The following is a 114572-nucleotide window of genomic DNA, read 5'->3' on the forward strand; positions in this document are numbered from 1 at the left end:
GTGAACCCGGCGGCGAAGAACGATCCGCAATCGCCGATTGCCGGCATGCCGATTCTCGAGGCGTACAAGGCCAAGACGATCATCGTCAACAAGCGTTCGATGGCGGCGGGTTACGCCGGGCTGGACAACGATCTTTTCTACCTCGACAAGACCATGATGGTGTTTGGCGACGCAAAGAAGGTCGTCGAGGAGATGGTGAAGGCGGCGGCCTGATCGAAGACGTGTATGGGGCGCGCCGCCGTGTGCGGCGCGCCTTCGCCATTTCGATGGCGCGTGGGTCAACTTATTGGCAGGACCTTTATGAACGTATCGCTGAGACAACTCAAGGTCTTCATGGTCGTGGCGCGCAGCAAGAACTTCAGCCGCGCGGGCGCCGAGATCGGCCTGACACAACCGGCCATCAGCCGCTGCATCAATGAGCTGGAAGGGCAACTGGGCCTGCGTCTGGTGGATCGCACCACGCGTGAAGTCGCGCTCACGGACGCCGGCGTCACGCTCGCGGGCAACCTCGATCGCGTACTCGACGAGCTCGAGATCGCGCTGCTTCAGACCCACGGCGCGGAAGCGCGCACGACGGGGCGCGTTCGCATCGGCGCCGCGCCGACTATCTCCGCGACATTGATGCCGCGCGTGCTGCTGGCCTCGCAGGCCACGTATCCCGATATCGCACTCGCGCTCGTCGACCAGATGCAACGCGCGGTGCTCGACAGCGTGCGTGCGGGCGACGTCGACTTCGGTATCGTGGTCGCCCCGCAAGGCGCCGACGATCTGACGACCGAGCATTTGATGAGCGAGCCGTTCTGTCTCGTTTGCCGTAGCGATCATGCGCTCGCGGCGCAGGCGGCCGTGCACTGGTCGGAGCTCTCGGGAGAGAACCTTGTGCTGCTCAACCAGAGTTCGGGCAGCCGTCCGCTCATCGATCGCGCACTCACGACGCAGAAGGTGCAAGGCACCATCACGCAGGAGCTTGGGCACGTGAGCACCATCTTCCGCATGGTGCAGGAAGGGCTGGGGGTGAGCGTGCTGCCGCCGCTGGCGTTGCCGCTGCCGGAGAACTCCACGCTCGCGGTGCGTCCACTGTTGCCCGCGTTTGAGCGCAACATCGTGCTGGTGCGCCGCAAGAACCGCTCGCTCTCGCCGGTGGCCCATACCGTGTGGGAACTGATCCACCGCGTGGTGCGCGAGCGTAACAAGGGTTTCGCGTTGGCCATCGAGCCGGGGCAGACTGCTGCGGCGAGCACGATCAACTGAATCCTCGATTCGAATCAACGACTTGCCTTCCCTCATCAAGGACTTGTCCACAGACTTGAACACAAAATCTGTGGATAAACCGGCGGCACTCGCAGACGATTTGCCTGCGAGTGCCGTCGTCTGATCGCCTCCCGCGAAAACCTCAATCCGATCAAGCGCTTGAGCCACGTGTTCCGTTCGTTGTCCACAGCGTTGTGAACAAAAACGGTGGATAAGTCCTGTGCGTGAGCCGTGTGCGCGATGCCGTCTCACGATTCGGCGGCCTGTCCGGTGCGAGGCGCCTCAGCCCGGTTTTTTCACCGTGACATTGATGCGCCGCCGCCGCACTTCGGCAGCGATGTTGCGAAAGACACACTGTACTGTCACGTAGAGTGCGCTAAAATTCTCAACATCGATTGCGCGTTCCGCAACGCTGACGGCTCGCACCCTCCCTCTTCAATCGACAACGCAGAAGTCTCTGCCGCGTCATGTCTGTATTTCTTTCCATCTCGATGACTTCTGATATTGCGCAGCCGCGCACGGGCTTTTGGCCTGCGCGTGCGGCAACGATGGCATTGCTGTTTTGCAGCGGATTTCTTTACGCGACGTGGGGCGTGCACGTGCCGACCGTCAAGGCGATGTTCGACCTGAACGACGCCAGCCTGTCCGTGGCGATGTTCGCCGTGGCCGGCGGCGCCATCGTCACGATGTCCCGCATGGCGCGCTGGGTCGGACGTGCAGGCAGCCAGCGCGCCAGCCTGCATTCGGGGATTGCGCTGGCGCTCACGAGCGCCTTCATCCTCTCGATGCCGAACTACTGGGCGCTCGTGGGATGGCTCGCGCTCTACGGTGCGGCGAATGCGACATACGATGTCGCCGTGAATGCCCAGGCCGCCACACTCGAAGCGCGTTACCGCAAGCCGATCATGGCGTCGCTGCACGGATGCTTCAGCCTCGGCGGGATGGCCGGTGCGCTCGTCGGGGGGGCGTGGCTCGCGCACCATGGATCGCCGCAATGGCATATCGGTATGGCGGCCCTTGGCTGCGCCGTGGTGATCGTCGTCGGTGCGCGTTTCATGCAACCGGACATGCTGCCCGGTGAAGCGCCGGTCGCGAATGCGCAGGACGTGACGGCATCTGCCGGGAAGCGCACGCCGCCGCCCGCATTGAGCGAGGCGTCTCGCCGTCAATTGCATCGCAAACTGACGGGCTTCGGCGTACTGGCGTTCCTCGGGTTGGTGGTGGAAGGCGCGATGTACGACTGGACGGCGGTGTACATGCGCGAAGTGGTGTCGGCGCAGGGCGCATGGATCGGTGCAGGCTACGCGGCATTCTCCGTCGGCATGGCGGCCGGACGCTTCGGCGGCGACCCCGTGCGCGCGCGCATGGGCGGCGCGCGTTTGCTACGCGTGAGCAGTCTGCTGTGTGTCGGCGGTGTGCTGCTGGCGTTGTTCTGGCGTGAACCGGCGGCGGCCGTCGTGGGCTTTGCGTTGGCCGGGCTGGGTTTATCGAATGTGATGCCGGTGATGTTCGCCGCGTCGGGCGAGGTGGCGCGCAGCGCCGGCATGGCGAGCGCCGAGGCCATCGCGGTGATGGCGCGTCTTGCCTACCTCGGGCTGTTGATCGGGCCGGTGCTGATCGGCGCGATCGCGCACGGTATCAGCTTGCCGGTGGCGCTGGGGGCCGGACTGCTGTGCATCGTGCCGATCGCGCTGCTCGCCCCGAAGATGCTCGCCGGTGCAGACGGACGCGCCCCGACGCCGGCGTCCGCGAAGGACTGAGGATCGGGGGCGCAGCAAACCTGGGGCGTAATGCGGGGAGAGATGCGGGGATAGATGCGGGCAGAGATGCGCTTACGTCAGCGTGACGGCTACGTCGCCGATACCGTCGATCACGCCGCGCAACTCGCCCGGGCCGTCGGCGGGGATCATGCCGACGTAAGAGCCGCATGTGACGATCGCGCCCGCGCGCATCGTGATGCCGCGCTTGCCGTTGTGATTCACCAGCCAGGTGAGCAGAGCGCGCGGATCGCCGCCGGTGTTGAATACCTTTGCCGGGGTGATGTCGCGGCCGGCGAGGGTGAAGACGGCCTTGGGCTTGAGGTAGTCGAAGCTCGCGTCGTAGCTGCGGCCGCTACCGATCACGAGGGCGCCGTTGTTCTGAAGGTCGGCCAGCACGAAGCGGCTGTCGAGCCCCTTGTCGGCAAAACGGCTGTCGGTGATTTCGATGGTGGCCAGCATGTCGTCCACGAACATCATCACCTCACGCTCGTCGTATCGGCCCGGTTTGATGTCGCGTGCCAGACGGAAGGCGATTTCCAGTTCGAGACCGGGGCGGAAGAAGTCGTCGAGCGCGAGCGTGCCACCGGCATTGCCGACCACTGTCGCCGGAATCGGGGCGCAGTTCGGCAGATCCGACGGCGTTTTCGCACCGACTTTCCACGCGGCGATCGTGTCGCCGAGCAGATCGAGCGTGCGCAATTGCACGGCATAGGCGGCGTCGGCGTCGACGGGGATCAGTGCCTCGGCGGGCGAGTCGATGGGCGTGTCGCCGCGACGGGTGTCGGCGAGCAGGCGAGCGAGCGATTCGACGGCGGGTTGGGTCTCGAACATCTTGCGAATCTCCTGAGGGAAGGGCGATGCGCCGGTCAGTTGCCGGGCGCGTGTCGCCCCACATCGTATACAAAATTCAAGCGATGTTGCGCTGCGATGCGAACATGTCGCGTTCTCAGTGAAAACACCACACAACGTAGTCAAAACGACGTCGATCTGCGAGAATCGAGCTTCGTAATATTTCGTAACAATGTGTCTTGGTCCGAGAAATATTGCGTGGTTTCAGGAGCGGCGCGGCATGGATTAGGATCGTCGTCGCTCGCGAAAGTGCTGTGCATGCAGTCGTTGTCTTTCTTCCCGAAACGAATGACCAGGGCAAGCCTATGCACTCCGTGACTTTGAACGCCGTACACGACCACACCATCCATCCGCCGGACGCCGGCGCGAATCAGGCAAGCCAGCCGATCAGCCGCCAGGCGCTGCATCTGGCCGTGATGGATCGCTTGCGCAAGATGATTACCGAAGGGCTGCTGCCGCCGGGGGCGCATCTGAACGAGCGCGCGCTGTGCGAGCAACTGGGCGTGTCGCGCACGCCGCTGCGCGAGGCGCTGAAGATGCTGGCGGTGGAGCGTCTGATCGATCTGCTGCCCAATCGCGGCGCCCGCGTCGTGACGCTCTCCGCGAGCGATATCGCCGATGCCTTCGAGTTGCTGAGCGGCCTCGAAGCACTCGCCGGCGAGTTGGCGTGCGAGCGCATCACGCAGGCGGAGGTCGACGAGATTCAGGAGCTTCACAGCGCCATGGACGCCTGCTATGCCAACGGCGATCTGTCCGGCTACTTCGACTGCAATCAACGGATCCACGACCGCATCAATGCGGCGGCGCGCAATCCTGCGCTCACGCAGATGTATCAGTCCGTCAATCAACGGCTTCAGGCGCTACGCTTTCGCTCCAACCTGCACGCAGGCAAGTGGGAGCGTGCGATCGACGAACATGTCCAGATGTTGCAGGCGTTGCATCGACGAGACGGTGCCGCGCTCGGTCGGCTGTTGCGCGGGCATCTGATGGCAAAGTGCGCTGCCGTGCTCGCGAACGTGCGCGTTGCCGCCTGACCCGTGTCTGTCCGAGCGCGCGGTATCAGGCCGCGCGGTTCATGCTCACGAGCCCTTCGTTGAGCATGGCGGCAACGTAAGCGTCCGTCTTGCTGCGCAGGTGCGCTTCCATCAGCGTGCGCAGACGTTTGCCGTCTCGCCGGCGCAATAACGCCAGCATTTCCGCGTGTTCGTCGACGGCCTGACGCCAGCGCTCGGGTGTCGGCGTCAGACGCTCGCGCACGTGGCGCAACCGGGCGTTGAGGTTGTGAAAGTATTCGGCCAGCGGACCGTTGTTCGCCATGCGCAGAATGCTCAGGTGAATTTGCTGGTTCAGCGCGAAATAGGCCGCGTGATCGGCGCGCGCGTACGCCGCTTCCATGTCTTGCTGCAAGCCCGCCAGGGCGTCCAGATCGGCCTCCGACGCCTTCTCGCAGGCCTGTTCCCCGGAAAGTCCTTCCAGCACCGCCATCACGGCGAGCAGATTCACGACTTCGTCCACGCTCACCCGCGCCACGCGCGCGCGCCGTGTCTCCGAAATCTCCACCAGCCCCTCGTTCGCCAGACGCTTGAGCGCTTCGCGCAGCGGTGTGCGCGATACCGCGAGTTCGTCGCACAGCGCCCGCTCCGAGAGCGGTGCGCCGGGGCGAAGGTCGCCGCGCACGATGCGCGCTTTCAGGGCTTCGTAGGCGGCGGCGTTCAGCGAGGCGGAGGCAGTCATGCGCGACGATTTCAAAAATGGAATGCCAATTTTGATGGTGGAACATCACCAGGTCAATCGCTCGTTGGCAAAAATTCCATGTTTACCCTGATTTTTTCGATTGCAGCTTGCCAACGAGATGCTGGTGATTTTATCGTTTACTCAAAATTGGTATGCCAAAAATCACATGCCGGACGACATAGGGTGCGCGCCGGCGATGCAAGGAGGCAATGTGACATCGACCGTTCTGACCGAGCGACACGGCGCGATCGCGCGGGTCACGCTCAACCGTCCCGAGAAGCTCAACGCGTTGACCAAGCCGATGTGGCAGGCGTTAGGCGACACCATTCTGACGTTGTCCGAGTCGCCGGACGTGCGGTGCATCGTGCTGCGCGGCGCGGGAGAAACGTCGTTCGCGCCGGGCAACGACATTGCGGAGTTCGAGACGGACCGCGCGAATGTCGGGCAAGCCCGTGCTTACGGTGCGCTGATGCATCGCACACTCGACGCGCTGGCGAACTGCCCGGTGCCGCTCGTCGCGATGATTCACGGTATTTGTGTGGGGGGCGGTATGGAAATCGCGGCGTCTTGCGATATCCGGATCTGCGGCGAGTCGAGCCGCTTTGGCGCCCCGATCAACAAATTGGGGCTCGTGATGGCGCACGCGGAATTGTCCGGGCTCGTGCAGTTGCTCGGTCCGGCCAAGGCGCTGGAGATCCTGCTGGAAGGGCGGATTTTCGATGCGCAGGAGGCCCAGCGCATCGGGCTCGTCACGCGAGTGGTGCCCGATGCCGACGTGACGCGCGAGGCGCTTGAAAGCGCCGATCGGATTGCCGCCGGCGCACCGCTCGTCGCCCGTTGGCACAAGCGCTTCGTGCGAGAGCTGGTCAGTGGCAAACCGCTCACGCCAGCGCAGATCGACGAAGGTTTCGCCTGTTTCGGCACTGCCGATTTTCAGGCCGGCTATCGCGCGTTCCTGGCGAGGACGGCCCCGGTCTTCGAGGGGCGCTGAGATGAACGAGAGGCGTGAGACCGCCGGCGGCGGCACGAGCAAAACCGGCCCGTTGCAAGGCGTGAAGGTGATCGAGCTGTCGCACATCATGTCGGGGCCGGTGTGCGGAATGATGCTTGCGGACATGGGGGCCGACGTCATCAAGGTCGAGAAGATCGACGGGGACGACGCGCGTCGTTTCGCGCCGATCCTCGCGCACGGTGAATCGGCGTCTTTCATGATGCTCAATCGCAACAAGCGTGGCATTGCGCTCAATCTCAAGACCGAGGGCGGTCGCGACGTGCTGCGCAAGATGCTCGCGAGTGCGGACGTCGTCACCGAGAACTATCGCAAAGGCACGATGGAGAAGCTCGGCCTCGGTTACGAGACGCTGCGTGCGGCGAACCCGGGGCTGATCTACTGCGCGATTTCGGGCTATGGACGCACCGGTCCCTACGCGGACAAAGGCGGCTTCGATCTGATCGCGCAGGGGCTCTGCGGTCTGATGAGCGTGACGGGCGAGCCCGGGCAGGCGCCGATCAAGGCGGGCTCGCCGATCGCGGACATCAACGCGGGCATTCTGGCGGCGCTCGGCATCTCGGCCGCCTACGCACACCGGTTGCGCACCGGCGAAGGACAGGTCGTGGACACGTCGCTGCTCGAAGCCGGGTTTCAGCAAATGTACTGGGCGGCGGCGAACTTCTTTGCGAGCGGCGAAAATCCGCCGAAGTTCGGCTCGGCGAATCCGACGAGCACACCCTATCAGGCGTTTCGTACGCGGGACGGCTGGATCAACATCGGCGCGGCGAACCAGGCAAATTACGAGCGTCTGCTTCAGGTGCTCGACGCGCCCGAAATCGCCGGCGATGCGCGCTTTGCCACGAACGCCGGACGCACGGCAAACCGCGAGGAACTCGTCGAGCGCCTTACCGCTTATCTGATGCGCGACACGACGGCGCACTGGGTCGAGTGGCTCGATGCCGTCGGTTTGCCGGTCGGACCGGTCCTGTCGATTTCGGAGGCGGTGTCGCACCCGCAGATCGTGGCGCGCGAGATGGTCGTCGAAACCGTCCATCCGTCTGATGGCCCGACGCGCAGCATCGGGCTGCCGATCCGCTTTTCGCAGACCCCGAAGTGCACCGGCGGGCCTGCGCCACGGCTCGGCGAACACACCTTCGACGTGCTGGCCGACTATGGTTTCGATGCGGGGCAGGTACGCGATCTGGTCGCGCAGGGAGCGGTGCATGCCCTGGAGGCGGCCGCGCAAGTGAACGTCTGATGTATGTGTGGCGTCTCTCATGCGGATTCGCCGCGAGTTGACGCGTCAAACGGCAATTCGTCAGAACTTCCCTCTCGGTGGCCGGTCGGTTTTTCTAGCCGGTCGTGACAATGAGGTGTCCGGCCACCGATTCATCTGACCCGACGGCATCGTCGTAAGGAGGGAAGGCATGACCCTTGGCAGAATCCCCGGCAAATCACTCGCTTCATTGCGGCGAAGATGGTCGCCTATGTGCGACGCGCGTACCATGTCGGTTCATACGCTTGCGCTCCCGCGATGCTCGACGAATACGTCGCGCGGGACATCGTTCCTCTCCCGATCGCGAGGTGAGCATGCCGGCACGCATTGAAGATTACGCAATGATCGGCGATTGCCGAAGCGCCGCGCTGGTGGCGCGCGACGGCTCCATCGACTGGCTTTGCTGGCCGTACTTCGATTCCCCGGCGTGTTTCGCCGCCTTGCTCGGCGGCCCGGAACATGGCCGCTGGAAGATCGCCCCCGACGACCCGCGTGCGACCTGCACGCGTCGCTATCACGACGACACCCTGATTCTCGAGACACGCTTCGAGTCGGTCGAAGGCTGCGTCGCCGTGATCGACTTCATGCCGTTGCGCGACGGCGCCGCCGACCTCGTGCGTCTGGTGAAGGGCGTGCATGGCACGGTGTCGATGTCGATGGAGCTCATTCTGCGCTTCGACTACGGGGCGTCGGTGCCGTGGGCGCGCGCGTTGGACGGCGACGATCCGACGGGGCCGGGCATGCGCCTCGTCGCCGGGCCGGACAAGGTCGTGATGCGCACGCCTGTCGAGATTCAGGATGTGCCGGGCAGCCTGCGCGCGCGCTTCGACGTGAAGGCGGGCGACACCGTGCCGTTCGTGCTCTCGCGTGTGCCGTCGCATCATGCCGATCCGCGCGAGATCGATCCGCTCGCCGCACTCACCGATACCGAGCGCTACTGGCGCACATGGGCCAATCGCTGTCAGCTCGACGGGCGATGGTCCGACGCGATCCGGCGGTCGCTCATCGTGCTCAAGGCGCTGACGTTCGTGCCGACGGGCGGTGTGGTGGCCGCGCCCACGACATCGTTGCCCGAGCAACTGGGCGGCGAGCGCAACTGGGACTATCGCTATTGTTGGCTGCGCGACGCCACGCTGACATTGCAGGCGCTCATGCTCGGTGGCTACTACACCGAAGCGAGTGACTGGAGTCACTGGCTGGTGCGCGCGGTGGCGGGGGCGCCGTCGCAGGTCCAGATCATGTACGGGCTGTCCGGCGAGCGGCGGTTGCCGGAATGGGAAGTCGACTGGCTGCCGGGTTATGAAGGGTCGAAGCCCGTACGCGTGGGCAATGGCGCCGTCGGACAATTGCAACTGGACGTCTATGGCGAGGTGATGGATGCGCTGCATCAGTCGCGTCTGGGCGGACTGCCGCCGGACGACGCCACGTGGGAGGTTCAGACGAAACTCGTGGCGCATCTCGAAACCGTGTGGCGCGAGCCGGACGAAGGGATCTGGGAAGTGCGTGGCGGCCGCCAGCACTTCACCTACTCGAAGGTGATGGCGTGGGTCGCCTTCGATCGAGCGATCCAGTCGGCCGAGCGATTCGGTTTGCCGGGGCCGGTGGATCGCTGGCGGCAACGATGCCGAGAAATCCACGCCGACGTGTGCGCGAACGGCTTCGACAAGACCCGCAATGCCTTCATGCAGGCGTACGGATCGTCGGAGATGGATGCGAGCGTGCTGATGATTCCGCTGGTCGGTTTTCTGCCGCCGGACGACCCCCGGGTGATCGGCACCATCGAAGCGGTCGAGCGTGAGCTGATGCAGGACGGATTGGTGCAGCGCTATCGCACGAGCCGGGTGGACGACGGACTCCCGGCAGGCGAGGGTGCGTTTCTCGCATGCAGTTTCTGGATGGTCGATTGCCTTGTGATGATCGGCCGTCAGCGGGATGCGCGCACGCTGTTCGAGCGTTTGCTGTCGCTGCGTAATGATGTGGGCCTGCTGGCCGAGGAGTACGACACGACGCATGAGCGACAGGTCGGAAACTTCCCGCAGGCGTTCTCGCACATCGCGCTCGTGCACGCGGCGATTCGGCTCGACGCCCTGGCAGACGACGACCGTGCCGACGAGGCGCACAAGCCGGACACGTCGGGCGAGGACAAATTCGAGCATCTGGAGCACGTGGGCTACCGCGCGATTCGTGCCTGACTCGCCGCCGCTCGCCGCCGCTCGCCGCCGCTCGTCATAGAAGCTCATTCCGTCAGATCGAAGTCGTCTTCTCTCGCATTCAGAATGCCGGCGAGCGTGCGCAAACCCGCATCCAGCAGATCCATGCTCGGGCCGGCCAGCGCCAGACGTACCGCGTTGGGCGCGTGACCGGGCGTGACGGCGAACGTGGTCGATGGCGTCAGGCCGATGTCGTGGCGAGACGCGGCGGCCACCAACGCCTGCGAGCGCCAGTGTGCGGGAAGTGTCAGCCACAGGTGATAGCTCTTGCCGCTGGTGCGCACATCGAAGCCGGCGAGGCAGTCGGCGGCGATGCGCTGCCGCGCCTGCGCATCGAGACGTTTGAGCCGTACGAGTTCGGCGATGGTCCCATCGCTCATCATGCGTTGCGCGGCGGCGAACGCGTAACCCGGGGCCGCCCAGCCGCCCGAGCGCACCGCCGCCATCACACTTTCGCGAAGTCGCGGGGGCGTTACCAGAAACCCCAGATTCAGCCCCGGTGCGACCTTCTTCGACAGACTGTCGACGACGATGCACCGCTCGGGCGCGTGCGCGGCGAGGGGCGTGGCGTCGTCGAGAAATCCGTACACGTTGTCTTCGATGACGGTGATATCGAGTTTTTCCACCACGCGTAGCAGGTCGGCGCGTCGCGCGGGACTCATGGTCATGCCCAGCGGACTCTGAATCGTCGGTTGCAGATAGATGGCCGAGAGTTGCCCTTCACGGTGTGCGCTCTGTATGGCTTCAGGGCGCACCCCGCCTTCGTCCATCGCCAACGGCACGAGCGAGACGCCGAGGCGCGCGGCGATGCCTTTGATGAAGGGGTAAGTCAGGATTTCGACGCCGCATCGCCCACCCGGCGGCACCACGGCGGCGAGCGCGGCGGCGATGCTCTGGCGGCCGGCGCCGGTGAAGACGAACTGGTCGGGGGCGGGCGTCCATGACCCTTCCGAGAGGAACGCCGCCGCCGCGTGGCGCACGGCGAGCGTGCCGCCGCTCGTGGCCGGTCGCAACGCGAGTTCGAGATCGGCCGGTCGCTCCAGCCCGGCAAGGCTCCTGGAGATGAGCGCCGATTGCGCCGGAAGGATCGGAAAGTTGAACTCCAGATCGATGCGCACGCCACGCGGTTCACCCGGCGCGGCAACACCTCGCCGCGCCTGCCCCGAAACGAACGTTCCGCGTCCCACCTCACCCACGACGAGCCCGCGCCGCAACAGTTCGGCGTAGACGCGGCTGGCCGTCGACGCCGCAATCCCATGCGTGTCCGCGAAGTCGCGCTGCGGCGGCAGGCGATCGCCCGGTTTCAGCGTGCCAGCCGCAATGTCCGCAGCGACCCGGTCGGCGAGCCCCAGATAATCGGCTTTCGTCATATATTGCACCGAGAGCAATGTTTTAATTGCACCGACTTTAACATCGGAGCATTCTGATTGCACCTGCCGCTGCACCGTGTCCGTATCGTTGCCCCTTTTTTCTTGCGCGGCCGGCGTATTCGTTCAAAGGAGATGCGTCGTGTTGGCTTTATCGTGGTTGCTCGAATCTTTCGCCGTGGGTGTATTGCGTGACGGCCGTTGTCCCGCGCGGGCAGGGAGTATGTGATGACGCTGCCCCAGTTGTCCGGTCCCGAGTTGACGGTGATGACCATCGTCGTTGCGTTCGCTGCGGTGTTCCTGATTGCGTTCATGAAGGGGGCGTTCGGCGGTGGCTTCTCCATCGTCGGCATTCCGCTGCTGTCGATCGTCATGGATCCGGTAAGCGCCGGTGGTCTGCTGGCGCCGCTGTTCATCGCGATGGATCTGTTCGCGCTGCGTTACTGGAAGCCGTCGACATGGTCGCGACCGGATCTCGTACGGCTCGTGCCCGGGTTGCTCGCGGGCATTGCCTTGGGATACGGGGTGTTTCGCGTGCTCGACCATCGCGCGATTTCCATCGTGATGGCCGTGATCACGTTGATGTTCGTGGGGCTGTGGCTGCTCTCGGGCGCAAAGCAGGTCACGCGTGAGCGCTCGACGCCGAAGGCGATCACGGCAGGGGTGGCGTCGGGCGTGACGACGATGGTCGCGCACTCGGGCGGCCCGCCGTTGGCGATGTACCTGCTGCCGTTGGGTCTGAGCAAGGAGGTGTACGCGGGGACGACGAGCCTGTTCTTCACCGTGGGCAATGCGACCAAGGCGGTGCCGTGGCTGCTGCTGGTGCGCCCGACCGGATCGGTATGGGCGTTGATGGGGATCTGCCTGCTTGCGATTCCCGCCGGCGTGTTCTCCGGCTGGCGGCTTCATGCGAGGCTGGATCAACGCCAGGTTTACCGTGCTTGCTACGGCTTGCTGGTGGTCACGGCGATCAAGCTGTTATGGGATGGCATCTCCGGTTATCTGGTCTGAATCGAGCGCCATGCAGGTCGGATGCCGATGGGGGCGAGCGGGATCCAGGCTAAAGAAGGCCGTGCAATATACCGTAATACTTTCGAAGACTTACTTTTCGAATTTTTCACGGAGCCCCTCCCTCCATGACCATCATTATTCCGACCAAAAGCAGCGCCACGTCCGGCATGCTCGAGCGCTGGCAGTCGCACATCCAGCAACAGCAGGCCGACAGGGTGCAGGCGGCGCAGGCCGGCACGAAAGCCGCCGGTTCGACCGCTGCCCAGCCGGCGGGCGGCACGAACGCGACCGATGTCGCCGAGTCGGCTGCGTCGGCTGCGGGCGCGAACGCGGCTGGCAAGACCGATGCGAGCAATACCACGGGCCTGACCAGTACGACGGATAGCGCCGAGAGCAACGGCATCAGCCGTCTCGGCGACCGGACGCTCGTGGACCTGCGCGCGGTGAACCAAAGCGCGAAGCAGCAAGGGCAGGCGCAGGCCGCAGCGGATGCGGGCGCCACCGGCGACGACATCGCCTCACAGACCATCAGGAAGCTCAAGGAGATGCTCGCCAAGGTCATGGCGCAGCTCGACGCAGTGCGCAACGACGACCGTCTGCCGCCCGAGGATAAGCTCCAGCAGGTCAACGCACTGTCTGCGCAGGCGATGTCGATTCAGGCGCAGATTCTGGCGCTCATGAGTCCGACCGGCAACCACGTCAATACGACGGCCTGAACGACGCGAAGGCGCAGACGTGCAGATGCGCGGATGCGCTAGACGCATCGATTGCTGCAAAACGTGCATCGATGCGTCCGTGCGACGTCCGATGAAAGCGCGCTAGAATTCTGCCTTCGCTTAATTCTTCTCCGACGTGTGGCCTGTCGCCGCGCGCCGTCCTCTGCCGCATGAAGCAAGACAAGACGCTCACCGCCCTGCTATGGATCGTTGCGGCGGGCTTTTTCATGCAGGCGCTCGACACCACCATCGTCAATACCGCGCTGCCGGCAATGGCCGCCAGCCTTGGCGAGAATCCGCTGCGCATGCAGCCGGTCGTCGTCTCCTATTCGCTCACGATGGCCATGCTCACGCCCGCGTCCGGCTGGCTGGCCGATCGTTTCGGCACGCGACGCGTCTACTTCGTGGCGATTCTGCTGTTCGTGCTCGGCTCGATCGCCTGCGCGATGGCGCATACGTTGCCGCAACTCGTAATCGCCCGGGTGCTGCAAGGCGCGGGCGGCTCGATGCTTCTGCCGATCGGGCGTCTGGCCGTGCTGCGCACTTTCCCGGCCGGCGAGTATCTGGCGGCGCTGGCCTTCGTGTCGATTGCGGGGCAGGTCGGTCCGATGATCGGGCCGGTGCTCGGCGGCTGGCTCGTTCAGGTTGCATCGTGGCATTGGATCTTCCTCATCAACGTGCCGATCGGTCTTCTCGGCAGCGTTGCAGTGCGGCGTTACCTGCCGCGTCCGTCGGAAGACGACGTCATCGCTACGGGCTTCGACGGGTTCGGTTTCGTCTTGCTATCGGTCGCGATGGTGTCGTTCACGCTCGCGCTCGACCATCCGTTCCCCGAGGCCGGGTGGTGGCCGTCCGCCACGCTCGCGCTGCTGTGCGTGATCACGACCGTGGGCTATTGGCCCTACGCGCGTCGCCGGGCAGCGCCGCTGTTCCCGCTCGAACTGTTCGAGACGCGCAGCTTTCGTCTCGGGCTGTTGGGCAATCTCGTCGCACGGATCGGCAGCAGCGCCGTGCCTTTCCTGTTGCCGCTGCTGCTTCAGGTCGCCATGGGGTACAGCCCGCTGGCGTCGGGGCTGATGATGCTGCCGGTCGCACTGTCCGGCGTCGTCGTCAAACGCATGGTCACGCCGCTGGTTGCGCGTTACGGCTACACGCGCTTCCTGATGGTCAACACGGCGGTCGTCGGTGGATCGATCGCGAGCTTCGCGCTGTTCGGTCCGGGCTGGCCGATCTGGCTGGGGCTCGTGCAACTGGCGGTGTTCGGCGGGGCGAACTCGATGCAGTTCGCTGCGATGAACAGCGTCACGCTCAAGGATCTGGGCGCGCGTCGTGCGAGTGCGGGCAACGGCCTGTTCTCGATGGCGCAGATGCTCGCCCTCGGACTGGGCGTGACCATCGGCGGTCAGCTACTCGCGCGGTTCGGGCATCTTGCCGGTGAGGCGGGCAAGATCGGCGTGGGCGGCACCGTGGCCGGTTTCCGGATGACGTTCGTGTGCGTGGGGCTTATCACGCTGGCGTCGGCGCTGGTGTTCCGTCGCGTGGAGGATTCGGCGGCGGGGGAGAGCCGGGTGGCGAAGACCGGGGGCTAAGGGAGGCGAAGGGGGCGGAGGGAGGCGAAGGGAGGCGAAGGGAGGCGAAGGGAGGCGAAGGGAGGCGAAGGGAGGCGAAGGGAGGCAGGGGCTAACCCACGCGGTGCGCGTCGGGTTTTCCTGGCGCTTCCCGTCTGCCCGAGTCGCGCCGGGTTCGATTGCGGCTCGATCGCGGATCGGTCGCGTATCGGTCGCGGGTCAGTCTGGGCAGCGGGGCGTCGCCGTGCCTTGCGCGCTGGTGGCGATGGCGTTGCCGATGCCGTCCGCCAGCCGGTCGACGAGCGTGCGCTGCGCCGTGACTACGCCGCCGATCCCGCCGGACGCGGGCTCGGTGCCCGCGAAGCGGCACGTCAGTACGAGGTCGCCCGGGACTTTGCGAACGCTCCACACCGCCGTCAACGCCGCGTGCTCGCCCGGCACGGATTCGAAGCGCTGCACCGACGTCGACACGCGGTAGACGGTCAGGCCGTCGGCGCGCGGCAGGCCATAGACATCCATCGCGCCCAGACGCTGCGTGAGGTCGCGTGAGATCGTCGACGTCAGCTCGTTCTTGAGCGGGGCGGACCAGCGCGACGCCTCAAGAATGTCGACGCGTCCGCCGCCTCGGGTGACAACGATCTGCGGCCGGTCGACCTGCTCGGGCACCGCCACCGGTGAAACTTCGATCGCGTAAGGTGTTGCCGGCGCGCGCGTTCCCGTGCTCACCTGGGCGCCGGCATGCGTGCCGCCGGTCGCATCGGCGAGGGTGTAGAACGTGGACTCCGGCGAGGCGCAGCCGGCCAGCGCCAGCGCAAGGGCGGCCGTCGCGGCGAGTGCCGCCGGCGACGACGATGGCGTCGGACGAACGCGTGGAAACTGGCTACGGGTCATCTCGGGCGGCCTCGTCATGGTTGCGGATCCTTCGGTTTGCCGCGCAGCAGCGCTTCGGGGTGTTGCTGCAAGTAGTCGGCGAGGGTGTTGAGCGAGCGCAGCGTCCTGGTCAGTTCCTGCATGGCCTGACGCACGTCTTGCTGCACGGGCGCGTCTTCGGACAACGTCCGCTCGGCGGCGCCGAAGCTCTTCTTCGCTTCGCCAAGCGTGGCCTTCGCTTCGGGGGCGATTTCGCTGTCGAGCTGACGGAACAGGCCTTGCGCACTCTCCAGCGTCTTGTCGAGCTTGCGCAGCGACGCGTCGAGATTCTGTCCGATGCTGTCGAACGGAATCTTGTCGAGCTTGCTGGCGATGTCCGCGATCTGAAGCTGCAACTGATCGAGCGTATTCGGCACGGTCGGCATGAACAGCGTGTCGTCGATCATCTCGGCCTTGGCGGGCTTCGCGTTCGGGAAGAAGTCGAGCGCCACATACAACTGACCGGTCAGCAGGTTGCCGGTGCGCAACTGGCCGCGCAGGCCGCGCTGCACGAGGGCGTCGAGAATCTTGTGGCTGTTCAGCTCGGTCGGCGGCACGCTGTTTTTCGGATCGCGACGACGCAGGCGATCCGGGTAGACATCCACCGTCACCGGCATATTGATCTGCTTGGTCGCCTGATCGAACTCCACGCCGATCGACGTCACCTCGCCCAGCGTAATGCCGCGGAAATCGACCGGCGCGCCCACCACCAGCCCGCGCAGCGACTGCTGGAAGCGGAACACCACGCGCACCGGATGCGTGTCGGGGGCCTTCATGGCCGTGGCCTCGTCCGGCGCCAGACGGAACGCCTGCCCCGGTTTGGCGACCACGCCTGCGCCCGAATCGCTCGGCGCCTGGAAGGCGATACCGCCGATGACGACCGACGCCAGCGACTGCGTATTGACCTGGAAGCCGCTCGAATCGAGCCGCAGATCGATGCCGCTGGCGTGCCAGAAGCGCGTATTCGTGCCTACGTACTGGTCGTAAGGCGCTTGCACGAACACGCGCAGGGTGACGCCCTTGCCGTCGGGATCCAGCGAATACGCTTCGACCTGACCGACCTGAATGCGGCGGAAGTAGATGGGGGAGCCGATATCGAGCGAGCCGATGTCGGCGGCATGCAGCACGAATGGCTTGCCGGGCTGGCCGCTGGAGACGACGGGCGGGACTTCCAGCCCGACGAAGTGGCTCACGCTTTCCTTGGACTTACCGGCGTCCGCACCGATATAGGCGCCGGAGAGCAGCGTCGACAGGCCGGAGACGCTCCCGCCGGCTACGCGCGGGCGCACAACCCACCAACGCGAGTCCTTGACGGCGAAGTTCTTGGCGTTCTTGGTGAGGTCGATCGTCACGCGCACATGCGAGAGGTCGTCGGACAGTTCGATGTTCTTGACGGTGCCGATGTCGACTTCCTTGTACTTGACCTTGGTCTTGCCCGCTTCGAGGCCTTCGGCGGTCTTGAAGTCGATGGTCACGGTCGGCCCGCGCTCCATGAGCACTTTGGCGACGAGCGACAACCCGATCAGCGCGGCGACCAGCGGAATCAGCCAGACGAGCGAGGGCGCCCAGCGCTTGCGCGGCTCGATGGCCGGTGTCGGCAGGTCGTCGGCACCGGCGGGCGGTGCGCTTTTCGGCGGTGGCGGATCTTGTGTGTCTTTCAGGTCGTTCGGGTCTTTCGGATCAGTCATGATCGTCCTGTTCGGTGTCGTCGTCGCGGATCTGGTCCCAGATCAGGCGAGGGTCGAACTGCATGGAGGCAAGCATCGTGAGCACGACCACGGCGCCGAAGGCCACGATGCCGGGACCGGCCTGAATCACGGCCAGCGACTGAATGTTCACGAGCGCTACCATCAGCGCGACGACGAAGACATCGAGCATCGACCAGCGGCCAATGAACTCGACCATGTGATACAGCTTTGTGCGTTGATGCGGTTTCCAGCGAGCGCCGCGTTGCGCGGTGATGCACAGCAGCGACAGCGCAATGAGCTTGAGCATCGGGACAAGAATGCTCGCGGTGAACACAACGATCGCCAGGTCGTACTCGCCGCTGGTCCAGAAGTAGATCACGCCGCTCATGATCGTGTCGCTGGAGTTCCCGAGCAGCGAACGGGTCTGCATCATGGGCAGCACGTTGGCGGGAATGTACAGGATCGCCGCCGCAATCAGCAAGGCCCAGGTGCGCGTGAGGCTGTCGACCTTGCGTTGATGCAGCACCGCGCCGCAGCGCGGGCAGCGTTCCTTTTCAAGCGTTTTGACTTCTCGTGCGAGGCGTCCGCACACGTGGCACGCGACGAGTCCTGCCGCTTTGGCGGAGAGATATTTCATCGCGTCACCGTGCGCGACTGCGTCGCTTTCGTTGTGGATGTCGCTGCCGCCTTCGCTGCCTTCCCAGCCTTCAGGGCTTCCACTTCCGGGTCGGGCGTGCGGTCGATCACGATCCACAGATTGCGCAGATCGTACGAGAGCACCGTCGCGAGCAGCATGGTCAGCGCGCCGAACGCCCAGAGCGCGACGCCGGGCAACACGCTCGCCATGGACGAGAGTTTGACCAGCGAAACCAGTACCCCGAGCATGAAGACCTCGATCATTCCCCAAGGGCGGCAGAACTCGATGGCGCGCATCACATGGAACACGCCATACGGCCGTCGACGCAACGAGAGCGGCGTGATCAGATGTATCAGCGCGAGCAGTTGCGACAGGGGAAACACCACGGTCGTGGCGAACACGAGCAGCGCGACGAGCCACATGCCTTCCCGATACAGCGCCCAGGCGGCGCCCACAAGCGTGGTCTCGGTAAAGATGCCCTGCACCTCGATCTCGACGATGGGAAACGCGTTCGCAATGGCGAACACGATCAGGCACGTCAGGGTGAGCGCCAGCACGCGCGACAGGCGCAGGTCGGGAGAGCGGTAAAGCACCGAGTGACAGCGCACGCAGCGGGCAGTCTCGTGCGGCGGCAGGTCCGTGCGACGGTGCAGGGTGTCGCAGTTCGGACATGCGATCAGGCTCGTCACGTCATCTTCTGGGGGCAATGTGTCCATTACCGGGGACGGTGACCAAATTGACGCTCAGAATACCAAAATGTCAAGGAAGTTCCCATGTAATCCGCTGCAACCAAAGCGCAATGCAACATAAGGCATGGTTTGTGCTAAGTCACGGAAATCATTACTCCTTTGCTCTATACTCAACACACTCCCGCAAAGTTTCTCAAAATTTGAGGAGAATTCCCCCATGCTTAATATGTCCAGGCGCCAGTTCCTCAAAGTGAGTGGCGCAACGCTGGCCGGGTCCAGCCTGGCAATGCTCGGGTTTGCGCCCGACGCGGCGCTGGCGGAAGTCCGTCAGTTCAAGCTGGCGCGAGCGACCGAAACCCGTAATACCTGTCCGTACTGTTCCGTGGCCTGCGGGCTTCTCATGTATAGCTACGGCGACGGTGCGAAAAACGCGAAGAAGAGCGTTTTCCACATCGAAGGCGACCCCGACCACCCGGTCAACCGCGGCACCTTGTGCCCGAAGGGCGCCAGCCTCATCGACTTCATCCACAGCCCGAACCGCCTCACCTATCCGGAGTACCGCAAGCCGGGTTCCGACAAGTGGGAACGGATTTCCTGGGACGATGCGCTCGATCGTATCGCCAAGCTGATGAAGGCCGACCGCGACGCCAACTTCGTCGAGAAGACGGACGACGGCAAGACGGTCAACCGTTGGCTCACCACCGGCATGCTGGCCGCGTCGGCATCGAGCAACGAAGTCGGGTATATCACGCACAAAGTCATCCGCAGTACCGGGATGCTGGGATTCGATAACCAGGCACGTGTCTGACACGGCCCGACGGTGGCAGGTCTTGCCCCGACGTTTGGCCGTGGCGCGATGACGAACCATTGGGTCGACATCAAGAACGCGGATCTTGTACTCATCATGGGCGGCAACGCTGCCGAGGCACACCCGTGCGGTTTCAAATGGGTGACCGAGGCGAAGGCGCACAACAAGGCGCGCCTGATCGTCGTCGACCCGCGCTTTAACCGTTCGGCATCGGTCGCGGATTATTACGCCCCGATCCGCACCGGCACGGATATCGTTTTCCTCGGCGGGTTGATCAATTACCTGCTCACGAACGACAAGATCCAGCACGAATACGTCAAGAACTACACCGACTTCACGTTCCTGGTGAAGGACGAGTTCCAGTTCGAGGACGGCATCTACTCGGGTTACAACGCCGAGAAGCGTACGTACGACCGTAGCTCCTGGGATTACCAGAAGGGCGAGGACGGTTACGTCATCACCGACCCGACGCTGCAACACCCGCGCACGGTGTTCCAGTTGATGAAGCAGCATTACTCGCGCTACACCATCGACATGGTCGAGCGCGTGTGCGGTACGCCGGCCGACAAGGTCGAGTACATCTACAAGCAGATCGCCGAGTGTTCCACCCCCACGCGCACCATGACCATCATGTATGCATTGGGCTGGACGCAACACTCGATCGGCTCGCAGATGATCCGTACCGGCGCGATGGTGCAGCTCCTGCTGGGCAACATCGGCGTGGCGGGCGGCGGCATGAACGCGTTGCGCGGCCACTCGAACATTCAGGGTCTGACCGATCTGGGCCTGATGACCGATCTGCTGCCGGGTTACATGTCGTTGCCCAAGCAGGCCGAGCAGACCGTCGAGCAGTATCTGACGGCGCGCACGCAAAAGCCGCTGCGTCCGAACCAGCTCAGCTACTGGCAGAACTATCCGAAGTTCTACGTCAGCCTGATGAAGGCGTGGTGGGGCGACGCGGCGACCGCCGAGAACAACTGGGGCTACGACTACCTGCCCAAGCTAGACAAGCCGTACGACCTGCTGCAAGTGCTCGAGCTGATGAATCAGGGCAAGATGACCGGCTACATCGCGCAGGGTTTCAACCCGATCGCGGCGGCGCCGGCCAAGTTCAAGTGGGATCAGGCGCTTGCCAAGCTCAAGTTCCTCGTCATCATGGATCCGCTCGCGACGGAGACCTCCGAGTTCTGGAAGAACTTCGGCGAGCACAACAACGTCGACTCCAGCAAGATCCAGACGGAAGTGTTCCGCCTGCCGACGACCTGCTTCGCCGAAGAAGACGGCGCGCTGGTCAATTCGGGCCGCTGGCTGCAATGGCACTGGAAGGGCGCCGAGCCGCCGGGCGAGGCGCGCACCGACATCGAAATCATGTCGGGCCTGTTTCTGCGCATTCGCGAGATGTACAAGACGCAGGGCGGCAAGTATCCGGATCCGATCGTCAATCTCGCGTGGCCGTATGCTCAGCCCGAAAGCCCGTCGCCCGAGGAAATCGCCAAGGAGTACAACGGCCGCGCGCTCAAGGACATTGTCGATCCGAAGGATCCGACCAAGGTCGTGCGTCGCGCGGGCGAGCAGTTGTCCGGCTTCGCGGAGCTCAAGGACGACGGCAGCACGTCGTCGGGCTGCTGGATCTTCGCGGGATCGTGGACCCAGGCGGGCAACCAGATGGCGCGGCGCGACAACAGCGATCCGACCGGCATCGGCCAGACGCTGAACTGGGCGTGGGCGTGGCCGGCGAACCGCCGGATTCTTTACAACCGTGCGTCTGCCGACCTCGCAGGCAAGCCGTTCAATCCGAAGCACAAGCTGGTGTGGTGGAACGGCAAGACCTGGGGCGGCGCAGACGTGCCGGACTTCAAGGTCGACGAAGATCCTGCCGGCGGTATGAGTCCGTTCATCATGAACCCCGAAGGCGTCGCGCGCTTCTTCGCGAAGGCAGGCATGGCCGAGGGACCGTTCCCCGAGCACTACGAGCCGTTCGAGACGCCGCTGGGTTACAACCCGCTGCATCCGAAGCAGCCGAAGGCCACCAGCAACCCGGGCGCGCGCGTGTTCCCGGACGATCTGGCGACGATGGGCACGGTGGACAAGTTCCCGTATGTGGCCACGACCTACCGTCTGACCGAGCATTTCCACTATTGGACCAAGCACGCGTTGCTGAACTCGATCATCCAGCCGGAGCAATTCGTCGAAATCGGCGAAGCGCTGGCCAGGGAAATCGGGATCGTCGCGGGTGACACGGTCAAGGTGTCGTCCAACCGCGGCTACATCAAGGCCAAGGCGGTCGTCACCAAGCGTCTGCGGGCGCTCAAGGTGGACGGCAAGACGGTTCATCACGTGGGCATTCCGATTCACTGGGGCTTCAAGGGACTGACCAAACCCGGGTTCCTCGCGAACACGCTCACGCCGATCGTGGGCGACGGCAATTCGCAGACACCGGAATTCAAGTCGTTCCTGGTGAAGGTCGAGAAGGCATAAGGGGGCGCCATGGCATTGCAATCACTGGATATCAAACGGCGCTCGGCAACGACCTTGCCGTCGCCCTCGGTGCGTGAGGCGCACACGGGCGACGTCGCCAAACTCATCGACGTCTCGAAGTGCATCGGGTGCAAGGCGTGTCAGACGGCCTGCATGGAGTGGAACGATCTGCGCGACGAGGTCGGCACCAACGTCGGCGTGTACGACAACCCGGCCGACCTGACGGCGGATTCGTGGACGCTCATGCGTTTCACCGAGTACGAAAACCCGAAGGGCGACCTCGAGTGGCTCATCCGCAAGGATGGCTGCATGCATTGCGAGGATCCGGGCTGTCTGAAGGCATGCCCGTCGCCGGGGGCCATCGTGCAGTACGCGAACGGCATCGTCGACTTCCACGAGGAAGCGTGCATCGGCTGCGGATACTGCATTACCGGGTGCCCGTTCAACATCCCGCGCATCTCGCAAAAGGATCACAAGGCGTACAAGTGCACCCTGTGCTCCGATCGCGTGTCCGTGGGGCTGGAGCCGGCCTGCGTGAAGACGTGCCCGACCGGCGCGATCATGTTCGGCACCAAGGACGCCATGAAGGATCAGGCGGCCGAGCGCATCGAAGACCTGAAGTCGCGGGGCTTCGACAACGCAGGGCTGTACGATCCGGCGGGCGTGGGCGGCACGCACGTGATGTACGTGCTGCATCATGCCGACAAGCCGTCGCTGTATCACGGCCTGCCGGACAATCCGCGCATCAGCCCGATGGTGACGTTCTGGAAGGGTATCGCCAAGCCGCTGGGTGTCGCCGCCATGGCGCTCACGGCGATTGCCGGCTTCTTCCACTACATCAAGACCGGTCCGAACGAGACGACCGAGGAGGATGAAGCGCAAGCCCGCCGGTACGACGCCGCCCGCAAGGGCAATGGGGGTCCCGACGGCTCGAAGGGCGTTGCCACGCACGAGGAGGTCTGACCATGTCGCAAGAACACAGCGAACACAAGAAAGACGATCTGATCGAGCGCTACAACGCGGCGGAGCGCATCAACCACTGGATTGTCGCGGGCACGTTCATTCTGCTCGCGCTGTCCGGGCTGGCGCTGTTCCATCCGTCGATGTTCTGGCTCACCAATCTGTTCGGCGGCGGGCCGTGGACGCGGATTCTGCATCCGTTCGTCGGTCTGGTGATGTTCGTCGCTTTCGTCTGGCTCGCGCTGCGGCTCGCCCGCTATAACAAGTTCGAGCCGCGCGATACCGAGTGGATGAAGAAGATCGGCGACGTGCTGGACAATCGCGAAGAGAATCTGCCGGAAGTCGGGCGTTACAACGCCGGACAGAAGCTGCTTTTCTACGTGATGGTGCTGTGCATGATCGGGTTGTTGCTCTCGGGCATCGTGATCTGGCGCGCTTACTTCGCGTTCTACTTCCCGATCTGGTTGATTCGTCTGGCGTCCGACGTGCACGCGGTGTGTGCATTCGTGTTGATTTGCGGCATCATTACGCACATCTACGCGGCGATCTGGATCAAGGGTTCCGTGCGCGCCATGACGCGCGGCACCGTCACCCGCGGCTGGGCGTGGAAACACCATCGCGCCTGGTACAAGCAGCTCAACAAATAAGTCCGGCCTTGCTGGTGGCCGGACGCTCTTACGAGGCCGGCCACCTTGCAACGTATTCTCGAACCCGGGCAGATCGAATCTCTCGATCGCACCTCCATCCCCCGCCTGCGCATGCCGCAACGTGCCGAAGTGTTTTCTGCCCGCGCGGCGCGTTTGCGCCAATTGGCCGACGGGCATCCGCTCGGCGACTACCTGCGGCTGATGGCCGCACTGGTCGACGCACAGCAACGCGTGCTGGACAACTTCCCGCCGGAACGCCCGTCCGCCGAGTCGATTGAACAGGCTCAGCAGCATTGCATGCCGCTCGTGCCCGCGACCGGCGGTTACGATGCCGGCCGCTGGCAGCCGTTGCTCACGCCGCTGCTCGACGCCGTTGCCGCCCAACCGGATCTGCCGGCGGCGGTCAAGGGCGTGATCGAGCGCGTTCGCGCGGCGGATGCTGCGACGCTCGAAGCGGGCGCGCAGGCGCTGCTCGCAGGTCACGGCAAGGGGGTGGATGCGGCAAGCGCCCCGTTCCTGATGGCGGCGCTGCAAGTGTTGTGGACAGGCGTGGCGAGCACGTTCGACGCGCGCGACGTGCCGATGCTCGATGTCCCGAACGTCTGCCCCATGTGCGGCACGCTGCCGGTGGCGAGCGTCGTTCGCATCGGTGGCGCGCACGAGGGCTATCGCTATCTTTGCTGCGGCCTGTGCTCGACCGAGTGGCATATGGTGCGCGTGAAGTGCACGCACTGTGAAGCGAGCGAGCACGTTGCGTATCACGTCGTCGACCCGGCGGGCGATGCCGCAGCGTCGGGCGCTGCGCTCGCGGCGGCGGACGGCGGCATCCTGAAAGGGGACGACGGGCGTCCCAAGCTCGACGAGGCGGCCAAACGCGTTGCATCGTCGCCCATTCGCGCCGAGTCGTGCGACGACTGTCACGGTTATCGCAAGATCTTCTATCAGGACAAGGATCCGTTCGTGGAGCCGGTCGCCGATGACCTCGCCAGCCTCGCGCTCGATGTGCTCATGGGCGAAGCCGGCTATGCGCGAGCCAACGGGAACCCGTTGCTCTGGCAAAACGCCGAGGAAGCCTGAGGGGATGACGGGAATGCCGATGGCCCAACACGATGGCACGCGAGCGGTAGCGGCGGATTTGCCGTCGCTCGACCGGTTGCTCGGAATGCCCGAGTTTCAGGCGGCGCTGGCCGACTTCGGTCGCACACAGGTGACGGCGGCGTTGCGTCGCGATCTGGACGCGTGCCGCGCGGCGGCGCTTGCCGGCACGCTCACGCATGACTTGCTGACGCCGGCGGCGTTCGGCGCGCGTATCGTCGACGAGCTGACCGTGCGCAACCAGGCGACGCTGCGTCCCGTCTTCAATCTCACCGGCACGGTGCTCCACACGAATCTCGGGCGCGCGCTGCTACCCGAGGCGGCCATCGAGTCGGTCATGCAGGCGCTCACCGCTCCGGCCAACCTCGAATTCGATCTGGCCACGGGCGGGCGCGGCGATCGCGACGATCTCATTGCGCCGCTGCTGTGCGAGCTGACCGGCGCTGAGGCGGCGACCGTCGTCAACAACAATGCGGCGGCTGTGCTGCTGATGCTCGCGACGCTCGCCAAGCGTCGTGAAGTGGTCGTCTCGCGAGGAGAACTGGTCGAGATCGGCGGCGCATTCCGCATTCCCGACATCATGACGCATGCCGGGGCAACGCTCGTCGAGATCGGCACGACCAATCGCACGCATGCCGCCGACTACCGCAATGCCATCGGCGACAAGACGGCGCTGCTCATGAAGGTGCATTGCAGTAATTACGAAGTGACGGGCTTCACCAAGAGCGTCGACGTCTCGGAAGTCGTTGAGATCGCGAAACCGCATGGCGTGCCCGTGGCGGTGGACCTCGGCAGCGGCACGCTCGTGCCGATGGAGCGTTGGGGGTTGCCGCACGAGACCACCGTGCAGGAGACGATTGCCGCTGGCGCCGATCTCGTCACGTTCTCCGGCGACAAACTGCTCGGCGGGCCGCAGGCGGGCATGATCGTGGGCCGCAAGGATCTCATCGCCAAAATCAAGAAGCATCCCCTCAAACGCGCGCTTCGCGTGGGAAAGCTCACGCTGGCGGCGCTGGAGCCGGTCTTGCGTCTGTATCGGGATCCTGACCATCTCACCGAGCGGCTGACCACGCTGCGTTTGCTCACGCGCACGCGCGCGGAGATGTCGGCGCAGGCTGAGCGGTTGGCGCCGGTGCTCGCGAAATCGCTTGGCGACGCTTATACGGTGACGGCCGCACCGATGGTGAGTCAGATCGGCAGCGGGGCGTTGCCCGTCGAGCAGTTGCCGAGCTACGGGCTGGCGATTGCGCCGGCCGGTGGCGGCAAGCGCGGCGGTGGCCGCGCGCTCGCAGCACTCGAAGCCGCGTTGCGCGGCTTGCCGTATCCCGTCATCGGACGCATTGCGGACCAGACGCTATGGCTCGATCTGCGGTGTCTCGAGGCGGGGGACGAAGCGCGTCTGTCGCTGCAATTCGCGGAGATTCGCCCATGATCGTCGGCACCGCGGGTCACATCGACCACGGCAAGACGAGTCTGGTGCGCGCGCTGACCGGCGTCGACACCGATCGTCTTAAGGAAGAAAAGGCGCGTGGCATTTCCATCGAATTGGGATATGCCTACACGCCGTTGCCCGATGGCGAGGTGCTGGGTTTCATCGACGTGCCGGGGCACGAGAAGCTGATTCACACGATGGCGGCGGGGGCGGTCGGCATCGACTTCGCGTTGCTGGTGGTCGCGGCGGACGACGGCACCATGCCGCAGACGCGCGAGCATCTCGCAATTCTGACGATGCTTGGCGTGAAGCGGGGCGTGGTCGCGTTGTCGAAGGCGGATCGCGTGGACGCGGCGCGTCTGGCGGCCGTCACGCAGGAGATTTCGCAGTGGCTCGCCGGCACGCCCTTCGCGCAGGCCGATGTCGTCCCGGTGTCGGCGACCACGCCGGACGATGCCGGCGTGGCTGCGTTACGCGAGCATCTGACGCGTGCGGCGCAGGCGTTGCAGGCGTCGGGGAATGCGACGCGACGCGACGACGCGCTGTTCCGGCTGGCCGTCGACCGGGTCTTTACGCTGGCGGGGCATGGCACGGTCGTCACCGGAACGGCGTTCGCGGGCACGGTACGTGTGGGCGATACGCTCACGGTGATGCCGCAAGGTTTGCCGGTGCGGGTGCGCAGCATTCATGCGCAGAACCGTCCGGTCGAGGCGGGCAGGGCGGGCGAGCGTTGCGCGTTGAATCTGGCGGGCATCGAACGGGATCAGTTGGGGCGTGGCGACTGGATCGTCGCGCCGGGACTGTCTGTGCCGTCGCGGCATGTGGACGTCGATCTGCACTGGCTTGAAGGCAGTGCGCCGCTCACCCAATGGTTTCCGTTGCATGTGCATTTGGGCACGACACACGTGCAGGCGCGCACGGTGCTGCTGGGCGGCGATACGCTCGCCCCCGGTCGGTCGATGCGCGTGCAACTGGTGTTCGATACGCCGGTGTGCGCGATGCCGGGCGACCGCTTTATCGTGCGCAATCCGCAGGCGACGGCAACCGTCGGCGGCGGGCGCGTGCTCGATCCGGCGGCGCCGGAGCGCAAGCGTCGGGCGCCGGCGCGACTGGCGTGGTTGGACGCCGTGGCGCAGTATCTCGACGGCGACGGGCTCGATGCGCTGCTCGCGCAGTCCGCGTTCGGCCTGACGAGCCGACAAGTCGTGGCGCTCACGGGAGTGCCGGCGGCGGCAGAGGGCAGGCGGGATGCCGACTGCACGGTGGGGACGTGGACCTGGCCGCAGGATACCGTGGTGTTGTCGGGCGCCGATGGCGATTCGCTGGCCTTTGCACCGCAGGCGTGGGAGGCGATGCGTGCGCGGGTGGTGACGTCGCTGGGCGACTATCACGCGAGGGTGCCGGACGATCCGGGGCTGGATGCCGCGCGTCTGGGCCGTATGGCGTGGCCTGCGCTCGAGGCGGGACGTTGGCGTGTGATCTTGCAGTCGTTGCTCGGCGATGGCACGTTGGCGCGCACGGGGGCGTGGTGGCATCTGCCGACGCACCGCGTCGAGATGACGGACGAGGAGAGTGCGCTGGCCGAGGCGTTGTTGCCGAAGGTGGCGCAAGGGCGCTTCGATCCGCCGTGGGTGCGCGATATGGGGCGCGAACTGAACGTGCCCGAGGATCGCGTGCGTGCGGTGCTGCGCAAGCTGGCCCGGCAGGGGCGGGTGCATCAGGTCGTCAAGGATCTGTTTTACGACGAGGCGTGCGTGCAGACGTTGGCGGGCATGATTGCGAGTGCGAACGGTCGGGTGGAGGCGGGGACATTTCGGGATGCGACGGGTCTGGGGCGCAAACGCGCGATTCAGATTCTGGAGTTCTTCGACCGTGCGGGATATACTCGCCGCGTTGGCGATTGGCATGTGCAGCGTCCCGGCGTGACCTGGGGGGCAGCGTAGTCCGAATCACGACATTGCGGCGGGGCTTCGCGCGGTGCGCGGGCGCCGTTTTCATCGATGTTCATCGAGCTACCGACGTATTGATGCACTGACGTATCGATGTAGCTTCGTCTCGAGGAAGGCATTCGTATCCGGTGATGCGGCCGGGCTTCAAACCCGGTTGGGGGCGTCAGACGCTCCCAGGTCGGTTCGACTCCGGCTGCTTTCCGCCACAATCTCTGCAACGGCGCGTCGTTCGACGCCGTGCTACGTTCCCCGTCCGGTTTTGATTTTCTGCGCCACGAGCTGCATGCAAAACGCCTGGATTTTCTCGAGCATGGGTGACTGTGTTCGGTCGGTCAGCGTAACGAACGCATAGGGGGCATGCACGTCCAGCGCCGGCGTTAGCTTGAGTCGTGTCCAACTGCCGTCTTCCAGACGGGCACGCGCGGCGCCCATCGCGCCGAAGAACACCGCGTCGGTGTTTTGCACGGCGTCGATCAAGGCGGCAATCGAATCGGAAGTCGCCCTCAACATTCGGTCGGCATGCGCCATCGGGCCATATTGCTGCACCAGTGTGCGAGCAACTTCGTCGCTCAGCATGGTCGAGACGACCGGGTACTTGACGATGTCGTCGAAGCCAACACTTCGGCGTTTCGCCAGGGGATGCTCGCGCCTGCACATGAAGCCGGATTGCATCGTGCCCACGCGCCTGATCTCCAGATCGTCATGAGGGCGCACCGCACGCGAGTGCACCAGCAAACCGTCCAGACGGCGCTCCCTCAACAGCGCCAGTTGCGTGTCCGGACTCCCCGTACTCAGGTGAAGTGTGACGCCGGGATAGTGCGTGAGAACCCAGGACAGCAGCGGCCCCGCAAACATCGCGTTCGGCGCATAACCCATCCCCAGGCGAATGACCCCGCCGTCCCCCGCGCTCAGCAACTGGATCGTGCGCTTCAGATCCACGGCCTCCGCCGTAATTTTCTTCGCCTTTTCAACCAACGCCATGCCGAACGGCGTGAGTTCGTTGCGCTTGCCGATCCGATCGAAGAGCCTCACGCCAAGCGCCTGCTCCAGCATCTGAATGCTGCGACTCAATGCCGGCTGGGTCAGATGCACGGCCTCCGATGCCCTGCTGAACGACCCCGTCTCGGCAACCGCCAGAAAATGTGTCAGATGGTGCAGATTCATCGATGTCTCGCCGGTCTTCGTCGTTTTTATGTATCAAACATTCTCATCATAATTAAAAAAATAATGCATTGGACACATGATTTTTGAATTTTTACGCTGACGTCAAAGGTGCCCATCGAGGCATTCCCCTTTACGTCAACCGGATGACTTCATGATCTTGAGCGTCCTCGATTTCCTGCACGCGGAGCATTCGGGCATCGTGTCCCGATTGGACACTTTGTTACGTATTCCCAGCGTCAGTCCGGACCCGCAATTCGCCCCGCACATGCAAGCGGCAAGAGCGTATTTGCGCGAGCGCTTGCGTGACATCGGGCTGTCGAACGTTTGTGAACTGGATGGCGGCGGGGAGCCGGCGGTGTTCGGCGAGTGGCTGGGTGCGCCCGGCAAGCCGACGATCATGGTGTATGGGCATTACGACGTTCAGCCGGCGGATCCTGTCGAGCTTTGGGAAACCCCGGCGTTCGAGCCGACGTACAAAGACGGTCGCGTCTATGCGCGAGGGGCATCCGACGTGAAAGGATCGACGGTGATCGCGCTGGAAGTCATTGCCGCGTTTCTCAAGGTCCACGGGGCGCTGCCGGTCAACGTCAAGGTCTTTCTCGAGGGCGAGGAAGAAACGGGGAGTCCGACTTTGCCGGCCATCATCGACCGGTACCGGGATCGACTGGATGTCGATGCGGTGCTGTCGGCCGACGGCGGTCGGGCCAGTGCGACCGTCCCGACGATCAACATGGGAGCGCGCGGGGCCGGACAACTCGAATTCCGCGTGACGACCGCGGGCAAGGATCTGCATTCAGGCCGATATGGCGGATGCGTGCGTAACGCGCTTCACGAGATGGCCGTCATCGTTGCCTCGTTGCACCGTCCCGACGGTACGGTGGCGGTCCCGGGGTTCTACGCGGATGCCACGGCGCCGACGCAACGCCAGCGAGACGATACGGCGGCTTTTCCGTTTGATCCGTCGGCGTTCTTTGGCGACATCGATGCGATCGCACACGGCGAGCCCGGCTATACCGTGCGGGAACAGATTACGCTCCGTCCTGCGCTGGACATCAACGGCATGTGGGGCGGATACACCGGGGAGGGCGGCAAGACGATCATCCCCAACACCGCGCGCGCCAAGCTGACAGTGCGTACCGTGCCGGGCCAGACGTCCGAAGCCGTACTGCAAGCGGTGGAACGCCATTTGCACACGGTATGCCGGGAGGGCGTGCAGTTGGAGATTCTGCACCGTTTCGACGGAGCGCCGGCCTCGACACTGGCGCCGGCGCATCCGCTCGTACGCGCCGCCGAGCAGGTGCTGACGGCTGAGTTCGGAAAAACACCGCTGCATGTGCGACTGGGCGCGAGCGTGCCCATTACGTCGTTGTTCAAGACGCGCCTGGGCGTTGACACACTGATGTTCGGCTACAACCTGCCCGACGAGGACGTCCACGCGCCCAACGAATTCTTCCGCCTGACGTCGATCACGCAAGGCGTGAGGGGATGGGCGCAACTCCTCGAGGCGCTCGGCGCATTCCCGAAGGCCGCATTTCACCCACAATAAAGCGCAAGACCGCGCTCATTCAAGAGACAACGATGCGACATCCCATGACCTATGTCGGCGCCGAGGCGCCGGTGCGAACGCGCCGATCGCGGCTGCTCGTCGCCACGACGATCGGCAATGCACTCGAATTCTTCGATTTCACCGTATTCGGTTTCTTTGCCATCGTCATCGGCAAGAACTTCTTCTCACCGCTGAACGAACACGGTCAGTTGTTGATGTCGGCAACGACCTTCGCACTGGGTTTTCTGGTTCGCCCCCTTGGCGGCATTCTCATCGGCATTTATGCCGACCGGGCCGGACGACGCGCTGCGATGACGCTCACGCTGTCGCTCATGGCGCTCGGCGCGTGTATGGTCGGGCTTGCGCCGACGTACGACTCCGCGGGTATGGCCGCACCGGTCATCGTCGTGCTCGCACGCCTGATTCAGGGGTTTTCCGCCGGGGGAGAAGTCGGACCTTCCACGGTCGTGTTGCTCGAACATGCGCCTTCGGGGTCGCGAGCTTGGTACACGAGCTGGCAGCTCGCGAGTCAGGGCATCGGCATCGCCATGGGGGCGGCGTCGGCGGCGGTACTGTCCCACGTGCTGCCTCACGACGATCTCTATGCCTGGGGCTGGCGTATTCCGTTCCTGTGCGGTGCGGCCATTCTGCCTGTGGGCGTTTATATTCGTCGTCGCCTCGCGGAGCATGCGCCGGATGCCGGTGAGGCCCGGGAGAGTCGCCAGCCGTTGAGGACGTTGCTGACCGAACACAAGCGCAACGTATTCGGCGGCGTGCTGTTGCTCATGGGCGGGACCATTACGGCGTACATGATCATCTTCTTCATTCCCACTTTCGCCATTCGCGAACTGAAGCTCGGGGAGAGCGGATCGTACGCCTGTGCGTTCGTCAGTGGCGTCATGCTTGCGGTTCTGTCGCCGCTGGCCGGCAAGATCGCCGACGCCAAAGGACGAATTGTGCCGATTCTGATTGGCCGCGCCATTCTGATCCTGGGCATCTACCCTGCCTACCTGTGGCTGAGCAGCGCGCCGAGCGTGACAAGGCTTTTCGTCGTGATCGTCTGTCTCATCGTGCCGTACACGATTCAGGGCTCGCCTTCCGTGACGCTCATTTCGGAGCTGTTCCCGAAGTCCGTGCGCGTCACCGCCATGGGCACCGTCTACAGCCTTGCGGTTGCGGTGTTCGGCGGTCTGATGCAACCGGTTTCCGTCTGGCTGGTCGAGTTCACCAGGCGTCCGTTCGCGCTGGCGATCGCCGTCACGATCGGTTTGTTGCTCTCGACGTTGTCGCTGCTCGTGATTCGCCGGAATCGAAATCTTTGAGGCAGGGGGCAATATGAGGCGTTGCGCGACCGGCGGCGTGCCCTGGGGGGCGGCTAGTTTCCGACGAACGCCTCTCCCCCCATTCGCAGCGCAAGCGCCAACAGTACCGACCCCATGAACCAGCGTTGCAGTGTCAGCAGGCGAGGGCGGGTCGCGAGGAATTTGGCGGTGCTGCCCGCGCCGATGGCGACGGTCCCGTTCACCAGCGCGAACGCCAGAATCATGATCGATCCGAGCCGCATCGACGTTTCCAGAATGTTGCCGCCCTGATCGCGGGCGAATTGCGGCACCAGCGTGAGGAAGATCATCGCGAGCTTGGGATTGAGCAGGCTCGTCGTCGCCCCCATCACGAACAACCGCCGGGGTGGTTCGTAGGCAAGTGCTCTCACTTCGAATGGCGAACGCCCGCCGGGCTTGAGGGCATGCCAGGCGAGATACGCGATGTAAGCCGCTCCCGCGATGCTGAGCCCGGTCATCGCAAAAGGTACTTCGACGAAGAGCGCCGTAATCCCGAAGGCGGCGGCAAACATGTAAAACAGATAGCCGACCATCACGCCTGCGAGTGACGTCAGGCCCGCCGCGCGACCCTGTGCGATCGAGCGAGACATCACGTAGACCATGTTCGGTCCCGGGGTGATGGCGAGCAGGCTGCAAACCGCGAGAAAGGCATAAAAGGACGAGGTGGATGCCGTGGCGGCGGAAGTCAGGGCGGGGGCTGGCATGTCGTTATCCGACGTCAATAAGATTTCGCGCCAGTATCCGGCGGCACTCGTCGTCGGTAAAGCAATATAATCTGAGTCAATTCATCAGAATTTCTGAGCAAATGAAGCGACTCGATCTGGATGTCCTGGAGATGGTCATCGCGGTGGCCGAGACCGGCTCGTTCGCGCGCGGGGCCGAAGTCGTACACCGCTCTGCGTCCGCGCTCAGCATGCAGATCAAGGCGCTGGAGGAGGATCTCGGCAAGCCGCTGTTCGTGCGCAGCACGCGAAGCGTGGTCATCACGCCGGAAGGGCAGACGTTGCTCGACTATGGGCGTCGGATGCTGGAGATGCGCGCCGAAGCGTGGGCGTCGATCGTGCGCCCGGAGATGACCGGGCGCGTGACGATCGGCATTCCGGACGATTACGCATCGACGCTACTGCCGCGCGTGCTGCGCAAGTTCGCCGTGGCGCACCCGCGCGTCGAAATCCGCGTGCTGGGGTTGCCCAGCAGTGCGCTCGTCCCGCTGCTCAACGACAACAAGCTCGATCTCGCGTGTCTCACCAAGTCCAAAGGCGTGACGGGGACCTTTATCCGTGTGGAGCCGATGGTGTGGGTCGGCGCCTCGACGCGGCCGGTGTGGAAGGAGCGTCCGTTGCCGGTGGCACTGTTCGCGCCGGGCAATAACGCGCGCGCACGGGCGATCAGTGCGTTGCAACGCGAGAACATCCCGTATCGCATGTCCTACGAAAGTCCAAGTCTGCTCGGTCTGATCAGCATGGTGGAAGCGGGGCTGGCGGTTGCGCCCATGGCGCGATGCAGCGTACCGTCTCATCTCTTGCCGTTGTCGCACAACGACGGGCTGCCGCCGCTGGACGATCTGGAAGTCGTGCTCGCGCGCAGCGCCACGTCGAATCGACCTCCCTGCGACTTTCTCGCCGAGCAGATTCTGAGCGAACTACGGGGTTAAGCTTCCGGTATCGATGTCCCGAGTCGCTATTCCACACCGCCAACATCTCCCCACGCCTCCCACCCTCCGACATTTCCTACCCGCTATGGCACTGAGCCGATTGAATGCCCGACAACTCGAGACGTTTCTCGCGATCGCCGATTGCGGCAGCATTGCGCGCGCGGCAGACCGGGTGTGTCTCACGCCGTCCGCCGTGAGTCAGTTGCTCAGCGAGTTGGAGCGGGAAGTGGGATTTCGTCTCTTCGACCGGACGACGCGGCGGGTGTCGCTCACCGTGGCCGGCGGGGATTTTCTCCCGGCGGCCACGGCGGCCATGACGCAACTGCGTGCGGCGGAGCGCTCGGCGAAGCATATCCGGGAGCGCGCGTCGGGCGTGATCCGCGTGGGGGCGCCGCTCGTGCTTTGCGCGGCCGTCTTGCCCGACGCGATCGCCGCCTACCGCCAGCGTCATCCCAATGTGACGATTCGCCCGTCCGACGTCGAGGTCGAGAAGCTCGTCGCCTCGGTCGCCGACGGGCAGATCGACATTGGTCTCGGGCCGAATCAGCCGCTTGGCGAGGGCGTGAGCGCAACGCCGCTGTTCGACAGCCCCTGGGTGGTGTGGTGTTCGCCTCAGCATGCCCTCGCGCGATATGACGTGGTGCCGTGGGAGGTGTTGCGTGAGACACCGATCGTCGCCACCGGGCGCGATCACGAGTACAGCGTCACGCGAATGCTCAGCGACCAGCCCGAAGATCATCGGGTGCTGCCCGTCGAAATCGTCGAGAACGTCACCACCGCGTTCGGTTTGGCGCGCGCCGGGCTGTGCGTCACGCTGGCGCCCGATTACGTGCAGGGCTTCGCACGTAGTCAGGGGCTTGTCATGCGGCGTACCGGAAAGCCGGAAACGATCCGTCAAATCTGCCTCTATCACGCGAGAGCGCGTGCGTTATCGCCGGCGGCAGCAGGATTCCATGCTTTCCTCGTCGAATGGGTCGGCGAATGGTATCGGGCATTGGCGTGACGGTGGCTCGCCCGCATTCGTAAGCGTTCTTTAGCAATCGATTAGCAGAAGTCGCGATGTGACGGCAGGGGCCGCGTAGACTCTTTCGGGTAATGAGGAGACACGCAAGATGACAACGATTTCCGGATCCCCCGCATTGAATGCCGTATTCGATTCGTGTGACCAACCGGCGGAGATGAGCAACGCCGAATGGGCCGCGCGATGCGAACTCGCGGCGTGTTATCGGGTGTTCGATTATCTCGGTTGGACGGAGTTGATCTACAACCACATCACGCTTCGCCTGAGCGACGAAAATCCTCCCGCGTTCCTGATCAACCCATTCGGGTTGCATTACTCGGAAGTGACGCCTCGGAATCTCGTCAAAGTGGACGGCGAGGGCAACATTCTCGGCGACAGCGAGTTCCCGATCAATCCGGCCGGATTCACGGTGCACGCGGCGCTGCACAACGGTTTGCCCGGGGCGCATTGCGTGATGCACACGCATACGACGGCGGGGGTCGCGGTGGCATGTTCCGCCGCAGGGCTGAGAAGCGACAACTTTTACAGTGCCCAATTGCAGGCGCGTGTCGCTTACCACGATTTCGAAGGCGTCACGGTCAATCCCGAGGAGGGGCCGCGTCTGATTCGCAGCATCGACGGGAAAAAAGCCGTCATCCTCAGAAATCATGGGCTGCTTTCGTGGGGGGCGAGCATTCCCGAAGCCTTCACTTATCTCTGGACGTTGAATCGCGCGTGCGAAATTCAACTCGCCACGAGCATGATGGGCCCTTCGCTGAGCATCGCGCCCGAGATTACGGCGAAATGCGCCAAAGACGCGCTTCAATTCGATCCGGCATTCGGCGCGGGGCGCGATGTCTTCGACGCGTTGGTGCGCGTGGCTCTCAAAGCGTAGCGTCAAGACGTCAAGGTGCAGCGTTAAGACGCCTCGGGAGCGAACCCGCTGCCATTTCTGAGCGCTTTGGGCGAGCGCCCCGTGACCCGCTTGAATGCATGGCTGAACGCGCTTTCCGAGGCATAGCCGAGCGATTGCGCGAGCGTCGCCACGGGGGTCTTGCCTTCGCGCAAGGTTTTCTCCGCCAGCCGCATACGCCATTCGGTGAGGTACGTCAGCGGGGCGACGCCGGCAATTGTCTTGAAGTGGAGCGCGAATGTCGTACGCGACATCGCGCACGCCGCGGCGAGGTCTTCGAGATGCCAGTCGCGCGCCGGGTCGTTGTGCATCAGACGCAACGCCGGTGCGAGACGGGGATTCGCCAGTGCACGCAGCCAGCCCGCGGGCATCGGACTCGACGTCTTTAGATGCGCCCGCAAAATCTGGATGAAGAGCATCTGCGCCAACTGCGCGGCAACCAGCGACGCCCCCGGCAGATCGTTCGCCCGCTCTTCCACCAACTGTGTCAGCAGCCATCGGAAGTTCGTCGCCTGAGGCGACGCCGCAGGCACGTGAATCCACGGCGGCAGAACATCCGCTAACAAACGACCGCTCGTCGGATCCAGCAGCACATGGCCGCCGAGTTGCGAGAAGTCCTCGCCGCTCCCCAGCGTGGCGATACCGCTGCGCGCACCGGTGAACACGCTCATGGCATCGCACGGCGCGATCGTCAGATCGCTCGCGAGGACGAACGCGCGCCTGGCCGATATGAGTCCCACGTCGCCGGTCCGGAAATGCGTAGGCTCGGGCTCGCCATCGATGACCACCCAGCATTCCCCCTTGAGCACGGCAAAGAACTTGATCTTGTCGGGGGCCGGGAAACGCAGCGCCCACGGCCCACCCGCATGGAATCCCCCTGTCACCAGCGATTCCGCGTTCGTGAATTTCAGGATGTCGGAGAAGGGATCTGAGCTCATGTTCGTACGATTGCGCAAGTAAGTCGAACTATAGAGCATTCTCAGTCCGGGTGCCGGGCCGTAACCTTCTCGCATGTTCAGCGATTGGGGCATCCCATTCTCGCGCCGGGATTCTCCCGAAATTTCCCGGCGATGCGGAGATTCATGATGAAAAACGAACGGATATTGGTCACCGGCGGCACCGGATTTATCGCGCAACATTGCCTCATCGCGTTGCTTGCCGACGGCTATCGCGTACGCACCACCGTGCGCTCGCTCTCGCGCGAAGCCGAAGTGCGCGCGCAACTGAAAACGGGCGGTGTCGACGCCGGCGAGCGTCTGTCGTTCGTCGTCGCCGATCTGGCCGCCGACGATGGGTGGCACGAAGCTGCCGCCGGCTGCACTTACGTGCTGCACGGCGCGTCGCCCACGCCGACCGGCGAAAAAGCCAGCGAAGACGAGTGGGTCAGGCCCGCGGTCGACGGCAATCTGCGCGTTCTGCGGGCGGCGCGCGCGGCGGGCGTCAAGCGCGTGGTGCTCACCTCCGCCTTCGGCGCCATTTGCGCCGGACACAAAAAGCCGAAGCATCGCCCGTTCGACGAAACGGACTGGAGCGATCTCTCGGGCGACGTCTGGCGCTATCAAAAGTCCAAAACACTCTCCGAGCGCGCCGCATGGAACTTCATCGCCCGTGAAGGGGGCGATCTCGAATTATCTGCCGTGAATCCGGTCGCCGTTGTCGGGCCGGCGCTCGGCCAGGATTACTCCCACTCGATTCGCATGATCAAGCACCTGATGGACGGGCAACCCGGCATTCCGAAAGTGCACTGCGGTTTCGTCGATGTGCGCGATGTCGCCGATTTGCACTTGCGTGCCATGACGTCGCCGGCCGCGAGAGGCGAACGCTTCCTCGCGACGTCCGGCGACAGCATGTGGATGGCCGACGTGGCAAAGGTGCTGCGTGAGCGCATGGGCGCGGCGGCCCGTCGAGTACCCACGCGCGTGTTGCCCAACTGGGTCGTGCGTTTGGGCGCGCTGAGGGATCCGGCCATACGCGGGATCGTGCCTTTGCTCGGTGTGGAGATGAACGCGACGGCCGAGAAGGCGCGCCGGTTGCTTGGCTGGACGCCGCGTCCGCGTGAAGACGCTATCGTCGCCACGGCCGAAAGCCTGATTCGGCTGGGGCTGCTAAAGGGCGCATGAGGGGGAGGAGGTGGGTGAGGTGGGTGAGGTGGATGAGGTGCGGGAGGTGGATGAGGTGCATTAAGCGTGAAGGATGGGGCGCTGGGGCCATCCGGCACGTATGGCCGTCGATTTATCTATCGGGTAGATCGATGGCATCAAAAAACAGAACTTAAAAAATCAATCGGCAATCGTCAAACTAGGCTCATGTTCGGTTGAGTCAATGCAACCGAGTTGTATCAAAACTGTGAGCCGACATCATGAAAAACATGTTCCCCCCACCCAAGTCCGGAACCGACCGCCGCGATTTCATGCGCACGCTGTCCGTGCTGGGACTGATGGGCTTGAGCGCCGCATTTCCCGAGCTTGCCGCCCGTGCGGCGACTGTGGAGCCTGACAGTTTCCTGCTCCAACCCAATGGGTGGGTTCCGAATAATCCGCAATTGCCGGTGCTGCACTATCGTCAGGTGATGACGCCCGACGAGGCGCGATCGTCGGCGGATCGATTCGAGCGTCTGGTCGGGGAGCACGGCTGGCCCGCGCAATGGCGCGCGGGCATTTACGATTATCACCACTATCACTCCACCGCGCACGAAGTGCTGTTTTTCGTGCGCGGCGACGTCGAACTCGTTCTTGGCGGCCCCGGCGGTCGTCATGTGTCGCCGTTGGCCGGCGATGTCGTGGTGCTGCCGACCGGCACGGGGCACATGCGTGTCTCGGCGAGTGACGACCTGCTCGTCGTCGGCGCCTATCCGCGCGGACAGCAGTGGGATGTCTGTACAACCGCGCCCACGGCCGAGATGACCCAACGTATGCGATCGTTGCCATTCCCCGAGATCGATCCCGTCACGGGGACCGGGGGGCCGCTGCCCCGTCTTTGGAAGCGCGTCTGACGCAGACCGCGCCTCCTTCCTGTATCGTCCTCGCATGCGACATGCACCGCGTCGCGAGCGAGGCGTTTGGGCTTCCGAAATGCTTTCAAGGAGAATTCCATGCTGTATCAACCCGATGGCACACGTTACGACGGCCGCATGCCCTATCGCCGCGTCGGCCGCAGCGGCATCAAGTTGCCCGCAATCTCGCTGGGCTTATGGCAAAACTTCGGTGGCGTCGACGTCTATGAAACGGGCCGTGCGATGCTGCGTCGCGCCTTCGATCGTGGCGTGACGCACTTCGATCTCGCCAACAACTACGGCCCGCCCGCAGGGTCGGCGGAAGAGAATTTCGGCCGCTGGATGGCGCAGGACTTCAGGCCGTTTCGCGACGAACTGATCGTCTCGACCAAAGCCGGCTGGCAGATGTGGCCCGGCCCCTACGGCGGCCCGAACGGTTCGCGCAAGTACCTGATCGCCAGTTGCGAGCAGAGCCTGAAGCGCATGGGACTCGATTACGTCGACATCTTCTATTCGCACCGCGTGGACCCGGATACCCCGCTCGAAGAGACGATGGGCGCGCTCGTGCAACTGCATCGTCAGGGCAAGGCGCTGTATGTGGGAATTTCGTCGTATTCGCCCGAACTCACGCGCAAGGCCGCCAAGATCCTCGCCGAGGAGCGCGTGCCGCTGTTCATTCATCAGCCGAATTACTCGATGCTGAATCGCCGTATCGAGAAGGGGCTGCTCAGCACGCTGGAAGATCTCGGCACGGGATGCATCGCGTTCTCGCCGCTGGCGCAGGGATTGCTGACGTCCAAGTACCTCTCGAATGCCGGTGCCGAGGGCAGCCGTGTCACACGCGGCACGTCGTTTCGTCAGAGCATGCTCAGCGACGACAATCTGGCGCGCATTCGCGCGCTCGACGAGATCGCCAAGCGCCGGGGACAGTCGCTGGCCCAGATGGCGATTGCATGGGCGCTTCGCGACGCGCGTGTCACGTCGGCGCTGATCGGCGCGCGGACCGTGGCGCAACTCGACGATTCGCTCGATGCCGTCAAGCGCCTGGACTTCACCGCCGACGAACTCGCGCAGATCGATCGCTACGCGCAGGATGGCGATGTCGATCTCTGGAAGGTCTCGTCGCAAATCGAGGAAAGCTGAGCCCTGGAGGTGACGATCCCGGTGAGGCCTGTCGGCGAGTCGCAGGCCTGCTGCGGTTGACGGGCAATGCCGGGAGACGGTGCGGATTTGGTGTCGTCCGCGACGTTGGCGAAAACGCAACCATGCGGCGGGTTGATTTATCTGACAAGTTTCGCTGACTCAATATATTCATTTACCAAAGCGATGGATCGCGGGAGCCGCACATGGAGTTGAGACAGTTGCGCCACTTCATTGCCGTGGCGGAAGAGGGCAATTTCACGCGCGCGGCCGAGCGTTGCCATATCGTGCAATCGGCGCTCTCGACGTCCATCCGCTCGCTGGAGGACGAACTCGGCGCGAAGCTTTTCGTGCGCACGACCCGTCATGTAAGTCTGTCCGCTGCCGGGCAGGCGTTTCTCGATCAGGTCAGGCGCGCGCTGGACGTGCTGGACCGCGCGTCGGGCGACGTCGCCGATATCCATGCGATTCGCAAAGGCCGCTTATCCCTCGGCACGGTGCAGAGTCTGCCGCCGTTTCTCGACTTGTCGAGCATGATGTCGCGCTTCTACGAGCGCTATCCGCAAATCGAAATCCGGTTGGTGCAGGGCGGCGCTTACGATCTCAACGACAAAGTCGCGGCGCGCGAAATCGATCTGGCGATTCTGCCTATCGAGGAGCGCAGCGAGAAACTCACGTCGCACATCGTGGCGTGCGACGACATGGTGCTCGCGTGTGGGCACCGGCATTCGCTGGCCCGCAAACGACACGTGCAACTCGCGCATCTGGCGGACGAGCCGTTCGTGGACTTCGCGCCGGGGCATGGCACACGGCGTCTGGTAGATCGCGGGTTTGCGGAGGCGGACGTGAGGCGTCGCGTGGCGTTCGAGATCGGCGATCTCGATACGTTGATGAATCTGGTGGAGCAGGGGCTGGGGGTCGCGCTGCTGCCGGCCGATCTCGTGGCGCGCCGCCCGGAGCGGCTGGTGCAGGTGCCCTTGAGAGGAAAGACGCTCTGCTGGGAACTGGTGGTCACTCACTTGCCGGCATCGTCGGAAGACGCCACGCCACCGCTGGACCCCGCGCCGCTGGCGTTTCTCGAGATGCTGCTTCGGGAGACGGTTGCGGCGCGCGAGGCGTGAGGTCTTCCCGCCGAGCATGCCGCACGACGGTGGCACGAGCGCTACAGGCGCGTTGCACGACGCAAGTTTTTCCTCACCTCAACGGGCTGGTGATTTCGTTTGGCTAAACGACACCGCTCTCACATCGCCTAACCCCTTCACCCGCGCGGCATCCGCCGATTGTGACGGGGCGATAAGCGCGTAAGTCACGCGCCACATCCTCAACTTGCTCAATTCCCGAGATTGCGCGAATTCGTAGGGTTCGATCAGAATTTTCTGCGCCGAATCCTTCGACGCGATTTGATAAGGAATGCTTACAAATCATTTCGAGAGATTGCCGGCACATCGACATTGAATCGAATCGAACTTTGTGAGTCAGGAGGGAAGCCGATGAAGAAGTTGACCGTAATGTGCCTCGCTGCAATCGCGTTGGCGGGTGGGGCGGCAAGTGGCGCGGCGCATGCTGGCGCAGTGCAAACCGAGGCAGGTACGGCGGTGCAGGCTGCCGCCGACCGTCAGACGCAGGTCGAAGATTCGCTGGTCAGCATCTTCGAGAATCTTACGCTCAAGATTCGCTACGACTACATTCAGAACCTGAACGACGGTCGAGGATATACGGCCGGTCGTGCGGGCTTTACGTCGGGGACGGACGATCTGCTGCAAGTGGTGCAGGAGTACACCGCGCGCAAGCCCGGCAATGCGCTCGCACCGTATCTGCCTGCATTGCGCGCCGTGAACGGCACCGATTCGACGGCCGGTCTCGGGGGCTTCCCCGAGGCGTGGCGCGCGGCGGCGACCGACCCGGAAATGATCGCGGCGCAGGATGCCGTGAACGACCAGTTGTATCGCGTGCCGTCGCGCAAGCTGGCGAACAGGCTGGGTCTCGTGCTGCCGCTGTCGCGCGCCGCATTGTACGAAGCGGGCATTCAGCACGGCTATGGCGACGACCCGGACTCGGTCGGGCAGATTGCCGCGCGCGCGACGGCGCAAGTGGGCAGCACGCCTGCGAGCGGCGCCGACGAAAAGACGTGGTTGCTGACGTTCCTTCAGATGCGTCGCGCCGACTTGCTCGCGCCCGCCAACACGAGCTCGGCCGAGGAGTGGCGCAAATCGGTCGGCCGTGCCGATGCGATGATCGCGCTCTTCCACACGGCGAACTTCGATCTGACCCACCCCATTACCGTGACGGTCTTCGGAAAAACGTTCCAGTTCTGAGCCGTTTCGATGGGGGGCGCGCGGTCGGCGACGCGCATTCGTCGCCGATCGCGCTCGCTGTGCTTTCGGTGAATGCGGCGCATTCTGCGCATTCGGCCACGGTTTCGTTGCGTTAGTACGAGCGCTAGCACGAGCGGGCCTCGACGATCGATCTCCCGCGCAACGCCGGGCATCGCCGCATTGCGTCGAACGTTCGGTGCTAGGGGAAAAGCGTACGCAATGATGCTGAAGATAGCGATAAAATCAGAAATTCCTTCTGTGCTTCGGCCGGAAGGCAGCGCGCAGGGGTGACGCAAGGATCTCACCTCGTCCACACTTTGTTTCCCACGCCGAGTCATAACGATGACCAAAGACGAACTGGAAAAGGCTATCTCGACGCGTTTCCAGGAGATGCCGCCAAAGCTTCGTCAGGCCGCCCGGTATGTGCTGGATTCTCCGAAAGATGTCGCGCTGCAATCCATGCGGACGGTGGCGGCACGCGCACAGTTGCAGCCGGCATCGATGCTGCGACTGGCCCGCGAGTTGGGGTTCGCGAGTTACGAGGATTTTCGCGCCGTCTACGTCGAATGGCTCTCGGCAGGGCCGTCCGGCCCCTCGGGACTGCTCGAACGCGCCGAGCAGGTGCGCGAGCACTCGCGTGCTTCGGGCGACGAGCAACTGCTGGCCGAGTCGCTCGCGAACGAGTACGGCAATCTGGAAGCCACGCTGAGCGCGCGCAACGGGAAGCGCTTCGTCGAGGCGGTCGAGCGGCTGCGTGCAGCGAACCGTATCTACCTGTTGGGGCTGCGCAGCCTTTACCCGCCGGCGTTCTACCTTCATTACGTGCTCTCGACGTTTCAGGACAACGTCACGCTGATCTCCGGCGAGGGCGGCGCGCTCATCGACGATATGCGCCGCATCGGCAAGGCCGACGTGCTGCTGTGCTTCACGGCGCGTCCCTACACGGTCGCGAGCTTGGAGACGACGAAGTTCGCCCGGGAGCGGGGCGCGACGGTCATCGCAGTCAGCGACAGCGCGCTGTCGCCCGTGGCGGCGCAGGCGCACACATGCATCATGGCGCCGAACACGAGTCTGTCGCTGTTTCCGTCGATCCTGCCCGCGCTGGCCGTCGCGCAGACGCTCGCACAGTTGCTCATCGCTCACGGCGGCGAGGACACGCTCGCGGAGGTGGCGAACAGCGCCGCGCAGTTGCACAAGTTCAACATTTATACCGCCGACGACTGAGCGGCGACTGAGTGACGATTGAGCGTCGATTGCGCGGCGGCTGAGCGCACGCCTGCACGGCTGACGTCACACGGCTGACGTTATCGCGAAAAAAAGCCCGTCGACGCCTTGGGGCGTCCGACGGGTTTTTTGTGATGCCGCGACGGCGGCGAAGCCGTCGCATCGCACCGCCGATGCGGTCCGAACTCAGGTCATCTCTGCCTTGACCAGCCCGAAATTTGGGCGGCGACGCAGCACGAAATACAGTCCCACGATCATCGCCGCCGTCGCGACCATGAACCAGAACTGGAAGCGCGAATCCGGGTTAAATGCCTGCGACAGCAGCACGGCCGCCAGCGTGAGGAACGTAATGACGTTGGAGACCGGGTAGAACCATGCCTTGAAGGTCGATTCCTCGCGTTGCTGCGCCGGCTGACGCGCCATTTTGCGACGCATCACGAAGTGCGCCACGATGATGAAGATCCACACGGTCATGACGAATGCGCCGCTGCTCTTGGCGAGCATGAGGAACAGATCGCCGCCGCTCACGAAGTGCACCGCCAGAATGCCGAGACAGATGGCGAAGCTGAAGGCGAGCGCATTGATCGGCACGCCGCGCGCGTTCGTGCGGGCGAACATCGGCGGCGCATAGCCGCGCTGGCTCAGCGAGTACAGCATGCGCGAGTTCGAGAACAGGAACGAGTTCATGACCGACATGAACGACACGAACAGCACGGCCTTCATGGCGAGCGCGGCATTCGGGAATCCGGCCATGCTGAACAGCGAGACGTAGGGTGAGGCGAGGTTGGCCTTGTCCGTCCATGGCAGGCAAAGAATGATGATCGACACCGAGCCGATGTAAAACACCAGCACCCGGAAGATCACGCTGCGAATCGCGCGCACCACGTTCTTGCGGGGATTCTCCGACTCTCCTGCCGCGACTGCGGCAATTTCACTTCCGCCCAGCGAGAAGATCACCACCATGATGCCCGCGACCACCGGCGAGATCCCGTTGGGCATGAAGCCGCCGTTGCCCGTAAGATTGACGAATCCCGGCGCGGGGATCTTCGCTTGCAAGCCGAGCAGGATCGACAATCCGAACAGCATGAAAATCACGATGGTCGCGACCTTGGCGAACGACAGCCAGTACTCCGCTTCACCGAACGAGCGCACCGAATAGGCGTTGCTCACGATCAGTGTCATCAGCATGATGACCGCGCCCCCCCAGATCGGCAGCCACGGCAAAAACTCATTGAGAATCGCGCCGAGCAGAATCGCCTCGATGGTGATCGTCATGAGCGACTTGAACCAATACAGCCAGCCGACGGCGAAGCCGGCCCACTCGCCGAGATAGGTGCTGGCGTAGGTGGAGAACGAGCCGGCGTCCGGGTTGCGCGACGCCATCTCGCCGAGCATGAACATCACGAACGTGACGATCAGTCCGCCGACGAGGTAGGAGAGGATGGCGGCCGGGCCGGCGGTGGCGATGATGGCGCCCGAGCCGACGAAAAGGCCGGCGCCGATGACGCCACCAAGGGCAATCATGGTGATGTGTCGCTGTTTGAGGCTTTGGCTCAGCGAGTTTTGCTGCATGCTCGGATTCCCTGTTGTGTAAGGTGTGTGGGACGACGTTGGTGCGACGGCGGGACTGCGCGGCGCGCACGGTGCAACGTCAGGACGCTGCACCGCTGGCGAGGCGCCGGTGTCTCTGCCGGTGCCTCACGTCGCGCGGGGAGAGGGCGATACGGACGAATCTCGGTGGATGGCGGCGGCGATCAGCGCAGGGCGAGGGCGACCGCTGCCTGAATGGCGTCGTCGAGCCGGTCGACCACGTCGTCGATTTCGGCTTCGCTGATGATGAACGGCGGTGCGAGCATGATGTGATCGCCGTATTTGCCGTCGATGGTGCCCATCGCCGGATAGCAGGCGAGACCGCGCGCCATCGCTTCGCGTTTCACGGCGGCGTGTACGGCGAAGCGCGGATCGAACGGATCTTTCGTGGCGCGCTCGGCGACCAGCTCGATGCCGACGAACAGGCCCCGGCCTCGCACGTCCCCGACGTACGGCGTCCGGGCGAAGCGTTCGTTGAGTTGCTGCATGAGGTATTGCCCGCGATCGCGCACCTGCGCGAGCAGACCGTCGCGCTCGATGACCTGCTGCACGGCGAGGGCGGCCGCGCAGGCGGTCGGGTGAGCGAGGTAGGTGTGGCCGTGATGGAAGAAGCCGCTGCCGGCGCTCATCGCGTCGACGATGCGCTGGTTCGCCAGCACCGCGCCGATGGGCTGGTACCCGCCGCCCAGCCCCTTGGCGATGGTTTGGATATCCGGTGCTACGCCTTCCTGTTCCCAGGCGTGCAGGGTGCCGCTGCGGCCCATGCCGCACATCACTTCGTCGAGGATCAGGAGAATGCCGTAGCGGTCGCAGACCTCGCGCACGGCCTTGAAGTAACCGGCAACCGGGGTGATGACGCCGGCCGTCGCGCCGCCGATCGTCTCCGCCACGAAGGCGATGATCGAATCTGCGCCGTGTTCGAGAATCGTCGCTTCGAGTTCTTCGGCCAGACGTCGACCGTATGCCGCTTCGCTCTCTTGCTCGCGTTGGTCGCGATAGGCGTAGCAGGGCGAGACGTGCGTGACGTCGATCAGCAACGGCTCGAACTGTTCGCGTCGCCAGCGGTTGCCACCGATGGCCAGCGCGCCGAGCGTGTTGCCGTGATAGCTCTGTCGGCGTGCGATGAAGCGACGCCGCTGCGGCTGACCGATCTCGACGAAATACTGACGCGCCATCTTGAGCGCGGCTTCAATCGCCTCGGAACCGCCGCTCACGTAATACACGTGGCTCAGACCCGAATCGGCGGGCGTGTGGCGAATCAGGTGCTCGGCAAGCGCTTCCGCGACCTCCGAACTGAAGAACCCCGTGTGGGCGTAGGCCAGCTTGTCGATCTGCGCGTGCATGGCGGCGATCACGTCGGGATGGCCGTGACCGAGGCATGACACGGCGGCCCCGCCGGAGGCATCGATGTACTCGCGACCTTGTGCGTCCCTGAGATAAACGCCCCGACCGCCCACGGCAACGGGCGGCGAATGACGAAGGTGACGATGGAAAACGCGGCTCGAAGTGGCTTGACTCATGAGGAACGGGGGGCGATGTACGACATGCAAAATAGAACAAATGATTAATTTTTATAAGCGTATAGCACACTTGTTTGTTTTTTGATGCGTGGAAACCCTGAGGGCGTGGACGCTCCGTTTCATCGGGCAAAGGCCCGGGGTGGTCGACGACAAATAAGAAAAAACCCGCCGAAGCGGGTTTTTAGGAGGGGGAGACGGGGGGCGCGACGTCTATTTCGAGTTGCCGTTCGACGCCGCCAGCGCCGCGATGCCGAGGCCCATGTAGAGCAGCCCCGCGATGTATTTGCCGATGCCCGGTTGGTTGCTGCGCCGGGCGAGCGCGCGGCCGAGCGTGCGGGCGAGCGCCGCGTAGGTGGTATCGCTTACGCCGCCCACGAGTGCGAGCAGCAGCCCGAGCGTGACGATCTGAAGCGGAACATGGCCGAGCGACGGCGTGACGAATTGCGGGAGAAACGCCGCGACGAAGAGCCCGGTTTTCGGGTTGAGCAAGTTGACGAGAAACCCTTTCTTGATCGTCGCGCTCAACGCGCGGGCGGGCAACTGCGGCGCGGCTTCCGAGGCCGAAGGCCGGCTGCGAATCGCCTTGATGCCCAGATAGATCAGATAGCCCGCGCCGAGACACTTGATGACGTTGAACATGAGCGGGGATGCGAGCAGCAGGGCCGTGAGGCCGACGGCGGCGAAGCTCACGTGCACGAGCGTGGCGAGCATCACACCGAAGCACGACGCGAGGCCGAAGCGAAAGCCCTGACTCGCGCTGGTCGTCGAGATATAGATCGTGGTCGGGCCGGGAATCGCCACGAGGATTGCGACGGTGGCGAGAAAAAACGGAAGTACGTGAAGGTCGATCATTCTGGCGGTTTCCTGCGCGGGTTCTGCAATGCGCCGCGGCATGCCGGCGGGCGTCGCGGTCGGACTCGACGCATGCGGTGGCGTCGTGCGCATCGTAACACCGGTTGTCGGGTCTGCTGTGCGGTCGCGCACGTGCTCCGTTGCATGGACATGCCGCGACACGGCGGGGGGGGGGCAGGGGAGCACAGAGGAGCGCGGGGGAGCGCACGGCGTGCTTTCCGGTGAATCCTCAACTCTCAAGTGATATCGCAACGCGGCGTTGAATGTCAGGCGCCCGTGGATCGCGTCTCAGCCACCGAAATCAGCGATACAGTGGCCGGGCGGCGAGCGTCGTTGCGACGCCCACGCGTGCATCCCGGCGCGTCGAGACGGCTGGCCGCCAACATCTCACACCCAAGTCCGAACTATGACAATTTTCAAATTCTCGTTGAAGCCCTTGCGGGCCATGGTGGGCGCCGTGGGCATTGCCGCCGCCCTGCATGCCGCAACGTCGAGCGCCGCCGAACTGTGGCAGACGCTGCCGCCGACGCCCGCCCCGGCCAAGTTCGATCGCGCCGGCTTCGCGAACGTGAACGGCATTCGTCTGTACAACGCCGAGGTCGGCAAGGGCAGCCCGGTACTGGTGCTGCACGGCGGTCTGGCCAACTCCGACTACCTTGCCAGGCAAGTCGACGCGCTCAAGGCGCACCATCGGGTGATCGCCGTCGATACGCGCGGTCACGGCCGCAGCACACGCGACGACCGTCCGTACGGCTACGACCTGATGGCCGACGACGTGGTCGCGCTGCTCGATCAGTTGCACATCAAGAAGGCCGACGTCGTGGGCTGGAGCGATGGCGCGATTCAGGGCATCGACCTCGCCATGCGCTATCCGGACCGTGTGGGCAAGATCGTGGCGTTCGGCGTGAACACCAATACGGAAGGTCTGAAGCCCGACTTCGACAAGAATCCGGTGTTCGCCGCCTATATCAAACGCGCCGCCACCGAATACACCAAGCTGTCGTCGACGCCCAAGGAGTACGACGCGTTTCTGGCGCAGATCGGCAAGATGTGGGACAGCCAGCCGAACTGGACCGACGAGCAGTTGAAGACCATCAAGTCGAAGGTGCTGATTCTGGACGGCGAGCATGACGAAGGCATCAAGCTCGAACACAACATCTACATGGCGCATACCATCCCGGGCGCGCAGCTGATGATCCTGCCGGGCGTGAGCCACTTCGCGTTCATTCAGGATCCGAAGATGTTCAACTACGCGATCACGCATTTCCTCGATAACTGATTCGCGCAGCAAGCCGTCAATTCCCGCAACGCCCGCGCTCGCCTCCCGGCCCCACCCGGACCACCTGGTCCATGCGGCCATCCAGCGAGAGCAGGCGTTGCGCCATCCGCCGCATGGGGGCATCGCGACGCGAAGCGCCTCTGTCCCGACAGCCCGGAATCCCCGTAGCCCGTGCCCTCCTAGCACCGTAGCACCGCGCCCCCGTAGCCTCTGCGAGCGGTCCGTCGACGTCATCGTTTACCCGTAAAAACGCGCAAAAGCGCCCAACCCACAGCTTTTGCCGTTGACCGTCAAATTGTTTTTTGCTGGTATACCAGTTATGAACCAGACCCAACGCACCCCGGCCCTGAGCGATTCGGCGTACAACGCCATTCGCAACCTGATCGTCTCCGGCGAGATCCGCGCGGGCGAAGCGCTGTCCGAGCGCGCGCTATCGGAGCGCTTCGGCATCAGCCGTACGCCCGTACGCGAGGCGATTCGCGCACTTGCCAACGACGGCCTGCTGGAGATCGTACCGATGCGCGGCACCTTCGTGCGGCAGTTGTCGGTGCGGGATCTGAGCGAGATTCACGAGGTGCGTCTGGCCCTCGAAGGTATGGCTGCGTGGCTCGCAGCGCAAAAGGGCGTGACGCCCGCGCTCGACGAAGTGGCCGCGCGCCTGCGCGCGCTCGATGCGCAGGGCGACGAGGGCATCGAACGCGATGTCGACATCACACAGCGTGTGGGCTGGCAGTTCCATGAGGCGATGTTCGCCGCCGCCGACAACGTGCGGCTCACCGAGACCTATCACGCGTTGCGCACCCAGAACGGTCTGGCGCTGCAACGCATTCCGCATTACGACGCCGAGCGCACCCGCACCGCCGTTCGCGAGCATCTCGCGATCTTCGAGGCGATCGCCGCAGGGCGTCCCGAGGAGGCCCAGCGTCGTGTCTGGGACCACCTCACGCACGCCATGCAGGCCCGCTTGCAGGCACTTGTTCCACCTGCCGTCCCGCCCGAGGCGAAAGCCACGTCGGGCCGCCCGCGCTGATCGCCTGCCGGGCACCGAGCGCGAGCCGTGTCGTCACGCCATTTCCGGAGATAGTCGCCATGTCGTCAAGTTCTGCCAACAAGAAGAAACGCCTCATTCCATTACCGATCCAGATGCTGATCGGTCTCGCGCTGGGGATCGGGTGCGGCATGCTCGCGCCCGCGCTCGCCACGACGCTCATGCCGGTCGGCACCGCGTTCGTGCAGGCCGTGAAGATGATCGTCGTGCCGCTCGTTTTCACGGCGATCACGCTGGGGATCTACCAGATGGGACACAACGCCCGGGCGCTCGGACGCGTCTCGGCGATCAGCCTCGTCTATTTCTTCATCGCGACCCTGGTGTCCATCGTGATCGGTCTCGGCCTGAATGCGATCTTCCACCCGGGGCTCGGGGCGAATCTGGCGGCGGCGCATGCGTCGGCCAAGCCGATCGCGGCGTCCGTTGACTGGACGAAGTTCTTCCTCGAGATGATTCCGTCGAACATCGTGGCGGCCATGGCCGGCAGCAACCTGCTGCCGGTGCTGGTCTTCGCGCTGCTGCTCGGGCTGGCGCTCTCATCCATCGGTGAGCGTGCGAAGCCGCTCGTCGGCGTGCTCGACGCCCTCATGGGCGCCGTGTTCAAGCTGACCGACTGGATTATTTCGCTCTCGCCGCTGGCCATCTTCGCGATCATCTCCTGGCTGTTCGCCACGCAGGGCATCGGCACGATCCTCGCGCTCGTGAAGCTCGTCGGCACGATGTATCTCGGCCTCGGCGTGCTGCTCGTGCTGTTCTGGATTCTGCTCAAAGCGATCGGCGAGAAACCGCTTGCGACGACGCGCGCCATCGGCGAGCCGGTGATTCTCGCGTTCGCCACGCGCTCGTCGGAAGCCACGCTGCCGCTGCACATGGAGAAGCTCATCGCCATGGGCGTTCCCAAGGCCATCGCGTCGGTCGTGCTGCCGCTCGGCTACGCGTTCAACCGCGACGGCTCGATCATGTACTTCGCGCTCGCCGTCGGTTTTCTGGCAGACGCCTATCACGTGCCGCTCGACATGCCCACGCTGCTGTCCATCGTGCTCGTCACGACGCTCGCCAGCAAGGGCAGCGCGAACGTGCCGTCGGGCGGGCTCGTGGCAATTGCAATGGTGCTCACGACCATCGGCGTGCCGATCGAAGCCCTGGCCATCATCGCCGGTGTCGACGCCTTCCTCGACATGGGCCGTACCGCCATCAACGTTTTCAGCAATACCGTGGCCATCAAGCTCGTCATGAAGCTCGCCGGCATTCCGTACGAGTCGCCCGAGGCCGTGCAAGCGACCCTTGCGGCCGAGTCGACGGATGCGTCGGCAGCTTCGGCAGTCTCAGGCGCGAGCCGCGATGCCCACGGTCGGGAGTTTGCATGACCTCAGGCTACACCGAACGCTTCGTCGATCTGCGAAGCGACACCGTCACCCGTCCTACCGCGTTGATGTGGGAGGCGATGCAAACCGCATCGCTGGGTGACGACACCCTCGAAGGCGATCCGACCGTACGCGCCCTGGAGCATCTCGCGGCGGTCATGACCGGCAAAGAGGAGGCGATGTACGTCGTCTCCGGCACGATGGGCAACCTGATTGCATCGCTTTGCCACGCCACGCGCGGCGGCGAAGCGGTGTTGGACACGCAGGCCCACATGGCGAAGTCGGAGGCGGGCGGGCTCTCGCGGCTCGCACATCTGTACCCGGTGTTGATCCCGTCGGTGCGTGGCGAGATGGCCCTGGATCAGTTGGCCGCGGCGCTGCGCCCCGGCTTTTCGCGTTACGGGCAAGCGACCGCGATGGTCGCCGTCGAGTCGACGCACAATCACTCGGGCGGCTATGTGCCGTCGCTGTCGTATCTGGCGGACGTCTATGCGCTCGCGTCGCGTGCGGGCGTGCCCGTGCACATGGACGGCGCGCGCGTGTTCAACGCGGCGGCGGCGCTCGGGGTGGACGTCGCACAAATTACCGCGCATTGCGACAGTCTGACGTTCTGTCTGTCGAAGGGCCTTTCGGCGCCGATGGGGGCGATGCTCGTGGGTTCGCACGCCATGATTCAGCAGGCGCGTACGTTCCGTCGCATGACGGGCGGCGGTCTGCGTCAGGCGGGCATCATGGCGGCGGCGGGGAAGGTGGCGCTCGAGACGATGGTCGCGCGTCTGGCCGACGACAACCAGCGTGCGCAGCGTCTGTGGTCGGGGCTCGCGCAGATCGATCCGCAACTGGTCGATGCGGTGCCGTCAACGAGCAACATCGTACGTCTGCGTGTGGCCGAACAACGCGAGGCGAATCCGCGTGCGTGGGAGGCGGCGCTGGCGGAGTACGGGATTCTGGCGCGCTCGAGCGGCTCATCGATGCTGCGGCTCGTCACGCATCGCCACATCGGCGACGACGATATCGACGAAACCATCGCGGCGATTGCGTCGATTCGCGACACGTTCGCCGCCAAGGCTGCGCCGCTCGGCGTGTCTTGATGGCGTGACGCCCCCGCGATGCATGATGCGCCGGCGCGGGTCGTGGCGCTGGCCTCGGCAGTCGGGAAGCTGCGCGCAGACACGCGAGATTATCGGTCCGCCGCCGCCAGATACTGCTGCGGTGCGCGGCCGAAAAGTCGTTTGAACATGACGATGAATGCGCTCGGGCTCTGATAGCCGAGCGCGAGCGCCACGTCGCCCACGGACGCGCCCAATGCCAGCCGCGTGATCGCCTCCGACGCGCGCATGTGCTGACACCAGCGCCCGAACGTCATGCCCGTCTCGTCCTTGAAGCGGCGTGCAAGCGTTTTGCCGCTCGCGCCCAGTTCTTCCCCCCAACGCTCCAGCGAGTAGTCCGTCGCGGGCGCCATCATCATGTGTTCGCAGATCGCCAGGAGCTTCGCCGAGCTGGGCAACGGCAAGCCGTGCTCGCCGGGCGCGGCGGCTTCGCGCAGCAAACGCAGCAACAGGGGGACGGACAGCGCAGTGCGGCTATCCGGTGCATAGTGAATGCCGTCGGGCAACATATCGATGGCCAGTTCGCGCAGCAGGGGGCCGACGGTGAGCGCGAGCGCATTCGGCCATAACCACGACACCGTGCCCGGCTCGACGCTGATCGTGCAAAAGTGCATGCGCCCGACGGCGTGAAGTTCATGCGGTGTGTCGGGCGGCAGCCATAGCGCACGCGAAGCGGGCAGCGTCCACGTATGCGCCGGTGTGAGCACGCGCACGACGCCGCGCAGCGCCATCACCACATGCCCGTGCTGATGCTGGTGCCACGGCTGGCGTTCCCCATCTTCGCATTCCATGCCCGCAAGCGTGACGTCGCGCGGCAAATGTCGGCGCGTTTCCGGGTAGCGGCGCAGCAGCAATTCCTTCATGACGACTTCCCAACCGGACCGCTCGACACGGTCAGATGACGGCCGATTGTGCTTTGCCCCTCGCGGGGCGAACGGTCAGCGCGTCAAAACATAGAGAAATGGACAAAAAATGTCCATTTCTCAACATTTTTTGCGATTCACAGCAAAACGATCCCCGGTATTCTACCAACTGCCATCGGGGTCCAGATACCCGATAAAAGTAATAATAGTAATACGTCTCATTTATTTTGATTCATTCCACTGGAACGGCCGGGGTGAATACGGCGCGCCCTCCACGTTGGCTGACGTGTGTTGCCGGGCGCGACGCGAGCCGTTCGGGGACAGCCCGACATCGATACTGATGCAACGAGAACCGTTTGCCGTCCGGCGGCGCCTTCTGGCGGCGTTGGGTGTGGGTGCGCTGGCACCGTTACTGCACGCATCGCGTGCTTTTTCCGCTTCTGCGACGGGGGCTGCGTCCGGCGCCGATGGCGCGTCTTCCGGGGCGACGGGGGCATGGGGGGCATGGGGGGCATCGGGGGTGTCGAGGGCTTCGGCATTGCCTGTCGCGGGCCGTGCGCCTCGCGTCGTGGTGCTCGACTGGGGGCTCGCCGCGCAGGTGCTCGCGCTGGGCGTGACGCCCGTGGGCGTCGCCCGTCCGTTCTGGTACCGCTTGCTCGCGGGCACGCCGGACATGCCCGAGTCCGTGGTCGATGTCGGGTTGCTGTTTCAGCCCAATTTCGAAGTGGTGCAGGCCTTGCGTCCGGATCTGATCGTCGTCACGCCCGCGCATGGCGCACTGGTCGATTCGCTCTCGCGTATCGCGCCGCTGTTCGTCGCGCCGCCGGCGCATGCGCATGAGGACGGCTACCGGCTCGCACAACGACGCGCGCGTGCATTGGGCGAGGCGTTAGGGCGACCCGAGGCCACCACGCAGTTGCTCGAGCGTACGGACGCACGCATGCACGCCGTGCGGGCGCGACTGACGCAGCGCGGGGTCACGCAACGGCCGATATATCTGATGAGTCCGATCGACACGCGTCTGACCCATGTCTTCGGCCGCGAAAGCGTGTTCGGCGGCACGCTCGCCGCCGTCGGGTTGACGAACGCCTGGGCGCGCCCGAGCGATACCGAGGGCATGGCGCAAATCGATTACACGCAGCTCGGCGCGCAGAGCTCGGCAAGCGCGATGCTCATCGGCGCGCGTGCCGGTCTGCTCGATCGACTCGGACAGAGTCCGCTGTGGCAGGCGCTGCCGTTCGTGCGCGGCGCTCGCGTCGGGCAACTGCCCATGATGTTGCCCACCGGCGGCACGCCGGCGGCCGTAAAGCTGGCAGACGCCCTGAGCGTTGCGCTCACCGGAGCGACTGTATGACCGCCCCGCATTCGCACTCGCTGTCTTCGATGACGCCCGGTGCGTCGCCCAGCGGTGCAACGGCCATCGCATCGCGTCATCTGTGGCGTCTGGCGCTGATCGTCGGTCTGCCGGCGGGGGGGCTTGCCGTGCTGACGCTGCTGGCGTTGCGTCCGGCGGGTGTCGACGGCGTTACCTTCCTCGCGGCCGTCTGGCGTGCCATTGCGTATCCGGCGTCAGATGCGCAGTCCCCGGCATCTGCCGCCGCGATGTCCGGGCTGCTCGTGAACTACGCATGGCTGCCCCGCCTCGCCATGTCGCTGCTCGCCGGTGCAGGGCTCTCGCTTGCCGGCGCGATGTTTCAGCAGGTGCTGCGCAACCCGCTGGCCGAGCCGCTTACGCTGGGGGTGGCGTCGGGCGCGTCGCTCGCTCTCTCGGCGGCAACGGTCTGGGCGCCTTCGGTCGCGCTGGCGGGGAAGTCCGGCGTCGCCCTTGCCGGCTCGGCGGCGGCTATCGCCGTGGTGATGGCGCTGACATGGCGCAGTCGCTTCGCGCCGATCCCGGTGATTCTCGCGGGCATGATCGTCAACCTGTATTGCAGTGGCCTCGCGATCATGGTGTCGATGACCCATGAGCGCGCGCTCGTCGGCGTGTTCGCATGGGGCGCCGGCTCGCTCGTGCAGAACGGCTGGCACGACGTCGGCTGGCTGTTGCCACGCGTGCTGGCGGCCGTCGTTGTCGCGGCGCTGCTGCTCAGACCGCTGACGCTATTCACGCTGGACGACCGCAGCATCACGCAACTCGGCGCGCGCGTGGCGTGGATTCGCACGGCGGGCCTCATGCTTGCGGTCGCGCTGAGCGCGAGCATTATCAGTACCGTCGGCATCATCGGCTTTGTCGGGCTGGCCGGCCCGCAACTGGTGCGGCTGGCCGGTGCGCGACGTTTGCGCGACCAATTGCTGTGGGCGCCGGCGATCGGCGCACTCATGCTGATGCTGACGGATCAGATCGTGCAATGCCTGCCGCTATTCGACGGCGCGTCGTTGCCGACGGGGGCAGCCGCGGCGCTCTTCGGCGGCCCGCTGCTGCTCTGGCTGCTGCGTCGCACGCGTGCCGGCGAAGTGGCGACGGCGGATGCCTCGCCGCCTGCGCGCGTGCGACGTCCGCTACGCTGGCTCGTGCTCGCACTGGCGCTCGGCGTCGTGCTCGTGTGGGTCACGCAGCATCTCGGACGCACGCTGGAGGGGTGGCAATGGGCGCGCGACGACGCATGGACGGCGCTGGCGCCGTGGCGTCTGCCGCGCATGCTCGCGTCGGCCGCGGCGGGCGTTGCGCTGGCGCTGGCGGGCACGCTGCTGCAACGCATCAGCGGCAACCCGATGGCCAGTCCCGAACTGCTCGGCGTAAGCGGCGGGGCGATGCTGGGTTTGCTGGTCGTGACGTTCGTCGTGGCGGGCGCGCAGGCGTCGACCCTCTTCGTCGCCGCCTGCGTCGGGGCGGCGCTGAGCCTTGCCGTCATGCTTACGCTCTCGCGCAAAGGCGGTTTTTCCCCGACGCGCATGCTGCTCGCGGGCGTCGCCATCTCCGGCATGGCGCAGTCGCTCGTCGCGATCGCAAGCGCGAGCGGCACGGCGAACGCATTCCTGTTGCGCTCGCTGATGCTCGGTCTGACGTATATCGTCGGTCCCGGCATTGCGACGGGGGCCGTCATCGCCGCGCTCGCGGGGTTGCTCCTGACCTGCCTCGCGTCGCGCTGGCTCGACCTGCTGCCGATGGGCGACGCGACGGCGAGCGCCGTCGGCGTGAACGTACGGCGTGCGCGCTTGTGGCTCTGGTGCCTGGCCGCGACCCTGAGTGCGGTGGCGACGCTCGTCGTCGGACCGCTGTCGTTCGTCGGCTTGCTCGCGCCGCACCTGGCCCGCATGGCGGGCTTCGGCAAGGCACGCTCGCAAGCCGTGGCGGCGAGCGTGTCCGGTGCGTTGCTGATGATCGCCGCCGACTGGCTGGGGCGCAATCTGATCTTCCCGCAACAGTTGCCGGCAGGCGTGCTCGCCATGCTGATTGCGGCCCCTTATCTGCTGTGGCATTTGCGTCGTCAAGTGGCCTGAAGTCCCCCATCCCCATAAAAAGAGAGAGAGGTTGTCCTCCTATGTCCTTGTTCTGGCAACTGGTGCGTGCGTCTCGATGGCCGCTGGCGATCGCGTTCGCAGGAAGTCTCGTCAGCGGTTTCGGCAATGCGGGGCTGGTCGCGCTCATCAACCGGGCGCTCACTGCGCCGCGCGAGCATCTGGGCTGGCTCGGCATGCAGTTTCTCGGTCTCGGCGTGCTCGTGCTCGTGACTCGCGCGGGGTCGCAAACGCTGTTCATGTCGCTCGGTCAACGGGCGAAGGCGACGTTGCGCATGCAGGTGGTGCGCCGCATCGGTACGGCCCCGTACGCGAGCCTGGAGCGGCACGGGATTGCGCGGGCCATTGCGGTGCTCACGCAGGATCTCGACACCGTCGTGGTGCTGTTCCTGAACCTGCCGGTGCTCGCCATGCAGGGCGCGGTGATCGCCGGTTGTCTGATCTATCTCGGTTATCTGTCATGGCAGATTCTGCTGTTCGCCGTGGTGACGATCGTCATCGGCGCAGCGGGCTTTCGCCTGGCCAACCAGCGCGCGCTGCTGCACCTGCGCGGCTCGCGCAAGCGTGAAGAAGCGCTGGTGAAGGACTTCCGCGCGCTGTTCGACGGCGCGAAAGAGCTCAAGCTGCATCGTGCGCGTCGCGATGCGTTCATCGAAGACCGTCTGGCGAACAACGTCGAAGCGGTGCGTGTGCAACGCACGCGCGGCTATGTGCTGTATGCCGCCGCCGCCAGTTGGGGGAGCTTCATTCTCTTTGCGTTCATCGGTCTGACGCTGTTCGTGGTGCTGCGTCACGTCGACCTGCCGCCGCAAGTGGTGTCGGGTTACGCGCTGGTGTTCCTTTACATCATCATGCCGATCGAGGGCGTGCTCTCGGCCATGCCGTCGCTGGGCAGCGCGCGTGTCGCGCTCGAGCGCATCGCGCAGGTCGAGAACGAACTGCCGTGCGAGTGGCTGCCTGCGCCTGCCGGCGCGGCGGCGCCGGTCTTTCACCACATCGTGCTCGAAGGCGTAACGCACCGGTATTTCCGCGAGCAGGAGAGTGCGCATTTCACGCTGGGGCCGATCAATCTGACGTTTCGCCCCGGCGAACTCGTCTATCTGGTCGGCGGCAACGGCAGCGGCAAGACGACGCTCGCCAAGCTTGTCGTCGGACTTTACGTGCCGGAGCAGGGCCGTATCGTGCTCGACGGCGTGCCCGTGGGCGACGCCGAGCGCGAGCGCTATCGTCAGCTTTTCTCCGTGGTGTTCAGCGACTTCTTCCTCTTCGAACATCTCCTCGGCTTGCCGGCCGACGGGCTCGATGCGCAGGCGAAAGCGCTGTTGACATCGCTGCAACTTGATCACAAGGTCACGATCGAAGATGGCCGCTTCTCGACGCTCGATCTCTCGCAAGGGCAGCGCAAGCGTCTCGCGCTGCTCGTGGCGTATCTCGAAGACCGGCCGTTCTATGTCTTCGACGAATGGGCGGCCGATCAGGACCCGCTCTTCAAGGAGGTTTTCTATCGCCAGATGCTGCCTGCGCTCAGGGCGCGCGGCAAGAGCGTGCTGGTGATCACGCACGACGACCGCTACTTCGATGTGGCAGACCGTGTGATTCGTCTCGACTACGGCCACCTGCGCGAGCCGCAGGCCGGCGCACAGACGCATGACGAATCCACTTCACCGAGTCCCCATCACTGATTGCGCATGACCGATACGCCGATGTTCTCTTTGCATGACGTTTCCTTCGCCGTGGCGGGCCGCACCCTCCTCGCGCCACTGACGCTCGACCTCGCCGGCGGGCAGGTGCATGGGCTGATCGGCCACAACGGCTCGGGCAAGTCGAGCCTGATCAAGCTGCTCGCACGTCAACTCTCGCCGGTGAGCGGCGACATCCGGTTCGAGGGACGCCCGCTGGCTTCATGGGGCGCGCGCGCGTTCGCGCGTCGTGTGGCCTATCTGCCGCAACAGCCGCCGGCGGCGGCCGGGATGACGGTGTCGGAACTCGTCGCGCTGGGTCGCTACCCATGGCACGGCGCGCTCGGCCGTTTCGATGCGCACGACCGCGAAGCCGTGCACAACGCAATGGTGCAGACCGATGTGCTGGGCTTTGCGGACCGTCTGGTGGAGTCGCTCTCCGGCGGCGAGCGTCAGCGTGTGTGGCTGGCGATGCTTGTCGCGCAGCAAGCGCAGTGTCTGCTGCTCGACGAACCGACCTCGGCGCTGGATGTGGCCCATCAACTCGACGTGCTCAGGCTCGTGCGTGACCTCGCCGACACGCGTGGGCTGGGGGTGGTGATCGTGCTGCACGACGTGAACATGGCCGCACGCTTTTGCGACACGCTGCTCGCGCTCAAGCAGGGCAGGCCGATCGCTCGCGGCACGCCCGCCGAGTTGATGTCCCCCGACACGTTGCAGACGATCTACGGGGTGCCGATGGGCGTGCTGCCCAACCCCGACGGCGGGATGCCGGTGAGCTACGCGCGCTGACGGCGGGGCGTGCTTGAAGCGTCTGCCCGAATGCCTGAGGCCGACGCGCGACGAACGCGGCATGATGCCGGAAGCCAGTGCGCCTTAACCGGTGGCAGGCGGCAGGCGTCAGGCGTCTGCGAGATAACGTTGGGGCGTGCGCCCCGTGACTTGCTTGAACATGGCGATGAAGGCGCTCGGACTGGCGTAACCGAAGGCGTCGGCCGTTGCGGCGACCGACGCGCCGAGCGCCAGCGTCGAGATCGCTTCGGACACGCGCAGGTGCTGGCGCCACGTCACGAACGTCATCCCCGTATCCGTCTGAAAGTGGCGCGCGAGCGTGCGTCCACTGACCCCGAACTGCTCCCCCCAGAAGTCGAGCGTGAGCTTGCTGGCCGGTTCGTTCATCAAATGCTCGCAGATCGCTTGCAGTCTTTCGTCGCGCGGCACCGGCACGCCGCGTTCGGGCACGGCTGCGGCGTTGCGCAGCACGCCAAGCAGCGGCGGCACCGATAATGCCGCACGGCTCGTCGGACCGTAGCTCTCGCCGTCGCGACTCACCGTTATGGCGAGTTCGCGGATCAGCGGCGTCATCAAAATCACGGTCGGTCCGATCCAGTTCCACGGAAACACGCGCGGCTCCATGTAGACGTTGCACATCTGGCCGTCGCCGACGGCATGCAGTTCGTGCTCGACGTCCGACGGCAACCACAGGGCGCGCGAGGGCGGCAAGGTCCAGATCGCGCTCGACGTGAGCACGCGCACGATGCCGCGCACCGGAAAAACCAGTTGACCGTGACGATGACGATGCCAGATCAGCCGCTCGCCGTGACGATAGGGCGTGACCTGTGCGAAGACGTCGCGAGGCAGCGGACGCACGGCATTGGGGAATCGTTTGCGCAGAAATTCGCTCATGCCGGGGCTTGGGTTCGGATGTCGCCAAACGGATGGCGATTGTCAAAAAATCGACATTTATTGTCGTCCTTACCTTTTCCGAACCCGATATTCTCCATAGCTATCAAGGTGTTGTGCCGAATCACACGCAAATTTAGTAATGAGTCTCATTTGCGATATTTTCGCCAGTGTAGCGGGAATCGAACGGTGATGCCAAAGGCGCAAGCCTCCCACAAACATGGCACCGATTCACGACCGCCGGCGCCGTCCGGCAACAAGGAACAAGGGGAAGTGTTGTCAACGATGCAAACGATTCAGAACGAGAAACCTCGCCGCGCGGCACGGGGCCGCATGTCTGACGGTACGAGGGCAGGGCGGTTGTCGCAACGGCGCGTAGCGCGCACGCCCATCGCCGTTGCCATGCTGATGCTGAGCACCGCGGCGGCGCATGCGCAGTCGGACACGCCGACTACCGCCGCAACGGCCGCAACGGCGGCGACGGCAAGCCCGGGCACGACGGCCGCGTTGCCTGCCGCAAACGTCACCGCGCAGCGCGACGCGCAGACCGAAGGCTCCGGTGCTTACGGCACTTCGACTACGACCATCGGCAAGACGCCGCAGGCGCTCAAGGACATTCCGAACTCGGTGTCGGTCGTCACGCGCGCGCGCATGGACGATCAGGCGATGACGTCGGTGGCCGACGCGCTGCAATTCACCACGGGCATCACGGCGATCAACTACGGCGACGGCACTTACTACTTCAACTCGCGCGGCTACAACGTCGGGGTCGAATATGACGGCGTGTCGATTCTGAGCGGTATCCAGTACCAGCCGCAATTCGATCTGTCGATGTACGACCGCGTGGAGGTTTTCCGGGGCCCGGCAGGTTTGCTCGACGGAACGGGCGAACCGGGCGGCACCGTCAATCTGGTGCGCAAGCGCCCGGGCGACACGTTTGCGGTGCGCAGCGAAACGACCCTCGGGTCGTGGGCGAATTATCGCCAGATGATCGATGTGACCGGCCCGCTCAACGCGTCCGGCACGCTTCGCGGGCGTGCCGTGCTTACGGGGGACACCGGCAACAAGTCGATCACGCGCACCAACGAAAGCAACTTCCTTGCTTACGGCGCGCTCGAATTCGATCTCACCTCTCGCACGTTGCTGTCGCTGTCCGGCGCGTATCAGGTCAATCCGTTGCATGCGTTCGACTACGGTCAGTCGTTGCTGACGAACCGCACGTTCCTGAACGCCCCCAACAACTCGAACTTCTCGCCGGACTGGAACTACGCGTGGACATCGATGCAGGAGGTCAACGGCAAGCTGGAGCACCGTTTCGATAACGACATCGTCTCGACGACGACCATCAACTATCGTCACGTGCTCTCCAACAGCAAGTACGCCTATCTCGGCCCGGGCATCAACGCGTCGACGCTCACGGCCCGCTATTTCGGCCAGTCGCAACGCGGCGAGAACAATCTGCTGGGCATCGACTCGCACCTGTCCGGCCCGGTGCAGGCGTTCGGGCGCAAGCACGAATGGCTTGTCGGCATGAACTACCAGATGACCCAGCAGCGCAGTCTGTCGGGCGGAGAAAACCTCGGCAACTTCAGTATTTTCTCGCCGCCCTCGGTCGAGCCCACCATCCCGTTCGACTCGGGCAACAAGCTGCAAGCGCAGCAGTTCGGTGTGTACGGGCAGGCGCGCGTTCGCGTGCTGGATCCGCTCACCGTCGTGCTGGGCGGACGTGAGGCGTGGTTCCAGCAGCAAAGCCGGGATTTGCTGCCGACCGAAGGGCCGTGGAATACCACGGCGCGGGCGAATCACAAGTTCATCCCGTACGGCGGTGTGGTGCTGGCGCTCACGCCGCAGATCAACGCGTACTTCAACTACTCGAAGATCTTCGCGCCGCAAACCGCTACGACCTTCGACGGTCAGGGCCTGCCGCCGCGCGAAGGGCAGCAATATGAAGTGGGCCTGAAGGGGGCATTCCTCGACGGTCGCCTCAATGCCACGGTGGCCGCCTTCCGCATGACCGACACGAACCGCGCCGTGGCCGACCCGTTCCACCCGATCGGCGCCGTGGCGGCGGGATCGGCGCAAAGTCAGGGCTGGGAAGCCGAAGTGACGGGCCAGGTCACGCGCAACTGGAATGTCTACGCCGGTTACACGCTGCTCAATACGTGTTACAACAGCGATCCGAGCCAGGTCGGGCAGGCGCTCGACGGCGAGGAGCCGCAGCACCTGTTCAAGCTCTACACCACGTATCGTTTCGCGGATGGCCTGTTCGGGGGCACGCTCGATGGCCTGCGTGTGGGCGGTGGCGTGCGCATCCAGAGCTCGACGTACCGCACGGCAGGCTTTGCGCAAGGCGGCTACGCGGTGTGGGATGCCATGCTTGCATATCGTGTGAATCGCCATCTCGAAGCGCAGCTCAATGTGAACAACGTGTTCAACCGCGATTACTACGCCCGCGTGCCGTCGACGTTCTACGGCATCTACGGCGAGCGTCGCAACCTCATGCTCACGTTGCGCGCCGACTACTGATCGATGGCAAAGGGCGGCGGGCCGCGCCGGCCGGGCGCCTCAGACCCGAAGCCCGGCCATGCGCCAGCCGATTGGACAGCCCCATGCAACAGTGTGTTGCATGGGGCTGTCGGCCGGATTTGGCAAATGGCGGTACACTCCGGGCAAGGCCCACCATTGTCAGGTGGCGCGCGACTCCCAATTTCAGCCGCTTTGAACGTCAACATGAAGTCCCCTGGTACTGCCTCTGCCACGCTCAATTGCGACGCTGGCGAATGCGTCGAACTTGTCGCTACCGCAACGCTGCCCACCCGCTACGGCACCTTCACCTCCCACGCGTTCCGCGTCAAAGACAGCAATAACGAACATCTCGCGCTGGTGATGGGCGATGTCTCGGATCAAACATCGGGCGCGCCGCCGCTCGTGCGTCTGCACTCGGAATGCCTGACGGGGGACGTGTTCGGCTCGTATCGCTGCGATTGCGGCGAGCAGCTCGATGCCGGCATGCGCAAGATCGCTGAAGAAGGGCGCGGCGTAATGCTGTATCTGCGCGGCCACGAAGGCCGTGGCATCGGTCTGAGCAACAAGATCCGGGCGTATTTGCTGCAAGAGCAGGGCCGCGACACGGTCGAGGCCAACCTCGATCTGGGCTTGCCCGACGACGCCCGCGAATACGACTCCGCGGCCGCTATCCTGCGCATTCTCGGCGTGGGTGCCGTGCGCCTCATGAGCAACAATCCGAAGAAGTTCGACACGCTCATCAAGCACGGCATTCCCGTGAGCGAGCGCGTGGCGCTCGACATTCCGATGCGTGAAGAAAACGCGCGGTACATCCGGACCAAGCAGGTCAAGTTCGGACACTACTTCGAAGAGAACGAGTGAGGGTGGCCGGCCTGTCACGTGCAAACGTGGCCGGCCCGCAGTGGCCCGCAGTGGCCCGTTGTCGCTGCGCCGGGCGACAACTGATCCGGTTCCGCACGCCATGCGTGAGCGGCGGCGTTCGGTCGCCGGCGCCGGCACGGCGAAGCCCCGGACGCAGATCGCAAACGTGACGACGCGCATCATGCGCAGTCTTCGCTCAACGGTGCGTTGACCACCGGTAGCCGCGCGCTTATGGCCGCACTCCTCCTGCGCCGTTCGATCCGGATGCGTGTCGCTGGGCGCATCGGCGCATCGTGCAGCGTTGCCGTCCAGACCCATTCGTACCCATCGCCCCCGAGAGCACTGCGCTGCACGGCATCCGCCGGCATCCGCATGGTTGCGTCACAGGAGAGCTGTCGGGCGATCGAGAGCCCGGCAATCGCCGCGATGTTCAACCGCTCGACGTCGTGGAAACCGAAATGCGGACGCGCCGGGTTCGGCCCTCACAGGGGCGAGTGAGACGTAAGCGCGTGGGGTTTGCGCGTGTTGTTTTCAGGCAAATTCCGAAGATGTTTGCTATGCAGCATTTATTGCTTGACGCTCCAAATTGGCCTCAGTTACCATCCGCCCTGTCTTCAATTTAAGGGGTTAGTCCGTGAATTCCGATGCCAGTAGTCCTCGATCTTTGATCGATTGATTGCCTGAGGATCCACAGCTTTCCCTGTGCCGCGTCCTCAAGCAGGATGCGGTGTCTCGCGCCAACCTGACGCTCCTCCCGAGCGTGCCCGCTCAGGGCGCTCCAGGTTTTTCGGTGTAATTCCCGCAAAAGTTTCCACTGTCGTGCCCGTGAGGGATGTTGTCGTGTTGCGCCCGCGCTTTGCCGTGGCGCCTCGTGACGACACCGTCTTGCGAGCCGACCGTCCGTGCCGCGCGCCCACGTGCTTGCGCGACGCACGGACACTTCGCAGCCATGCGAGGAAATCATGCGAGCTTTTCAAACGTTTCAGGCTTTCCAGAGCCAACCGACGCGCACCACACCGGTGTCGCATCTGACCATCGTCTGTCTGGCCGAGGCCCTTGGCGCCTTGCGCAAGCAGATGTTCATCGATCTGACCGCTCTCGGGCTGCGCGCCACGCACGTGAGCATCACGCGCTGGAGCGACCGCGACGAAGCGTCCGCCACCGTGACGCTCGATTGCCCGCAGGCCTCACGCGCCTCGCTCACGTCGCTCGTCATGCGACTCTCGGGCGAGCACAGCGTGCGCCGTGTCTTCTGGTCCGACGACGCCTCGCGCGGCGCGGCCGTCGCGGCAGCGACGCCGGCCTGAGCGCAGGCTTTCCGATCTATCGATCTATCGCCCGGTAGCGCTTGCCCGCTCTTCTGGTGTTGCCGATCATCAAAATATAAGGAGTCCGAAATGGAAGACGGAAGTCCTCGAAGGTCGCCCGTCGGGCGCGTGCACGCGATGCATGACGTCCCGGCGGGCGACATAACGCCAGATCCCAGTTTTTTCGCTATCACCGACCGCGCGCCGCGCGGCGCGGCTGGGTGCGTTCGCGCTGTTTTCCGGAGAGATATGACACCGGGGAGCGCCTGACGAGACCGGCCGGCCGCCATGCCCCGTGCATGCGAGCGTAAGCCGCGCCAGGAAATCGTCATGACAAATAACCACCGCTCCCGCCATAAGCAGCGCGGCTTCGTCGAGCACTCGACATCCTCCGATCTGCCGCTCTCGGGACCCGACGTCGTCGCACGTCTGGCCACAGAGCCGATGCACCATGTGCTTCATACGATGGGCACCAGTACCAGCGGCCTGACGCTTGCCGACGTCGGTCAGCGTCAGACGCGCTACGGTCCCAACGAAATCGCGCACGACAAACCGCCGCACTGGGTGCGCCAGCTGATCAGCGCCTTCAACAACCCGTTCGTGTTCGTGCTGCTCGCGCTCGTCACGATCAGCTTCTTTACCGACGTCTACTTTGCCGATCCGGGCGATCAGGACTACAAGAGCATCATCATCCTGATGACGATGGTGACGGTTAGCGGCCTGTTGCGCTTCTTCTCCGAGTTTCGCTCGCTGCGTGCGGCCGAAAAGCTCAAGGCGATGGTACGCACGACGGCCAGCGTTCGCCGCCGTTTGTCGGCGTCGGGCAAGTCTGAGCGTCACGAGGTCGCCATGCGCGAGCTGGTCGTGGGCGACATCGTGACGCTTCAGGCAGGCGACATGATCCCGGCCGATCTGCGTCTGATCGAATCGCGAGACCTGTTCATCAGCCAGGCGGTGCTCACCGGCGAGGCGCTGCCCGTCGAGAAGTACGACACGCTCGGCTCCGTTGCACAGAAGTCCGCCTCGGTCGCCGCCGGTCAGGGCAATACCAACCTGCTCGATCTGTCCAACATCTGCTTCATGGGCACGAACGTGGTGAGCGGCAACGCCCTGGGCGTGGTCGTCGCGACGGGCGCCGATACGTATTTCGGCGCGCTGGCGAAGAATGTCGTCACGCACAAGCGCGTGGAGACGAGCTTCGACCGCGGCGTGAACAGCGTGAGCTGGCTGCTCATCCGCTTCATGCTGGTGATGGTGCCGATCGTGTTCATGATCAACGGGTTGACCAAGGGCGACTGGCTGAGCGCGCTGACGTTCGCGCTGGCCGTGGCCGTGGGCCTGACGCCGGAAATGCTGCCGATGATCGTGAGCGCCAACCTCGCGCGCGGCGCCATGGCGATGTCGCGTCGCAAGGTCGTCGTCAAGCGCCTGAACTCGGTGCAGAACTTCGGCGCCATGGACGTGCTGTGCACCGACAAGACCGGCACACTCACGCAGGACCGCATCATCCTCGAACAGCATCTGGACGTGGCGGGCGACGAGCAGGAAGACGTGCTGCGGCTGGGCTGGCTCAACAGCTTTCACCAGAGCGGTCAGCGCAACCTGATCGATGTGGCGATCATCCGCCGCGCCAACGAGATCGGCGAATCGGTGCAGCCGCGCGCCTTTACCAAGATCGACGAACTGCCGTTCGACTTCGTGCGTCGTCGTCTGTCGGTGGTGGTGGAGAACGAGCGCCACGAGCATCTGATGATCACCAAGGGCGCCGTCGAGGAAATGCTGTCCGTCTCCACGCATGTGCGGACCCCGCAGGGCGTACGTGCGCTCGACGATACCGCCCGCGCCATGCTGATCGCCCGTGCGGAGTCTTATAACGAAGACGGTTTCCGCGTGCTGGTCGTGGCTACGCGCGACATTGCCGCCGCAGACACGAAGAATCAGTACAAGACGTCCGATGAGCACGGTCTCACGGTGTGTGGTTTCCTGACGTTCCTCGATCCGCCCAAGGATTCGGCGGCGCCGGCCATCGCCGCCCTGCGCGAGCACGGCGTGACGGTCAAGGTGCTGACCGGCGACAACCCGATCGTGACGATGAAGGTGTGCCGTCAGGTCGGTCTCGAACCGGGCACGCCGCTGCTCGGCGCGGATATCGAGCCGATGGACGACGCTACGCTGCGTGACGTCGTTGGCCGCACGACCGTCTTCGCCAAGCTCGCGCCGCTGCACAAGGCGCGCGTGGTCAAGGCCTTGCAGGCCAACGGCCACACGGTGGGCTTCCTTGGCGACGGCATCAACGATGCACCCGCATTGCGCGATGCCGACGTCGGCATCTCGGTGGACACCGGGGCGGATATCGCGAAGGAAACCGCCGACATCATCCTGCTGGAAAAGAGCCTGATGGTGCTCGAAGCCGGCGTGATCAAGGGCCGGGAGACGTTCGGCAACATCCTCAAGTATCTGAACATGACGGCCAGCTCGAACTTCGGCAACGTGTTCTCGGTGCTGGTGGCGAGCGCGTTCCTGCCGTGGGAGCCGATGCTGGCGATGCAACTGCTCGTGCAGAACCTCGTGTACGACATCTCGCAGATGTTCCTGCCGTGGGACCGCATGGATCCCGAGTTCCTCAAGAAGCCGCGCAAGTGGGACGCCGGCAACATCCGCCGCTTCATGCTGTGGCTCGGACCGACCTCCTCGGTGTTCGATATCACGACTTATGCGCTGATGTGGACGGTCTTCGGTGCGGGCGCGCTCTATCACGCGCATGGCGGTGACGGCGGACAAGTGATCATGAACTCGGGCTGGTTCATCGAAGGGCTCGTTTCCCAGACGCTCGTGGTGCACCTGCTGCGCACGCAGAAGATCCCGTTCCTGCAAAGCACGCCGGCGCTGCCGATCATGCTCTCGACGTCGGTCGCCATTTTCATCGCCTGCTGGCTGCCGTTCTCGCCGTTCGCTGAGGCGCTGGGCTTCGTGAGCCTGCCGGGGTCGTACTTCTACTGGCTCGTGGCGACCATGCTCGGTTACATCGCGCTCGCCCAGGTAGTGAAGACGATCTATATCCGCCGCTTCGGCCGTTGGTTCTGATCGAAGCCTGAAAGGCAAACAGCGTATTCGTCGCTCTAATGCTCCCGCCCGCGAAGGGCGGGAGCGCGACTCCCACATTCATGTCCCGGTGCGCATCGCGTTGCACGGGACGGCACACGTACAAAGAGAAAAAACCATGAAGAAGCAACTGATGTATCTGGCACTGTTTTGTCCGCTGAGCGCCTTCGCTGCGCACCCGCTCACGTCCGACGATACCGGCACGCAGGGCGACGGCAACTGGCAATTCGAAACGAACGGGGAAGTCACTTCGAAGCAGCAGGACATCGGGCGTCAGACCCTTTGGAACAGCACGCTCACGCGCGGGTTCGGCGAAGCGCTTGACCTCTATGTCAACGTGCCTTACACGAGCATCCAGAACCGTTCGGAGACGGCCGGCAGCGGCGTTGGCGACGTAGAGACCGGGGCCAAGTGGCGCCTGTACGACGACGGCGCGTTCAGCGTCGGCCTCAAGCCGTACCTGACGTTTCCCACCGGCGACGATCAGCGCGGGCTCGGCACCGGTCGCGTGAACGCCGGCGCCACGTTGCTCGCCCAGTACCAGATCGACGACTGGACGTTCCTCGCCAACGCCGGCGCGACCTATCAGGCGAACCGTCAGAGCCAGCGTCAGGGGCTGTGGAAGGCTTCCGCCGCCGTGCTCTATCGCGTGGTGCCGTCCACGCAGTTGATTCTGGACGTCGGCACGTCTCAGAACCCCGATTTCTCGCAGAAAACGAACCCGGCCTTCATGATTCTGGGCGCGATCTACAGCCCCACGTCGTGGATGGATCTCGATGTCGGCTACCGACGCGGTCTCAACCCGCAAACCTACGACTATTCGTGGATGGGCGGGCTGACGGTGCACTGGTAAGCCGCTCGGTCGACGGGGGGTCGCCCCGCGGTGCATCCCCCAATATTCCGTAATACCTTGGCGGGGGAACCGTGGGCGCTTGACACATGCGAGACCGCAGGCGGGACATAAGATGCATGTCGGGGCCATGTTAAACTGCCCCGAGAAAGCATTGCAAAAGCACACGGGGCGGCCGGCACGACATGCCGTGCCGCCTCGTTCGTTCCCGCTGCCGTTTCCTGTCCGCCGTCGCATGCGACTTACCGACCATACCGATTACAGTCTGCGCACCCTGATCTACGTCGCGGTTCATCCCGACGCGCTGGTGCACGTGCAGTCCGTGGCGGACGCATTCGGCATTCCCAAGAATCACCTCGTGAAGATCGTGCAGAAGCTCGGTCAACTGGGCTTCCTGCATACGGTGAGGGGCCGCTCGGGCGGGATTCGTCTGGGGCGCGCGCCGGAGCGCATCGGCCTTGGGGAAGTGGTGCGGGCGATGGAGCCCGATTTCGCGATGGTCGAGTGTTTTCATCAGGGCGATAGCGCTTGCGTCATCACCTCGGCGTGCCATCTTCGCGGCGTGCTCGGTGAGGCGCTACGCGCTTACTTCGCGGTGCTCGATCGCTACACGCTGGCCGATCTCGTCGCGCAACCCGCCGTGTTGCGCCGTCTGCTCGGAGATACGGCGGCCGCCGTTGTTCCCGTGGCGGATATCAAGGTCAGGAAGCGTCTCGCGGCGACGTAGTTCCTCGTGCATCTCACCGCGTTTGTTTGCGGTGCGACGGCCAGCATCCCGTCTTTTTCAGCCATCCGATCGACGCACGCTATCGTCGCCATAGCGTTTTGCGATCGCCAACGCATGAACTGGACGAATGGTCGCATTTTGCGGACTTCCTGCCGCGCAGCGTGCGCTGTCCTTTCGTAATCTTGAGTCGTACCCGCTAGCGTCCTTCCCGTGTTCGGGACGGACGCGTAGAGGAAACCGACATCCGGCAACCCCATGCCGACCGAAAGGAGTTTCACCATGAACGCTCGTCTTTTTGCCGCCGCTCTGATCGCTACCGCCTCGCTGGCCACGGCCCCGGCTTTCGCCGAAACGCAAACGGCCGATGCCGGCCAGCCTGTGGCTTCACAAGGCCTCACGCGTGCGCAAGTCATTGAAGAACTGCGTCAGGCGCGTGCTTCGGGCCGACTCGATCAGTCGCTCGAAACGTATCCGTCGTTGCTGCAACAGGGCCCGTCCGTTGGTCGCTCGCGTGCGGAAGTCCGCTCGGAGCTGGGGACGGCCGCAGCGGTGGTCGACAGTCACGCCTGATCCATGCGCTCAGGCGCAGTCGTCGTGCGGCTGCGCCCGCGCCCACGGGGGGAGCCAGGGGGGAGAAACCCGGCCCGAGCAAGGGTTGGACAAATCCTCCATAATCGTCGCACCGGGTTATTTCGACGAGTGCGCCATGGATCGGCTCTCCACCCTGATTTCGAATTTCGGCGTTCGCGCCGGTGTGTTTCATAGCGGCGGCATGTGCGGGATCGCCAGCTACGGTGTCGACGCCCACGACGGCGGCCACCTCCACTTGCTTCGTTCGGGCGAAGTCGCGCTCGTGACGGAAGACGGGACACGGCAGCAGATCGTGGAACCGTCGCTGATTTTCTTCCCGCGCCGCAATCATCATCAATTGCTTTCGAGGGAAGCGGACCGCACGGAGTTGGTGTGCGGCTCGTTGTCGTTCGACGGCGGTCACAATAATCCGCTCGTGTCGGCGCTGCCCGAGTTTCTCGTGCTCCCGACGAAATCCCTCTCTACACTGGAACTCACGCTGAACTGGCTCTTCGCGGAAGCGTTCGGTCAGCATTGCGGGCGTCTCGCGGTGATGGACCGGTTGTTCGAGTTGCTGGTGATTCAATTACTGCGCCATGTGCTTGAGCATCGCCTGGTGAGCTTCGGCATGCTGGCCGGGCTGGGCGATCCGCGACTCGCGCGGGCGTTGAACGTGATTCACAATCAGCCGGGCGAGCCGTGGACGGTCGAGTCGCTGGCGAGCACAGCCAACATGTCGCGAGCGAACTTCGCCGCGCAGTTCCGCGAGGTCGTCGGGCAATCGCCGGCGGACTACCTGCTGGACTGGCGCATCGGGCTCGCGCAGAAGCGACTGCGCGACGGGCAGCCGATTGCCCGGGTCGCCGAGGAGGTCGGTTACGAAAGCGCATCGGCGCTCGCGCGCGCCTTCCGTCGCAAGACGGGCAGCAGCCCGCGCGACTGGTTGCGTGCGCAAATGCATGCCGTGACGACGCTGCCGCGCCCTCGCGTGCAGATCGTGCCGGCGTTGCCGGCGCAGGCGGCTTAGTTGGATCAGGTGGCTCAGGTGGCTCAGGTGGCTTACGTTGCTTGAGCGGCTCAGGCAACGTATGGCGATGCCGCCACGAGATGGCGCCGGGCGGCCCGTCTCGCAAGCGATCGCTTCGCGGTTATCGCGGCTGCTGACGATACCGTACGCGTGATGCCCGACGGGACATGCCTCGCGTGACGCCGCCGCAGCCGATGATCGGCGCGCGGCTTGCTTCAATCGAGGCGTGAGCGGACGTTGCGCCGGTTACTTCGCTGCGTCTTTCCCCGGCTTGTCGAGCGCGGCGCGCAAGCGTGCGGGCGAATCCGTCATCACGGCGTCGAAGCCCAGTTGCGACGCGGCTTCGAAGTCCTGCGGCGTCTCGACGCCGAAGGCGACCAGATGCACGTCCGGGTGCGACTTGAAGCATTGGACGGCAGCGGGCGTCCACCAGTTGGCGACGACCTTCGACACCCCCTCCCCGAGCGTGAAGCGCTCCACGACTTCGACCTGACGATGCAGCTCGATCCCGGCCCACGTGCCCGACGCCGGCGGCGCGGTGCACTGGCCGGCGAGCGCAGCCGCCACGAGTCGGTTACGCGTGGCGTCTCGCGACTCGAACAACTGCGCTTGCGGACGGCGCGCTCGCATGCGGTCGGTCGCTTCGGCTTCCGTCGAATAGAGACGCACGCGCGACCACGCGTTCGTCTCGTCGAGCACCTTGATGACGGCTTCGACCAACGGCGCGGCGGGCGTTTGCTTCATGTCGAGCAGCACGGGCACATTGGCTGGCACGGCGGCCAGCGCTTCGCGCAGTGTGGGAATCGGCAGGGGGTGGTCGCGGTAGGGGTAGACGGTCTGACCGCTCGCGTCTTTGCGCGAAAACGCATAACCGGCATTGAGTGTTTTCACGTCGGCGTAGTCGATGTCGGCGAGTTTGCCGCGCCCGTTCGTGAGCGCAGACAGGTCGGCCGGACGATACATGACGGGCACGCCGTCGCGCGTGACCTGCACCGTCATCCACAACGCCTGCGCACCGTTGTGCAACGCATTGGTGAAGGCTTGCACGGTGTTCTCGGGCGTATCGCCTGTGCCACCGCGATGCGCGACGATCAGCGGCGCGGCATTGACGGCGGTCGGCGCGAACGCGCCGAAGACGCAGGCGGCGACGATGGCTGCCGTTAGGGCGAGGCGGGTGAGGGGCAGGGCGGTGCAGGGGCGATGCGGCATAGGCGGCGGGGCGGAGGGTGAGAGCCGACGTGCGCCGCCGTGACCACGGCGCTGCACGCTCGCGTTGCGCCGTGTGTCGATGTCACGGCGAATCGTCTGCGTCGCCACGCGGAAAGGCTCGGCAAGGGCGTCGACACGGGGCTGGCGTTCGGAGCGGCCCATCGGGCGGTCGTGAGGTACACATTCGTTCTGGAATGGGCGCCACTTTGACAGCCGAGCATGACATTCCAATGACGATCGTCGATGGGCAACGGCATGTCGGCGATCAGCGGGACGCGTTCGGATGAACGGGCGCGTTCGCTTCAAATTTCGCACAGTGCGTCGAAAAGAACGTACGCACGTTGCGAATGTTGGCCGAGCTTTTGAACAACCGCCGCGCGAGTTCGTCGTACGCGGCCATGTCGCGGACTTCCGCGATGACCACGAAATCCGGTCCTGGCGACACGCGATAGCACTGCGTCACTGCGGGTTCGTCGCAAATATAGGACTCGAAGGCGTCGTAATCCTCGGCCGCCTGGCGGTCGAGGCTCACTTCGACGACAGCGGTCAGCGTCGGGCCGAGTTTCGAGGCGTCGACGATGGCGATCTGGCGGGCGATCACGCCGGCCTCCCGGAGCGCTCGCACACGTCGCAAGCAGGTCGGGGCGGAGGCATGGACGCGTCGCGACAGTTCGAGATTCGAGATCGAAGCGTCGGCTTGCAAAGTGCCGAGGATGCGCAAGTCCAGTTCGTCGAGGGTGAGGCTCGCCATGTCATGTCCCGAGACGTCTTTTTGATTGAAATTTAATTTCACATCAGGTGTTTTGTGAATTTAAATTTCACATTAATTGAAATATTGATGATTAATTTCGTTGCGTCAACTCTACCATCGCTTCACTGGCAGGCAACACAATCTTTCGGAGAAGCGTGATGTGCGGAATCATCGGTGCGGTGGCGCAACGGGACATCGTTCCCAATCTGGTCGACGGTCTGAAGCGATTGGAGTATCGCGGGTACGACTCGTGCGGTGTGGCGCTATATCGCGAGCGTGCGTTGGTCCGGGCGCGAAGCGTAGCGCGCGTGGCGAATCTTCAGGAGGAGATCGGACGTCTCGGGCTGAGCGGCTACACCGGCATCGCTCACACGCGCTGGGCCACGCATGGCAAGCCGATCACCGACAATGCGCATCCCCATTTTTCGCCGAATGCCGCGACGCCGCGTATCGCGTTGTCGCACAACGGCATCATCGAGAACCACGAGGCGTTGCGCGCGACGCTGGAGACGCACGGTTACACCTTCGCCAGCCAGACGGACAGCGAGGTGATCGCGCATCTGATCGATCATCTTTACGACGGCGACCTGTTCGACGCCGTGAAGGCGGCGGCCGCGCGACTGCGGGGCAGCTATGCGATTGCGGTGATCTGTCGCGACGAGCCGCACCGTCTGGTCGGGGCGCGCGACGGCATGCCGCTGATCGTGGGCGTAGGCGAGGGCGAGAACTTCCTCGCGTCGGACGCCATTGCGCTGGCCAACGTCACCGACCGGATCGTGTATCTCGAAAACGGTGACGTGGCGGACGTTCAACTGCATCGCTACTGGATCGTGGACACGCAAGGACAGCGCGTGGAGCGCCCGGTCAATCGCGTGGCGGCGCACAGCGGTGCGGCGGATCTCGGGCCGTATCGTTACTACATGCAGAAGGAAATTTTCGAGCAGCCGCGTGCGGTGGCCGACACGCTGTCCGACGTCACTTCGATCATGCCGGAGTTGTTTGGCGATCACGCCTGGCGCGTGTTCAATACGGTCGATTCGGTGCTGCTGCTGGCGTGTGGGGGGAGCTACCACGCGGCGCTCACGGCGAAATACTGGATCGAGAGTCTGGCGCAATTGCCGGTGAACGTGGAAATCGCGAGCGAATTTCGTTATCGCGACAGCGTGCCCAACGCGAAGACGCTAGTCGTCGCGGTATCGCAGAGCGGTGAGACGGCGGACGTGCTGGGTGCGGTGCACGTCGCCAGGCAGCGTGGAATGGCGCATACGCTGGCGATCTGCAACGTGGCGACGAGCGCGCTGGCGCGCGAATGTGCGCTGACGTTCTTTACGCGGGCGGGGGTAGAGATCGGCGTGGCGTCGACGAAAGCTTTCACGACGCAGTTGGTGTCGTTGTTCATTCTGGCGTTGACGCTGGCGCAAAGCCGCCAGCGTCTGACGGACGAGGACGAGCAGCAGCATCTGAAAGCATTGCGCCATTTGCCGGACGCGATTGCCAAAGTGCTGGCGCTGGAGCCACAGATCATCGGCTGGGCGGAGCAATTGACACGCCGTCAGGACATTCTTTTCCTCGGCCGGGGTTTGCATTACCCGGTGGCGATGGAAGGGGCGCTGAAGATGAAGGAGATTTCGTACATTCACGCGGAGGCGTATCCGGCCGGGGAGCTCAAGCATGGACCGCTGGCGCTGGTAAGCGACGAGATGCCGGTCGTGGCGGTGGCGCCGAACGATCGTCTGCTGGAAAAGCTCAAGTCGAACATGCACGAGGTGAGTGCGCGCAACGGCAAGTTGTATGTCTTCGCGGACAGCGATTGCGGGCTATCGCCGGGACCGGAGATCGAAGTGATCCGGCTGACTGAACACTACGGTCTGCTCTCGCCGATTCTCCACACGATCCCGATGCAACTGCTCGCGTATCACGCCGCCGTGGCACGTGGCACGGACGTAGACAAGCCGAGGAATCTGGCGAAGTCGGTGACGGTGGAGTAGGTCGGATGCGATGGCGATGTCGATTGCCTGCCGGTCCGCGTGTCGTTACAGGTACTCATACTTCGCATTCCCGGCGAAATCCCGCTTTTCGATGTAGCTCTTGAGGCATTCGCGGAACAGGCGCGCACTTGGCGAGAGCGGGCGGCCGCGTGTCCACACCAGCCCGACCGGGCGCACGAGGAAAGGCAGGGCGACAGGCAATATGTCCATCATGCGTGCTTTGACGAGCCCGCTTGCGAGTGATTCCGGCATCGTGGCAATCGCATCGCTGAGTTGCAAATACGACTGAACGAGCGTTGTCGAGAGCGTTTCGATGAAATTCGCAGGTTCGGACATGCCGTTGTCCTTGAAACACTGCAAGAGTGGCTCCCGCAACAAGGAGCCTTCCGGCGGCAATACCCAGGGGAAAGCGGAAAACGCTTCCCAAGTCACGTTTTCTTTGCCCGCCAGTGGATGCCCCGCCCGCACCACAACGCTCGTGCGGTCCTGGTACAGCGTTTCCTCCTCGATGTCCGCTTCGATGGTTTTGCGTGGCAGCGTCCCCAGAATCAGTTCCACTTCGCCTGCACGCAGCGCATGCAGCAGGACATCCATCGTGGCTTCCTGAGCAACGACGGGCGTGGCCGGGGACAATCGCTTGAGTTGGACCAGTGTTCCGGGCAACAGCGACGCCGCATAAGAGGGGAGTACGCCCAGTCGCACCTTTCCCGTCACGCCATGCGAGAGCGCATGCAACTCGTCGCCGACTTGCGCGAGACCGCGCATCATCGTCTTCGCTCCCCGAATCATGCATTCACCGAACGGCGTAGGAATCACCCCTCGCACGCTCCGTTCAAAGAGCTTCAGGCCCAGTCCCTCCTCCAACTCGGCAAGCGTCTTCGAGACGGCCGGAGTGCTGACATTCATCGCCGCCGCGACCTTGCCCACCTGACCATATTCGCCAAGCGCGACGAGCAACTGCAAGTGACGTGGCTTGAGGCCTGCGCGGATATACCAATCAAGTTGTGCCATACCGGAAGATCGCCCTCAGGTCATCGATGATTGCACCGTAACGGTGCATTTGAATTTACTAAACGGTGCAGTCTCGGCGGGCTCGCGGCACGCACCGCGCAAGCGTCGATGCCCCGGATGCATGGCGGCCCAAAAACGGCATGAAGCCGCGGGAGAGGATCGCTCACATACGTCATTGCGGGCTTTTCGAGGCAACTTCAGAGAGTCCCGTGCTCCGATTTCAACGCTTTATTTTGAAAGATGAACCGTGGGAAGCCATTAAAGGTTAACCCGAGGTTTGCGAATGTGTTAACCGAATGATTAACACTCGGATTTTCTTTCTCAATTGTTGGCCGCTGTCAGTTCTATACGATCCATCTCGAGTCATACAGCTTTTTGATCATAAGAAGAGAGGATCAAATCAAATGAAAGTCATCGTTGTTGGCGGCGGCATCGGAGGCATGGCCGCCGCGCTGAGTTTGCACGCGGCCGGCATCGGCGCGTCGGTTCATGAGGCCGCGCCGAACATCGCTGCACTCGGGTTGGGGATTCATTTGCAGCCGAATGCCGTGCGTGAGTTGACCGAACTGGGTGTCGCCGATGCGCTGGATAAGCAGGCAGTCGCTATTCGCGAACTCGCGTTCTACAGCCGTCGCGGACAGCGGATCTGGAGCGAGCCGCGCGGGCGCGATGCGGGATATCGCTGGCCGCAGTACGCCATCAATCGCGGCACGTTGCAGGTTGTCTTGCTTGAAGCGGCGAAGGCAAGACTCGGTGCCGAGCATATTCACACCGGCCATCGGCTGGTGTCGTTCGAGCAGGACGCGAACGGCGTCACGGCGCACTTCGTCGACAGTACGACAGGGGCGTCGCTGCCCCCCGTGCGCGGGGATGTGCTCGTGGCCGCCGACGGCATTCATTCGGCCGTAAGAAAGCACTATTACCCGGATCAGACGTTGCAGTTCGGCGGTCAGTTGATGTGGCGCAGCGCCGTGAAGGCGGACCGTTTTTTCGACGGCAGCACGATGATCATCGCCGGGCATCGCAACCAGAAGCTTGTCTGCTACCCGATGCTCAAGCTGCCTGACGGGCGTCTGCTGCTCAACTGGATTGCGGAACTGGGCGCATCCGGCGACGGGCCGCCGCGTGAAGAATGGAACCGCAGGGTCGACGCATCGAAGTTCGCCGGCGCCTTCAGCGAATGGAAATTCGATTGGCTGGATGTGCCCGCTCTGATGGCCTCGCCCAGCGATGTCTTCGAATTCCCCAAAGTCGATCGCGATCCGATCGATCGGTGGACCTTCGGGCGCGTGACGATGCTGGGCGACGCGGCTCACCCGATGCATCCCGTCGGATCGCAAGCCGGATCTCAAGCCGTTGTCGACGGCCGTTCGCTGGCCTGGCACCTGGCGAAGCATCGCGACGATCCGGCCGCCGGTCTGCTTGCCTATGAAGCCGAGCGCCTGCCGCCCATGCGCGAAATCGCTTTGCAGAACCGGACGCTGGGGCCGGAGGTCGTGATGGAAATCGTCGAGGAACGCGCACCGAACGGCTTTCACCATATCCACGACGTGCTGAGCGCAGAGGACCTTCAGGCGCGCGCCGACGCCTTCAAGCACATGGCGGGGTTCGCCGTCGAGAGTCTCAACAACCGCGCGTCGTACGACGTCCCGCAGCAATGAGCGCCGCGACCCGCCAACGTTTGCCAGCGCACATCCATCGCCCAATCATCTACAGAACACTCATGATCGCCATGTCACCGCATTTTTCCAAAGGCAAAAGCATCGCTACGGCGTGTGCGTTGTCTCTCCTCGCAACGGCTGCCCTCGCGCAGCCGAACGGCGGCAACATCGACGCCCGCCTGAAAGAAGAGGTCATCGCACTCGGCTTCAAGGACGGCGAACTTCCCCAACTGAAGCCGGCTTTCGGCAATTACGTGGACGCCGTTCAGGTCGGCAACATGCTCTATCTGTCGAGCGCCGCACCTCAAGCGCCCGACGGCACTTTCGTCAAAGGGCGCGTGCCTGACGAGGTGAGCCCCGAGAAGGCGATGGTGGCGGCAAAGCTCGCCTGCCTGCGCCAGATCGTGCGCATGAAGTACGTGCTGGGCGATCTGAATCGCGTGAAGCAGATCGTCTACGTGCGCGGCAAGATTCTCTCGGCGACCGGTTACACGGACCAAACCCGGATCACCGATGCCTGCTCCGCACTCTATGTCGCCGTTTTCGGCGACGCGGGCAAGCACGCCCGCACGACCGACGGCACCGTGGCCGCGCCGTTCGGTGTGACCGCCGAGTTCGAGACGACGGTCGAACTCAAAACCCAGACGGACGTCGTGTCGGAGAAGAAATGATCAAACCTCTTGGCCGTGTCATGGCCGCCGCAACCTGCCTGTTGCTGGTCGCGACGGCGCATGGCGCGTCAGGTCAGCAGGCCGTGCGGATCGGATTTCAGGCCGGATTGAGTGGGCCCGCGGCCGCCGATGGCGCGACCGCGCTCAAGGCGGCCAGACTGGCCGTCGAGCAAATCAATGCGGATGGCGGCGTCGAAGGGCGTCCGCTGGAGCTCGTGGTGGCCGACGATCAGGGCGAACTGGAGCGCGCCGTGCTGGGTGCGAGCCGACTCGTCAGTGAGGGCGTGAAAGCCGTTGTCTCGGCCAGCTTTTCCGGTCCCGCACGGGCAGCCGCACCGGTGTTTCAGCGCGCCGGGATCCCGTTTGTCGCTTCGGTGGCGTTTGCACCGGAGATCACGCACATCGGCAACGCCATGTTTCGCATGACGAGCGTGGGCGAGGTACAGGGCAGGGCGGCCGCGGCGCTCGTGGGCGAGCGTTTGCGGAAAAAACGGGCGGTCGTGCTGACGATCAAGACGGACTTCGGCAAGACGCTGGCCGCCGGGTTTCGCGACGCTGCCCCGCGCTTCGGCATCGACATCGTGGGTGAGTACGAGTACGCGCCGGCCGACCGGCAGTTCGGTCCGTTGATCGCCAGCCTCAAGAGCAAATCGCCGGATGTGGTGTACGTCACCGGGTTTTATTTCACCGCCGGCCCGTTCGTCGCGCAGTTGCGCAACGCTGGGGTGAAGGCTCAGGTCGTGGGGGCCGAGGCGCTCAGCTCGCAGCAGTTCATCGACATTGCGGGCAGCGCTGCCGAGGGGACCGTCATTACCAACGTGATCGATTGGGGATCGGACGATCCCGCGACACAGCGTTTTCTGACCCACTACAAAGCGGCGACCGGCGCCAATGCGGAAGCGGTGGCGGTGTCGACCTACACGGCGGTGACGCTGGTCGCCAGTGCGATCCGTCAGGGGCGCTCCGATTCGCCTGCGCGCATTCGCAGCGAACTGGAGACGATCGACCAGACGACGGTGATCGGCCGCGTGAGTTTCAACGCGCTGCATGAGGTGAAAAAAGCGTTCCCGTTGAGCATTGTGCGTGATCGGCGCTGGCAAGGATTTGGCCAAATCGACGATCCGGAACTTCTCGCGCCGCCAACCCGATGAACCGCATTTTCTCTTAAGGACAGTCATGAATCTGCTGCTCAATCTCACGGCGCAAGGGCTGATCAACGGGGCGATCTATGCGCTGATTGCCGTCGGACTGGCGCTGGTGTTCGGGATGCTGAGAATTCTGCACATCGCGCACGCCGGGCTTTTCACCCTGGGCGGTTACGCCGGGCTCGTCGTCACCAATGCGACGGGGTCTTTCGCGCTGGGCCTCGCGCTCGCAATGCTCGTCTCGTCGGTGTGCGGCGTGTTGATGTACCGGTTCTGTTACGAGCCGATTCTCAGCCAGCCGGCGTACGTACCGCTGATCGCATCGGTCGGCATGTTTCTGGCGATCGGCGAGTTGCTCCGTCTCGTCTTCGGTGACAAGGGCATGGCCTACCTTGTGCCGCCACTGCCGGGGGGAATCGATATCGTCGGTATTCACTTGCGCTACGCGGAGCTCGCCGTTGTCGTGCTGGCGTGTGTGCTGTTCAGTGCACTCGCATGGTTTTCCAGCCGTTCCCGAATGGGGATGGCCTGGCGAGCCACGATCAGCGAGCCGCGTATGGCCGAATCGTGCGGTGTCGATCTGCGGCACGTGCGGTATCTCACGTTTGCCATCGGTTCCGCGTTTGCGGCCGTCGCCGGCGTGCTCGTCAGTGTTCTGAACAATGTCGTCGATCCCACCATGGGTGCAGTGCCCAGCTACAAGGCGCTCGCGATCATCGTGCTCGGCGGCCTCGGCAACATGGGCGGGACGCTCGCCGCCGCGCTGTTGCTCGGCGTCCTGGAGGCCTTCGGTGCGACATACCTGTCGGCGTGGATCGATCGTGACAGCCTGGCTTTCGCCGCGATGCTCTGCGTGCTGCTGGTACGCCCCGAAGGTCTGTTTGCACGCGCCTCCGGCCAGGGGGCTGTGTTCACGCTAATGCAATTGAAAGGAGCCGCCAAATGGGCGCTTATGAAACGGCCCTCGTGATTCTGATCGGGGTGCACATCGTGCTGGCGGTCAGTCTCAATCTGATATCGGGCCTTTGCGGTCAGGTCAGTCTCGGTCACGCCGCCTTCTTCGGAATCGGCGCCTATACCACCGCCGTGCTCTCGAAACTCGGGTTCGCTATTTGGGTCACGTTACCGGCTTCGATGACGTTCGCCGGTATTTGCGGCGCGATCGTCGGGTTTTGCAGTCTGCGCGTGCGAGACGATTTTCTGGCGATTGCCACCATGGCCGCAGGCTTTCTGTTTCTCGGGATCGTGCGCACCAGCGAGGCGCTGGGCGGCGAGTTGGGGCTGTCCAGGATTCCCGACGCGGGCTTCGGCGACGGATTCGTCTATTTCGTCATCGTGTGCACCGCGCTTGTGGTCGGTTTTTGCGTCTATATCAAGCGTAGCTGGCTGGGATATGCGTTCAGTGCGGTCGGTGCGGACGAGATCGCGTCGCGCAGCATCGGGATCAACAGCGCGGACTTCAAGCTGACGGCCTTCGGCATCGGCACGGCGCTGGCCGGTGTGGCGGGGTGCCTGTATGCGTACTTTCTCGGCACGGTGGACCCGCAATCGTTCGGCTTTCCGGTCTCGATCATGATCCTCGCCATGGTGGTCATCGGCGGCATGGGCTCGATCGGCGGTAGCGTGCTCGCCGCCGTTCTGCTCACCTTGTTGCCCGAGTGGCTGCGCTTCGTCAGCAGTTACAAGCTGCTGGTCTTCGGGGGACTGCTGTTCGTGATGATGCGCTTCTTGCCGCGCGGAATCGCACCCTGTCTGCGTCTGGATGCATGGCGTTTGCGTACAGGGAGAGCGGCATGACCGTGGAATCTCCCCTCCTGTCGATAACCGACGTCGGCGTGCGTTTCGGCGGCATCGCCGCAGTCGACCGGGTCTCGCTCGACGTGAGCGAAGGCGAACTCGTGGGGCTGCTCGGGCCGAACGGCGCCGGCAAGACGACCTTTCTGCGGCTTATCGCAGGCGTTGTCGCGCCGACCTCCGGGAACATCGTTTTCCAGCGCGAGCCCATCAATCGCCTCGGCACTGCTGCCCGTTCGCACCGCGGCATTGCCATGTCGCACCAGATCGTGCGCCCGTTTCGCAACATGTCGTTGCTGGACAACGTGGTGCTGGCGTGCGGGTTCGCGATCACTCGGACCCCGTGGTCGGCGCTGAAACACATCCGGCGGTCGCCACTGAAGGACACCGCGATGGCGCTGCTCGACCGGGTCGGCATCGCGGGGCTGGCCGACGCCATGCCGTCGTCGCAGCCGCTGGGCGTACTCAAACGCCTCGAAGTCGCGCGTGCGCTCGCAACGCGTCCGAACATGCTGCTGCTCGACGAGCCGCTCGCCGGGCTGAGCCATCGGGAGGCGGGGCGGCTCGCCGATCTGATTGCACAACTCAATGCCGACGGCATGACGATCGTGCTGATCGAGCACAACCTCTCCGAGGTCATGCGCATCTGTCCTCGGGTCGTCATGCTCAATAACGGCAGCAAGATGGCCGACGGCCCCGCCGCAGATGTCATGCGCGATCCGACGGTGATCGAAGCCTATCTGGGAGAAGGAGCGACGCATGCTCACCATTGATTCGCTGGTCTGCGGTTACGGGGCGGCCTCGGTTGTCCACGGCTTGTCCATGGAAGTCAAGGCGGGCGAGACCGTCGCGCTGATCGGCGCCAACGGCGCGGGAAAAACGTCGACGATCCAGTGCATTGCGGGACATCTCGATGTGCGCGCCGGCTCGATCCGGCTCGACGGCAAAGACATTTCCACCATGCCACCCCGTCACCGGGTGCTCGAAGGGATTGCGCTCTCGCCGGAAGGCCGCCGGTTATTCAGCGACATGACGGTCAGGGAAAACCTCATCGTGGGGGGATACAGCAGGCCCCGCAGTCATTGCTCGCGCAATCTGGAGCGAGTCCTGGATCTGTTCCCCCGGCTGGGTGAGCGTTTGACGTCGATCACCCGGACGCTGTCCGGTGGCGAACAGCAGATGGTCTCCATCGGGCGAGCGCTGATGGCCGAGCCGAGACTGTTGCTCATCGACGAGCTGTCTCTCGGGTTGACCCCGAAGAATGTCTTCATTTGTTATGAAGCGCTGTTTCGCTTGCGCACCGAAGGCATCGCCGTCGTGCTCGTCGAGCAGAACCTGTCGAATGCGCTCGCATTTTCCGAGCGTGCCTATGTACTCGATTCGGGGCGTCTGGTGTGGGGCGGCAAGTCGTCCGTCGCGCGCGATAACCCCGACCTCGTCGCGTCGATTCTCGGTATGGGCGAGTCGTCCAAACCACACGACGATATTCCTTCAGGAGTGATGCATGCCGCGCGCCACTGATGTTCTCTATGTCCGGTATCAAGTGACCGACCTCGCGATTGCCGAGCGGTTTCTCGCAGATTTCGGCATGTCCCGCGCGCAACCCGGCGACGGCAGCCGGTTGTACATGCGAGGCACCGGCGATGCCCCCTTCCTTTACGAAGCGGTGCTTGGCGACGCGTGCCGGTTTCTGGGCGCGGGATTACGGGTGCAAACGCGCACCGATCTCGAACAGCTCGCGGCCTTGCCCGATTCGGGACCGATCGAGCAGGTTGACGATGTGCCGGGCAAAGGCGAGCGAGTGCGCATGCGGATGCCGGACGGCTTCGAGATCGACGCCGTCTACGGCGGCACGCCGGCGCCGCTGCCGACATCGCACAGCACCTTGCACGACGGCAATACGCTGCCCTTCAACACCGCCCATGCCAAGCCGCGCGTCAATCGGGCCGTGCGTGTGGCCGCCGGCCCCGTGCCGGTCAGGCGGTTGGGGCACTTCGTTTTGCACGTACTGGATCACGACGTGTCGGTCGAGTGGCTGCAAACGCGCTTCGGGCTCATGGCATCCGATTTTCTCGCCCCGCCCGATCAACCCGATCGGGTCGTCGGCAGCTTTCTGAGAATCGACGCCGGCGAACAGCTCGTCGATCACCACTGCATGCTCGTGCTCGGGGCGCAGAAGGCCGGCGTGCATCACTGCTCGTTTGAAGTCGAAGACCTCGATGCGGTGATGGCGGGGCATGACCATTTGACGGCACAAGGGTACGAACTCGATTGCGGCGTCGGACGCCACCTGCTCGGGAGCCAGATTTTCGATTATTGGCGCGATCCGTTCGGGTTCCGGATCGAGCATTACACCGATGGCGACGTGGTCAACAACGCGCACCGCGCAACGATTTTCTCGGGAACGGCGGACGAAACGACGCAATGGGGAGCCAAACCTCCTCGCGAGTTCTTTAGCTAAACATGCACAGCGACATCAAGAGGCAAAACAGTATGAGCATTGAAAAGATCACCAGCCCCGAAGTCTCGGAGCCGGCGCCGGGCACCTGGTCGAACTGCCTGAAAGTGGGCGACACCGTCTACATCGCGGGGCTAACCGCGCGCGACAAGCAATTGAATCCCGTCGGCGGCAACGAATACGAGCAGGCCAAGCTGATCTTCACGCGTATCGGCCATTTGATCGAGGCTGCGGGCGGTTCGTTGAACGACATCGTCAAGATCAACATTTTCCTCACTCGCATCGAGCACCGCGAGGAGGTCTGGCGTGCGCGCCGCGAGTGCTTCACGGGTGAGTTTCCCGTGGCGACGCTGGTGGAGGTGAGCCAACTGGCGCAGCCCGAAATTCTCGTCGAGATCGAAGCGCTCGGCGTGTTGAATCAGGGCGGCCGACCGGCTCGGGCCCGGCACTGACAGGAGCGTCAATTCAAATGAATCAGTATGTGGTTGAGCCGGCAGCACTGACAACAGTCCCGGTCGTCGGTAGCGACGCCGTTTTTCCGGTGCGCCGTGTGTATTGTATCGGCCGCAATTACGCGGATCACGCCCTTGAGATGGGGGTGGACCCCCGCGAGGAACCGCCGTTCTTCTTCTGCAAGCCGACCGATACCGTGGTATCGAACGCGCACGGCCCGGTCGAAGTCGCGTTTCCGCCGCTGACCGAGAACTTTCACCATGAAGTCGAGTTGGTGGTTGCCATTGGCGAGGGCGGCAAGGACATCGCCGTCGAGCATGCTGCCCGCCATGTCTGGGGATATGCGGTCGGTGTCGATCTGACCCGCCGCGATCTGCAACTCGCCATGCGCCATAGCGGCAAGCCGTGGGAAATCGGTAAGACCTTCGAGCGTTGTGCGCCGATCGGTCGCATCACCCCGAAAGCGGCCGTCGGTGCATTGACCTCGGGGAAGATCGCCTTGACGGTTGACGGCGAACTTCGTCAGGAAAGCGATTTGTCCAAGCTGATCTGGCCGGTCGACGACATCATCGCGATCCTCTCGACTTACTTCACGCTCGCACCGGGCGATCTGATTTTTACCGGTACACCGCATGGCGTGAATCGTCTCGAGGCCGGCAACGCGCTGCACGCCACGTTCGACGGGCTCGACGACCTGCACATCAACATCGTGGGCGCCCACAAGGAGCTCGCATGACGACGACGTTCGACTCAAGGGCAGGACATCACGACGCCCGCGCCGCCAATCCGGCATTCGTGCTCAGCGAGGCGACCCGGGAAAAACTGATGCGCGTGGGGACGGCAAACGTCGCCAACGCATTGCTCAAGCGCGGGTTTCGCAATGTCTATCTGCTGGGCGTAATACCGATTTCGTCCGGTCAGACGCAACTCGTCGGCCCGGCATACACGTTGCGCTTCATGCCTGCACGTGAAGACATCGACACGATGGCGAACTACAGCAGTTCCGAGAATCTGCATCGCCGTGCCATCGAGGAGTGTCCGCCCGGCCATGTCCTCGTGATCGATAGCGGGAGATGCCTGCGCGCGGCGTCGGCCGGCGACATGATGGCGTTGCGCATGCGGCATCGCGGCGTGGCGGGCGTGGTCACGGACGGGGGGTTTCGCGACACTCCGGCAATCCGCCGCACCGGTCTGCCCGCCTATCAAGTTCGGTCCGCACCGCCCGCAACACCCATCGCCATGCATCCCGTGGAACTCAACGGGCCGGCCGCCTGTGCCGGGGTGGCGATTTATCCCGGGGATGTGATGGTCGGCGACAGCGAGGGCGTGGTGGCGATTCCCTGGCATCTGGTCGACGAAATCGCTCACGAGGCGGACGACGCCGTGGCTTATGAAATGTTTGCCGAACAGCACCTGGTCCGAGGCCGATCGATCCTCGGCTTGTTCCCTGCAACGGCGGAAAGCCGTCAGGAATACGAGCAATGGGTCGCGGCCGGAAGACCGCCCTTGGAGACTGACAAATGACGGGCCCCAGTGAAACGATGATGAAGACGCTCGAAGTCCTGATTCAGACGAGCGCCCTCGACCCCGCTGCATGGATCGATTTTCCGGAGTATGGCTTCCGCCAGTACTTCCTCTGGAAAAACGCCGACACCGGCGCGAGCATTGCGCTCCTGGAGTACGAGAAAGGAGGGCGCATTCCGGTCAAGCATTCGCATGCGTCGAATCAGTTCATGTACTGCCTGGAAGGTGACTACGAATACACGGACTCAGGCTTGCGTCTTACGCCGGGGGCTTTTTACATGAACCCCAAAGACCATCCGCATGGACCGACGCTGGCGCACGAGCGCAGCGTGCTGATCGAGATTTACGACGGCCCCCACTACTACGAGAAGCCGGTTTTCCACACGGACGAATCGATCGGTGGATTTCTGTCGAAGTCCTGACGCACTGCATCGGCCGGCCACGGAAGCGGCGGTGCACGGGCCCGGGGCGACATTGGATGACCTGGGGCGGTATAGCGCGGCATCGCGTGGCATAGCGCGACCTGTCGAAAAAACGTAGATGGCGATGATTCGCCGAAGGAATGAAAAATGTTTGAAACCTCCAACGTTCTCGAAATGTTCCGGATACTCCCGGTTCACCCCGGAGCCTGCGTCGGGCCGGACGGTTGGTCGGATACGACCGGCCGCGTGGTGTTCGACGCCGTCAATCCGGCCGACGGCACCGTGACGGCCCGGGTCGCGGCCGCCACCCATGCCGACTACGACGCCATCATCGACGTGGCAACGCGTGCTCAGACGCGCTGGCGCATGGTGCCCCCGCCGCGCCGCGGCGAGCTTGTCGCGCGAATCGGCGAGCTGGCGCAGCAGCATCTGGAAGGACTTGCCGCCGTGGTCGCGCTCGATACCGGAAAGTCGCTGATGGAGGCGCGCAGCGAAGTCGGCGAGTTGATCGACATGGCCATGATGGCGGCCGGACAGTCGCGCATGTTGTACGGCTTCACGCAGCAATCGCAGCGGGCCAAGCACCGTATGTATGACCAGTGGCTCCCGCTGGGCGTGGTCGGGGTCATTTCGGCATACAACTTTCCTGCGGCCGTTTGGGCCCAGAACGGCTTTCTCGCCGCCATCGGCGGTAACACCGTGATCTGGAAGCCCAGCCCCAAGGTGCCGCTCACCGCGCTTGCGTTGCAGGCGTTGTGCAACCAGGCGATGAAGGAGATGGATTTCGAGGGCGTCTTTACGCTGTTCCTGCCGCAAGACAACGAGGTTGCGGAGCGTCTGGTGGCGGATACGCGTGTGGCGCTGGTGTCGTTTACCGGATCGACAGCGGTTGGGAAAAGGGTGGCAAACATTGTCGGCAGCACGTTGGGACGACGCTATCTGCTCGAATGCTCCGGTAACAACGGTTGCATCGTCGACGAGACTGCAGACCTGAAGCTGGCCGCGCGCAGCATCACGTTCGGCGCCGTGGGCACCACGGGACAGCGCTGCACAAGCACGCGTCGCGTGATCGCACAGCGAGGTATCGCGAATGAACTCGTGGAGTTGCTCAAGCGCGCCTTCGAGCAGATCACCGTTGGCGATCCGCGGGAACCGGGCGTCGTGGTCGGCCCGCTGATCGATGCTGCGGCCGTGGGCCACTTCGAGCAAGCGGTGGCAGACGCCGTGGCACAAGGGGGAACTGTGGTGTCCGGCGGCAAACGCATCGAGCGTCCCGGGAATTATGTCGAGCCGACCTTGATCGTGGGCGCGCAGCCCGGTTGGCAGTGCGTGCAGCACGAGACCTTCGCTCCGATCGTCTACGTGCTGGTCTACGACACCCTTGACGAGGCGATCGAGATTCACAACGGTGTGCCGCAAGGGCTTGCCTCGGGCATTCACAGCACGAATCTCTCGAATATCGAACTGTTCCTGTCCGCTCAGGGGAGTGACTGCGGAATCGCGAAAGTCAACATGGGCACCACGGGCGCCGACATCGGCGCTGCGTTCGGTGGCGAGAAAGAAACGGGGGGAGGGCGCACCGCCGGATCCGACGCGTGGAAGGGGTACATGCGGCGTCAGAGTGTGTGCGTGAACTGGGGCGGCGAGTCTCCCTGGGATCAGCGCATCAAGCTGTAACGGCATAGGGCGTCTGCAAGGACGCCCTATCGCCGGCAATCGAGGAAATGCATTCACGCTCAAAGTGGCGATATCACCCATAAGTATTTAGTACTACTTAATTTAAATAAAACAACTGGTCACAGGTCTTGGGGCGCACGTTTATTAACGGAGTGAGGTGTCAAATGAAAGTCGCGTGTAAGTCGTCGATGTATAAGGGGATGGCTCGATTGATGGCCATTTCGGCGGTGACGGGGGCATGGTCTGTGCAAGGGCATGCACAGAGCGTGGAGCTGTACGGCATTCTCTCGGGCGGGCCGCAGTATGTCAGCAATGCGGGGGGAAAGAAGCTGTTCGGTGTTGCGAGCGGGGGCATGCAGCTTCCCCGATGGGGACTGCGCGGCTCGGAAGACCTGGGGGGTGGCACGCGTGCGATCTTTACGCTGGAGAACGGCTTCTCGCTGACCAATGGCTCGTTGTCGGCGGGGCGTATGTTCGGGCGTCAGGCATTTGTCGGGCTGTCGAACACCGGTTGGGGCACGGTGACGCTGGGCCGGCAATATGACGAAATGTCGCAAATGCTGGCGTGGTCGGAGTCGGGCAATCTCTTTGCCGGTTTTGGAACACGTATCGGCGATGCCGACAACATCTATAACACGCAACGCTTCAACAACGCGGTTCGCTATGCATCGCCGGTGATTGGCGGCCTTAACTTCGCCGCCAGCTACGCGTTCTCCAATTCGACGGGCTTCTCGAACAACAACGCGTACAGTGCGGGGGTGAACTACGTGGTGAATGGGCTGAAGCTGGGCGTGGCATTCTCCGAGTTCAATCGTCGCTCCAATGCGCAGCCGGCGAACCTCACCAACGGCGCGGTTGACGATAGTGCATATGGCTTTTCGTCCCCGTTCACCGTGAGTCGTGCCAATCCTTCGGCAGGCACGAGCGTGCAGCGCATTCTCGGCGCCGGTGCGAACTACGATTTCGGTTTCGTGAATGCGACGCTCGGGTACTCCAATATCCTGTTCAACTACAGCGACGGGACCGGCCTGAGACTTCAGAATACCGAATTGGCGTTGAGCAGACGCATTACGCCTCAACTCCTGTTGGGGACGGCGTACATCTATACCTGGGGGCAGTACGCCGACGGCACTCGGCCCAAGTACCATCAGGTGAACCTGTCCGCAATCTATTCGTTGAGCAAGCGCACGGATCTGTTCGTCGTCGGCATCTATCAACGCGCCGCCGGCGATGCGAAATTCGCGCAAATCTACTCGACGATCGCCTCGTCGACGGCAACGCAGATGCTTTACCAGGTGGGGATTCGACACCGATTCTAAGGAGACGGGAACCTGGGCATGTCGCGCTGCCGCGCGGCGTGTCCGGTTCGAGTGTCCGGATCAGTGGACAATCCTCGCCTGACGTGCGCGAACGAATGTTCGCTTCGCCGGCTTCGCGCGGTATGGCGTTGCGCCGCGCCTTGGCATGATGCCGAGACGCGATAAGCGGGATACCGGGCCGATGGGCTCGCCCGCCTTGCCGCCTCGACACCCACTGTGCTGAGCGTTGATCGTAGCGGCTAAGGCGTTTGGCGAACTTACGAAGGCTGACGGTATCCGGCAGCAGTCATGGACTTGCACTCGCGTCAGATCGTCGGCTGGGCTATGCATGCAAGAGAACGCATCGAATTCAAAACGTCTTCTTTGGCACCCCCCATAGGTAGTTCGATGGATTTTGGTGAGCGACATAAATCCGATTGACGTATTCGCCCAGGATCACTGTCTTGCAAAGCGCCACCGGGCAGTTGGGGTCGGGGCCGGTCCTTACCAGATTTGCGGGGGTTTTTGCGGGCGTCGCATCGACCTTGTCGACAGTTACGTTAATGGTGGCCATGCCATCTTTGCTGAGTTCCGGCGTGGTGCTGGTGATCGTGGCGTCGTCGACGACGGTGAAATGATAGACGCTAATACGTTTCGACGCTGCATCGACGAAGTACACTTCGGAAGCCTTCGCGAGTCCGGTTCCGATGATCTTGAAGTGGTAGCCCCCTTCGACGCCTACTGGCATTTCTGCGAATTTGATTTCAATAATGGTTGCCATCATGACCTCGCCTTGGGACATCGGGACGGAATAGGCGTTTGAGGTCCCGGAACAGCGATTGCAGCGTTCGCGAAACCGCGTCTTCAATGTAGATGACCTGCGGTGGCGGTACACCTGTCAACCCTGACAGGGGACCGGAAACGACAAAGCCCCGCGTGCGGCGGGGCTTTGTCGATGAAGGCCTACCCGAGTGGGCAACCGTGGCATGCCTAGTGTGTGCGCTTGCCCACAAGGCGCATTCCGCTGGCGATACACCCCGCAGCGGAAAACGCGGCGCCCCAGGCCAGCGCCCACGTCGAACCGTGCGTGCCGAACAGGCCCAGCGCCAGGGCGACGAGCGCGGCGCCCGTCGCCTGACCGAGCAGGCGCGACGTGCCGACCATGCCGCTTGCGCCCCCGCTGCGCTCCGGCGGCGCGCTGTGCATGAACGCTTTCAGGTTCGGTGACTGGAAGAAACCGAAACCCAGCCCGCATAACGCCATGCGCCAGCCGATATCCCACAGCGCCGCGTGCTCCGGCATGATCGCCAGCAACGCCATTCCCGCGCTCAGCATCGCCAAACCGATGGCGCCCAGGGCGCCGGGCGGGTAACGATCCGACAGCCGCCCGGCAAGCGGTGCAATGGCCGCGACGAAGAACGGCCAGGGCGTCATCAGGAAGCCGGTTTCGATGGGGCTGCGATGCAGTACGTTCTCGAAGTAGAACGGCAACGACACCAATCCCAGCCCTTGCGTCGCGAAGGCGCAGATCGCCGTGAGCGTCGACAACGCAAATGCGGGCAGGCGCAACAGGTCGACCGGCAGCATCGGTGCCAGATGCCCCCGCTCACGGCGAATCAACGCCCCCCCGAACAGCAACGCTCCAACGAAGCACGCGAGCGTCAGATGCCAGTCGGCCTGCTGAGCGCTTTGACTGAGGGCGAAGATGAGCAGCGAGAACGTCAGCACGTTGAGCAACGCGGCGATCATGTCCGGTTTATGCTCGCTGCGCGGCGTGTCGGGCAGATTGTGGCGCGAGAACGCCAGCGCCAGCAGGCCCGTCGGGACGTTGATCAGGAACAGCCACGGCCAACTGGCGAATGCCAGCACCAGCGACGCCACCGTCGGCCCGATCGCGAACGAGATGCCGACGATCAGGGCATTCAGCCCGACGCCGCGTCCTAATTGCGCCGCCGGGTAAAGGAAACGAATCAGCGCGATGTTCACGCTCATCACGGCCGCCGCACCGACACCCTGAAGTACGCGCGCCACTGCGAGAAAACCCAGCGACGGCGAGAGCGCGCACAGCACAGACGCCACGAGAAACACCGCCACGCCGGACATGAATACCCGTTTGTGCCCGACACGCTCGCCAAGCGAGGCGAACGGCAGCAGCGTGGCCACCATCGCCAACTGGTAGGCGTTCACGATCCAGACGGACGCCGACGGCGTGGTCTTCAAATCGAGGGCCATCTGCGGCAGGGCGGTGTTGGCGATCGCGGTATCGAGGCTGGCGAGGGAGACGGCGAGCAGGATCGCCGTCATTGCCAGACCGCGTCCGGTTGCGGGCGGCTCGTGGGATGGCGCCGCAGCGGCGCTCACCGTCGAATGCTCGGCGCTCGGGGGCAACGACGACATGACGGATCAGCCCTCGGCCAGAATCTGACGGATGGCTTGCTCGAAGACTTCGGGCGGTTGACCGCCGCTCACGAGATGACGGTTGTTGAAGATGATCGCCGGCACCGAACTGATGCCCAGATTCTGGTAGTGGCGCTCCAGCGCGCGCACCTGTTCAGCGTACTCGTCGCTCGACAGGATTTCGCGCGCCCGCGCCGTGTCGAGGCCGACTTGCCCGGCGGCATCCACGAGCACGTCCGGGTCGCTCGTACGCTTGCCCTCGACGAAGTAGGCGCGCAGCAGCGCTTCCTTGAGCGCGAGTTGCTTGTCGTTGCCGATCGTCTGTGCCCAATGCAGCAGGCGGTGCGCATCGAACGTGTTGTACGCGTGCGTGCGCAAGTCCATGCGCATCGGGAAGCCTTCGGCGGCCGCGCGTGCGCTGATGTTCGCCTGATTTTGCGCCAGTTGTTCCGGCGACAGGCCGTATTTGCGCGACATGTAATCGGCAAGCGGCACGCCGTCCGCCGGCATGTCCGGGTTCAGTTCGAAGGGGCTGAAGTGCAGGTCGGCTTCGACCTCGTCACCCAGACGGCTGAGCGCCGTCTTCAATGAGGCAAGGCCGATGGCGCACCAGGGGCAGGCAACATCGGAAACAAAGTCGATCTTGAGTGTGGCAGGCATGGTCTGACGGCGCCAAGGGGGCGCGTGCAATGAAAAACGCGTCGCCTTGCGCGACGCAACACGCCAATCGTCGCACAAATCGATGATTCTCGCCGGTTGCGGCGGCGTTTGTTAAGCAAGCCTTTGCGGGGAGCGGCTTTCCGGGAGGACGGGCGTCGGAGGGGATATCGCCTTGCGTTTTATCTGGCGGAAAATAGGTTTCATCGGTCGAACTCATGGCGAGGTTGATGACAACCATGGGGGGGCATGCGGTATTGTGTGAGACCCGTATCCGAATGCATCCGCAGCGCATCCAGCGCGCGTTGCCGGTTTTCAAGGAGTCCTTCATGCCGTCTGCTGCCGATCTCGTCACGTCATTGGGCTTGTTGCCGCATCCCGAGGGCGGGCATTATCGTGAGACATATCGCGCCGCCGGCACGATCGCCGGCGCTGCGTTGCCGCAGGGGTTTTCCGGACCGCGCAGCCTCTGCACCGCGATTCTCTATCTGCTCGAAGCCGGCGACTTCTCCGCGTTCCATCGAATTCGCAGCGACGAAGTCTGGCACTTTCATCTCGGCGGCACGCTCTTCATTCACGAGATCGATCTGTCCGGCAAGTTGACGACAACGCCTCTGGGCCACGATGTCGCGCACGGCGAGCGGCTTCAGCATGTCGTGCCCGCCGGCCATTGGTTCGCCGCGCAACCTGCGCCATCCACGGACTATTCCCTGGTCGGCTGTACCGTGGCGCCCGGTTTCGCCTTCGAGGACTTCGAGATGGCCGAACCGGCGGCGCTCGCCGCGCAATGGCCGGCGCATCGTGAACTGATTTTGCGTCTCGGGCGCGTTGCATCGGTGTGATGTCGGCGTGATGTCGGTGTGATGTCGGCATGATGTCGACGCAAGGCGCACGAATCGCGACGCGTGCCCGGCGTGGCGTGAGCGAATGTAGAGGGCATGGTTGGCGTAGTGAGCGCAGTGGGCGTGGTGGGCGTCGGACTGCCGACGCGTTTGTCCGGAGTGCGATAGCATCGGCGTCATACCGTACAACTCTGGGTGCCCGCTTTCCATGTCCCATTCCGACGACGTTCATTTCTACGATCCCGCCAAGGGTCACGGCCTGTCTCACGATCCGTTCAAGGCGATTGTCGCGCCCCGCGTGATCGGCTGGATTTCCAGCCGCGATGCGCAGGGGCGCGTGAATCTCGCGCCTTACAGCTTCTTTGGGGCGTTTGCCACGTTCCCCCCGATCATCGGTTTTTGCAGCGAAGGGTATAAGGATTCGATCGCCAACATCGAGGCGACGCGTGAGTTCGTCTGGAATCTGACGAGCAAGTCGCTCGTCGGGCAAATGAACCAGTCGTCCGCCCCTGTGCCGCACGACGTGGACGAGTTCGATCTGACCGGGCTGACGAAGGCCCCGGGGGTCAACGTGGACGTGCCGCACGTGGCCGAGTCGCCCGCGTCGCTCGAATGCAAGTTGTTGCAAGTCGTGCGCATGCACGATCTCGACGGCAAGCCGATGAACAACTGGCTCGCGCTGGGGCAGGTGGTCGGCGTGCACATCCGTCGCGAATTCCTGCGCGAGGACGGTCTGTTCGATACCGCCAAGGCGCATCCGGTCATGCGCGCGGGATATCTCGGCGACTACGCCGAGATCGGGCCGATGTTCGATCTGCGGCGCCCGAAGGCTTAAGCGACTTTTTTTACGTCGTTCGGTGCTTTCCCCGTGTGCCGAACTCACACCGCTCGTTGACGTGTGCGCTCGCGTGTGCCGGCACGTTCTGGCGTGTTCTGGCGTGTTCTTGCGTGTTCTTGTGTCTGCCTCGATGACGGGCGGCAACTTGTGATGCCCCGCGTCACGCTCAGTCACGCTCACTGCCTTCACATTTTGCAATGCGCTATTGACGAATTCGACGTGCGAGATCGCTTGACTTCGTCACGCCCGGCGCGCTCTGCGCTGCGACGCGTTGCCGCATGTGCTTGTCGCGCACCCGGGCGGATAGCCTGATCGCCGACCGACCGGTCGGCTGAAGCGCTCGCAATCATTTGTAAAATTTGCTGCGGTGCAAAATGTTTTCGAGGCGCGTATGCTTGCCTCCTTCGTTGACGCCCGCGCGCCCGGCGTCCCCTCCCGCAGGCATTGTAGTGCCATGATCGTCGCGTTTCGCCTCGTGTGACGCGCGCGGGGTCGGTTCGTGCCTGGCCGCGTCGACATTGCGCTTTGGCGCTCGATTTTTGTTGCGGCACACCAGGACCCTCAATGTTTCCCATCCTGTCCCTCCTGATCTGGCTTCCTATCGTGGCTGGCGCGCTCGTCATGCTGCTCGGCCACGATCGTCATCCCAATGCCGTTCGCTGGGCATCGCTTGCTGCCGCCGTGATTTCGGCCGCACCGATCGTATCGCTCGTGCGAGGTTTTCAGACGCGCATCCCTAATTTGCAATTCGTCGAGCGTTTTCGCTGGATCGACTCGTTCGACGCCTCCTGGCATGTGGGCATCGACGGGATTTCGCTCTGGCTCGTGGCGCTCACCGGGGTGACGACGATCATCGTGGTGTTGGCCTCGTGGCGTGCAGTGACCACGCGCATGAGCGCGTACTTCGGCAGCTTCCTCGTCCTGTCGGGGTTGATGCAAGGCGTGTTCACGGCGCAGGACGGCATGCTGTTCTTCGTGTTCTTCGAAGCGACGCTGCTGCCGCTGTATTTGCTCATCGGCGTCTATGGCCGGGCCAACAGCACGCGCGCGGCGGTGAAATTTTTCTTCTTCTCCCTGACCGGCTCGCTGATGATGCTGGTCTCGATGCTGTATCTGTATATGCAGACGCAGAGCTTCGACCTCGCGCGCTGGCAGACGCTGCATCTGCCGCTCGCGGTGCAGGTCATGCTCTTCATCGGTTTTCTCGCGGCGTTCTCCGTCAAGGTGCCGATGTGGCCGGTGCACACGTGGCTGCCGGAAGTCCACCTCGACGGGCCGACGGGCGCGGCCGTCATGCTCGGCATGCTGAAGCTGGGCGGCTATGGCCTGCTGCGTTTCAATCTGCCCTTGCTGCCGGACGCGAGCCACTTCCTCGCGCCGCTGATGGTCGTGCTGTCGCTCGTCGCGGTGATCTACGCGAGTCTGGTGGCGCTGGTGCAGACGGATCTGCGCAAACTGCTGGCGTACTCGGCGGTGGCGCATATGGGGCTGGTGACGCTGGGCCTCTTCCTGTTCTCGGAGATGGGCACCGACGGCGCGGTGATGCAGATGATTTCGTACGGCATCGTCTCGGGCGCGATGCTGCTGTGCACGGGCATGTTGTATGACCGTACCGGGAGCGCTTCGATCGACGCTTACGGCGGTGTGGCGAGCACGATGCCGCGCTTCGCGACATTCGCGATGCTGTTCTCGATGGCGAACGTGGGCATGCCGGGCACGTCGGGTTTCGTGGGCGAGTTTCTTGTGCTGATGGGCGCGATCAAGGCCAATTTCTGGATCGGCGCGCTGGCGTCGCTCACGCTGGTGCTGAGCGCGGCCTATACGCTGTGGATGTACAAGCGCGTGATTTTCGGTCGGGTGCGCAATGAACGTGTCGCCTCGCTCAAGGATCTGAGCCGCCGCGAATTCGCGTTGCTGGGCGCCATGGCCGTGATGGTGCTCGGCATCGGCCTCGATCCGAAGCCGCTGACCGACGGCATCGACGCCACGGCGATTCAGGTCGTGCAGGACATTGAGCACCATCGTCTGCCGGCCGGCGATCCGGGCAGCAGCGAGGTGGCCGGGCGTCCCCACGGCGATACCGCCGGTCACGCGGCGGCAACGGTCAAAGGCTTGCGCCCGGATGCGTGAGCCATCGCCTCGCGACTGGATTCGATGACAACGAAATGGGCGCCGCGAGGCGCCCATTTTTCATTTGGGGCGGCAATTGTCGCCTGCCACAATTCTTTCACGATCTCTCGCCAGAATGACGCTCGTGCCATGTCAGTGGCTTTTTTCAGTGCTGGCATTGCACACGTGTGCAAATGCCGTTCGGCAAAGTCGTCAACCCAGTGAGAGATCGTATGAAACTGTTCATCCGCCTGCGCGCGGTATCCATCGCCGTCGCCGCCTTCGTCGGCTTGTTCGCTGTTGCGACGAGCGTCAGCGCAGCCGATCTCGTCATCGCCGGGCGTGACGACATCTACGGCAAGGGGCTAGCCGAAGCCGTGACCGGCTTCAAGAAGCAGCATCCCGACGCCGACATCGAGTTGCTGAAGCTGCCCAATGCGAACCTCTACCAGAAGCTGAAGCTGTCGATGCGCGAGGCCACGGGCGCTTACGATCTCGTGATGATGGACGACACGTGGTCGCCGGAATTCATGGCGAACGGCTGGCTCAAGCCGTTGCCCGCCACGCTCGTCGATGCCGACATGGTCGCGTCCACCGTCGCGCTGGGACGCGCGCCGGGCGGCAATCTATACGCGCTCCCGGTGGTCGGCAACGTCGAAATGTTCGCGTACCGTCGCGACCTGCTCGCGAAGTACAAGCTGCAAGCGCCGCGCACGTGGGACGACGTGCTCAAGATCGCTCAGGCGACCAGCGCAGAGGCGGGCGTGTCGGGCGTGGTGTTCCGTGGCACGAAGGGCAATCCGGTTGTGACGGGCTTTCTGCCGATCCTGTGGGCGTACGGCGGCGACGTGATCGATGCGAACGGGAAAGTCGTCATCGATTCGCCGCAGGCGCTCGCGGCGCTGAAGATGTTCGTCTCGCTCAAGGGTTACGCGCCGAAAGATGTCGCTGTGTACGGAGCGGCCGAGGTGCGCGACGCCCTGCAAAAAGGCGCGGCCGCTCAGGCCATCGAAGTCTGGCCGGCATGGGTGCCGGCGCTCGACGATCCGAAGCAGTCGCGCGTCGTGGGGGAGGTCGCCTTGCAGGCGCCGCCGGGGCAAGTGAAGGGCCCTGCGCCGATGCTCGGCATCTGGCAGATGGCGATTCCGAAAGACGCGCGGCATGCCGCGCTCGCGCAGGACTTCCTCGCCTATCTGACGTCGCGCGACACGCAGATGCGTCTGGCCGCGATGGGCATTCCCCCCACGCGCAAGAGCGTGTTCGAGGATGCCGCCCTCGTGAAGCAGTTCCGCTGGTATCCGGACCAGCTCAAGGCGCTCGAAGCCGGCCGTGCGCGCCCGCGTGTGAAGCAATGGGAGCAGGTCGAGAGTCTGCTGGGTGACGCGCTCCAACTCGTGCTGACGGGGCAACTCACGCCGGAGGCCGCGCTGCGTCAGGCGTCGCAGAAGATCGCGCCCGCGCTCGCGACGCCGGCGAACTGACGTCAACCGATGAACTTCCGACGATTCCATGCGTGATTTGCGTCGCTGGCTGCCACTGGTCTGGCTCGTAGGACCGGCGTTACTGGTCATGGGTGTGCTGGCGTTATATCCGGTGTTGCAAGTGCTGGTCGACTCGTTTTTCAACGTCGACTATGCCTCGGGGCGCCGTGCGTTTGCCGGACTCGCGAACTACCGCACGGTGCTCGCCGACGACAACTTCTCGGTCAGCTTTTTCAACACGGTGCACTTCACGGTGGTTGCGTCGGTATGCGAGGTCGTGCTCGGCGCGGCGCTGGCGTTGCTGTTCTCACGGGCGTTTCGCGCCCGGCGCTTCGTCATGCCGCTGCTGATACTGCCGATGATGCTCTCGACGCTGGTGTGCTCGGCAATCTGGCGCCACTGGCTGAACTACGGTGGGTTTTTGAACGCATGGCTCGCGAAGTTCGGTCTGCCGGGCGTGCAATGGCTGCCCGATCCGGGGCTGGCGATCTGGTCGCTCATTCTCGTCGACGTCTGGCAATGGACGCCGATGGCTTTCCTCATCATCCTCGCGGGCCTCCAGTCCATCGATCCCGAACTCTATGAGGCGGCGCGCACCGACGGGGCGAGCGAGTGGCAATGTCTGCGCGACATCACATTGCCGCTGCTCGTGCCACAGTTCGTGCTTGCGCTGCTGCTGCGCTCGATCGACACGTTCAAGCTGTTCGACAAGGTGTACGCCCTCACCGGGGGCGGTCCGGGCAATGCGACGCAGACGTTGTCGACCTACGTCTACGACACCGGTTTTCGGTTCTTCAGCGTGGGGCCGGCGAGTGCGGCGTCGGTGTTGATGCTGCTGATGGCGGCCATGCTGGTGTCGGTCAACGTCTGGCTGTCGATTCGCAAGCGGGAGGCGAGATGAGTCGTGTCATGAAGGCGGGAGCGGCCTCAGACGCTCCGCCGGCGTCGCTTTCGTCTCCTTCGTCTCCTTCGTCACCTTGGTCGCCTGGGTCGCCTTCTTCACTTTCGTCGCCTGCGTCATTCTCCTGCCCGGCGGCGTTGCGCCGGACGGGACAGCGAGCCGCGCTCTGGACGCTACGCGTCACCGCGCTGGTGCTGATGCTGTTGCCGTGTCTCTGGATGCTGGGGGCGGCGTTCACGCCGTCGTTGGAGCGTCTCGATCATCCGCTCGCGCTCTGGCCGCAAGCGCCGACATTGCAGCACTTTCAGACGGTGTGGGAGAGCGGCATCGGGCGTCAGGTACTCAATTCGCTGCTGGTGAGCGCGGGCACGACGTTGCTTTCGCTCACGCTGGCATTCCCGGCGGCTTACGCGCTGGTGCGCCTGCGCTTTCCGGGGCGTCTCGACGTGGCGTTTCTCATGCTCGTGCTGGCCGTCAAGCTGATGCCGCCCATCACGGTGGCGGTGCCGCTGTTCTCGCTGGCGAAGACGTTGCATCTGCTCGATTCGACAGTCGGGCTGATGCTCGCTTATCAGGTGTACACGCTGCCATTGTCGATCTGGATGCTGTTGTCTTTCGTGCGTGAGATTCCCGTGGACTACGACGAAGCTGCCTGCATCGATGGTGCGGGGTTGTGCCAGCGTCTGGTGCACATTATGCTGCCGCTGTGTGCGCCGGGGCTGGTCGCGACGGCAATCTTCGTGCTGATCGCCGCGTGGAACGAATTCTTGCTCGCGTTGTTGTTCGTCTCGTCGCCGAGTCGATTCACGCTGCCGCTCGCGGTGGCGGGCTACGTGACGGAGAACGGTATCGATTGGGGCGATCTGATGAGCGTGGGAATGATTGCGTCGCTGCCCACGCTGGCCGTTGCCGGCTATGTGCAGCGTTATCTGCTGCACGGATTCTCTGGCGGGTTGAAGTGATGGGCTGACGAGGCCGCCGCGGGGACGCTCAATCGCAGCTTTTCCGGATAACGCCGGTGATCGGCACGACGCGTGTTCTCGATGCACCGGAGAACGCATTCATCCGGTCGATGAGGAGTTCGGTGGCGGTGTTCGCCAGTGCGTAAGTGTCCTGCGCAATGGTGGTGAGTCGATAGTTGTCGTAGCTGGCGGCGGGAATGTCGTCGAAGCCCACGACGCGCAGGTCTTCCGGCACACGCAACGAGAAGTGCCGGCGCGCGGTATCGATGAAGCCGAGCGCGAGCAGGTCGGACGAGCAGAAGACGCCGTCCGGGCGAGCGTTCCGACTCAGCAGCGCGTGTGCGGCGGCGACACCGCACTCGTAAGTGTCCGTCGGGGTGCTGTGCGTCTCGACCGGACGGCCCAGCGCGTCGTGGCGGTGCGCGATCTGACGGACGGCGCGTAGAAAGCCGGTACAGCGGGCTTTGCCGTTGTAGCTGGGTTTGGTCGGGCCGACGAAGGCGAGGTGCGTCGCGCCGGCGTCGATCAGCAGTTGTGCGGCCAGCGCGGCGCCGGCGGCATTGTCGCTTACGACGACGTCCGCCCCCGGCAGGTTCGATGCGCGGTTGATCATGACAACGGGGATCTCGCCTTCGAGGTACTGGCGGGCGAGCCCGAGCGGCGGCGAGGCCGACGTCATGATGATGCCGCCGATCCGGTAGCTCAGCAGCGTGTCGAGCGACTGCTGGATTTGCACGGGGTCCTCGGCGTTCACCACGATGGGCGTGAGCTTGTGGCCACCGAGGGCGGCAATGATTTGTGCGAGCAGTTTGGCGCGAAAGGGGTTCTCGAAACCGGCGGTAACCACGCCGATCATGCTGCTTCGCTGCATGATCATCTCGCGGGCGATGAGATTGACTTGATAGCCGAGTGCGCGGGCGGCCTCCATCACACGCGCTCGCGTCTCGGGGGCGATGCTGGCCGTGGGGGAGAAAGCGCGCGAGACGGCGGAGCGCGATACGCCCGCGTGGCGGGCGACATCGGCGGCGGTGACCCAGGACGTTTGTTTCTTCGGCATGGCGTGGCGAGTGGGGGGACGCAAAGCTTGCTCCGCGCAGCCTGCCCGAAGAAAAGGGCAAGATGATGACGAAACGACGAAGTACAACGGTAACACGTGAATCCCGGATCACCGGCATATCGGCGCATTTCGCATCGGCGGCGCTGCTGCCGCAGCCGAATGAAAACGACATCGCCATGGCTGACTGGATGGCGGCGCTGCCCGACGAGCAGGCGCTGCATCGCCTGACGTTGCCCGGCAGTCACGACACCTGCGCCTATACGGTCGAGGACGCGCTGGCGAAGACGCAGGGGGCGAGTCTTGCCGTTCAGTTGGCGCGCGGCGTTCGTGTGCTCGATATCCGCTGCCGGCACGAGGACGATGTGTTTCACATCAATCATCAACGCATTGCCCTGGGCCTGATGTTCGACGAGGTGCTCGCGACCTGCGCGGCTTTCCTCGTGCGACATCCCGGCGAATGCATCGTGATGTCGGTCAAGGACGAATGTGCGGACCGGCACTGCACACGCAGTTTTGCACAGACGTTTGCGTCGTATGTCGAGGGTTATGCCGCGGATGTTCGCTGGCACCTGGACGACGCAATGCCCCGGTTGGCAGATGTGCGGGGCGCCATCGTGCTGCTGCGGCGCTTTGTCAGTGAGGCGCCGCTGGGCATCGATCTCACGGCATGGCCGGACAATGCGACGTTCGACATCGATGCGGCGGGCGCGTCGTTCGTGATTCAAGACGAGTATCGGGTGCCGGTGGAAGCGTCCATCGATTACAAGTTTCGGCGGATCGAGGCGTTGCTCGTTCGCACCGAAGCGATGGTGGACGCGCGCTGGGTGATCAATTTTTGCAGTGGTACCGGCATGGGCGCGAATCCTTCGCGCGTGGCGCGCGGCGGCGCGCGGCCCGATCAGCCAGGAATCAACGACAGGCTGTTGACGCGTCTCGATGACTATCGCGGACCTTGCGGCACCGTGATGATCGACTTTTGCGAGCACGCCGACTGGGCGCTGGTTCGGGCGTTGGTGGCGCGTAACTGGCGTCATGCGGGGAATGCGCCCGGCGCGGGTAAAACCGTTCATGTCGGCGATGTCGGCGATGTCGGCGATGTCGGCGATGGAGCGGGGACGGCGTACCCGCGTAAAGGGTTGAGCGGCGATGCTGCCCGACCGGGGCGCTCGTAATGTTGCTTCGTGTTGCCGTGTCATCGTGTCATCGTGTCTTCCGTGATTTCGTGATTTCGTCTGTCCGGCGGCCGTTGCGGTCGCGTCTCATCAGGATTTCGTTCCATGCATCCCATGCTTAATGTCGCGATCCACGCCGCCATCGGCGCAGCGCAGATCATCCATCGTGCGTCGGCCGATCGTTCTGGGTTCACCGTCAGCAAGAAGCGGCACAACGATTTCGTCACGGCGGTGGACCGGGCGTCGGAGGCGACGATCATCGACACGCTGAGGTCGGCTTACCCCGACCACGCCATTCTGGCCGAGGAGTCGGGCAGATCGGAGGGCGCACACGGGAATGCGGACTTCCAGTGGATCATCGATCCGTTGGACGGCACCACGAACTTCATCCATGGTTTTCCGTATTACTGCGTGTCGATCGCCTTGGCGTACCGCGGTGAGGTCACGCATGCGGTGGTCTACGATCCGAATCGCAATGAGTTGTTCACGGCCACGCGCGGCGGCGGCGCGTTTCTGAACGAGCAACCCATTCGTGTGGGGGCGACGGCGCGACTGGCCGACGGTCTGATCGGCACGGGCTTTCCGTTCCGGGACACGGATGACGTCGCGACGTACACGCGGTTATTCGTCGAGATGAGCGGGGCTTGCGCGGGGTTACGTCGCCCGGGGGCGTGCGCGCTCGATCTGGCGAACGTTGCCGCAGGACGTCTCGACGGCTTCTTCGAGCAAGGCGTGAACGCTTGGGACATGGCCGCAGGCAGCCTGTTGATTACGGAAGCGGGCGGACACGTGGGCGACTACACCGGCGGCGACGCGTTCCTGCGCCTTGGCGAAATCGTGGCAGGCAACCCCGAGGTGTATGCGGAGATGGTGCCGAAGCTGAAGGGGGATAGCCGGGCGATCCGGTCAGGGACACTGTTGGTTGCGAGGTGATTTCACAGTGATTCCGCGTTGATGACCTGCGGCGTCTCCCCCGTCGACTCAGAACAGGTGACGGATGCCGGCCATCACGCCCACGCGCGTCGCGCTGTGTACGCTTGTCACCGGCGTTCCAGCCCAGTATTCGGTCTCCCGTCCGACGGCGCCACCGCGCGCAAAGGTGGCGTCGGCCTCCAGAAAGAGGCTGGTTCGTTTCGACAGGGCATAATCCGCCACCGCCGATACCGCGTCGGCGTTGCCTCCCCCGAGAGGAATGGGGGTGGACTGGAACTGCGTCGTGACATTCCCGCTTTGGTGGTAGCGGTAATAGGCGCCCGAGAGATGCAGGGCGGGAGTGATCCGATAGCCGAGACCGACGAAGGCAATATCGAAATGCGCGTTGGGATGGGTTTCGCGGCGGCCCATGTAACCGGCGTAGCCCGTGGCGTCGCCGACCACGTAGGACACGCCGACGGAGACGTTGTGCAGCGTCGTGTCGCCGGTGCCCGGGCGTTGCTGGTCGTAGGCGACGCCGACGGCGAACGGGCCTTGCTGGTACATCAGGCCGCCGCCGAACGTCGCACCGCGCACCATGCTGCCGGGCTGACCACCCACGCCGTAGTCGAGCTGAACGCTCAGCGGGCCGAGCGTCTTTTTGTAGACCACACTGTTGTTGACGCGGTAGCCCTGGAAAAAGATATCGCCGCCGGTGTAGAGCGGGTCCGACCAGAAGTTGCCCCAACTCTGATCGAGCGGGTTGAACGACCAGCCGATGTTGTTCAGCGCGTTGTACTGACGGCCGAAGGTCAGGGCGCCCCAATCGCCGGATAAGCCGACGTACGCCTGACGTCCGAACAGCGCGTTGTATGCGGTCTTGCCATCGTTGGTGCCGAAGCCGTTTTCGAGGAGGAAGACGGCCTTGTTGCCGCCGCCCAGATCTTCGTCGCCTTTGAGCCCCCAGCGGCTGCCGCCGATGCCGCTGGAGACCACTTCGGCCTGATCGTGGTGAAGGCCGTCGATGTTCGACGTATACCGCACGGCGGTGCTGATCACTCCGTATAACGTCACGTTGGATTGCGCGAACGACACGGCGGGCAACAGCGCGCCCGCCAGCAGCCAGAGGCTGGCCGGTTTCCTCATGAGAGTCTCCTCGGGGGGATCGTGGCCAGCATGCGAGCGCTGGCTCTCGTTATCGTTTGGGTTCGTCCCGGTCAGAGGTCGAGGACCAGCTTGCCGCCCTTGGCGCGCGACACGCAGATCATCATCGTCTTCTGTGCCGCTTTCTCTTTGTCGCTCAGGTACTGGTCGAAGTGGACGACCTCGCCTTCCAGAACGCGGGTTTCGCAGGTGCCGCATACGCCCTCGCGGCAAAGGCATTCGACGGGGACGTCGCCGTCGCGCTCGATGGCCTTCAAAATCGATTCTCCCGCGCCGACCACGACAGTTTTCCCCGACTTCGCCAGCACGACGGTGAAGGCGTCGCCGGCTTGCTCGGGGGCGGCGAACTGTTCCCAGTGCACGCGCGACGGCGCCAGACCGATGTCCTGCGCCGCCTGGCGCACGGCTGCGATCAATGCAGCGGGTCCGCAGACATAGACATGGGCGCCGGGGGCCATTGCGCCGAGCAGGCCAGGAAAGTCGAGCTTCTGGCCTTTGCTGTCGACATAAAAACGGACGTTTGTCGCGGGGCTCGCGTCGGCGGGCGTGCGCGTGAGTGCTGTCAGTTCGTCGCGAAACGCGCCGTGCTCATCCGCACGGAATGCATAGTGCAGCTCGTGGGACGCCCCACGCTTGCGCAATTCGTGCATTTGCGACATGAAGGGCGTAATGCCGATGCCGCCTGCGATCAAAACATGGTGATGCGCGCTCGCGTCGAGCGCGAAAAGGTTGTTCGGCGTCGTGATGGTGAGCGAGTCGCCTTCGGCCACCTTGTCGTGCAGAAACGCCGAGCCGCCTTTCGAATTCTCCTCGCGCCGCACCCCGATCTGATAGCTGCCGAGCGCGTCGGGTGAACTCATCAGGGAATAGGCGTTGTTGTACTGACGCTCGCCATCTCGTATTTGCACAATGACGTGGCTGCCGCCGGAGAACGGCGGCAGTTCGCTGCCGTCCGCCGCTTCGACGGTGAAGCGCTTGATCAGCGGTGTCACACGCTCGATGCGCGAAACCCGCACCTGGAGGGTCTGGTAGGTATTTCCCATGCTGCTGTCGTCCCGGTGTGCCGTAGCGCGTTACAGCGCTATGCAAAGGTATTTCATCTCGAGGTAATCCTCGATGCCGTACTTCGAACCTTCTCGGCCCAGTCCCGACTGTTTTACGCCGCCAAACGGCGCTACCTCGTTCGAGATCAGGCCCGTGTTGATGCCGACCATGCCGTACTCCAGTTGCTCGGCCACGCGCCACACACGCCCGATGTCACGGCTGAAGAAGTAGGCCGCCAGTCCGTAGATGGTGTCGTTGGCCATGCGCACGACGTCGGCTTCCGACGTGAAGCGCACCACCGGCGAGACCGGGCCGAAGATTTCCTCGTCGAGCACACGCATGCCGGGCTTGACGTCGGCGAGCACCGTCGGCGCGAAAAACTGTGAGCCGGCTTCGTGAACACTGCCGCCGATCGCCACGCGCGCCCCTTTGCTCACGGCGTCCGCCACCAGTTCGCTTACTTTGGCGAGCGCCTTGTCGGTGATGAGCGGGCCGATTTCGCTGCCTGCCGTGAAGCCGTTGCCCACGCGCAGGCTGGCGACCTTCTTCACATAACGCTCGACGAAGGTGTCATACACCGCATCGTGAATGTAGAGACGATTCACGCACACGCAGGTCTGCCCGGCGTTGCGGTACTTCGCCTGGACCGCGCCTTCGACCGCCGCATCGATGTCGGCGTTGTCGAACACGATGAACGGCGCGTTGCCGCCCAACTCCAGCGAGACTTTCTTGACCGTGCCGGCGCACTGTTGCATCAGCAAGCGTCCGACGGGCGTGGAGCCGGTGAATGACAGCTTGCGCACCAGCGGATGCCCGGTGAACTGGCTGCCAATGGCGGTCGCATCGCCGGTGACGACGTTCAGCACCCCCGCCGGAATGCCCGCACGCAACGCGAGGTCGGCCAGCGCGAGTGCGCTGAAAGGCGTCTCGTTGGCGGGCTTGACCACCATCGTGCAGCCGGCCGCCAGCGCAGGCGCAGCCTTGCGGGCGATCATCGCTGCCGGGAAGTTCCAGGGCGTGATGGCCGCGCACACACCGATCGGCTCGCGTACCACAAGCAGGCGCTTGTCCGTGGTCGGGGAGGGGATGACGTCGCCATACAGGCGCTTGGCTTCCTCGCCGAACCACTCGATGAACGACGCGGCATAACGCACTTCGCCACGGGCTTCGGCCAGCGGCTTGCCTTGCTCGCGCGTCATGATGGCGGCCAGATCGTCCTCGTTGTCGATGATGAGTTCGAACCACTTGCGCAGCAGCCCGGCGCGCTCCTTGGCGGGGCGCGCTTTCCAGGCCGGCAGCGCGGCATGGGCGGCGTCGATGGCGGCCACCGCGCCGGCCTCGCGCATCAGCGGCACGGTGCCGACCGGCTCGCCGGTGGCGGGGTCGAAGACAGCGACGGTGGCGGCGTCGTGGGCGTCGGTCCATTCCGCGCCGATCAGCGCCTGCTGGCGGAACAACGAGTTGTCCTTGAGTTGCATTTGTCTTGTCTCTGTTTGGGCATTGGCGCTGCGCACCCGCGCACGCAAGGCGCGGGCGCAACGGCTTTAGACGCCTTCGTATTCCTTGGCGACCTTGCGATGGAAATGCACGATGCCGTGCTCGCTGATGCCACTGCGTTGGCGATCGACCATGATGCGTCCCTGGCCGCGATAGCCGCGCGATTTCAGACCCTTCTGAACGCTTTCCACGAGACGCAGGTCTTCCGGGCGGAATACGTCGCGATACCACTCGACCAACTTCTGCTGGTCGGGTGTCAGCGTCTTGTTCAGGAAGTAGACGTCGTAGTGCTGAAGCGTGACTTCGGCGCTTACCGGAAACTCGTAGATCACGGTCATGAAGTTCGCGCCGGGCGGCACGTTGAACATGGTGCACGGCCAGGCCCAGAAGCCGCTGAAGCTCGGATCCTTCACGGATTCATCCAGCTTGAAAGACTTCTCCGACGATTTGGCGTGACCGAACTGGAGGGTCCAGTTGCCGTGCAGGGTGTGTTGGTAACGATCGACCTGTACCGAATCCGAGAAGCCGGGGTGCGCCGGGCCGCAGTGGTAGCACTCCATGTAGTTGTCGACGATGGACTTCCAGTTGGCAGGCGTCTCGGTGACGAAGCGAGCGCCGAGGTGGAGGTCGTCGATCACCGGGCAGGCGGCGCGCATTCTGGCTTCCAGGCCGGGGAGCTGTTCTTCCACCGAACCGGCGTTCGGGTTCAGGTTGATGAAGACGAAGCCCGCGTATTCCTCGACCTTGACCGGCACCAGACTGGACTTGCTCTTATCGAAGTTGGGCACGTTGTCGCAATTGCGCGCCAGCGCCAGTTCGCCGTCGAGCTTGAAGGTCCAGGCGTGATACGGACAGGTGATGACGTTCTTCGCGCGGCCGCTACCTTGCAGCAGTTGATGGCCGCGGTGCGGGCAAACGTTGTAAAAAGCGCGCAACACGCCTTCGCGGTCGCGAAGCACGACGATGCTCTCCCCGATGATCTCGCGCGTCACATAGTCGTTGGATTCGGCCAGTTCGCTGCGGTGAGCCACGCAGATCCAGGTATCGGCGAAGATTTTTTCCTTCTCGTAATCGAAGACGGCGTCCTTGGTGTAGTAAGACGCAGGCAAGGTCCAGGCGTTTTCGTCGTCCGCACAGAAGTTGGCCGGCAACTTGACGGCGGCATTGTCGAGAGTCTTCTCCATGATCACGTTTCCTTTGTTAATCGTGGGTTTCAAGTTAATTGTTGTTTAACGCAGTGTTCAAAGAAAATGCCTCGGCGGGCATGAGAAAAGCGTGTGTCTGTGGTATTCGCGCGGCGTGCCGGTCAAACGCTCTCGGTCGACCTGACACCCGAGACTGTCGTGTCCGGTTGGGGCGACACGACGCCGTGCGCGGCGTCTTGCCGGGCGGCTTCGATCAGATGTGCCGGCGTGTCGGCGTGGTCCTGAATCAGCCAGCGGAACAGGCCGAAAATCTTGATGGCGAGGATGACGAGGAACGGAATGGCGGTGAGCACCACGGCTGTCTTCATCGTGTCGAGCGAGGCCTTGATGAACAGCATGGCCAGCGGCACCAGCGTGAGCATCACGCACCAGAACACGCGGCTGGTCGGGGACGGATCTTGCCCTTCGCGCAGATTGCGCGTGGTGGTGGCGGCCACGGCGTAGGCCACGGCGTCGACGTGCGCAGCGAGGAAGATGATCATGATGACCAGGTAGAAGGCGAGGAATGCCTTGCCGGCCGGCAGTGCGCTCAACAGCATCTCCACGGCCGTCTCACCACCGTGTTCCTTCAGAATGCGCGGTACATCGATGGCGCCCGACAGGAACTGATGCATGCTGTAACTCTCCAGCGCACCGAAGAAAAACCAGCATCCGACGCTGCCACCGAGCAACAGGGCATAGATGACTTCTTTGATTTTGCGGCCCTTTGACACACGTGCCACGAACATCGCCACGCCGGGCGAGTAGGACACCCACCAAAGCCAGTAGAACACCGTCCAGCTTCGGCTGAACGCGCCGTCACCCGTGGGATCGGTGAACAGACTCATGTGGATGTAGTTCTGCAACATCAGCCCAAGGCCGTTGACGATATTGTTGCCGGCGAACAAGGTCGGTCCGATGACGAACACGACGGCAGCCAGCAGCAAGGCGCCCCAGCAGACCATATGGCTCAGGCGCTGCATACCGCCGGCGATGCCGACATAAGCGCTCGCCGAAAAAAGCACGGACACGCCGACGATCACGATCCACTGGGTGGTGAACGTATCGGGCACACCGAACAAGCCGGACAGGCCACGTGTAAACGTCGAGGCGGTGAGGGCGATGGAAACGGTCAGCGCGCCGAACATCGTCAGCAGGAAAATCAGGTCGACGACACGCCCGACGGGGCCGGTGGCGCGGAAACCCGTGACTGCCTCCACGATGGACGCGAGGTTCAAGCCCTTGTTCTTACGCACATGGAAGTGGTAAGCCATCGCCAGCGAGGGCAGCGCATACACCGCCCAGGCACTCAGTCCCCAATGAAAGAACGAGTAACTGATGGAGTATTCGAGCGCCTCGCGCGTGCCTGTGGGCAGGTTCAGGCCGGGTGACTGGTAGTAATAAACCCACTCCATCACGCCCCAATACATCGTGGAGGATCCCATGCCCGCGCAGATGAACATGAACACCCATGAGAGCGTGGCGTACTCGGGTTTGCCTTCACCCAGACGCACGTTGCCGTACTTGCTGAAAGCCAGCGCCACGCAGGCGATGACGCATCCAAAGACGAAGATCTGAACCAGCGATCCGAACGATCGTGTGGACCATTCGAAAAGCCATGACGCGGTGGTCGCCGCCGCGGTGGGCCAGCGGACCATGGCGATGACGGTAATGAGCACGGCGCTAAGCGTGCAGACGGTAAGGAATCCGTCGCGGTGGGGGGCCGACGTTTTCAAAGTGTCTCCTCCGATGCGTCTTGGCGCATTGGTAGTTTGTTGTGAAGCTTGCTCGCCCCGGCCCGGGCTTTGCCCGTAGCACGATATCTGGCTTGCGTATTGTTAACTATAAGTTTACAGTAACTTATAGTTAACAAAAATTCTAGGCGAGATTCTGGACGTGCACAAGCTCCGCGGTTAAAAAATTAGGGGTGATTCAGCTTAGTCCAGCGTGGTCTAGCGTGGTTGATGCCGTCGCCGGAGAGGGCGGCTATGTGAACCGCAGTGTACAGAGGTAAGTCATGGTGAGAATGCGCCTGGGCCGGTAGTCGGACACGCATCGAGGATGCCGGGAAATGTGGCGCAAATCATCCGTATGACCGTGGACACAGGAAACACGTATCGTGAACAATCTGCCTCCGATGGAAGATCTTCGGGTGTTCTGCCTGGTCGCGCAGCGCGCCAGTTTTGCCGCTGCTGCGGAGGAACTGGGTAGTTCGCCCGCTTATGTCAGCAAGCGTGTCAAGGCGCTGGAGCAAGCGATGGGGGCGCAGTTACTTCACCGCAGCACGCGCCAGGTATCGCTGACGGAGAATGGCGATCGTGTCTGCCAATGGGCGCGGCATATGCTCGGTGAGATCAGCGAATTGATGGACGACGTCGCGGCGGGCGGCGCGCCGTGCGGGTTGGTGCGGATCGGTAGCAGCCTGGGGTTTGGCAGACGGCATGTCGCGCCGCTCATTGCGATGTTAAGCGAGCAGTTTCCGGGGTTGGAAATCCGCTTTGACGTATTCGATAAACTGATCGACCTCGTGGCGGAGGGCGTCGATCTCGATATCCGCATCGGTAACGATATCGCGCCTCACCTGATCGCTCGCAAGTTGGCGCGCAACTGGCGAGTGTTATGCGCGGCGCCGTCGTATCTCGCGGCGCGTGGCGTGCCGGACACGCTCGACGCGTTGGCTGCACACGACTGTCTCGTAACGAAGGAGCGTGACCATCCGTTCGGCATCTGGCGTATGACCGGTGAACCGGGCGAGCGCAACATCAAGGTCGGCGCTCGCCTGTCGTCCAACCATGGGGAAATCGTCAAAAGTTGGGCGTTGGCCGGGCATGGCATCATGCTGCGCTCGATGTGGGACGTCGCCCCCGACCTCAAGGCCGGTCGGCTTGTCCATGTGTTGCCGGCATATCGTCAGGATGCCGATGTATGGGCGGTGTACCCTTCACGGCTATCCGGTTCTGCAAGAGTGCGGGCCTGCACGGAATTTTTCATGCGACATCTCGGGGATGTCGTTCGGGGATCTACGGTATGACAGAAAACAGCTTTGCATTTCGTCTCAAAGAGTTGCTCGAATATAAAAAACTCACGCTGCAGGCGGTGGCGAATGCGCTCAACGTGTCGCGTCCTGCTGTCCATAAGTGGACGAAGGGAGGCGAGATCGATCACGAGAAGGTTCGTAAGCTCGCGGCATTTCTTGACGTCAACTGGATCTGGCTGCGCTATGGCGAGCAAGCGCAGCAGCAGGCTGAGTCGACGGAGGCGGTGGACATTCCCATGACCGATGTGCGGCGTCGTTACACGGCGGAGATCATGGAGAGCGAGGCGCGCATGAAGCTGGCACAGGAGGGGGCTCGCATTGTGACGTGGGAATGGAATCTGATTACGGACGGTGTGATTTATTCGTCCAATGTCGAAGCGGTCTACGGTTGGCGAATCGTGGATAACGAGAGCTTCTGGAAGCATGTTTATGCTGACGATGTGCCGATGATGAATGCGGCTTACGACGAATCGTTGCGTACGGGCGAGGCGCATGAGTTTGATTTTCGGTTGTATCAGCCCGATGGCAGTATCCGATGGATTTCATCGCGCGCCACTCCCTTGCGCGAATTGGATGGACGCATCGTCAAAATCGTCGGTATCAGCATGGACAATACGGCGCGAAAGCTTGCCGAGCAGTCGTTGCGCGATCAGCAAGCGCGGTTTCGGGCGGTGTTCGAGCTAACGTCGGAGGGCATGGCGCTGTTGGACGGGGCGTTGTGCTGCGAGTCCGTCAACACGGCGCTGTCAGGGATGTTGGGCTACGATGCCGACGCGTTATTGGGTCAAGGATTCGCCGACTGCTTTACCGATGCGGGCGCGCGCCTGCGCAAACTCACGAAAGCCCGGCCGCGCGCGTCGTTTGACGCCAGGTTGAAACAAAGGGATGGCAGCATGCTCCACGCGAAGGTACGCGCGACGCTTGAGCACAGTGAGGACGGGGGGGCGTACTACGCGTTGGCTATCTGTGCAGCGGAGTAGTCTTCGCAGGCCGCGAAGTCGGCGTGCGGTTTTTGTATCGAGTATGGTTGTGTTGCTGGCGGAAAATGATGCTAGGTAATTATCTCTCGAGAAAAAATGGAGTTTATGGTTCGGTGGAATTCTGTTGATGGCAGTGATGTTGGGGTGAAATGTGGAATGTGAGATTTGAATGTTCAGTCGCTCGAAAATATTGTGATTAATAAGAAGAAAATCTGTGGATGGATCTGGAGGAGTGAGGGGTTGGCCTTGGGTCGCTAGGGAATCGTTTGAATCTCGCAAAACCATTCGATGGTGATGTAAAGAGCGGAATTAAGCAATAAAAAATAATAAATGCAGGTCGATTTGTCCGATATTTTGATGGGCGGAATTTTTATCGGAGTAAAGAAGGTGATTTTGTAATTATTTAATGTCGATTCACGATAATTTTTGTCGATAATGCATGTTGGCGGAACTTTGAAAGTGAAAATTGTTGTTTCATGTCAAGGCAAAGATGTCGGGGATTTGCTTTGGGCGATAGAAGCGGTTATGGAATTTAAGGTGACGCATCACTCAATTTTAATGGGCATGGACTTGTTGATGAAATGAGTGATGTGAAAAGATGTTTGAGCCAGTGGCTTTGATGAATTTGTTGCGGATGGAAGGATGTACTCTCCAAATAAATGAGCGAATATGAGCGAAAATTTGAGAAAAATATTCAATCCGGACTTTTATTTGGGTTTTCCGCGTGTTTGGTCTGTGGAACGTGGGAAAGAGGCTTGGGAAAAGACCTATGCCGACTTGGAGGACAGTCTTAAAAAATTGGGATCGTCGGCAACTGTATATATTGTGTGTGGAATGCCAGGGAGCGGGAAGTCTACTTGGATTTCAAGAAATGAGCATGAATTTAAATTGCCCGCCTTGGTTTTGGATGCAGCGTTGCCCGGGGCTCGTCATAGAAAAAGATCAGTGGAATTGGCGAAAAAATACGGTGCAAAGATCGAGGTCATTTGGATTAATGTTCCTTTGGAAAAAGCACTTATGTGGAATAGGCTTCGACCGGTGGATGAGCAGATTCCAGATGAAACAATTAAATATGTTTGCGAAAATTTTGAGGCGCCTTCGATCGATGAGGGATATTCTAAAGTTAGAGAGGTAGTTCAGTGATGTGGTGTATTGGCCCGGTGAAAACCTGCTCAAGTCATAATCGAGGAAATGACGATGAGCAAGACAATGCAAGAAGATATCAAGCGATGTACAGCGAAGCGCAAAAGCGCGCTGGCGTTGGACATCATTCAAGGCAAGACGACGGTGGCCCAGGCCAGCCGCACGCATGATTTGCCGCTGTCTGAAGGCGAAAGTTGGGTGGACGATGGCAAGCGGGGAATGGAGAATGCCCTGCGCGCGAGTCCGCAAGACATCAAAGAGCAGTACGAGCGACAGCTTAAAGCGCTTCAGGAAGGTTACGGCTAAGCGATGCTGGAGCTACGTGCGCGAAAAAAATTGCAGTCCCTGTTGGGCGAGGACGACAAGTGATCGCGACGATCCGCCAGGGACTGCAAGCTGATGGAATCACCGTCTCGATCTCGAAGTTGGACCGCTGGTTCGATGTGCCGCGCCGCACGGTGTATTACAAGCCGGTCAAAGCGCAGCCCAAGTTACAGGCCAGATTCGCGGAGCCAATCAAGGCGATGATTGAAGAATCTCCGTCATTCGGTTATCGCACCGTGGCGTAAGGTCACCAATCAGCGCTGGTCCACGGACATGTGCCGAGTCTGGGCTGAGCTTGACGGTTGGGCAACTTTGGCCTTGGTGGTCGACAGCCATACGCGAGAGCTTTTGGGCTGGCATCTCTCACGAAGCGGCAAAGCGACAAGGGCGTCGAGCGCACTGGAGCAAGCGCTGATCGCTCGTTTCGGCATGCTGGGCCCTGTGCGAAAACCGTTTCTACTTCGAAGGGATAACAGACTTGTCCTTACGAGCCGGAATTACACAGCGCCGGTTCGAAGCTATGGCCTGCGTCAGACATTGATTGCACCGCATTGCCCGCAGCAAAACGGGATGGTCGAACGAGTGATTCGAATACTCAAAGCGCAATATGTGCGCCACCACCGCTTCGAAACTTTGCAGCATGCCTGCCGGATGATTGCCGACTGGATTCAGTTCTACAACCATCGACGGGCACATCAGGCACTGAAGATGAAAACCCCGGCCGAGGCATTCGCGTTAGCCGCTTAACCTGTGCAGGTTTTGCTGGGTCGATACAGATTTCGACAAAGGCAGAAAAACCCACACCCGCAAAAACGAAAAGGGGCTGCGATTTCTCGCAACCCCTCCTGTATTCTGGTAGGCCGTGCAGGATTCGAACCTGCGACCAACGGATTAAAAGTCCGCTGCTCTACCAACTGAGCTAACGACCCAACGAAGAAAAAGATTATAGCGTCGCAGACGTTATAGTGTCAATAGGTCCGTGACGCAGATGTGTTCGTTTATCGGGTTTTTCGCGCCGTTGCGCGCGAATTGCGCTCAAACGCTGCGCTCAATGCGCCACATCTGATACTTGAACGCGCAGACGCCGCCCGCCAAAATCGCCGCGATCGCCACGAACGACCCGACCGCCAGCGTCGAGACGCCCGACAATCCCTGACCCACCGTGCAACCCAGCGCCGTCACCCCACCGAAACCCATCAATACGCCACCGACCATATGGTTCGCCGTGTCTTCCGTCCCCTGAAAACCCTCCCAGCGGAAGTTGCGCGAAACCCGTGCATACACGAACGACCCCGCAATCACGCCCAGCACGCTCGAAATCCCCAACGTGATGACATTGCTCGTATCGCTCCACATCATCAGCCAGTACAACGTGTACGCCAGCGGAGAGACGAACGACAGCGCTTCCATCCGCCCCGAGTTGGTCGCGACGAAGCTCTCTTCCAGCGTATTCGGATTCTCGGCCACATAACCGATCTTGCCCGACACATACCAAAGCGCCACGATGATCGCACCCACGACAAGACCACCCAGGAAATTGTCGAACGTCCAGAACTCCCGACGCACCAGCGCCGCAATCACGAACGCTCCACCAATCACCAGCCCGAGGACGAGCTGCGCACGATGAACGTCGCCGCCGAATATGCCGCCGAGCAACGTCGGTAAATCCTGCGACGTGGCGAATGTCGTTTGCACACTGTCGAGCGCAGCCACACGGAAGACGGCGAACAGACCCTTGAGCGTCATGTACGCCGACACGCCGATCATCACGAAAACGAGCAGCGACTTCAGATTGCCGCCGCCAATGCGCACCAGCGTCTTGCTGCCGCATCCGGACGCCAGCACCATGCCCACCCCGAAACACCAGCCACCCACCAGATAAGACAGCCACGTGAAGCGGGGTGTCGTATAGATCGCCTTGACCGGATCGATGATGCCGAGCGAAGCCATGAGGCCCGTCCCGATCGTCGCGACACCGATCGCCAGCCACCACATACGCATGCGGTTCCAGTCGCCGATGTTGACGATGTCTGACAGCGCGCCCATCGTGCAGAAGTGAGTGCGTTGAAGCACGGCGCCG

100 protein-coding genes and 2 tRNA genes (1 of these 102 running past the window's edge) are annotated in these 114572 nt (G+C 63.4%); 73 read left to right on the forward strand and 29 right to left on the reverse strand.

What is annotated here, in order from left to right:
* The 3 genes from PAN31108_RS17765 to PAN31108_RS17775 all read left to right on the forward strand — a co-directional run.
* On the forward strand, window positions 1–213 hold a 213-nt coding region (locus tag PAN31108_RS17765), incomplete at its 5' end, for an NAD(P)(+) transhydrogenase (Re/Si-specific) subunit beta (RefSeq protein WP_150670151.1).
* 87 nt (window positions 214–300) lie between these two features.
* A complete protein-coding gene (locus PAN31108_RS17770; RefSeq protein WP_150670152.1) occupies window positions 301–1251 on the forward strand; it encodes a LysR family transcriptional regulator in 951 nt (316 codons plus the stop codon).
* Between the two features lie 548 nt (window positions 1252–1799).
* Window positions 1800–3011, forward strand: a complete 1212-nt coding sequence (locus PAN31108_RS17775) for an MFS transporter (RefSeq protein ID WP_174995038.1) — start codon at window positions 1800–1802, stop codon at window positions 3009–3011.
* A gap of 72 nt (window positions 3012–3083) precedes the next feature.
* On the opposite strand, the gene PAN31108_RS17780 is transcribed toward PAN31108_RS17775, so the two are convergent.
* Window positions 3084–3842 carry a 2-keto-4-pentenoate hydratase gene (locus PAN31108_RS17780; protein WP_150670154.1) on the reverse strand — a complete coding sequence of 253 codons (759 nt, stop codon included), beginning with the start codon at window positions 3840–3842 and terminating at the stop codon, window positions 3084–3086.
* 323 nt (window positions 3843–4165) lie between these two features.
* Here PAN31108_RS17780 and PAN31108_RS17785 point away from each other — a divergent pair, with 323 nt between their 5' ends.
* Window positions 4166–4894, forward strand: a complete 729-nt coding sequence (locus tag PAN31108_RS17785; protein ID WP_150670155.1) for a GntR family transcriptional regulator — start codon at window positions 4166–4168, stop codon at window positions 4892–4894.
* Between the two features lie 25 nt (window positions 4895–4919).
* Here the strand turns inward: PAN31108_RS17785 and PAN31108_RS17790 are convergent, their stop codons facing one another.
* Window positions 4920–5594 (reverse strand): GntR family transcriptional regulator, encoded by a 675-nt coding sequence (locus PAN31108_RS17790; RefSeq protein WP_150670156.1) that lies wholly within the window; start codon window positions 5592–5594, stop codon window positions 4920–4922.
* Between the two features lie 196 nt (window positions 5595–5790).
* On the opposite strand from PAN31108_RS17790, the gene PAN31108_RS17795 reads away from it, so the two are divergent.
* The 3 genes from PAN31108_RS17795 (at window position 5791) to PAN31108_RS17805 (ending at window position 10053) form a co-directional block, all read left to right on the forward strand.
* The gene (locus PAN31108_RS17795) at window positions 5791–6585 is read left to right on the forward strand and encodes an enoyl-CoA hydratase/isomerase family protein (RefSeq protein WP_150670273.1); all 795 of its coding nucleotides are present in this window, start codon (window positions 5791–5793) and stop codon (window positions 6583–6585) included.
* A gap of 1 nt (window position 6586) precedes the next feature.
* Window positions 6587–7843, forward strand: coding sequence for a CaiB/BaiF CoA transferase family protein (locus PAN31108_RS17800; RefSeq protein ID WP_150670157.1), 1257 nt, complete (start codon window positions 6587–6589; stop codon window positions 7841–7843).
* A gap of 332 nt (window positions 7844–8175) precedes the next feature.
* Window positions 8176–10053 carry a glycoside hydrolase family 15 protein gene (locus PAN31108_RS17805; RefSeq protein WP_150670158.1) on the forward strand — a complete coding sequence of 626 codons (1878 nt, stop codon included), beginning with the start codon at window positions 8176–8178 and terminating at the stop codon, window positions 10051–10053.
* Window positions 10054–10097: 44 nt separating this feature from the next.
* Here the strand turns inward: PAN31108_RS17805 and PAN31108_RS17810 are convergent, their stop codons facing one another.
* A complete protein-coding gene (locus PAN31108_RS17810; RefSeq protein WP_150670159.1) occupies window positions 10098–11441 on the reverse strand; it encodes an aminotransferase-like domain-containing protein in 1344 nt (447 codons plus the stop codon).
* A gap of 225 nt (window positions 11442–11666) precedes the next feature.
* Here PAN31108_RS17810 and PAN31108_RS17815 point away from each other — a divergent pair, with 225 nt between their 5' ends.
* The 3 genes from PAN31108_RS17815 to mdtD all read left to right on the forward strand — a co-directional run bounded on the left by PAN31108_RS17815 (window position 11667) and on the right by mdtD (window position 14754).
* Window positions 11667–12449 (forward strand): sulfite exporter TauE/SafE family protein, encoded by a 783-nt coding sequence (locus tag PAN31108_RS17815; protein ID WP_150670160.1) that lies wholly within the window; start codon window positions 11667–11669, stop codon window positions 12447–12449.
* A 125-nt stretch (window positions 12450–12574) separates the two neighbouring features.
* A complete protein-coding gene (locus tag PAN31108_RS17820; protein WP_150670161.1) occupies window positions 12575–13165 on the forward strand; it encodes a hypothetical protein in 591 nt (196 codons plus the stop codon).
* 170 nt (window positions 13166–13335) lie between these two features.
* On the forward strand, window positions 13336–14754 hold the full coding sequence (gene mdtD / locus PAN31108_RS17825; RefSeq protein WP_150670162.1) for a multidrug transporter subunit MdtD: 1419 nt from the start codon (window positions 13336–13338) through the stop codon (window positions 14752–14754).
* 198 nt (window positions 14755–14952) lie between these two features.
* Here the strand turns inward: mdtD and PAN31108_RS17830 are convergent, their stop codons facing one another.
* Genes PAN31108_RS17830 through PAN31108_RS17845 form a run of 4 tightly spaced genes read right to left on the reverse strand, consistent with a single transcriptional unit; the run spans window position 14953 to window position 18656 of the window.
* Window positions 14953–15642 carry a PqiC family protein gene (locus PAN31108_RS17830; RefSeq protein WP_150670163.1) on the reverse strand — a complete coding sequence of 230 codons (690 nt, stop codon included), beginning with the start codon at window positions 15640–15642 and terminating at the stop codon, window positions 14953–14955.
* Window positions 15639–17330: a PqiB family protein gene (locus PAN31108_RS17835; protein ID WP_150670164.1), complete on the reverse strand. Its 1692-nt coding sequence runs from the start codon at window positions 17328–17330 to the stop codon at window positions 15639–15641. Before PAN31108_RS17835 ends, PAN31108_RS17830 begins: the two co-directional genes overlap by 4 nt.
* Window positions 17323–17967 carry a paraquat-inducible protein A gene (locus PAN31108_RS17840; RefSeq protein WP_150670165.1) on the reverse strand — a complete coding sequence of 215 codons (645 nt, stop codon included), beginning with the start codon at window positions 17965–17967 and terminating at the stop codon, window positions 17323–17325. The genes PAN31108_RS17835 and PAN31108_RS17840 overlap by 8 nt, the downstream gene beginning before the upstream one ends.
* Window positions 17964–18656: a paraquat-inducible protein A gene (locus PAN31108_RS17845; RefSeq protein ID WP_246184025.1), complete on the reverse strand. Its 693-nt coding sequence runs from the start codon at window positions 18654–18656 to the stop codon at window positions 17964–17966. Before PAN31108_RS17845 ends, PAN31108_RS17840 begins: the two co-directional genes overlap by 4 nt.
* A 217-nt stretch (window positions 18657–18873) precedes the next feature.
* Here PAN31108_RS17845 and fdnG point away from each other — a divergent pair, with 217 nt between their 5' ends.
* The 7 genes from fdnG to PAN31108_RS17880 all read left to right on the forward strand — a co-directional run bounded on the left by fdnG (window position 18874) and on the right by PAN31108_RS17880 (window position 28231).
* Window positions 18874–21942 carry a formate dehydrogenase-N subunit alpha gene (fdnG, locus tag PAN31108_RS17850; protein WP_150670166.1) on the forward strand — a complete coding sequence of 1023 codons (3069 nt, stop codon included), beginning with the start codon at window positions 18874–18876 and terminating at the stop codon, window positions 21940–21942.
* A 9-nt stretch (window positions 21943–21951) separates the two neighbouring features.
* Window positions 21952–22905: a formate dehydrogenase subunit beta gene (gene fdxH / locus PAN31108_RS17855; RefSeq protein ID WP_150670167.1), complete on the forward strand. Its 954-nt coding sequence runs from the start codon at window positions 21952–21954 to the stop codon at window positions 22903–22905.
* 2 nt (window positions 22906–22907) lie between these two features.
* Entirely contained in the window at window positions 22908–23549 is a 642-nt protein-coding gene (locus PAN31108_RS17860) for a formate dehydrogenase subunit gamma (RefSeq protein WP_150670168.1), read from the forward strand.
* Window positions 23550–23603: 54 nt separating this feature from the next.
* Window positions 23604–24626, forward strand: a complete 1023-nt coding sequence (gene fdhE / locus PAN31108_RS17865; protein ID WP_281350110.1) for a formate dehydrogenase accessory protein FdhE — start codon at window positions 23604–23606, stop codon at window positions 24624–24626.
* Between the two features lie 19 nt (window positions 24627–24645).
* Window positions 24646–26076 (forward strand): L-seryl-tRNA(Sec) selenium transferase, encoded by a 1431-nt coding sequence (gene selA, locus PAN31108_RS17870; protein ID WP_150670170.1) that lies wholly within the window; start codon window positions 24646–24648, stop codon window positions 26074–26076.
* A complete protein-coding gene (selB, locus tag PAN31108_RS17875; protein WP_150670171.1) occupies window positions 26073–28019 on the forward strand; it encodes a selenocysteine-specific translation elongation factor in 1947 nt (648 codons plus the stop codon). The genes selA and selB overlap by 4 nt, the downstream gene beginning before the upstream one ends.
* A 116-nt stretch (window positions 28020–28135) precedes the next feature.
* Window positions 28136–28231 (forward strand) — tRNA-Sec (locus PAN31108_RS17880).
* 34 nt (window positions 28232–28265) lie between these two features.
* Here the strand turns inward: PAN31108_RS17880 and PAN31108_RS17885 are convergent.
* On the reverse strand, window positions 28266–29189 hold the full coding sequence (locus PAN31108_RS17885) for a LysR family transcriptional regulator (RefSeq protein ID WP_150670172.1): 924 nt from the start codon (window positions 29187–29189) through the stop codon (window positions 28266–28268).
* Window positions 29190–29340: 151 nt separating this feature from the next.
* Here PAN31108_RS17885 and PAN31108_RS17890 point away from each other — a divergent pair, with 151 nt between their 5' ends.
* Both PAN31108_RS17890 and PAN31108_RS17895 read left to right on the forward strand, forming a co-directional pair.
* The gene (locus PAN31108_RS17890; RefSeq protein WP_150670173.1) at window positions 29341–30735 is read left to right on the forward strand and encodes a dipeptidase; all 1395 of its coding nucleotides are present in this window, start codon (window positions 29341–29343) and stop codon (window positions 30733–30735) included.
* A gap of 32 nt (window positions 30736–30767) precedes the next feature.
* Window positions 30768–32057: an MFS transporter gene (locus PAN31108_RS17895; protein ID WP_174995039.1), complete on the forward strand. Its 1290-nt coding sequence runs from the start codon at window positions 30768–30770 to the stop codon at window positions 32055–32057.
* Window positions 32058–32110: 53 nt separating this feature from the next.
* Here the strand turns inward: PAN31108_RS17895 and PAN31108_RS17900 are convergent, their stop codons facing one another.
* A complete protein-coding gene (locus PAN31108_RS17900; protein ID WP_150670175.1) occupies window positions 32111–32779 on the reverse strand; it encodes a LysE family translocator in 669 nt (222 codons plus the stop codon).
* Between the two features lie 101 nt (window positions 32780–32880).
* Between PAN31108_RS17900 and PAN31108_RS17905 the strand changes: the two genes are divergently transcribed.
* From PAN31108_RS17905 to PAN31108_RS17915, 3 genes are all read left to right on the forward strand, one after another.
* Window positions 32881–33729, forward strand: a complete 849-nt coding sequence (locus PAN31108_RS17905; protein WP_150670176.1) for a LysR substrate-binding domain-containing protein — start codon at window positions 32881–32883, stop codon at window positions 33727–33729.
* 85 nt (window positions 33730–33814) lie between these two features.
* On the forward strand, window positions 33815–34732 hold the full coding sequence (locus PAN31108_RS17910; RefSeq protein ID WP_150670177.1) for a LysR family transcriptional regulator: 918 nt from the start codon (window positions 33815–33817) through the stop codon (window positions 34730–34732).
* A 109-nt stretch (window positions 34733–34841) separates the two neighbouring features.
* The gene (locus tag PAN31108_RS17915) at window positions 34842–35624 is read left to right on the forward strand and encodes a class II aldolase/adducin family protein (protein ID WP_150670178.1); all 783 of its coding nucleotides are present in this window, start codon (window positions 34842–34844) and stop codon (window positions 35622–35624) included.
* Between the two features lie 23 nt (window positions 35625–35647).
* Here the strand turns inward: PAN31108_RS17915 and PAN31108_RS17920 are convergent, their stop codons facing one another.
* On the reverse strand, window positions 35648–36619 hold the full coding sequence (locus tag PAN31108_RS17920; protein WP_150670179.1) for an AraC family transcriptional regulator: 972 nt from the start codon (window positions 36617–36619) through the stop codon (window positions 35648–35650).
* 108 nt (window positions 36620–36727) lie between these two features.
* On the opposite strand from PAN31108_RS17920, the gene PAN31108_RS17925 reads away from it, so the two are divergent.
* The 6 genes from PAN31108_RS17925 to PAN31108_RS17950 all read left to right on the forward strand — a co-directional run bounded on the left by PAN31108_RS17925 (window position 36728) and on the right by PAN31108_RS17950 (window position 43313).
* On the forward strand, window positions 36728–37762 hold the full coding sequence (locus tag PAN31108_RS17925) for an SDR family oxidoreductase (protein WP_150670275.1): 1035 nt from the start codon (window positions 36728–36730) through the stop codon (window positions 37760–37762).
* Window positions 37763–38001: 239 nt separating this feature from the next.
* Window positions 38002–38634 (forward strand): cupin, encoded by a 633-nt coding sequence (locus PAN31108_RS17930; RefSeq protein ID WP_246184026.1) that lies wholly within the window; start codon window positions 38002–38004, stop codon window positions 38632–38634.
* 99 nt (window positions 38635–38733) lie between these two features.
* A complete protein-coding gene (gene mgrA / locus PAN31108_RS17935) occupies window positions 38734–39777 on the forward strand; it encodes an L-glyceraldehyde 3-phosphate reductase (RefSeq protein ID WP_150670180.1) in 1044 nt (347 codons plus the stop codon).
* 203 nt (window positions 39778–39980) lie between these two features.
* Window positions 39981–40895 (forward strand): LysR family transcriptional regulator, encoded by a 915-nt coding sequence (locus tag PAN31108_RS17940; protein ID WP_150670181.1) that lies wholly within the window; start codon window positions 39981–39983, stop codon window positions 40893–40895.
* 369 nt (window positions 40896–41264) lie between these two features.
* Complete coding sequence (locus PAN31108_RS17945; protein WP_150670182.1) at window positions 41265–42089, forward strand: chitosanase; 825 nt, start codon at window positions 41265–41267, stop codon at window positions 42087–42089.
* A 342-nt stretch (window positions 42090–42431) separates the two neighbouring features.
* Window positions 42432–43313, forward strand: coding sequence for a MurR/RpiR family transcriptional regulator (locus tag PAN31108_RS17950; RefSeq protein WP_150670183.1), 882 nt, complete (start codon window positions 42432–42434; stop codon window positions 43311–43313).
* 186 nt (window positions 43314–43499) lie between these two features.
* On the opposite strand, the gene PAN31108_RS17955 is transcribed toward PAN31108_RS17950, so the two are convergent.
* The 3 genes from PAN31108_RS17955 to PAN31108_RS17965 form a co-directional block, all read right to left on the reverse strand.
* Complete coding sequence (locus tag PAN31108_RS17955; protein WP_150670184.1) at window positions 43500–44885, reverse strand: amino acid permease; 1386 nt, start codon at window positions 44883–44885, stop codon at window positions 43500–43502.
* 182 nt (window positions 44886–45067) lie between these two features.
* A complete protein-coding gene (locus PAN31108_RS17960) occupies window positions 45068–46423 on the reverse strand; it encodes an aspartate aminotransferase family protein (protein WP_150670185.1) in 1356 nt (451 codons plus the stop codon).
* Between the two features lie 210 nt (window positions 46424–46633).
* The gene (locus tag PAN31108_RS17965) at window positions 46634–47275 is read right to left on the reverse strand and encodes a LysE family translocator (protein WP_150670186.1); all 642 of its coding nucleotides are present in this window, start codon (window positions 47273–47275) and stop codon (window positions 46634–46636) included.
* Between the two features lie 406 nt (window positions 47276–47681).
* Between PAN31108_RS17965 and PAN31108_RS17970 the strand changes: the two genes are divergently transcribed.
* From PAN31108_RS17970 to PAN31108_RS17985, 4 genes are all read left to right on the forward strand, one after another.
* Window positions 47682–48554 carry an alpha/beta fold hydrolase gene (locus PAN31108_RS17970; RefSeq protein ID WP_246184027.1) on the forward strand — a complete coding sequence of 291 codons (873 nt, stop codon included), beginning with the start codon at window positions 47682–47684 and terminating at the stop codon, window positions 48552–48554.
* 319 nt (window positions 48555–48873) lie between these two features.
* Window positions 48874–49584 (forward strand): GntR family transcriptional regulator, encoded by a 711-nt coding sequence (locus PAN31108_RS17975; RefSeq protein ID WP_150670187.1) that lies wholly within the window; start codon window positions 48874–48876, stop codon window positions 49582–49584.
* A 59-nt stretch (window positions 49585–49643) separates the two neighbouring features.
* Window positions 49644–50969, forward strand: a complete 1326-nt coding sequence (locus tag PAN31108_RS17980) for a dicarboxylate/amino acid:cation symporter (protein ID WP_217426331.1) — start codon at window positions 49644–49646, stop codon at window positions 50967–50969.
* Window positions 50966–52057 carry a threonine aldolase family protein gene (locus tag PAN31108_RS17985; RefSeq protein WP_150670188.1) on the forward strand — a complete coding sequence of 364 codons (1092 nt, stop codon included), beginning with the start codon at window positions 50966–50968 and terminating at the stop codon, window positions 52055–52057. Before PAN31108_RS17980 ends, PAN31108_RS17985 begins: the two co-directional genes overlap by 4 nt.
* Window positions 52058–52146: 89 nt before the next feature.
* Here PAN31108_RS17985 and PAN31108_RS17990 read toward each other — a convergent pair whose 3' ends face one another.
* The gene (locus tag PAN31108_RS17990) at window positions 52147–52938 is read right to left on the reverse strand and encodes an AraC family transcriptional regulator (RefSeq protein WP_150670189.1); all 792 of its coding nucleotides are present in this window, start codon (window positions 52936–52938) and stop codon (window positions 52147–52149) included.
* Window positions 52939–53278: 340 nt separating this feature from the next.
* Here PAN31108_RS17990 and PAN31108_RS17995 point away from each other — a divergent pair, with 340 nt between their 5' ends.
* Genes PAN31108_RS17995 through PAN31108_RS18010 form a run of 4 tightly spaced genes read left to right on the forward strand, consistent with a single transcriptional unit; the run spans window position 53279 to window position 58868 of the window.
* Window positions 53279–54292: an iron-siderophore ABC transporter substrate-binding protein gene (locus tag PAN31108_RS17995; protein WP_150670190.1), complete on the forward strand. Its 1014-nt coding sequence runs from the start codon at window positions 53279–53281 to the stop codon at window positions 54290–54292.
* Window positions 54289–56379, forward strand: a complete 2091-nt coding sequence (gene fhuB, locus PAN31108_RS18000) for a Fe(3+)-hydroxamate ABC transporter permease FhuB (protein ID WP_246184028.1) — start codon at window positions 54289–54291, stop codon at window positions 56377–56379. The genes PAN31108_RS17995 and fhuB overlap by 4 nt, the downstream gene beginning before the upstream one ends.
* A gap of 41 nt (window positions 56380–56420) precedes the next feature.
* On the forward strand, window positions 56421–58079 hold the full coding sequence (locus PAN31108_RS18005; protein ID WP_150670191.1) for a cyclic peptide export ABC transporter: 1659 nt from the start codon (window positions 56421–56423) through the stop codon (window positions 58077–58079).
* Between the two features lie 6 nt (window positions 58080–58085).
* The gene (locus tag PAN31108_RS18010) at window positions 58086–58868 is read left to right on the forward strand and encodes an ATP-binding cassette domain-containing protein (protein WP_150670192.1); all 783 of its coding nucleotides are present in this window, start codon (window positions 58086–58088) and stop codon (window positions 58866–58868) included.
* Window positions 58869–58976: 108 nt separating this feature from the next.
* Here PAN31108_RS18010 and PAN31108_RS18015 read toward each other — a convergent pair whose 3' ends face one another.
* The gene (locus PAN31108_RS18015; RefSeq protein ID WP_150670193.1) at window positions 58977–59762 is read right to left on the reverse strand and encodes an AraC family transcriptional regulator; all 786 of its coding nucleotides are present in this window, start codon (window positions 59760–59762) and stop codon (window positions 58977–58979) included.
* Between the two features lie 330 nt (window positions 59763–60092).
* Here PAN31108_RS18015 and PAN31108_RS18020 point away from each other — a divergent pair, with 330 nt between their 5' ends.
* The 8 genes from PAN31108_RS18020 (at window position 60093) to PAN31108_RS18055 (ending at window position 70729) form a co-directional block, all read left to right on the forward strand.
* On the forward strand, window positions 60093–62285 hold the full coding sequence (locus PAN31108_RS18020) for a TonB-dependent siderophore receptor (RefSeq protein WP_246184029.1): 2193 nt from the start codon (window positions 60093–60095) through the stop codon (window positions 62283–62285).
* Window positions 62286–62489: 204 nt separating this feature from the next.
* Entirely contained in the window at window positions 62490–63146 is a 657-nt protein-coding gene (gene ribA, locus PAN31108_RS18025; protein ID WP_150670195.1) for a GTP cyclohydrolase II, read from the forward strand.
* 962 nt (window positions 63147–64108) lie between these two features.
* On the forward strand, window positions 64109–64453 hold the full coding sequence (locus PAN31108_RS18030) for a hypothetical protein (RefSeq protein WP_150670196.1): 345 nt from the start codon (window positions 64109–64111) through the stop codon (window positions 64451–64453).
* Window positions 64454–64783: 330 nt separating this feature from the next.
* Window positions 64784–67537, forward strand: coding sequence for a magnesium-translocating P-type ATPase (gene mgtA / locus PAN31108_RS18035; protein WP_150670197.1), 2754 nt, complete (start codon window positions 64784–64786; stop codon window positions 67535–67537).
* A 136-nt stretch (window positions 67538–67673) separates the two neighbouring features.
* On the forward strand, window positions 67674–68408 hold the full coding sequence (locus PAN31108_RS18040; RefSeq protein WP_150670198.1) for a transporter: 735 nt from the start codon (window positions 67674–67676) through the stop codon (window positions 68406–68408).
* A gap of 232 nt (window positions 68409–68640) precedes the next feature.
* Window positions 68641–69132 (forward strand): Rrf2 family transcriptional regulator, encoded by a 492-nt coding sequence (locus PAN31108_RS18045; protein WP_150670199.1) that lies wholly within the window; start codon window positions 68641–68643, stop codon window positions 69130–69132.
* 279 nt (window positions 69133–69411) lie between these two features.
* Entirely contained in the window at window positions 69412–69702 is a 291-nt protein-coding gene (locus PAN31108_RS18050) for a DUF4148 domain-containing protein (protein WP_150670200.1), read from the forward strand.
* A 136-nt stretch (window positions 69703–69838) separates the two neighbouring features.
* Window positions 69839–70729, forward strand: coding sequence for an AraC family transcriptional regulator (locus PAN31108_RS18055; RefSeq protein ID WP_150670201.1), 891 nt, complete (start codon window positions 69839–69841; stop codon window positions 70727–70729).
* Between the two features lie 246 nt (window positions 70730–70975).
* Here the strand turns inward: PAN31108_RS18055 and PAN31108_RS18060 are convergent, their stop codons facing one another.
* Both PAN31108_RS18060 and PAN31108_RS18065 read right to left on the reverse strand, forming a co-directional pair.
* Complete coding sequence (locus tag PAN31108_RS18060; protein WP_150670202.1) at window positions 70976–72100, reverse strand: glycerophosphodiester phosphodiesterase family protein; 1125 nt, start codon at window positions 72098–72100, stop codon at window positions 70976–70978.
* Window positions 72101–72203: 103 nt separating this feature from the next.
* On the reverse strand, window positions 72204–72689 hold the full coding sequence (locus PAN31108_RS18065) for an Lrp/AsnC family transcriptional regulator (RefSeq protein WP_150670203.1): 486 nt from the start codon (window positions 72687–72689) through the stop codon (window positions 72204–72206).
* A 158-nt stretch (window positions 72690–72847) separates the two neighbouring features.
* Between PAN31108_RS18065 and glmS the strand changes: the two genes are divergently transcribed.
* Window positions 72848–74677, forward strand: coding sequence for a glutamine--fructose-6-phosphate transaminase (isomerizing) (gene glmS, locus PAN31108_RS18070; protein ID WP_150670204.1), 1830 nt, complete (start codon window positions 72848–72850; stop codon window positions 74675–74677).
* Between the two features lie 45 nt (window positions 74678–74722).
* Here the strand turns inward: glmS and PAN31108_RS18075 are convergent, their stop codons facing one another.
* Window positions 74723–75688, reverse strand: a complete 966-nt coding sequence (locus PAN31108_RS18075) for a LysR substrate-binding domain-containing protein (protein WP_150670205.1) — start codon at window positions 75686–75688, stop codon at window positions 74723–74725.
* Window positions 75689–76092: 404 nt separating this feature from the next.
* Here PAN31108_RS18075 and PAN31108_RS18080 point away from each other — a divergent pair, with 404 nt between their 5' ends.
* From PAN31108_RS18080 to PAN31108_RS18145, 14 genes are all read left to right on the forward strand, one after another.
* The gene (locus PAN31108_RS18080; RefSeq protein WP_150670206.1) at window positions 76093–77349 is read left to right on the forward strand and encodes a flavin-dependent oxidoreductase; all 1257 of its coding nucleotides are present in this window, start codon (window positions 76093–76095) and stop codon (window positions 77347–77349) included.
* A gap of 119 nt (window positions 77350–77468) precedes the next feature.
* A complete protein-coding gene (locus PAN31108_RS18085) occupies window positions 77469–78020 on the forward strand; it encodes a RidA family protein (protein ID WP_174995040.1) in 552 nt (183 codons plus the stop codon).
* Entirely contained in the window at window positions 78017–79171 is a 1155-nt protein-coding gene (locus PAN31108_RS18090; protein ID WP_150670208.1) for an ABC transporter substrate-binding protein, read from the forward strand. Before PAN31108_RS18085 ends, PAN31108_RS18090 begins: the two co-directional genes overlap by 4 nt.
* A 25-nt stretch (window positions 79172–79196) precedes the next feature.
* Window positions 79197–80135, forward strand: a complete 939-nt coding sequence (locus PAN31108_RS18095) for a branched-chain amino acid ABC transporter permease (protein ID WP_150670209.1) — start codon at window positions 79197–79199, stop codon at window positions 80133–80135.
* Window positions 80108–80962, forward strand: coding sequence for a branched-chain amino acid ABC transporter permease (locus tag PAN31108_RS18100; protein WP_150670210.1), 855 nt, complete (start codon window positions 80108–80110; stop codon window positions 80960–80962). The genes PAN31108_RS18095 and PAN31108_RS18100 overlap by 28 nt, the downstream gene beginning before the upstream one ends.
* Window positions 80959–81732: an ABC transporter ATP-binding protein gene (locus PAN31108_RS18105; protein WP_150670211.1), complete on the forward strand. Its 774-nt coding sequence runs from the start codon at window positions 80959–80961 to the stop codon at window positions 81730–81732. Before PAN31108_RS18100 ends, PAN31108_RS18105 begins: the two co-directional genes overlap by 4 nt.
* Entirely contained in the window at window positions 81719–82480 is a 762-nt protein-coding gene (locus PAN31108_RS18110; protein ID WP_150670212.1) for an ABC transporter ATP-binding protein, read from the forward strand. Before PAN31108_RS18105 ends, PAN31108_RS18110 begins: the two co-directional genes overlap by 14 nt.
* Window positions 82464–83420, forward strand: coding sequence for a VOC family protein (locus PAN31108_RS18115; RefSeq protein WP_150670213.1), 957 nt, complete (start codon window positions 82464–82466; stop codon window positions 83418–83420). Before PAN31108_RS18110 ends, PAN31108_RS18115 begins: the two co-directional genes overlap by 17 nt.
* 32 nt (window positions 83421–83452) lie before the next feature.
* Complete coding sequence (locus PAN31108_RS18120) at window positions 83453–83869, forward strand: RidA family protein (protein ID WP_150670214.1); 417 nt, start codon at window positions 83453–83455, stop codon at window positions 83867–83869.
* Between the two features lie 17 nt (window positions 83870–83886).
* The gene (locus PAN31108_RS18125; RefSeq protein WP_150670215.1) at window positions 83887–84606 is read left to right on the forward strand and encodes a fumarylacetoacetate hydrolase family protein; all 720 of its coding nucleotides are present in this window, start codon (window positions 83887–83889) and stop codon (window positions 84604–84606) included.
* Entirely contained in the window at window positions 84603–85394 is a 792-nt protein-coding gene (locus PAN31108_RS18130; protein ID WP_150670216.1) for a ribonuclease activity regulator RraA, read from the forward strand. The genes PAN31108_RS18125 and PAN31108_RS18130 overlap by 4 nt, the downstream gene beginning before the upstream one ends.
* Window positions 85391–85816, forward strand: coding sequence for a cupin domain-containing protein (locus PAN31108_RS18135; protein WP_174995041.1), 426 nt, complete (start codon window positions 85391–85393; stop codon window positions 85814–85816). The genes PAN31108_RS18130 and PAN31108_RS18135 overlap by 4 nt, the downstream gene beginning before the upstream one ends.
* A gap of 147 nt (window positions 85817–85963) precedes the next feature.
* Window positions 85964–87493 (forward strand): aldehyde dehydrogenase family protein, encoded by a 1530-nt coding sequence (locus tag PAN31108_RS18140; protein ID WP_150670217.1) that lies wholly within the window; start codon window positions 85964–85966, stop codon window positions 87491–87493.
* A 164-nt stretch (window positions 87494–87657) separates the two neighbouring features.
* A complete protein-coding gene (locus PAN31108_RS18145; RefSeq protein WP_246184030.1) occupies window positions 87658–88812 on the forward strand; it encodes a porin in 1155 nt (384 codons plus the stop codon).
* Between the two features lie 349 nt (window positions 88813–89161).
* On the opposite strand, the gene PAN31108_RS18150 is transcribed toward PAN31108_RS18145, so the two are convergent.
* The 3 genes from PAN31108_RS18150 to PAN31108_RS18160 form a co-directional block, all read right to left on the reverse strand.
* On the reverse strand, window positions 89162–89575 hold the full coding sequence (locus PAN31108_RS18150) for an IPT/TIG domain-containing protein (RefSeq protein WP_150670218.1): 414 nt from the start codon (window positions 89573–89575) through the stop codon (window positions 89162–89164).
* 206 nt (window positions 89576–89781) lie between these two features.
* Entirely contained in the window at window positions 89782–91188 is a 1407-nt protein-coding gene (locus PAN31108_RS18155; protein ID WP_150670219.1) for an MFS transporter, read from the reverse strand.
* A gap of 6 nt (window positions 91189–91194) precedes the next feature.
* Window positions 91195–91848, reverse strand: a complete 654-nt coding sequence (locus tag PAN31108_RS18160) for a DsbA family oxidoreductase (RefSeq protein ID WP_150670220.1) — start codon at window positions 91846–91848, stop codon at window positions 91195–91197.
* A gap of 326 nt (window positions 91849–92174) precedes the next feature.
* Here PAN31108_RS18160 and PAN31108_RS18165 point away from each other — a divergent pair, with 326 nt between their 5' ends.
* From PAN31108_RS18165 to PAN31108_RS18195, 6 genes are all read left to right on the forward strand, one after another.
* Window positions 92175–92687 (forward strand): cupin domain-containing protein, encoded by a 513-nt coding sequence (locus tag PAN31108_RS18165; RefSeq protein ID WP_150670221.1) that lies wholly within the window; start codon window positions 92175–92177, stop codon window positions 92685–92687.
* A gap of 208 nt (window positions 92688–92895) precedes the next feature.
* Entirely contained in the window at window positions 92896–93522 is a 627-nt protein-coding gene (locus PAN31108_RS18170; protein ID WP_150670222.1) for a flavin reductase family protein, read from the forward strand.
* Between the two features lie 567 nt (window positions 93523–94089).
* Window positions 94090–95655, forward strand: coding sequence for a complex I subunit 4 family protein (locus tag PAN31108_RS18175; protein ID WP_150670223.1), 1566 nt, complete (start codon window positions 94090–94092; stop codon window positions 95653–95655).
* A 212-nt stretch (window positions 95656–95867) separates the two neighbouring features.
* Entirely contained in the window at window positions 95868–97115 is a 1248-nt protein-coding gene (locus PAN31108_RS18180) for an ABC transporter substrate-binding protein (protein ID WP_150670224.1), read from the forward strand.
* 28 nt (window positions 97116–97143) lie between these two features.
* The gene (locus tag PAN31108_RS18185) at window positions 97144–98016 is read left to right on the forward strand and encodes a carbohydrate ABC transporter permease (protein ID WP_150670225.1); all 873 of its coding nucleotides are present in this window, start codon (window positions 97144–97146) and stop codon (window positions 98014–98016) included.
* Between the two features lie 137 nt (window positions 98017–98153).
* Window positions 98154–98978, forward strand: a complete 825-nt coding sequence (locus PAN31108_RS18195; protein ID WP_306440160.1) for a carbohydrate ABC transporter permease — start codon at window positions 98154–98156, stop codon at window positions 98976–98978.
* Window positions 98979–99006: 28 nt separating this feature from the next.
* Here the strand turns inward: PAN31108_RS18195 and PAN31108_RS18200 are convergent, their stop codons facing one another.
* A complete protein-coding gene (locus tag PAN31108_RS18200; protein ID WP_150670227.1) occupies window positions 99007–100035 on the reverse strand; it encodes a LacI family DNA-binding transcriptional regulator in 1029 nt (342 codons plus the stop codon).
* Between the two features lie 176 nt (window positions 100036–100211).
* Between PAN31108_RS18200 and PAN31108_RS18205 the strand changes: the two genes are divergently transcribed.
* Both PAN31108_RS18205 and PAN31108_RS18210 read left to right on the forward strand, forming a co-directional pair.
* On the forward strand, window positions 100212–101207 hold the full coding sequence (locus tag PAN31108_RS18205; RefSeq protein WP_174995042.1) for a phosphatidylinositol-specific phospholipase C: 996 nt from the start codon (window positions 100212–100214) through the stop codon (window positions 101205–101207).
* A 105-nt stretch (window positions 101208–101312) separates the two neighbouring features.
* Window positions 101313–102140, forward strand: a complete 828-nt coding sequence (locus PAN31108_RS18210) for an inositol monophosphatase family protein (protein ID WP_150670228.1) — start codon at window positions 101313–101315, stop codon at window positions 102138–102140.
* Between the two features lie 48 nt (window positions 102141–102188).
* Here the strand turns inward: PAN31108_RS18210 and PAN31108_RS18215 are convergent, their stop codons facing one another.
* The 5 genes from PAN31108_RS18215 to PAN31108_RS18235 all read right to left on the reverse strand — a co-directional run bounded on the left by PAN31108_RS18215 (window position 102189) and on the right by PAN31108_RS18235 (window position 108744).
* Window positions 102189–103265, reverse strand: coding sequence for a porin (locus tag PAN31108_RS18215; RefSeq protein ID WP_150670229.1), 1077 nt, complete (start codon window positions 103263–103265; stop codon window positions 102189–102191).
* A gap of 71 nt (window positions 103266–103336) precedes the next feature.
* Complete coding sequence (locus PAN31108_RS18220; RefSeq protein ID WP_150670230.1) at window positions 103337–104326, reverse strand: PDR/VanB family oxidoreductase; 990 nt, start codon at window positions 104324–104326, stop codon at window positions 103337–103339.
* A gap of 30 nt (window positions 104327–104356) precedes the next feature.
* A complete protein-coding gene (locus PAN31108_RS18225; protein ID WP_150670231.1) occupies window positions 104357–105805 on the reverse strand; it encodes an NAD-dependent succinate-semialdehyde dehydrogenase in 1449 nt (482 codons plus the stop codon).
* Between the two features lie 66 nt (window positions 105806–105871).
* The gene (locus tag PAN31108_RS18230) at window positions 105872–107008 is read right to left on the reverse strand and encodes an aromatic ring-hydroxylating oxygenase subunit alpha (RefSeq protein ID WP_150670232.1); all 1137 of its coding nucleotides are present in this window, start codon (window positions 107006–107008) and stop codon (window positions 105872–105874) included.
* A gap of 122 nt (window positions 107009–107130) precedes the next feature.
* Complete coding sequence (locus tag PAN31108_RS18235) at window positions 107131–108744, reverse strand: BCCT family transporter (RefSeq protein ID WP_281350107.1); 1614 nt, start codon at window positions 108742–108744, stop codon at window positions 107131–107133.
* A 383-nt stretch (window positions 108745–109127) separates the two neighbouring features.
* Between PAN31108_RS18235 and PAN31108_RS18240 the strand changes: the two genes are divergently transcribed.
* The 6 genes from PAN31108_RS18240 to PAN31108_RS18260 all read left to right on the forward strand — a co-directional run bounded on the left by PAN31108_RS18240 (window position 109128) and on the right by PAN31108_RS18260 (window position 113239).
* Entirely contained in the window at window positions 109128–110039 is a 912-nt protein-coding gene (locus PAN31108_RS18240) for a LysR family transcriptional regulator (RefSeq protein ID WP_150670233.1), read from the forward strand.
* Window positions 110036–111025 (forward strand): PAS domain-containing protein, encoded by a 990-nt coding sequence (locus tag PAN31108_RS18245; RefSeq protein WP_150670234.1) that lies wholly within the window; start codon window positions 110036–110038, stop codon window positions 111023–111025. The genes PAN31108_RS18240 and PAN31108_RS18245 overlap by 4 nt, the downstream gene beginning before the upstream one ends.
* Before the next feature lie 669 nt (window positions 111026–111694).
* Window positions 111695–112168 (forward strand): ATP-binding protein, encoded by a 474-nt coding sequence (locus PAN31108_RS18250; RefSeq protein ID WP_150670235.1) that lies wholly within the window; start codon window positions 111695–111697, stop codon window positions 112166–112168.
* A 54-nt stretch (window positions 112169–112222) separates the two neighbouring features.
* Window positions 112223–112474 (forward strand): transposase, encoded by a 252-nt coding sequence (locus tag PAN31108_RS18255; protein WP_150670236.1) that lies wholly within the window; start codon window positions 112223–112225, stop codon window positions 112472–112474.
* 59 nt (window positions 112475–112533) lie between these two features.
* Window positions 112534–112737, forward strand: a complete 204-nt coding sequence (locus PAN31108_RS26850) for a hypothetical protein (RefSeq protein ID WP_246184031.1) — start codon at window positions 112534–112536, stop codon at window positions 112735–112737.
* Complete coding sequence (locus tag PAN31108_RS18260) at window positions 112697–113239, forward strand: integrase core domain-containing protein (RefSeq protein WP_246184032.1); 543 nt, start codon at window positions 112697–112699, stop codon at window positions 113237–113239. The genes PAN31108_RS26850 and PAN31108_RS18260 overlap by 41 nt, the downstream gene beginning before the upstream one ends.
* Window positions 113240–113345: 106 nt before the next feature.
* On the opposite strand, the gene PAN31108_RS18265 is transcribed toward PAN31108_RS18260, so the two are convergent.
* Together PAN31108_RS18265 and PAN31108_RS18270 are read right to left on the reverse strand one after the other, a co-directional pair.
* Window positions 113346–113421, reverse strand: a tRNA-Lys gene (locus tag PAN31108_RS18265).
* Between the two features lie 106 nt (window positions 113422–113527).
* Window positions 113528–114572, reverse strand: partial view of a YeeE/YedE family protein gene (locus PAN31108_RS18270; RefSeq protein ID WP_150670237.1) — the 3' portion only. Its footprint extends 71 nt past the window's final position; only the last 1045 of its 1116 coding nucleotides appear in the window; its start codon lies beyond the right edge, outside the window; its stop codon occupies window positions 113528–113530.

The organism is Pandoraea anhela (assembly GCF_902459655.1).
GTDB classification, from domain to species: domain Bacteria; phylum Pseudomonadota; class Gammaproteobacteria; order Burkholderiales; family Burkholderiaceae; genus Pandoraea; species Pandoraea anhela.

What these genes read in the sequence shown, in the direction of transcription:
- PAN31108_RS18170 (WP_150670222.1), top strand. Translation starts at nt 92,896, where the DNA reads ATGTCCCATTCCGACGACGTTCATTTCTACGATCCCGCCAAGGGTCAC.
- PAN31108_RS18100 (WP_150670210.1), top strand. Translation starts at nt 80,108, where the DNA reads ATGGGCGCTTATGAAACGGCCCTCGTGATTCTGATCGGGGTGCACATC.
- PAN31108_RS18115 (WP_150670213.1), top strand. Translation starts at nt 82,464, where the DNA reads ATGCCGCGCGCCACTGATGTTCTCTATGTCCGGTATCAAGTGACCGAC.
- mdtD (WP_150670162.1), top strand. Translation starts at nt 13,336, where the DNA reads ATGAAGCAAGACAAGACGCTCACCGCCCTGCTATGGATCGTTGCGGCG.
- PAN31108_RS18020 (WP_246184029.1), top strand. Translation starts at nt 60,093, where the DNA reads ATGTCTGACGGTACGAGGGCAGGGCGGTTGTCGCAACGGCGCGTAGCG.
- PAN31108_RS18055 (WP_150670201.1), top strand. Translation starts at nt 69,839, where the DNA reads ATGGATCGGCTCTCCACCCTGATTTCGAATTTCGGCGTTCGCGCCGGT.
- PAN31108_RS17965 (WP_150670186.1), bottom strand. Translation starts at nt 47,275, where the DNA reads ATGATCGACCTTCACGTACTTCCGTTTTTTCTCGCCACCGTCGCAATC.
- PAN31108_RS18030 (WP_150670196.1), top strand. Translation starts at nt 64,109, where the DNA reads ATGCGAGCTTTTCAAACGTTTCAGGCTTTCCAGAGCCAACCGACGCGC.
- PAN31108_RS18165 (WP_150670221.1), top strand. Translation starts at nt 92,175, where the DNA reads ATGCCGTCTGCTGCCGATCTCGTCACGTCATTGGGCTTGTTGCCGCAT.
- PAN31108_RS17985 (WP_150670188.1), top strand. Translation starts at nt 50,966, where the DNA reads ATGACCTCAGGCTACACCGAACGCTTCGTCGATCTGCGAAGCGACACC.
- PAN31108_RS18155 (WP_150670219.1), bottom strand. Translation starts at nt 91,188, where the DNA reads ATGTCGTCGTTGCCCCCGAGCGCCGAGCATTCGACGGTGAGCGCCGCT.
- PAN31108_RS18230 (WP_150670232.1), bottom strand. Translation starts at nt 107,008, where the DNA reads ATGGAGAAGACTCTCGACAATGCCGCCGTCAAGTTGCCGGCCAACTTC.
- PAN31108_RS18255 (WP_150670236.1), top strand. Translation starts at nt 112,223, where the DNA reads ATGAGCAAGACAATGCAAGAAGATATCAAGCGATGTACAGCGAAGCGC.
- PAN31108_RS17970 (WP_246184027.1), top strand. Translation starts at nt 47,682, where the DNA reads ATGACAATTTTCAAATTCTCGTTGAAGCCCTTGCGGGCCATGGTGGGC.
- PAN31108_RS18175 (WP_150670223.1), top strand. Translation starts at nt 94,090, where the DNA reads ATGTTTCCCATCCTGTCCCTCCTGATCTGGCTTCCTATCGTGGCTGGC.
- PAN31108_RS17775 (WP_174995038.1), top strand. Translation starts at nt 1,800, where the DNA reads ATGGCATTGCTGTTTTGCAGCGGATTTCTTTACGCGACGTGGGGCGTG.
- PAN31108_RS18220 (WP_150670230.1), bottom strand. Translation starts at nt 104,326, where the DNA reads ATGGGAAATACCTACCAGACCCTCCAGGTGCGGGTTTCGCGCATCGAG.
- PAN31108_RS18045 (WP_150670199.1), top strand. Translation starts at nt 68,641, where the DNA reads ATGCGACTTACCGACCATACCGATTACAGTCTGCGCACCCTGATCTAC.
- PAN31108_RS17885 (WP_150670172.1), bottom strand. Translation starts at nt 29,189, where the DNA reads ATGAATCTGCACCATCTGACACATTTTCTGGCGGTTGCCGAGACGGGG.
- PAN31108_RS17890 (WP_150670173.1), top strand. Translation starts at nt 29,341, where the DNA reads ATGATCTTGAGCGTCCTCGATTTCCTGCACGCGGAGCATTCGGGCATC.
- PAN31108_RS17945 (WP_150670182.1), top strand. Translation starts at nt 41,265, where the DNA reads ATGAAGAAGTTGACCGTAATGTGCCTCGCTGCAATCGCGTTGGCGGGT.
- PAN31108_RS17860 (WP_150670168.1), top strand. Translation starts at nt 22,908, where the DNA reads ATGTCGCAAGAACACAGCGAACACAAGAAAGACGATCTGATCGAGCGC.
- PAN31108_RS17930 (WP_246184026.1), top strand. Translation starts at nt 38,002, where the DNA reads ATGAAAAACATGTTCCCCCCACCCAAGTCCGGAACCGACCGCCGCGAT.
- PAN31108_RS18125 (WP_150670215.1), top strand. Translation starts at nt 83,887, where the DNA reads ATGAATCAGTATGTGGTTGAGCCGGCAGCACTGACAACAGTCCCGGTC.
- PAN31108_RS18015 (WP_150670193.1), bottom strand. Translation starts at nt 59,762, where the DNA reads ATGAGCGAATTTCTGCGCAAACGATTCCCCAATGCCGTGCGTCCGCTG.
- fhuB (WP_246184028.1), top strand. Translation starts at nt 54,289, where the DNA reads ATGACCGCCCCGCATTCGCACTCGCTGTCTTCGATGACGCCCGGTGCG.
- PAN31108_RS18040 (WP_150670198.1), top strand. Translation starts at nt 67,674, where the DNA reads ATGAAGAAGCAACTGATGTATCTGGCACTGTTTTGTCCGCTGAGCGCC.
- PAN31108_RS17785 (WP_150670155.1), top strand. Translation starts at nt 4,166, where the DNA reads ATGCACTCCGTGACTTTGAACGCCGTACACGACCACACCATCCATCCG.
- PAN31108_RS17955 (WP_150670184.1), bottom strand. Translation starts at nt 44,885, where the DNA reads ATGCAGCAAAACTCGCTGAGCCAAAGCCTCAAACAGCGACACATCACC.
- PAN31108_RS17810 (WP_150670159.1), bottom strand. Translation starts at nt 11,441, where the DNA reads ATGACGAAAGCCGATTATCTGGGGCTCGCCGACCGGGTCGCTGCGGAC.
- mgtA (WP_150670197.1), top strand. Translation starts at nt 64,784, where the DNA reads ATGACAAATAACCACCGCTCCCGCCATAAGCAGCGCGGCTTCGTCGAG.
- PAN31108_RS18160 (WP_150670220.1), bottom strand. Translation starts at nt 91,848, where the DNA reads ATGCCTGCCACACTCAAGATCGACTTTGTTTCCGATGTTGCCTGCCCC.
- PAN31108_RS18210 (WP_150670228.1), top strand. Translation starts at nt 101,313, where the DNA reads ATGCATCCCATGCTTAATGTCGCGATCCACGCCGCCATCGGCGCAGCG.
- PAN31108_RS17805 (WP_150670158.1), top strand. Translation starts at nt 8,176, where the DNA reads ATGCCGGCACGCATTGAAGATTACGCAATGATCGGCGATTGCCGAAGC.
- PAN31108_RS18130 (WP_150670216.1), top strand. Translation starts at nt 84,603, where the DNA reads ATGACGACGACGTTCGACTCAAGGGCAGGACATCACGACGCCCGCGCC.
- PAN31108_RS17975 (WP_150670187.1), top strand. Translation starts at nt 48,874, where the DNA reads ATGAACCAGACCCAACGCACCCCGGCCCTGAGCGATTCGGCGTACAAC.
- PAN31108_RS17905 (WP_150670176.1), top strand. Translation starts at nt 32,881, where the DNA reads ATGAAGCGACTCGATCTGGATGTCCTGGAGATGGTCATCGCGGTGGCC.
- PAN31108_RS18225 (WP_150670231.1), bottom strand. Translation starts at nt 105,805, where the DNA reads ATGCAACTCAAGGACAACTCGTTGTTCCGCCAGCAGGCGCTGATCGGC.
- PAN31108_RS17910 (WP_150670177.1), top strand. Translation starts at nt 33,815, where the DNA reads ATGGCACTGAGCCGATTGAATGCCCGACAACTCGAGACGTTTCTCGCG.
- PAN31108_RS17815 (WP_150670160.1), top strand. Translation starts at nt 11,667, where the DNA reads ATGACGCTGCCCCAGTTGTCCGGTCCCGAGTTGACGGTGATGACCATC.
- PAN31108_RS18005 (WP_150670191.1), top strand. Translation starts at nt 56,421, where the DNA reads ATGTCCTTGTTCTGGCAACTGGTGCGTGCGTCTCGATGGCCGCTGGCG.
- PAN31108_RS18060 (WP_150670202.1), bottom strand. Translation starts at nt 72,100, where the DNA reads ATGGGCCGCTCCGAACGCCAGCCCCGTGTCGACGCCCTTGCCGAGCCT.
- PAN31108_RS18245 (WP_150670234.1), top strand. Translation starts at nt 110,036, where the DNA reads ATGACAGAAAACAGCTTTGCATTTCGTCTCAAAGAGTTGCTCGAATAT.
- PAN31108_RS18050 (WP_150670200.1), top strand. Translation starts at nt 69,412, where the DNA reads ATGAACGCTCGTCTTTTTGCCGCCGCTCTGATCGCTACCGCCTCGCTG.
- PAN31108_RS18010 (WP_150670192.1), top strand. Translation starts at nt 58,086, where the DNA reads ATGACCGATACGCCGATGTTCTCTTTGCATGACGTTTCCTTCGCCGTG.
- PAN31108_RS17830 (WP_150670163.1), bottom strand. Translation starts at nt 15,642, where the DNA reads ATGACGAGGCCGCCCGAGATGACCCGTAGCCAGTTTCCACGCGTTCGT.
- PAN31108_RS18200 (WP_150670227.1), bottom strand. Translation starts at nt 100,035, where the DNA reads ATGCCGAAGAAACAAACGTCCTGGGTCACCGCCGCCGATGTCGCCCGC.
- PAN31108_RS17995 (WP_150670190.1), top strand. Translation starts at nt 53,279, where the DNA reads ATGCAACGAGAACCGTTTGCCGTCCGGCGGCGCCTTCTGGCGGCGTTG.
- PAN31108_RS17920 (WP_150670179.1), bottom strand. Translation starts at nt 36,619, where the DNA reads ATGCTCTATAGTTCGACTTACTTGCGCAATCGTACGAACATGAGCTCA.
- PAN31108_RS17790 (WP_150670156.1), bottom strand. Translation starts at nt 5,594, where the DNA reads ATGACTGCCTCCGCCTCGCTGAACGCCGCCGCCTACGAAGCCCTGAAA.
- PAN31108_RS17840 (WP_150670165.1), bottom strand. Translation starts at nt 17,967, where the DNA reads ATGAAATATCTCTCCGCCAAAGCGGCAGGACTCGTCGCGTGCCACGTG.
- PAN31108_RS17820 (WP_150670161.1), top strand. Translation starts at nt 12,575, where the DNA reads ATGACCATCATTATTCCGACCAAAAGCAGCGCCACGTCCGGCATGCTC.
- PAN31108_RS17950 (WP_150670183.1), top strand. Translation starts at nt 42,432, where the DNA reads ATGACCAAAGACGAACTGGAAAAGGCTATCTCGACGCGTTTCCAGGAG.
- PAN31108_RS17940 (WP_150670181.1), top strand. Translation starts at nt 39,981, where the DNA reads ATGGAGTTGAGACAGTTGCGCCACTTCATTGCCGTGGCGGAAGAGGGC.
- PAN31108_RS17780 (WP_150670154.1), bottom strand. Translation starts at nt 3,842, where the DNA reads ATGTTCGAGACCCAACCCGCCGTCGAATCGCTCGCTCGCCTGCTCGCC.
- PAN31108_RS17915 (WP_150670178.1), top strand. Translation starts at nt 34,842, where the DNA reads ATGACAACGATTTCCGGATCCCCCGCATTGAATGCCGTATTCGATTCG.
- PAN31108_RS18095 (WP_150670209.1), top strand. Translation starts at nt 79,197, where the DNA reads ATGAATCTGCTGCTCAATCTCACGGCGCAAGGGCTGATCAACGGGGCG.
- PAN31108_RS18140 (WP_150670217.1), top strand. Translation starts at nt 85,964, where the DNA reads ATGTTTGAAACCTCCAACGTTCTCGAAATGTTCCGGATACTCCCGGTT.
- PAN31108_RS17795 (WP_150670273.1), top strand. Translation starts at nt 5,791, where the DNA reads ATGCAAGGAGGCAATGTGACATCGACCGTTCTGACCGAGCGACACGGC.
- PAN31108_RS18215 (WP_150670229.1), bottom strand. Translation starts at nt 103,265, where the DNA reads ATGAGGAAACCGGCCAGCCTCTGGCTGCTGGCGGGCGCGCTGTTGCCC.
- PAN31108_RS18110 (WP_150670212.1), top strand. Translation starts at nt 81,719, where the DNA reads ATGCTCACCATTGATTCGCTGGTCTGCGGTTACGGGGCGGCCTCGGTT.
- ribA (WP_150670195.1), top strand. Translation starts at nt 62,490, where the DNA reads ATGAAGTCCCCTGGTACTGCCTCTGCCACGCTCAATTGCGACGCTGGC.
- mgrA (WP_150670180.1), top strand. Translation starts at nt 38,734, where the DNA reads ATGCTGTATCAACCCGATGGCACACGTTACGACGGCCGCATGCCCTAT.
- PAN31108_RS17990 (WP_150670189.1), bottom strand. Translation starts at nt 52,938, where the DNA reads ATGAAGGAATTGCTGCTGCGCCGCTACCCGGAAACGCGCCGACATTTG.
- PAN31108_RS18105 (WP_150670211.1), top strand. Translation starts at nt 80,959, where the DNA reads ATGACCGTGGAATCTCCCCTCCTGTCGATAACCGACGTCGGCGTGCGT.
- PAN31108_RS18090 (WP_150670208.1), top strand. Translation starts at nt 78,017, where the DNA reads ATGATCAAACCTCTTGGCCGTGTCATGGCCGCCGCAACCTGCCTGTTG.
- fdxH (WP_150670167.1), top strand. Translation starts at nt 21,952, where the DNA reads ATGGCATTGCAATCACTGGATATCAAACGGCGCTCGGCAACGACCTTG.
- PAN31108_RS17770 (WP_150670152.1), top strand. Translation starts at nt 301, where the DNA reads ATGAACGTATCGCTGAGACAACTCAAGGTCTTCATGGTCGTGGCGCGC.
- PAN31108_RS17900 (WP_150670175.1), bottom strand. Translation starts at nt 32,779, where the DNA reads ATGCCAGCCCCCGCCCTGACTTCCGCCGCCACGGCATCCACCTCGTCC.
- glmS (WP_150670204.1), top strand. Translation starts at nt 72,848, where the DNA reads ATGTGCGGAATCATCGGTGCGGTGGCGCAACGGGACATCGTTCCCAAT.
- PAN31108_RS18185 (WP_150670225.1), top strand. Translation starts at nt 97,144, where the DNA reads ATGCGTGATTTGCGTCGCTGGCTGCCACTGGTCTGGCTCGTAGGACCG.
- PAN31108_RS18080 (WP_150670206.1), top strand. Translation starts at nt 76,093, where the DNA reads ATGAAAGTCATCGTTGTTGGCGGCGGCATCGGAGGCATGGCCGCCGCG.
- PAN31108_RS18150 (WP_150670218.1), bottom strand. Translation starts at nt 89,575, where the DNA reads ATGATGGCAACCATTATTGAAATCAAATTCGCAGAAATGCCAGTAGGC.
- selB (WP_150670171.1), top strand. Translation starts at nt 26,073, where the DNA reads ATGATCGTCGGCACCGCGGGTCACATCGACCACGGCAAGACGAGTCTG.
- PAN31108_RS18135 (WP_174995041.1), top strand. Translation starts at nt 85,391, where the DNA reads ATGACGGGCCCCAGTGAAACGATGATGAAGACGCTCGAAGTCCTGATT.
- selA (WP_150670170.1), top strand. Translation starts at nt 24,646, where the DNA reads ATGGCCCAACACGATGGCACGCGAGCGGTAGCGGCGGATTTGCCGTCG.
- PAN31108_RS18205 (WP_174995042.1), top strand. Translation starts at nt 100,212, where the DNA reads ATGGCTGACTGGATGGCGGCGCTGCCCGACGAGCAGGCGCTGCATCGC.
- PAN31108_RS17800 (WP_150670157.1), top strand. Translation starts at nt 6,587, where the DNA reads ATGAACGAGAGGCGTGAGACCGCCGGCGGCGGCACGAGCAAAACCGGC.
- PAN31108_RS18065 (WP_150670203.1), bottom strand. Translation starts at nt 72,689, where the DNA reads ATGGCGAGCCTCACCCTCGACGAACTGGACTTGCGCATCCTCGGCACT.
- PAN31108_RS18250 (WP_150670235.1), top strand. Translation starts at nt 111,695, where the DNA reads ATGAGCGAAAATTTGAGAAAAATATTCAATCCGGACTTTTATTTGGGT.
- PAN31108_RS18145 (WP_246184030.1), top strand. Translation starts at nt 87,658, where the DNA reads ATGAAAGTCGCGTGTAAGTCGTCGATGTATAAGGGGATGGCTCGATTG.
- PAN31108_RS17960 (WP_150670185.1), bottom strand. Translation starts at nt 46,423, where the DNA reads ATGAGTCAAGCCACTTCGAGCCGCGTTTTCCATCGTCACCTTCGTCAT.
- PAN31108_RS17895 (WP_174995039.1), top strand. Translation starts at nt 30,768, where the DNA reads ATGCGACATCCCATGACCTATGTCGGCGCCGAGGCGCCGGTGCGAACG.
- PAN31108_RS18075 (WP_150670205.1), bottom strand. Translation starts at nt 75,688, where the DNA reads ATGGCACAACTTGATTGGTATATCCGCGCAGGCCTCAAGCCACGTCAC.
- PAN31108_RS18180 (WP_150670224.1), top strand. Translation starts at nt 95,868, where the DNA reads ATGAAACTGTTCATCCGCCTGCGCGCGGTATCCATCGCCGTCGCCGCC.
- PAN31108_RS18120 (WP_150670214.1), top strand. Translation starts at nt 83,453, where the DNA reads ATGAGCATTGAAAAGATCACCAGCCCCGAAGTCTCGGAGCCGGCGCCG.
- PAN31108_RS17835 (WP_150670164.1), bottom strand. Translation starts at nt 17,330, where the DNA reads ATGACTGATCCGAAAGACCCGAACGACCTGAAAGACACACAAGATCCG.
- PAN31108_RS17980 (WP_217426331.1), top strand. Translation starts at nt 49,644, where the DNA reads ATGTCGTCAAGTTCTGCCAACAAGAAGAAACGCCTCATTCCATTACCG.
- PAN31108_RS17925 (WP_150670275.1), top strand. Translation starts at nt 36,728, where the DNA reads ATGAAAAACGAACGGATATTGGTCACCGGCGGCACCGGATTTATCGCG.